The organism is Macrococcus sp. CoH-51_TC_04 (assembly GCF_058188655.1).
Genome location: NZ_JBVGOY010000009.1, coordinates 1 through 86,099, shown reverse-complemented (window position 1 = coordinate 86,099; position 86,099 = coordinate 1). Strand labels below are relative to the sequence as shown.

Annotated in this window: 85 protein-coding genes, 33 tRNA genes and 1 riboswitch; of the genes, 92 read left to right on the top strand and 26 right to left on the bottom strand. The window is 38.8% G+C overall.

Translation table 11 applies throughout. The annotated features are described in order from the left end of the window. The first annotated feature begins 81 nt into the window (after positions 1-81). The 23 genes from ACZ2V4_RS09225 to ACZ2V4_RS09115 all read left to right on the top strand — a co-directional run bounded on the left by ACZ2V4_RS09225 (position 82) and on the right by ACZ2V4_RS09115 (position 2,289). Positions 82-157: transfer RNA gene (locus ACZ2V4_RS09225), tRNA-Val, on the top strand. 11 nt (positions 158-168) lie between these two features. Continuing rightward, a tRNA-Thr gene (locus ACZ2V4_RS09220) sits at positions 169-244 on the top strand. Between the two features lie 6 nt (positions 245-250). After that, positions 251-326, top strand: a tRNA-Lys gene (locus ACZ2V4_RS09215). A 17-nt stretch (positions 327-343) separates the two neighbouring features. Next, positions 344-427: transfer RNA gene (locus ACZ2V4_RS09210), tRNA-Leu, on the top strand. 5 nt (positions 428-432) lie between these two features. Next, a tRNA-Gly gene (locus ACZ2V4_RS09205) sits at positions 433-507 on the top strand. A gap of 16 nt (positions 508-523) precedes the next feature. After that, a tRNA-Leu gene (locus ACZ2V4_RS09200) sits at positions 524-612 on the top strand. Between the two features lie 15 nt (positions 613-627). Then, positions 628-704: transfer RNA gene (locus tag ACZ2V4_RS09195), tRNA-Arg, on the top strand. Positions 705-717: 13 nt separating this feature from the next. Then, positions 718-791, top strand: a tRNA-Pro gene (locus ACZ2V4_RS09190). Between the two features lie 16 nt (positions 792-807). Continuing rightward, positions 808-883 (top strand) — tRNA-Ala (locus ACZ2V4_RS09185). Between the two features lie 19 nt (positions 884-902). Further along, positions 903-976, top strand: a tRNA-Met gene (locus ACZ2V4_RS09180). Positions 977-1,011: 35 nt separating this feature from the next. Beyond that, positions 1,012-1,085: transfer RNA gene (locus ACZ2V4_RS09175), tRNA-Ile, on the top strand. A 10-nt stretch (positions 1,086-1,095) separates the two neighbouring features. Further along, a tRNA-Ser gene (locus tag ACZ2V4_RS09170) sits at positions 1,096-1,188 on the top strand. 55 nt (positions 1,189-1,243) lie between these two features. Further along, positions 1,244-1,317: transfer RNA gene (locus ACZ2V4_RS09165), tRNA-Met, on the top strand. An 8-nt stretch (positions 1,318-1,325) separates the two neighbouring features. Beyond that, positions 1,326-1,401: transfer RNA gene (locus tag ACZ2V4_RS09160), tRNA-Asp, on the top strand. 5 nt (positions 1,402-1,406) lie between these two features. Continuing rightward, a tRNA-Phe gene (locus tag ACZ2V4_RS09155) sits at positions 1,407-1,479 on the top strand. Positions 1,480-1,498: 19 nt separating this feature from the next. Then, positions 1,499-1,574: transfer RNA gene (locus tag ACZ2V4_RS09150), tRNA-Thr, on the top strand. A gap of 8 nt (positions 1,575-1,582) precedes the next feature. Continuing rightward, positions 1,583-1,666 (top strand) — tRNA-Tyr (locus ACZ2V4_RS09145). Between the two features lie 32 nt (positions 1,667-1,698). Beyond that, a tRNA-Trp gene (locus ACZ2V4_RS09140) sits at positions 1,699-1,772 on the top strand. A 2-nt stretch (positions 1,773-1,774) separates the two neighbouring features. Beyond that, positions 1,775-1,847, top strand: a tRNA-His gene (locus tag ACZ2V4_RS09135). A 12-nt stretch (positions 1,848-1,859) separates the two neighbouring features. Beyond that, positions 1,860-1,931, top strand: a tRNA-Gln gene (locus ACZ2V4_RS09130). A gap of 5 nt (positions 1,932-1,936) precedes the next feature. Beyond that, a tRNA-Cys gene (locus ACZ2V4_RS09125) sits at positions 1,937-2,010 on the top strand. A gap of 19 nt (positions 2,011-2,029) precedes the next feature. Next, positions 2,030-2,104, top strand: a tRNA-Gly gene (locus tag ACZ2V4_RS09120). A gap of 103 nt (positions 2,105-2,207) precedes the next feature. Further along, positions 2,208-2,289, top strand: a tRNA-Leu gene (locus ACZ2V4_RS09115). Between the two features lie 24 nt (positions 2,290-2,313). Here ACZ2V4_RS09115 and ACZ2V4_RS09110 read toward each other — a convergent pair. Next, positions 2,314-3,165, bottom strand: a complete 852-nt coding sequence (locus ACZ2V4_RS09110; RefSeq protein ID WP_490514758.1) for a hypothetical protein — start codon at positions 3,163-3,165, stop codon at positions 2,314-2,316. Positions 3,166-3,471: 306 nt separating this feature from the next. Continuing rightward, positions 3,472-4,026 (bottom strand): ATP-dependent Clp protease proteolytic subunit, encoded by a 555-nt coding sequence (locus tag ACZ2V4_RS09105; protein WP_420493908.1) that lies wholly within the window; start codon positions 4,024-4,026, stop codon positions 3,472-3,474. A gap of 176 nt (positions 4,027-4,202) precedes the next feature. Between ACZ2V4_RS09105 and ACZ2V4_RS09100 the strand changes: the two genes are divergently transcribed. After that, positions 4,203-5,249, top strand: coding sequence for a PTS sugar transporter subunit IIC (locus ACZ2V4_RS09100; RefSeq protein ID WP_490514757.1), 1,047 nt, complete (start codon positions 4,203-4,205; stop codon positions 5,247-5,249). 94 nt (positions 5,250-5,343) lie between these two features. Here the strand turns inward: ACZ2V4_RS09100 and ACZ2V4_RS09095 are convergent, their stop codons facing one another. Next, positions 5,344-6,510: a pyridoxal phosphate-dependent aminotransferase gene (locus ACZ2V4_RS09095; protein WP_490514756.1), complete on the bottom strand. Its 1,167-nt coding sequence runs from the start codon at positions 6,508-6,510 to the stop codon at positions 5,344-5,346. 157 nt (positions 6,511-6,667) lie between these two features. Here ACZ2V4_RS09095 and ACZ2V4_RS09090 point away from each other — a divergent pair, with 157 nt between their 5' ends. The 6 genes from ACZ2V4_RS09090 (at position 6,668) to ACZ2V4_RS09065 (ending at position 12,152) form a co-directional block, all read left to right on the top strand. Next, on the top strand, positions 6,668-8,119 hold the full coding sequence (locus ACZ2V4_RS09090) for an ABC transporter substrate-binding protein/permease (protein WP_419956622.1): 1,452 nt from the start codon (positions 6,668-6,670) through the stop codon (positions 8,117-8,119). Further along, positions 8,112-8,834 (top strand): amino acid ABC transporter ATP-binding protein, encoded by a 723-nt coding sequence (locus ACZ2V4_RS09085; protein ID WP_283722327.1) that lies wholly within the window; start codon positions 8,112-8,114, stop codon positions 8,832-8,834. The genes ACZ2V4_RS09090 and ACZ2V4_RS09085 overlap by 8 nt, the downstream gene beginning before the upstream one ends. 59 nt (positions 8,835-8,893) lie before the next feature. Then, positions 8,894-10,015, top strand: coding sequence for a tRNA epoxyqueuosine(34) reductase QueG (queG, locus tag ACZ2V4_RS09080; protein ID WP_283722328.1), 1,122 nt, complete (start codon positions 8,894-8,896; stop codon positions 10,013-10,015). Beyond that, entirely contained in the window at positions 10,016-10,489 is a 474-nt protein-coding gene (trmL, locus tag ACZ2V4_RS09075; protein ID WP_012657482.1) for a tRNA (uridine(34)/cytosine(34)/5-carboxymethylaminomethyluridine(34)-2'-O)-methyltransferase TrmL, read from the top strand. 14 nt (positions 10,490-10,503) lie between these two features. Further along, positions 10,504-11,238 (top strand): oxygen-insensitive NADPH nitroreductase, encoded by a 735-nt coding sequence (gene nfsA, locus ACZ2V4_RS09070; protein WP_219492946.1) that lies wholly within the window; start codon positions 10,504-10,506, stop codon positions 11,236-11,238. A gap of 302 nt (positions 11,239-11,540) precedes the next feature. Beyond that, positions 11,541-12,152, top strand: a complete 612-nt coding sequence (locus ACZ2V4_RS09065) for a 6-phosphogluconolactonase (RefSeq protein WP_219492945.1) — start codon at positions 11,541-11,543, stop codon at positions 12,150-12,152. Between the two features lie 248 nt (positions 12,153-12,400). Here ACZ2V4_RS09065 and ACZ2V4_RS09060 read toward each other — a convergent pair whose 3' ends face one another. Beyond that, entirely contained in the window at positions 12,401-13,291 is an 891-nt protein-coding gene (locus tag ACZ2V4_RS09060; RefSeq protein ID WP_490514755.1) for a nuclease-related domain-containing protein, read from the bottom strand. A gap of 79 nt (positions 13,292-13,370) precedes the next feature. Between ACZ2V4_RS09060 and ACZ2V4_RS09055 the strand changes: the two genes are divergently transcribed. The 4 genes from ACZ2V4_RS09055 (at position 13,371) to ACZ2V4_RS09040 (ending at position 18,772) form a co-directional block, all read left to right on the top strand. Next, positions 13,371-13,511, top strand: coding sequence for an SAS053 family DNA gyrase inhibitor (locus ACZ2V4_RS09055; RefSeq protein WP_219492943.1), 141 nt, complete (start codon positions 13,371-13,373; stop codon positions 13,509-13,511). 110 nt (positions 13,512-13,621) lie between these two features. Beyond that, entirely contained in the window at positions 13,622-15,007 is a 1,386-nt protein-coding gene (gene fumC, locus ACZ2V4_RS09050; protein WP_219492942.1) for a class II fumarate hydratase, read from the top strand. 17 nt (positions 15,008-15,024) lie between these two features. Further along, positions 15,025-16,560 carry an exopolyphosphatase gene (gene ppx / locus ACZ2V4_RS09045; protein ID WP_283722405.1) on the top strand — a complete coding sequence of 512 codons (1,536 nt, stop codon included), beginning with the start codon at positions 15,025-15,027 and terminating at the stop codon, positions 16,558-16,560. Positions 16,561-16,609: 49 nt separating this feature from the next. Next, positions 16,610-18,772, top strand: coding sequence for an RNA degradosome polyphosphate kinase (locus ACZ2V4_RS09040; protein ID WP_420496152.1), 2,163 nt, complete (start codon positions 16,610-16,612; stop codon positions 18,770-18,772). 141 nt (positions 18,773-18,913) lie between these two features. On the opposite strand, the gene ACZ2V4_RS09035 is transcribed toward ACZ2V4_RS09040, so the two are convergent. Continuing rightward, entirely contained in the window at positions 18,914-19,528 is a 615-nt protein-coding gene (locus ACZ2V4_RS09035) for a nitroreductase family protein (RefSeq protein ID WP_283722332.1), read from the bottom strand. A gap of 59 nt (positions 19,529-19,587) precedes the next feature. Then, complete coding sequence (locus tag ACZ2V4_RS09030; RefSeq protein ID WP_219492939.1) at positions 19,588-20,409, bottom strand: RluA family pseudouridine synthase; 822 nt, start codon at positions 20,407-20,409, stop codon at positions 19,588-19,590. A gap of 108 nt (positions 20,410-20,517) precedes the next feature. On the opposite strand from ACZ2V4_RS09030, the gene ACZ2V4_RS09025 reads away from it, so the two are divergent. Genes ACZ2V4_RS09025 through ACZ2V4_RS09010 form a run of 4 tightly spaced genes read left to right on the top strand, consistent with a single transcriptional unit; the run spans position 20,518 to position 24,277 of the window. Further along, positions 20,518-22,056 (top strand): GNAT family N-acetyltransferase, encoded by a 1,539-nt coding sequence (locus ACZ2V4_RS09025; protein ID WP_413474693.1) that lies wholly within the window; start codon positions 20,518-20,520, stop codon positions 22,054-22,056. An 8-nt stretch (positions 22,057-22,064) separates the two neighbouring features. Next, complete coding sequence (locus ACZ2V4_RS09020) at positions 22,065-23,171, top strand: GAF domain-containing sensor histidine kinase (protein WP_219494852.1); 1,107 nt, start codon at positions 22,065-22,067, stop codon at positions 23,169-23,171. Next, entirely contained in the window at positions 23,168-23,797 is a 630-nt protein-coding gene (locus ACZ2V4_RS09015) for a response regulator transcription factor (RefSeq protein ID WP_099482152.1), read from the top strand. Before ACZ2V4_RS09020 ends, ACZ2V4_RS09015 begins: the two co-directional genes overlap by 4 nt. 51 nt (positions 23,798-23,848) lie before the next feature. After that, complete coding sequence (locus ACZ2V4_RS09010) at positions 23,849-24,277, top strand: hypothetical protein (RefSeq protein WP_420496151.1); 429 nt, start codon at positions 23,849-23,851, stop codon at positions 24,275-24,277. Positions 24,278-24,317: 40 nt separating this feature from the next. Here ACZ2V4_RS09010 and ACZ2V4_RS09005 read toward each other — a convergent pair whose 3' ends face one another. Further along, complete coding sequence (locus tag ACZ2V4_RS09005; protein WP_419956620.1) at positions 24,318-25,190, bottom strand: cation diffusion facilitator family transporter; 873 nt, start codon at positions 25,188-25,190, stop codon at positions 24,318-24,320. Between the two features lie 177 nt (positions 25,191-25,367). Here ACZ2V4_RS09005 and ACZ2V4_RS09000 point away from each other — a divergent pair, with 177 nt between their 5' ends. From ACZ2V4_RS09000 to yhaM, 8 genes are all read left to right on the top strand, one after another. Beyond that, complete coding sequence (locus ACZ2V4_RS09000) at positions 25,368-26,663, top strand: dicarboxylate/amino acid:cation symporter (RefSeq protein WP_219492934.1); 1,296 nt, start codon at positions 25,368-25,370, stop codon at positions 26,661-26,663. A gap of 176 nt (positions 26,664-26,839) precedes the next feature. Further along, positions 26,840-27,304 (top strand): XRE family transcriptional regulator XdrA, encoded by a 465-nt coding sequence (gene xdrA, locus ACZ2V4_RS08995; RefSeq protein ID WP_101040077.1) that lies wholly within the window; start codon positions 26,840-26,842, stop codon positions 27,302-27,304. A 134-nt stretch (positions 27,305-27,438) separates the two neighbouring features. Continuing rightward, positions 27,439-28,569: a DUF445 family protein gene (locus ACZ2V4_RS08990; RefSeq protein WP_219492932.1), complete on the top strand. Its 1,131-nt coding sequence runs from the start codon at positions 27,439-27,441 to the stop codon at positions 28,567-28,569. Positions 28,570-28,623: 54 nt separating this feature from the next. Beyond that, a complete protein-coding gene (locus ACZ2V4_RS08985) occupies positions 28,624-28,980 on the top strand; it encodes a YlbF/YmcA family competence regulator (protein ID WP_099482157.1) in 357 nt (118 codons plus the stop codon). Positions 28,981-29,070: 90 nt separating this feature from the next. Further along, positions 29,071-30,540, top strand: coding sequence for a coproporphyrinogen III oxidase (locus ACZ2V4_RS08980; protein ID WP_490514754.1), 1,470 nt, complete (start codon positions 29,071-29,073; stop codon positions 30,538-30,540). A gap of 161 nt (positions 30,541-30,701) precedes the next feature. Beyond that, a complete protein-coding gene (locus tag ACZ2V4_RS08975) occupies positions 30,702-31,886 on the top strand; it encodes a metallophosphoesterase family protein (RefSeq protein ID WP_219492928.1) in 1,185 nt (394 codons plus the stop codon). Next, positions 31,876-34,797, top strand: coding sequence for an ATP-binding protein (locus ACZ2V4_RS08970; RefSeq protein WP_283722338.1), 2,922 nt, complete (start codon positions 31,876-31,878; stop codon positions 34,795-34,797). The genes ACZ2V4_RS08975 and ACZ2V4_RS08970 overlap by 11 nt, the downstream gene beginning before the upstream one ends. Beyond that, the gene (gene yhaM, locus ACZ2V4_RS08965; RefSeq protein ID WP_219492925.1) at positions 34,798-35,739 is read left to right on the top strand and encodes a 3'-5' exoribonuclease YhaM; all 942 of its coding nucleotides are present in this window, start codon (positions 34,798-34,800) and stop codon (positions 35,737-35,739) included. Between the two features lie 33 nt (positions 35,740-35,772). On the opposite strand, the gene ACZ2V4_RS08960 is transcribed toward yhaM, so the two are convergent. The 5 genes from ACZ2V4_RS08960 to ACZ2V4_RS08940 all read right to left on the bottom strand — a co-directional run bounded on the left by ACZ2V4_RS08960 (position 35,773) and on the right by ACZ2V4_RS08940 (position 38,935). Then, on the bottom strand, positions 35,773-36,684 hold the full coding sequence (locus tag ACZ2V4_RS08960) for a peptidylprolyl isomerase (RefSeq protein WP_413474702.1): 912 nt from the start codon (positions 36,682-36,684) through the stop codon (positions 35,773-35,775). A gap of 81 nt (positions 36,685-36,765) precedes the next feature. After that, positions 36,766-37,341 carry a DUF3267 domain-containing protein gene (locus tag ACZ2V4_RS08955; protein ID WP_413474703.1) on the bottom strand — a complete coding sequence of 192 codons (576 nt, stop codon included), beginning with the start codon at positions 37,339-37,341 and terminating at the stop codon, positions 36,766-36,768. A 34-nt stretch (positions 37,342-37,375) separates the two neighbouring features. Continuing rightward, the gene (locus ACZ2V4_RS08950; RefSeq protein WP_241427454.1) at positions 37,376-37,927 is read right to left on the bottom strand and encodes an HTH-type transcriptional regulator Hpr; all 552 of its coding nucleotides are present in this window, start codon (positions 37,925-37,927) and stop codon (positions 37,376-37,378) included. A gap of 173 nt (positions 37,928-38,100) precedes the next feature. Beyond that, positions 38,101-38,457, bottom strand: coding sequence for a YtxH domain-containing protein (locus tag ACZ2V4_RS08945; RefSeq protein WP_219492918.1), 357 nt, complete (start codon positions 38,455-38,457; stop codon positions 38,101-38,103). Between the two features lie 61 nt (positions 38,458-38,518). Further along, positions 38,519-38,935, bottom strand: coding sequence for an HIT family protein (locus ACZ2V4_RS08940; protein ID WP_219492917.1), 417 nt, complete (start codon positions 38,933-38,935; stop codon positions 38,519-38,521). Between the two features lie 132 nt (positions 38,936-39,067). Between ACZ2V4_RS08940 and ACZ2V4_RS08935 the strand changes: the two genes are divergently transcribed. Together ACZ2V4_RS08935 and ACZ2V4_RS08930 are read left to right on the top strand one after the other, a co-directional pair. Beyond that, entirely contained in the window at positions 39,068-39,802 is a 735-nt protein-coding gene (locus ACZ2V4_RS08935) for an ABC transporter ATP-binding protein (protein ID WP_283722341.1), read from the top strand. Next, positions 39,795-41,006: an ABC transporter permease gene (locus ACZ2V4_RS08930; RefSeq protein ID WP_219492913.1), complete on the top strand. Its 1,212-nt coding sequence runs from the start codon at positions 39,795-39,797 to the stop codon at positions 41,004-41,006. The genes ACZ2V4_RS08935 and ACZ2V4_RS08930 overlap by 8 nt, the downstream gene beginning before the upstream one ends. Before the next feature lie 59 nt (positions 41,007-41,065). On the opposite strand, the gene ACZ2V4_RS08925 is transcribed toward ACZ2V4_RS08930, so the two are convergent. Further along, positions 41,066-41,560 carry a hypothetical protein gene (locus ACZ2V4_RS08925; protein WP_283722344.1) on the bottom strand — a complete coding sequence of 165 codons (495 nt, stop codon included), beginning with the start codon at positions 41,558-41,560 and terminating at the stop codon, positions 41,066-41,068. Positions 41,561-41,694: 134 nt separating this feature from the next. Here ACZ2V4_RS08925 and hemE point away from each other — a divergent pair, with 134 nt between their 5' ends. From hemE to lplA, 4 genes are read left to right on the top strand one after another with little or no spacing between them, the layout of a single operon-like run. Next, entirely contained in the window at positions 41,695-42,741 is a 1,047-nt protein-coding gene (gene hemE, locus ACZ2V4_RS08920) for a uroporphyrinogen decarboxylase (protein ID WP_283722346.1), read from the top strand. A 14-nt stretch (positions 42,742-42,755) separates the two neighbouring features. Next, positions 42,756-43,676, top strand: coding sequence for a ferrochelatase (gene hemH, locus ACZ2V4_RS08915; RefSeq protein WP_283722347.1), 921 nt, complete (start codon positions 42,756-42,758; stop codon positions 43,674-43,676). A 14-nt stretch (positions 43,677-43,690) separates the two neighbouring features. Further along, entirely contained in the window at positions 43,691-45,061 is a 1,371-nt protein-coding gene (hemY, locus tag ACZ2V4_RS08910) for a protoporphyrinogen oxidase (RefSeq protein ID WP_413474877.1), read from the top strand. Between the two features lie 12 nt (positions 45,062-45,073). Then, positions 45,074-46,063 carry a lipoate--protein ligase gene (lplA, locus tag ACZ2V4_RS08905; RefSeq protein ID WP_219492906.1) on the top strand — a complete coding sequence of 330 codons (990 nt, stop codon included), beginning with the start codon at positions 45,074-45,076 and terminating at the stop codon, positions 46,061-46,063. A 64-nt stretch (positions 46,064-46,127) separates the two neighbouring features. Here lplA and ACZ2V4_RS08900 read toward each other — a convergent pair whose 3' ends face one another. Next, on the bottom strand, positions 46,128-46,334 hold the full coding sequence (locus tag ACZ2V4_RS08900) for an IDEAL domain-containing protein (RefSeq protein WP_219492904.1): 207 nt from the start codon (positions 46,332-46,334) through the stop codon (positions 46,128-46,130). A gap of 259 nt (positions 46,335-46,593) precedes the next feature. Here ACZ2V4_RS08900 and ACZ2V4_RS08895 point away from each other — a divergent pair, with 259 nt between their 5' ends. The 13 genes from ACZ2V4_RS08895 to ACZ2V4_RS08835 all read left to right on the top strand — a co-directional run bounded on the left by ACZ2V4_RS08895 (position 46,594) and on the right by ACZ2V4_RS08835 (position 49,149). Beyond that, the gene (locus tag ACZ2V4_RS08895; protein WP_219492903.1) at positions 46,594-47,139 is read left to right on the top strand and encodes a competence protein ComK; all 546 of its coding nucleotides are present in this window, start codon (positions 46,594-46,596) and stop codon (positions 47,137-47,139) included. 85 nt (positions 47,140-47,224) lie between these two features. After that, positions 47,225-47,299, top strand: a tRNA-Asn gene (locus ACZ2V4_RS08890). A gap of 1 nt (position 47,300) precedes the next feature. Next, positions 47,301-47,388 (top strand) — tRNA-Ser (locus tag ACZ2V4_RS08885). Positions 47,389-47,598: 210 nt separating this feature from the next. Then, positions 47,599-47,672, top strand: a tRNA-Met gene (locus ACZ2V4_RS08880). An 8-nt stretch (positions 47,673-47,680) separates the two neighbouring features. Next, positions 47,681-47,756 (top strand) — tRNA-Asp (locus tag ACZ2V4_RS08875). 5 nt (positions 47,757-47,761) lie between these two features. Continuing rightward, positions 47,762-47,834, top strand: a tRNA-Phe gene (locus ACZ2V4_RS08870). 22 nt (positions 47,835-47,856) lie between these two features. Beyond that, positions 47,857-47,932, top strand: a tRNA-His gene (locus ACZ2V4_RS08865). Positions 47,933-47,939: 7 nt separating this feature from the next. Beyond that, positions 47,940-48,013, top strand: a tRNA-Gly gene (locus ACZ2V4_RS08860). Positions 48,014-48,017: 4 nt separating this feature from the next. After that, a tRNA-Asn gene (locus ACZ2V4_RS08855) sits at positions 48,018-48,092 on the top strand. 3 nt (positions 48,093-48,095) lie between these two features. Next, positions 48,096-48,167 (top strand) — tRNA-Glu (locus ACZ2V4_RS08850). A 40-nt stretch (positions 48,168-48,207) separates the two neighbouring features. Beyond that, positions 48,208-48,296: transfer RNA gene (locus tag ACZ2V4_RS08845), tRNA-Ser, on the top strand. A 114-nt stretch (positions 48,297-48,410) separates the two neighbouring features. After that, positions 48,411-48,884: a PH domain-containing protein gene (locus ACZ2V4_RS08840; protein WP_219492901.1), complete on the top strand. Its 474-nt coding sequence runs from the start codon at positions 48,411-48,413 to the stop codon at positions 48,882-48,884. Position 48,885: 1 nt separating this feature from the next. Next, positions 48,886-49,149 (top strand): hypothetical protein, encoded by a 264-nt coding sequence (locus tag ACZ2V4_RS08835; RefSeq protein ID WP_120786840.1) that lies wholly within the window; start codon positions 48,886-48,888, stop codon positions 49,147-49,149. Between the two features lie 68 nt (positions 49,150-49,217). Here ACZ2V4_RS08835 and ACZ2V4_RS08830 read toward each other — a convergent pair whose 3' ends face one another. Beyond that, positions 49,218-50,138 carry a 1,4-dihydroxy-2-naphthoate polyprenyltransferase gene (locus tag ACZ2V4_RS08830; RefSeq protein ID WP_219492899.1) on the bottom strand — a complete coding sequence of 307 codons (921 nt, stop codon included), beginning with the start codon at positions 50,136-50,138 and terminating at the stop codon, positions 49,218-49,220. Positions 50,139-50,281: 143 nt separating this feature from the next. Between ACZ2V4_RS08830 and ACZ2V4_RS08825 the strand changes: the two genes are divergently transcribed. From ACZ2V4_RS08825 to ACZ2V4_RS08800, 6 genes are all read left to right on the top strand, one after another. Continuing rightward, positions 50,282-51,556, top strand: coding sequence for an isochorismate synthase (locus ACZ2V4_RS08825; RefSeq protein WP_490514753.1), 1,275 nt, complete (start codon positions 50,282-50,284; stop codon positions 51,554-51,556). Then, positions 51,549-53,201 carry a 2-succinyl-5-enolpyruvyl-6-hydroxy-3-cyclohexene-1-carboxylic-acid synthase gene (gene menD, locus ACZ2V4_RS08820; RefSeq protein WP_283722352.1) on the top strand — a complete coding sequence of 551 codons (1,653 nt, stop codon included), beginning with the start codon at positions 51,549-51,551 and terminating at the stop codon, positions 53,199-53,201. The genes ACZ2V4_RS08825 and menD overlap by 8 nt, the downstream gene beginning before the upstream one ends. Further along, on the top strand, positions 53,188-53,976 hold the full coding sequence (menH, locus tag ACZ2V4_RS08815; RefSeq protein ID WP_490514752.1) for a 2-succinyl-6-hydroxy-2,4-cyclohexadiene-1-carboxylate synthase: 789 nt from the start codon (positions 53,188-53,190) through the stop codon (positions 53,974-53,976). Before menD ends, menH begins: the two co-directional genes overlap by 14 nt. After that, positions 53,966-54,787, top strand: a complete 822-nt coding sequence (gene menB, locus ACZ2V4_RS08810; RefSeq protein WP_219494849.1) for a 1,4-dihydroxy-2-naphthoyl-CoA synthase — start codon at positions 53,966-53,968, stop codon at positions 54,785-54,787. Before menH ends, menB begins: the two co-directional genes overlap by 11 nt. 170 nt (positions 54,788-54,957) lie before the next feature. Continuing rightward, a complete protein-coding gene (menE, locus tag ACZ2V4_RS08805; protein WP_490514751.1) occupies positions 54,958-56,340 on the top strand; it encodes an o-succinylbenzoate--CoA ligase in 1,383 nt (460 codons plus the stop codon). Next, a complete protein-coding gene (locus ACZ2V4_RS08800) occupies positions 56,327-57,286 on the top strand; it encodes an enolase C-terminal domain-like protein (RefSeq protein ID WP_490514760.1) in 960 nt (319 codons plus the stop codon). Before menE ends, ACZ2V4_RS08800 begins: the two co-directional genes overlap by 14 nt. Before the next feature lie 37 nt (positions 57,287-57,323). On the opposite strand, the gene yidD is transcribed toward ACZ2V4_RS08800, so the two are convergent. Together yidD and ACZ2V4_RS08790 are read right to left on the bottom strand one after the other, a co-directional pair. Continuing rightward, complete coding sequence (yidD, locus tag ACZ2V4_RS08795) at positions 57,324-57,548, bottom strand: membrane protein insertion efficiency factor YidD (RefSeq protein ID WP_219492891.1); 225 nt, start codon at positions 57,546-57,548, stop codon at positions 57,324-57,326. 9 nt (positions 57,549-57,557) lie between these two features. After that, entirely contained in the window at positions 57,558-58,316 is a 759-nt protein-coding gene (locus tag ACZ2V4_RS08790) for a hypothetical protein (RefSeq protein WP_413474710.1), read from the bottom strand. Positions 58,317-58,353: 37 nt separating this feature from the next. Here ACZ2V4_RS08790 and ytkD point away from each other — a divergent pair, with 37 nt between their 5' ends. Both ytkD and ACZ2V4_RS08780 read left to right on the top strand, forming a co-directional pair. Beyond that, complete coding sequence (ytkD, locus tag ACZ2V4_RS08785; protein ID WP_490514750.1) at positions 58,354-58,821, top strand: RNA deprotection pyrophosphohydrolase; 468 nt, start codon at positions 58,354-58,356, stop codon at positions 58,819-58,821. Then, positions 58,811-59,569 (top strand): alpha/beta hydrolase family protein, encoded by a 759-nt coding sequence (locus ACZ2V4_RS08780; RefSeq protein ID WP_219492886.1) that lies wholly within the window; start codon positions 58,811-58,813, stop codon positions 59,567-59,569. Before ytkD ends, ACZ2V4_RS08780 begins: the two co-directional genes overlap by 11 nt. Before the next feature lie 50 nt (positions 59,570-59,619). On the opposite strand, the gene pckA is transcribed toward ACZ2V4_RS08780, so the two are convergent. Further along, the gene (pckA, locus tag ACZ2V4_RS08775) at positions 59,620-61,212 is read right to left on the bottom strand and encodes a phosphoenolpyruvate carboxykinase (ATP) (protein WP_219492884.1); all 1,593 of its coding nucleotides are present in this window, start codon (positions 61,210-61,212) and stop codon (positions 59,620-59,622) included. Positions 61,213-61,399: 187 nt separating this feature from the next. Next, positions 61,400-61,510, top strand: a riboswitch (SAM riboswitch). Between the two features lie 92 nt (positions 61,511-61,602). On the opposite strand from pckA, the gene metK reads away from it, so the two are divergent. Then, the gene (metK, locus tag ACZ2V4_RS08770) at positions 61,603-62,793 is read left to right on the top strand and encodes a methionine adenosyltransferase (RefSeq protein ID WP_219492882.1); all 1,191 of its coding nucleotides are present in this window, start codon (positions 61,603-61,605) and stop codon (positions 62,791-62,793) included. Between the two features lie 41 nt (positions 62,794-62,834). Here the strand turns inward: metK and ACZ2V4_RS08765 are convergent, their stop codons facing one another. Continuing rightward, a complete protein-coding gene (locus tag ACZ2V4_RS08765) occupies positions 62,835-62,996 on the bottom strand; it encodes a hypothetical protein (protein ID WP_219492881.1) in 162 nt (53 codons plus the stop codon). Between the two features lie 217 nt (positions 62,997-63,213). Between ACZ2V4_RS08765 and ACZ2V4_RS08760 the strand changes: the two genes are divergently transcribed. Further along, positions 63,214-64,128, top strand: a complete 915-nt coding sequence (locus tag ACZ2V4_RS08760) for a nuclease-related domain-containing protein (RefSeq protein ID WP_283722356.1) — start codon at positions 63,214-63,216, stop codon at positions 64,126-64,128. A 156-nt stretch (positions 64,129-64,284) separates the two neighbouring features. Here the strand turns inward: ACZ2V4_RS08760 and ACZ2V4_RS08755 are convergent, their stop codons facing one another. The 3 genes from ACZ2V4_RS08755 to ACZ2V4_RS08745 are packed head-to-tail and all read right to left on the bottom strand — an operon-like array spanning position 64,285 to position 65,284. Beyond that, on the bottom strand, positions 64,285-64,617 hold the full coding sequence (locus ACZ2V4_RS08755; protein WP_283722357.1) for a fluoride efflux transporter FluC: 333 nt from the start codon (positions 64,615-64,617) through the stop codon (positions 64,285-64,287). Next, positions 64,614-64,949: a fluoride efflux transporter FluC gene (locus ACZ2V4_RS08750; RefSeq protein WP_101140918.1), complete on the bottom strand. Its 336-nt coding sequence runs from the start codon at positions 64,947-64,949 to the stop codon at positions 64,614-64,616. Before ACZ2V4_RS08750 ends, ACZ2V4_RS08755 begins: the two co-directional genes overlap by 4 nt. Before the next feature lie 38 nt (positions 64,950-64,987). Continuing rightward, the gene (locus ACZ2V4_RS08745; protein WP_099483777.1) at positions 64,988-65,284 is read right to left on the bottom strand and encodes a hypothetical protein; all 297 of its coding nucleotides are present in this window, start codon (positions 65,282-65,284) and stop codon (positions 64,988-64,990) included. A gap of 134 nt (positions 65,285-65,418) precedes the next feature. On the opposite strand from ACZ2V4_RS08745, the gene ACZ2V4_RS08740 reads away from it, so the two are divergent. The 10 genes from ACZ2V4_RS08740 to ACZ2V4_RS08695 all read left to right on the top strand — a co-directional run bounded on the left by ACZ2V4_RS08740 (position 65,419) and on the right by ACZ2V4_RS08695 (position 77,204). Then, positions 65,419-66,129 (top strand): transaldolase, encoded by a 711-nt coding sequence (locus ACZ2V4_RS08740; RefSeq protein WP_099483776.1) that lies wholly within the window; start codon positions 65,419-65,421, stop codon positions 66,127-66,129. 156 nt (positions 66,130-66,285) lie between these two features. Next, positions 66,286-66,480, top strand: coding sequence for a hypothetical protein (locus ACZ2V4_RS08735; protein WP_420493893.1), 195 nt, complete (start codon positions 66,286-66,288; stop codon positions 66,478-66,480). A 93-nt stretch (positions 66,481-66,573) separates the two neighbouring features. Next, a complete protein-coding gene (locus ACZ2V4_RS08730; RefSeq protein WP_490514749.1) occupies positions 66,574-70,104 on the top strand; it encodes a S8 family serine peptidase in 3,531 nt (1,176 codons plus the stop codon). 202 nt (positions 70,105-70,306) lie between these two features. After that, the gene (pxpB, locus tag ACZ2V4_RS08725) at positions 70,307-71,017 is read left to right on the top strand and encodes a 5-oxoprolinase subunit PxpB (RefSeq protein ID WP_490514748.1); all 711 of its coding nucleotides are present in this window, start codon (positions 70,307-70,309) and stop codon (positions 71,015-71,017) included. Continuing rightward, positions 71,014-71,985, top strand: coding sequence for a 5-oxoprolinase subunit C family protein (locus tag ACZ2V4_RS08720; protein ID WP_219492871.1), 972 nt, complete (start codon positions 71,014-71,016; stop codon positions 71,983-71,985). Before pxpB ends, ACZ2V4_RS08720 begins: the two co-directional genes overlap by 4 nt. Before the next feature lies 1 nt (position 71,986). After that, complete coding sequence (locus tag ACZ2V4_RS08715; RefSeq protein ID WP_420496141.1) at positions 71,987-72,418, top strand: acetyl-CoA carboxylase biotin carboxyl carrier protein; 432 nt, start codon at positions 71,987-71,989, stop codon at positions 72,416-72,418. Between the two features lie 12 nt (positions 72,419-72,430). Further along, entirely contained in the window at positions 72,431-73,780 is a 1,350-nt protein-coding gene (gene accC, locus ACZ2V4_RS08710; RefSeq protein ID WP_420496140.1) for an acetyl-CoA carboxylase biotin carboxylase subunit, read from the top strand. A 1-nt stretch (position 73,781) separates the two neighbouring features. After that, positions 73,782-74,534, top strand: a complete 753-nt coding sequence (locus ACZ2V4_RS08705; RefSeq protein WP_219492869.1) for a LamB/YcsF family protein — start codon at positions 73,782-73,784, stop codon at positions 74,532-74,534. A gap of 21 nt (positions 74,535-74,555) precedes the next feature. Next, positions 74,556-75,764, top strand: a complete 1,209-nt coding sequence (locus tag ACZ2V4_RS08700; RefSeq protein ID WP_490514747.1) for an NRAMP family divalent metal transporter — start codon at positions 74,556-74,558, stop codon at positions 75,762-75,764. Positions 75,765-75,989: 225 nt separating this feature from the next. Continuing rightward, positions 75,990-77,204 (top strand): NRAMP family divalent metal transporter, encoded by a 1,215-nt coding sequence (locus ACZ2V4_RS08695; RefSeq protein ID WP_420493888.1) that lies wholly within the window; start codon positions 75,990-75,992, stop codon positions 77,202-77,204. A 200-nt stretch (positions 77,205-77,404) separates the two neighbouring features. On the opposite strand, the gene arsC is transcribed toward ACZ2V4_RS08695, so the two are convergent. The 3 genes from arsC to ACZ2V4_RS08680 are packed head-to-tail and all read right to left on the bottom strand — an operon-like array spanning position 77,405 to position 79,424. After that, positions 77,405-77,800: an arsenate reductase (thioredoxin) gene (arsC, locus tag ACZ2V4_RS08690; RefSeq protein WP_099483766.1), complete on the bottom strand. Its 396-nt coding sequence runs from the start codon at positions 77,798-77,800 to the stop codon at positions 77,405-77,407. A gap of 17 nt (positions 77,801-77,817) precedes the next feature. Continuing rightward, on the bottom strand, positions 77,818-79,107 hold the full coding sequence (gene arsB, locus ACZ2V4_RS08685) for an arsenite efflux transporter membrane subunit ArsB (protein ID WP_490514759.1): 1,290 nt from the start codon (positions 79,105-79,107) through the stop codon (positions 77,818-77,820). Further along, complete coding sequence (locus tag ACZ2V4_RS08680; protein WP_101044771.1) at positions 79,107-79,424, bottom strand: ArsR/SmtB family transcription factor; 318 nt, start codon at positions 79,422-79,424, stop codon at positions 79,107-79,109. Before ACZ2V4_RS08680 ends, arsB begins: the two co-directional genes overlap by 1 nt. A gap of 198 nt (positions 79,425-79,622) precedes the next feature. Between ACZ2V4_RS08680 and fmdA the strand changes: the two genes are divergently transcribed. From fmdA to ACZ2V4_RS08645, 7 genes are all read left to right on the top strand, one after another. Further along, complete coding sequence (gene fmdA / locus ACZ2V4_RS08675; protein ID WP_420496138.1) at positions 79,623-80,810, top strand: formamidase; 1,188 nt, start codon at positions 79,623-79,625, stop codon at positions 80,808-80,810. Continuing rightward, positions 80,810-81,079, top strand: coding sequence for an FmdB family zinc ribbon protein (locus tag ACZ2V4_RS08670; protein ID WP_219521125.1), 270 nt, complete (start codon positions 80,810-80,812; stop codon positions 81,077-81,079). The genes fmdA and ACZ2V4_RS08670 overlap by 1 nt, the downstream gene beginning before the upstream one ends. 289 nt (positions 81,080-81,368) lie before the next feature. Then, positions 81,369-81,971, top strand: a complete 603-nt coding sequence (locus ACZ2V4_RS08665; protein ID WP_219492861.1) for a nitrous oxide reductase accessory protein NosL — start codon at positions 81,369-81,371, stop codon at positions 81,969-81,971. Further along, positions 81,934-83,025 carry a right-handed parallel beta-helix repeat-containing protein gene (locus tag ACZ2V4_RS08660; RefSeq protein ID WP_283722366.1) on the top strand — a complete coding sequence of 364 codons (1,092 nt, stop codon included), beginning with the start codon at positions 81,934-81,936 and terminating at the stop codon, positions 83,023-83,025. The genes ACZ2V4_RS08665 and ACZ2V4_RS08660 overlap by 38 nt, the downstream gene beginning before the upstream one ends. Beyond that, entirely contained in the window at positions 83,022-83,471 is a 450-nt protein-coding gene (locus ACZ2V4_RS08655; RefSeq protein ID WP_490514746.1) for a nitrous oxide reductase accessory protein NosL, read from the top strand. Before ACZ2V4_RS08660 ends, ACZ2V4_RS08655 begins: the two co-directional genes overlap by 4 nt. Next, positions 83,468-84,241, top strand: coding sequence for an ABC transporter permease (locus tag ACZ2V4_RS08650; protein WP_219492856.1), 774 nt, complete (start codon positions 83,468-83,470; stop codon positions 84,239-84,241). The genes ACZ2V4_RS08655 and ACZ2V4_RS08650 overlap by 4 nt, the downstream gene beginning before the upstream one ends. Continuing rightward, complete coding sequence (locus ACZ2V4_RS08645; RefSeq protein ID WP_490514745.1) at positions 84,238-84,876, top strand: ABC transporter ATP-binding protein; 639 nt, start codon at positions 84,238-84,240, stop codon at positions 84,874-84,876. Before ACZ2V4_RS08650 ends, ACZ2V4_RS08645 begins: the two co-directional genes overlap by 4 nt. 241 nt (positions 84,877-85,117) lie before the next feature. On the opposite strand, the gene ACZ2V4_RS08640 is transcribed toward ACZ2V4_RS08645, so the two are convergent. Beyond that, positions 85,118-85,903, bottom strand: a complete 786-nt coding sequence (locus tag ACZ2V4_RS08640) for a putative hydro-lyase (protein ID WP_490514744.1) — start codon at positions 85,901-85,903, stop codon at positions 85,118-85,120. Positions 85,904-86,099 lie beyond the last annotated feature (196 nt).

The following is an 86,099-nucleotide window of genomic DNA, read 5'->3' as shown; positions in this document are numbered from 1 at the left end:
CACAGAAGTTAAGCTCTCTAGCGCCGATGGTAGTTGGTCTTACGATCCGCGAGAGTAGGACGTTGCCGGGCAATATACCCAGGAGGATTAGCTCAGCTGGGAGAGCATCTGCCTTACAAGCAGAGGGTCGGCGGTTCGAGCCCGTCATCCTCCACCATTTAATATTATGCCGGAATAGCTCAACTGGTAGAGCAACTGACTTGTAATCAGTAGGTTGAGGGTTCAAGTCCTTTTTCCGGCACCATTTCTAGAGCCATTAGCTCAGTTGGTAGAGCATTTGACTTTTAATCAAAGGGTCAGAGGTTCGAATCCTCTATGGCTCACCATTTTAATAATTTTATATGCGGGTGTGGCGGAATTGGCAGACGCACTAGACTTAGGATCTAGCGCCTTTGGCGTGGGGGTTCGACTCCCTTCACCCGCACCATTTTTGCGAAAGTAGTTCAGTGGTAGAATACAACCTTGCCAAGGTTGGGGTCGCGGGTTCGAATCCCGTCTTTCGCTCCATTATTAAATTTTGAATGCCGGGGTGGCGGAACTGGCAGACGCACAGGACTTAAAATCCTGCGGTAAGTGATTACCGTACCGGTTCGATTCCGGTCCTCGGCACCATTTAATTTTTAATATGCGCCCGTAGCTCAATTGGATAGAGCGTTTGACTACGGATCAAAAGGTTAGGGGTTCGACTCCTCTCGGGCGCGCCATTTTTATTAGCTACGGGAAGTAGCTCAGCTTGGTAGAGCACTTGGTTTGGGACCAAGGGGTCGCAGGTTCGAATCCTGTCTTCCCGACTCGCTTTACATATATGGGGGCTTAGCTCAGCTGGGAGAGCGCCTGCTTTGCACGCAGGAGGTCAGCGGTTCGATCCCGCTAGTCTCCACCATAAACTTAATTATTATTTCGGCGGCGTAGCTCAGCTGGCTAGAGCGTACGGTTCATACCCGTGAGGTCGGGGGTTCGATCCCCTCTGCCGCCACTATTTATTTTAATAAGTGTTTACCTTTGGATTTAGGACCTTTAGCTCAGTTGGTTAGAGCAAACGGCTCATAACCGTTTGGTCGCAGGTTCGAGTCCTGCAAGGTCCACTTTATATATGGAGGAATACCCAAGTCCGGCTGAAGGGATCGGTCTTGAAAACCGACAGGGGCTTAACGGCTCGCGGGGGTTCGAATCCCTCTTCCTCCGCCATTATTTTTTACTTCAGCACTCAATAAAATATGGTTTTCAATTTATTTATTATTATCGCGGGATGGAGCAGTCTGGTAGCTCGTCGGGCTCATAACCCGAAGGTCGGTGGTTCAAATCCGCCTCCCGCAATTATTAGTGGTCCCGTGGTGTAGCGGTTAACATGCCTGCCTGTCACGCAGGAGATCGCGGGTTCGATTCCCGTCGGGACCGCCATGTATGGCTCAGTAGCTCAGTCGGTAGAGCAAAGGATTGAAAATCCTTGTGTCGGCGGTTCGATTCCGTCCTGAGCCATCTTTTTATTTTGTATTATGCCGGAATAGCTCAACTGGTAGAGCAACTGACTTGTAATCAGTAGGTTGAGGGTTCAAGTCCTTTTTCCGGCACCATTCCATCTGGAGGGGTAGCGAAGTGGCTAAACGCGGCGGACTGTAAATCCGCTCCTTCGGGTTCGGCAGTTCGAATCTGCCCCCCTCCACCATTTGATTCATACATATGCTATAATATTAATATAGGGGCATAGTTCAACGGTAGAATAGAGGTCTCCAAAACCTTTGGTGTGGGTTCGATTCCTACTGCCCCTGCCATGGCGATTGTGGCGAAGTGGTTAACGCATCGGATTGTGGTTCCGACACTCGTGGGTTCGATTCCCATCAGTCGCCCTTTATTATTAATGGGCTATAGCCAAGCGGTAAGGCAACGGACTTTGACTCCGTCACTCGTTGGTTCGAATCCAGCTAGCCCAGTTAAAGGCGCCATAGCCAAGTGGTAAGGCCGAGGTCTGCAAAACCTCTATCACCGGTTCAAATCCGGTTGGCGCCTCCATCTTTACTAATTTTATATTGCGGGAGTATTTCAACTTTTAGAATACAGATCTTCCTGATCTGAGGTGTAGGTGTAAGTCCTACCTTCCGCTCCATTTATAGTTACCATAGGGTAGCTTATTTTTTTCTTACACACTGTCATTGACTATCCTGGTAATTAGCACTATACTTAGTTTGCTACAATTAATTTAATATTTAGCCACCGTGGCGGAATTGGCAGACGCGCCGGACTCAAAATCCGGTTCCTCACGGAGTGTCGGTTCGACCCCGACCGGTGGTATACTAAAGCCTCTAAACATTGCGTTTAGAGGCTTTTATTTATGATACGTTCATATGTCTGTTCGGTTATTTGAGTGAAGTGATTCGATGGGATTGATTCAATCATATCCATCGCCTTAATAATGTAATCACATGCGCTTTTATCATTACCTAATCGCTCTTCATTTAAAGCAAGATATGTGTATTTCTGTGCATGTATACTTACGTCCGCAAGCGCCATAAATTTTGTATCAGCGTCATCGCTTTTCAAAATGGAAATTGCGCTGTCGTATTGTTGTAAGTTATAAAGTGCAATTGCTTTATATAAGCTCCAGAAGTCCTCGAAGTTATCGCTTACTTGCTGCTGATACTGATCGTGCTTTAACAGTGTATCTCTTTGATCCAGTAGGTATAACAGCTTATCATATTCCTCGTTAAAGAAATAATAGATGATATCTGTTGTAAATATATCGAAGTTTGTCTGAAAATCATCTGGATTTAACAGCTTTATATTATCAAATTTTTTATATGTGTCTCTATAGTGTGTTTCATCCTGATTCAATATATACATGACGCACAATGATTTATATATTGGTGTCAGATGTTTGTAAGTCTTGTTCTCTATACATTTTTCTTCAGCAAGCTTAAAGTATTTAATACAGTCATCAATATCGTAGTTCTGATAGCAGAACGTTCTGATTGATACGAGTAAGTTAGGGATGATATTTGGATTTGTAACAGATAGGTCATCTTTATAATTTTCATAAGTTGTAATCGCATGCTGCAATGCTTTATCGTAATCCCTTACAAGATAATATATGCTTGCGTAATCTTTTTCAACCTCTATTAATTCATTTATATCATCATTATCAGCATAGATTGATTTCGCTTTATTCATATATTTCACAGCATTATCAATATCATTAATGCGTGCTTTCGTATATGCATAATGCTTAAATATGAAGGCACCCTTTCTGTTATGCTGTATGTCATTAATAACAGGGGATAGGATTCCATCAATTTCTTTCTGATAAGAAATATTCGGTACTTTTAATATCTGTTGAATTTCGTTATAATTTAGGAGCTTTAATAAGAAAGTAAATATGCAGCATTAATAAGCTAGAGGTCATTACTTCACTAAATATTTGTTGCTTCTTTAATTCCAAAAAAATCTCAATGCAACGTAATGTGCATTGAGATTTTTTTAGATTTCTTTTTGGTTTTCAATAATTTTATTTACGATACCGTATTCTTTTGCTTCTTCTGTATTTAACCAGTAGTCACGGCCTGTATGCTGCTCGACTTCTTCTACAGATTTACCAGTTTCACGTGCGATTAATTCATTTAACTTTTGGCGTGTACGGATAATTTCTTTCGCTGTAATCTCCATATTTGACGCTTGTCCTTGAGTGCCCCCACTTGGCTGATGGATCATAAAGCGTGTATTTGGTAATGCGTAACGATTTTCTTTCTTACCTGATAAGTAAATTAATACGCCCGCACTAACTACCCAACCTGCACCAATAATCTTCACTTCTGATTCGACGAAATTAATCATATCGTGAATTAGATAACCAGAGTCTACATGTCCACCAGGAGATGAGATGATTAATTTAATTGGTTCATGATTGATTGAATCTAAAAGTAATAATTGATTGACAACTTCTTTCGCTGATTTGTCATCAATACTTCCAGAGATTAGGATTGTTCTTGATTCTATCATTTTTTCTAACATTAGATCTTTGTTTTCGTTTGTCATAATAAGCCTCCTATATGCTTGTTATTTTTATTTTATTGGTTTGGTCAATTTAAGTCAAACATAATACTCACGGATTTATAAGATTATAATTGTGTTATATTTTTCAAAAATTTATTGCTTTTAAGTAATGAAGTATGTTAAAAATATAATCAATACGAAAAAGGGTAGGTGTAACAATGAGGTTAACTCCAAAACAGTTTTTTATGAATATTCTTAATGGTATGGCGGCGGGTATTGTCGTTGCACTTGTACCGAATGCGATGCTTGGTGAATTGTTTAAGTATCTCGCTCAATATAATGATATTTTTATAAATTTAGGACACTTGCTGATGGTGTTCCAGTTTACGCTAAGTTTACTTGCTGGTATTACAATTGGTGCTCAGTTTAAGTTTAGTGCACTGCAGACAGCGATACTCTCAGGAGCATCGATGCTCGGTTCTGGTGCTGTTCAGTTTAATGGCAAAGGTTTTCAGTTCGTCGGTATTGGTGACTTGATTAATATGATGCTGACGATTGCCATCAGTGCAGCGATATTAATCTATGCCGGCAACAAGATGGGTAGTTTAAATATTGTATTTTTACCGTTACTTGCTGGAATTCTGCCTGGCTTCATTGGTACGCTGACTTTACCTTACGTAAAGCACGTTACGGGAGCGATTGGTCAGATGATTGAACGCTTCACAGAACTGAATCCATTGATGATGTGTATATTGATCGGTATTACATTCAGTTTACTGATGGCAACACCTATTTCTCTTGTGGCTATTGCTACTGTGATTAGTCTTTCAGGACTAGGAAGCGGGGCAGCGAATCTCGGAATTGTAGCATGTTGCTACACGTTTATCTTCGGTTCATTAAAGGTGAATGATCGCGGAACGGTACTGACTTTAATTATTGGTGCTGCGAAGATGATGATGCCTGTATACTTCAAGAACCCTTTAATTGCTTTACCGCTCTTTATTAACGGGATTGTGGCTGGACTATGTGCATATTTCTTTAATGTTCAAGGTACGCCGATGAGTGCAGGTTTCGGATATACAGGGCTCGTTGGTCCAATTAATGCGCTGAAGTTCATGGAAGGAAGTTTCGCTGCAAATATACTCATCTTGCTTCTCGCATACGTGATCATTCCATTGCCGATCGCATTTGTTACACATATCGTTCTAAAGAAAGTTATGCCGAAATATCAGGATAGCTTGTATAAGTTTACGCCACAGCAGTAGATTGTTTTAGATATTGATATCATGACAAAGAAATAACCCATGTGCAATGAAGATATGCAATCTTCGTAGCGCATGGGTTTATTTTTATATAAATTTATTTCGGTTGTTTTGGATAATTATTCAGGAATCGTTCAAGTCTTACACAGGCTTCTTTAATTTCTTCCATTGTTGATGCGAAAGACAGACGGATATGACCTTCTCCGTATTTAGAGAAAGCACTGCCAGGAACAACTGCAAGACGTTCGGATTCTAGTAAGTCTGTAGCAAACTGATATGAGTCTGAATGATAGGCAGAGATATCCGGGAAGATATAGAAAGCACCTTGAGGTTTTTCTACGGGTAATCCCATCTGGGTTAATTTGTCATAAAGATAGTCTCTACGCTCTTTATATGCTTTATTCATTGATATGATCTCTTTATTATCATGTGTGAACGCGCTAAGCGCCCCGTACTGACTTGGTGTTGCTACACAGATAGAGTTGTATAGATGAACGCTTGTAACGTGTGTAATGAGTTCAGGCGTAGATACAACATAGCCGACACGTGCGCCAGTGATTGCATGTGATTTCGATAACCCATTGATAACAAATAATCGATCACGAACACTGTCAAATTCGATAAATGAATGATGTTCTACATCATATATATTCTCTGAATAAATTTCATCTGTCACGATAAAGATATCTTCATCTTTCAGCACATCTACAAGACCTTTAATCTGGTCATACGTCAATGTCTTTCCGGTTGGATTTGTCGGATAGTTAAAAAGAATCGCTTTCGTATCTTTAGTGATTGCTCTTTTGACCGCTTCTGGTGTCGGAATTAAATGTGTATCGCGCGTGTCAATGTTCACGACTTTAGCACCGAGCAACTTCAGAATTGGTTCATATCCAAGATAACTTGGAGAAGGAATAATCACCTCATCTCCTGGATTAATGATGCTTCTAAAAATATCATCTATTGCTTCTGATCCTCCGTTTGTTACGACAATCTGATGCTCAGCATCATAGTCAACGTTGAAGTCAAGTTTTAACTTATCACTGATAGCCTGACGCAGTTCAATAAGACCACGGTTATGTGTATAGCGCAGTTTATTGTCATTGATTGCTTCAATCATCGCATCTTTAATATATTGTGGTGCGTCGAAACCGGACTGACCGAGCGTTAAATCAACAGCATCATGTAGACCTGCTACTTTATTTGCGAATTCTCTTGTCCCTGGAATGGTTACTTCTAAGATATTGTTGTTTAATGTTGGCATATGTTTCACTCTTTCGTTAGTTTGTTCTATAAATTGTACAGTAATGATTATAAAGAATCAAAAAAATAAAAATTATTAGAACATTTGTAAAAATAAAAATCTTGTATAATTATTCTATATAATGTATAATTCGATTATAACAGAAAGGGGTACTCATATGAAAATAAGAAATGTCATGCAATTAACATTCGTGTTTATAGTATTACTATCCGTTTTTCCTTTTTCTACAGCGCGTAGTGCGACAGACCAATATGATGTGGTTAAGAAGAATGGAGTACTACGTGTGGGTCTGTCAGCAGATTACGCACCCTATGAATTCGAAAAGACAAAGAATGGTAAGCGAGTATATGCAGGGATTGATATAGAGCTCTCCAAAAAACTTGCCAAAGATTTAGGTGTGGAGCTCAAAATCGTCAATATGCAGTTTGATAGCTTGCTAGGGGCACTTAAAACAGGAAAGATTGATATGATTGCTTCGGGTATGAGTCCAACGCCTGAGCGTAAGAAAGAAGTAGATTTTACAGACTACTATATGCATGTACAGCAACGTATGATTATACAAAAGAAAGATAAAGATAAATTAAAGGCGATAGAAGATTTTACTGGTAAAGCGATCGGTGTACAGAAACAGACGACACAAGAAGAGCTAGCTAAGAAAGAAATACCAGAAGCAGAGGTGCAGTCATTAACACGTGTTCCAGAAATAATCATGTCGCTCAATACAGGAAAGATTGATGGTGTGATATTAGAGGGCCCAGTAGGAGAGGCGTATCTTTCTCAAAATAAAACCTTAGCATTCTCAGAGTTGCAGTTTGCAGATGCTGAAAAAGGAACAGCGATTGCTATTCCCAAAAATTCACCGAAACTGTTAAGTGAATTAAATAAACATATAAAGGAAGTAAATGATAAGAATTTAATTCAGGATTATAAAGATAAAGCAAATCAGGAGATGTTTGATGATGGCTCATTCTTTAGTAAATATGGAACATTCTTTATCCAGGGGATTGGTGGAACGATTGTTATTTCATTAATTGGTGTACTTCTTGGTTCATTATTTGGAGGTATCCTGGCATTTATGAAACTAAGCAAGAATATTATTGCCAGAACGATATCATGGATCTATATCGAGTTTATTCGTGGAACACCGTTACTCGTCCAAGTATTCTTGGTGTACTTCGGTACGACAGCAGTACTCGGCATCGATCTTTCAGCATTCATCTGCGGTGCGATTGCACTTGTGATCAACTGTGCAGCATATATAGCTGAGATTATTCGTGCAGGGATTAAAGCAGTGGACAAAGGACAGATGGAAGCGGCACGTTCACTTGGATTAAGCAATTCGCAGGCGATGAACAAAGTCATTATGCCACAAGCAATCAAGAAGATATTGCCAGCACTTGGTAATGAATTTATTACTGTGATTAAAGAGTCATCTATCGTTTCGGTGATCGGGGTATCTGAACTGATGTTCAATGCTCAAGTGGTTCAAGGTGCATCGTTTGATCCATTTACACCGTTATTGATAGCAGCAGTTGTGTACTTTATACTGACATTCGGATTGTCGCGTGTGATGAATGTCTTTGAAAGGAGGATGAGTGTAAGTGATTAGTGTGAATAAGCTATATAAAAGTTTTGGAGAAGTTGAAGTGTTAAAAGGCATTGACCTTGAAGTAAGTACCGGTGAGGTTGTTGCAATCATCGGACCTTCTGGAAGCGGAAAGTCAACATTATTACGTTGTTTGAACTTGCTTGAAACCCCAACGAGCGGAGAAATTATCTTCGAAGGCAATCAGCTTACAGCGAAAGGGACAAACATCAATAAACTAAGGCAGAAGATGGGGATGGTATTTCAGAGCTTTAACCTTTTTCCCCATAAGACGGTTATTGAGAATCTAATGCTTGCACCTTCCTTGCTTAATAAAGGAGATAAATCTGGGTTAAAGGCAACAGCTCTGGAATTGCTTGATAAAGTTGGATTACAGGATAGAGCAGAACATTATCCGTCGCAGCTTTCAGGTGGGCAGAAGCAGCGTGTTGCAATTGCACGTGCACTGGCGATGAACCCTGATGTGATGCTCTTTGATGAACCAACATCAGCACTGGATCCAGAAGTAGTAGGAGATGTACTGCAAGTTATGAAGAAGCTTGCACTTGAAGGGATGACGATGGTCGTTGTAACACATGAGATGGGTTTTGCCAGAGAAGTAGCAGATCGTGTCATCTTTATGGATAAAGGAGTGGTGCAAGAGGAAGGACCGCCTTCTGAACTTTTTACAAACCCTAAGCATGAAAGAACAAAGAGCTTTTTATCTAAAGTATTGTAAGCGTGTGGGATATCCACATGCTTTTTTGTGTTAAACTATAAATGTTTAGGAGGTGTACGATGAACGAACAGTTAAAACAGGAGATTATCGCATATAGTAAGACGGTCGGCATTGATGCGATTGGCTTTACGACGGCAGATCCTTTCCATGAACTGCGACCGAAACTAGAATCTTATTACAACTCAGGCTATGCATCAGGATTTGAGAAAGGTTCTATTGAAGAGCGCATTGACCCGAAGCTATCATTACCAGAGGCACAGTCCATCATCGCGATTGCAGTAGGTTATCCGAATAAGTTACCGAACGCACCTAAAAGCATGCGCGGGGCGCGTCGTGGGATATTCGCACGGGCGTCGTGGGGTATAGATTATCATACACTTCTAAATCGACGCTTATCATTGCTTGAATCATTTATATTAGAACGTGTGCCTGATGCGAAAGTAATGAATATGGTGGATACGGGTGTGCTAAGTGATCGTGCAGTCGCAGAGCGTGCGGGACTTGGATACGCAGCGAAGAATGGCTTTATATTAAATAAGACACTTGGGACTTGGACCTATTTAGGAGAGATGCTGATTTCTATTCCGTTTACACCTGACCATCCGGTTATCGATTCATGCCTCGACTGTACGATATGTATCGATCGATGCCCTACAGGTGCGCTGCTTGGTGATGGACAACTCGATTCCAATAAATGTATCAGTTTCTTAACGCAGACGAAAGGATTTATGCCGGATGAATACCGGGGGAAGATTGGTAACAGGTTATACGGTTGTGATACATGTCAGCAAGTATGTCCTAAAAATCGTGGCATCAATACGACGCATGATGATATTGAACTGGAACCACAAACTTTAAAGCCATTACTTGTGCCGCTTTTAAAGATGAATAACAAACAGTTTAAGAATGAATATGGTCATCTTGCTGGTGCATGGCGTGGTAAGAAGCCGATTCAGCGTAATGCTATCTTAGCACTTGCGCACTTCAAGGAAATAGATGCCATTGATGACCTGAAAGAGGTCGCGGAAAATGATGTGCGACCAGAAATTAAAGGGACCGCATACTGGGCACTTGGACAAATTAGTATGTCTACCCATGATTATTTAAGAGAAAGATATACGCAGGAAACAGATAATGATGTTAAAATAGAAATATTAAAAAGTTTAGGAAGTGTAGAATAGATGTCATCAATCAATATCGTATTATATCAACCAGAAATACCAGCAAATACAGGAAATATCGCGCGTAGTTGCGCAGCTACAGATACAGATCTGCATTTAATTCGACCGTTAGGGTTCTCGACCGACGACAAGATGTTGCGTCGCGCAGGTTTAGATTACTGGAAATTTGTCAATATTACGTACTATGACAGTATCGAAGAATTCTTTGAGAAGAATAAAGGACATTACTATTTACTGACGAAGTTCGGTAAGAAACCACATACAACATTTGATTACAGCAACACAGATGAGAAACATTACTTTATATTTGGTAAAGAAACGACAGGACTCCCTGACTGGGTAAAGGAAAAATATATGGATACAGCGCTTCGTATACCGATGAACGATAATGTACGTTCACTTAATCTGTCGAATACAGCAGCGATTTTAATATATGAGGCATTGCGTCAGCAGAACTATCCAGGATTAAAATAATTCGGAGGTGCACTATGGATACAATCGATTTACTACTCAATCATCGTTCAATACGCAAATTTAAGGATGAACCTTTATCCCAAGAACAAATTAAGACATTAGTAACTGCAGCACAGCATGCATCGACTTCAAGCTACGTTCAAAGCTACTCAATTATAGGAGTAACAGACCCTGAGCTAAAGGCACAGCTAAGGGCAGTTAGCACTCAGAGCTATGTCGAACATAACGGTCACCTGTTTGTGTTTGTCGTAGACTTTAATCGTCATCATCATCTTGGACAGCATTTTAATACGAGCGTCGATGATTACTTTGGAACAACGGAATCATTAATTGTAGGGACGGTAGATGCCGCACTTGCAGCTCAGAATATGGCAGTAGCAGCAGAAAGTATGGGTTTAGGGATATGTTATATCGGTTCATTAAGAAACGATATAGCACGTGTGAGTGAATTGCTGAATTTACCGGAGTATACGTATCCGTTATTTGGTATGGTAGCAGGGGTGCCGGATCAGGCAGGCAGCCAGAAAGAACGTCTGCCATTTGACGTCGTTTATCACGAAAACAAATATCAGCCATTTGATTTCAATGATTATAAAGATTATGATGCGCGTGTGAGTGCGTATTATAAAGAAAGAACGAACGGTGAGAGAGATGATGCCTGGAGTGCGCAAGTCATTGGTATGTTAAAGGGTAAACCGAGACTTGATGTCGATGAGGTATTAAAGTCAAAAGGGTTTTTAAAACAATAAAAAAAGCAGCCGAGGCTGCTTTTTACTTGTCTAGATCTTCTTCTTTTAAACCGTAACTAGATTCACGGCCAGCTGTTAAGATAGCAGTTAAGAACGCGATACATACCATACCGATTAATAAAGTATTCATTGGTACTCCCCCTAAATAACATTAATATACACATTATAACCTAAAGTTCGAATAAATTAAACATTATTTCTAACCGCCCTTTATAAATTATAAGGTTATGTATGCTAATTTTAGGGTAAGAGTAAAAGTAATCATGTATAATGAAAAAGAGATTAATTAGGAGGAAAACATCATGGCAATGAACTTTAAAGTATTTGAAGATAAATCAACAGCAGCAAATTATGTGGCAGACTTATTCCGTAAACAGATGAACAATAACCCAACCTCTATTATTGCAACAGCATTAGGCAATGAGGCTGATGCTGTACTTGCAGAACTTTCTGCGGATGTGGCAAAGACACCAGTAGATATGAGCCAGATTCACATCTTTGATTATGACAAGAAACAAGCAGAATATTTAAATATCGGTATTGTGGAAAGTCAGTATCATAAAGGTGGTAAAGGAAGTATTATGTCTTTGATCGATGAAGAAGCAAAGACTAAAGAGAATAAAGGAAAACTGACAACCTTATTTGCATCTGTAACAAGCAGTGGAGCAGTAGGCTATAAGGAGCTGGATCAAGACGATGACAAAGGTTTACGTGCCGCACGTGAAGTTGTTCTTATCTTAACAGGTCGTGATAAAGCGGATATAGTTCGTAATCTTTATAAAACTGAAGCAGGTGGACGTTTCGAAGCGGCTAATCTTAAGACGCATCGAATGGTGAACGTTATTATGGATAAAGAAGCAGCACAAGGTTTGCCAGAAGACGTGCGTGAATATTTCTATCAAATGTATAGCTAATTGAAGTAAAGGCCCGGATGAGGGTCTTTTTTTGTTGAGTGATGTTGAAGGAGTAGATGTGAATGTCCGAATAGTAGCCATTCGCAGGTGAAATTTAGTCCGGGTGTCCAAAAAAGTGACACTCGCGGGTGAAATTTGGTACGAGTGACCGAAAAAGTGACACTCGGGGTCCATAATTAGTCCGGGTGTCCAAAAAAGTGACACTCGCGCACCAAATTTAGTCCGAGTGACCAAAAAAGTGACACTCATTATTTTTCTCTTTTAATGCTTAACTGAAATGGCTGCTTAATCTCTTGTTTATCCCAATACCTCCTTAAATTTCGTTCGCTCATCAGTCCACCGAACCAGTCATAGAGTAGTGCTGTCGTTATTACTATATTCGGAAACAGTATTGGCAGATCTTCGAAGCTTGCCTCGATAATCTCACGACTTGAAAATGTCGTCTTACAATACGTACATTGAAACTTCCGAGAAGATTGTTTGATTAATTCGTGATAACAACTCGGACAGTATGCGCCTTTGTCAACTTCGTGATATCGTATTTCTAATGGTCTATCAAAGTCATTTGGTTTTCTCATTTGAATAAGCTCAGCCGCAACGACCTGATTATAAAACTTTGGTCTCTCTATAGAATTAAAGAATGCTTTATAATTATGCATCGTTAAATAGTGATCGTGATGTTTAGAATAAATCATCTGATTTTTATTCGTAAAAAACGGCATGACAATAATGTTGTCGACTTTAAATTCAAATACAGAGCACATAAGCTTCTTTATCTTCTCAATCTGATTATTCAAGGAATGAAACACTTCGCCATTAGCGAGATAATAAAGCGCACCATCATAGGTCAAATCAAAGTTAAAGTATTTCACTTCAAAAATATATAAAGTATTTTCGATAATTAAGATAGAATCAATCTGAAATTGGGTATAGTTAATAGTATAGTTTAAATCAGTTAAATAAATACATGAGTCATTACTGAAGTGTTCATGTATCAATTCATCAGCTATTACTTCACCGATATAGCCGAGTTCCTTCTTTTCAAGGTCACGTACATTGGTGTCACTGAAATGATATCTGTGGGTAAGGTGCATAAAGCTGTAGACTTGTTGTGAGGGGATTCTTACGATGTATTGCATGAGGATTCTCCTTATAGTTTGGTATCAGATTATATTATAGTTAACAAATATTAACTTTTAGTTAAAGGAGTGTTAAATTATGTCAACTCATCGCTATGAAGATCAGGAAAATGAAATGGTTACTAACTTTGAAGATGTCGTAGAGCTCGGTAAAGAGATGGAACAAATATCAGAACAGAACGCCGAAGATCATGAAGAAAAGCAAGATGACGAAGCGTAATTAAGAATCAGAATACATGATATGTATTCTGATTTTTTTGTTAATTATTAATGAATGAAAGCGTTATTTAATGTAAAATATAAGTATAAAAGAGATAAGGGGAGAATAACATGTCATTTAGAATTGAACACGATACATTTGGAGAAATTGAAGTACCTGCAGATAAGTTCTGGGGTGCCCAGACACAGCGTAGTAAACAGAACTTTCCAGTAGGTAAAGAACAGATGCCAATTGAAGTGGTATATGGCTTTGCACATTTAAAGAAAGCGGCAGCAATTGTAAACAAAGGATTAGGGAAATTATCAGATGCTAAGAGTGACGCTATCGTTAAAGCATGTGATGATGTATTGAGCGGGAAATTAGATGCACACTTCCCATTAGTTGTCTGGCAGACAGGTAGTGGTACACAAAGCAATATGAACGTTAACGAGGTTGTAGCATTTGTTGCGAACAATTATTTAAAGGAAGCTAGAAGCGATGAAACAGTTCACCCGAACGATGATGTTAATAAATCACAAAGCTCTAATGACACGTATCCGACAGCGATGCATGTTGCATTATTCCACGAAATTGAAGCTAAATTATTACCTTCTTTAAATACATTGCGTAACACTTTAAAAGAAAAAGAAGAAAAGTTCGCGTCAATTATTAAGATTGGTCGTACGCATTTACAAGATGCAACACCTTTAACATTAGGACAAGAAGTTTCAGGTTGGCGCTTTATGTTAGATAAATGTGAGGAGCTACTCAATACTTCTAAGAAAGAATTATTAAACCTTGCGATTGGTGGCACTGCAGTTGGTACAGGAATTAATGCTCACCCTGAATTTGGTGACCGTGTTGCAAAACAAATTGGTGAACAAACAGGATATGACTTTATTTCATCTCCAAATAAGTTCCACGCACTAACTGCACATGATGAAGTAACGTTTGTTCACGGCGCATTAAAGGCGTTAGCAGCTGATTTAATGAAGATTGCAAATGACGTACGCTGGCTGTCATCAGGACCTCGTGCTGGTTTAGCTGAAATTTCTATTCCTGAAAACGAGCCAGGTTCTTCAATTATGCCAGGTAAAGTAAACCCGACGCAGTCTGAGATGTTAACGATGGTTGCGGTGCAAGTTATGGGGAACGATGCAGCGGTTGGTATTGCGGCAAGTCAAGGGAACTTCGAACTTAATGTATTTAAACCTGTGATTATGTATAACACGTTACAATCGATCTACTTATTAACGGATGGTATGCAATCATTTAATGATAATTGTGCTGTAGGCATCGAGCCGATTGAAGAGAATATTACGAAATATTTAAACGAATCTTTAATGTTAGTAACAGCATTGAACCCGCATATCGGATATGAGAAAGCAGCATATATTGCGAAGACTGCACATAAAGAAGGCCTAACATTAAAAGCATCTGCACTTAAGAGTGGTTATCTAACAGAAGAACAGTTTAACGAATGGATTAAACCAGAGGAAATGATTCATCCGAAATAAGAAGTGAAGGGCAGGTAATCATGAAGAGAATTGGATTAGTAGATATAGGATCAAATACAATCAGACTTGTAATCTTTGATTATTCAGTTGAAGCAGGATTACAGGAATTACAGAATATCAAGACGCCTGCACGACTGTATCAATATCTTGATGCAGATAAGGTAATGTCAGATAAAGGAATCGCTGTACTTTGTGATACGTTACAAAGCTTTCAGAAAGTTGCTGATAAGTTTAAAGTAGATGCACTTTACCCAGTAGCGACAGCAGCTGTACGTCAATCGTCTAATATTGAGGCAATTAGCGCACGCGTGAAGGAAGAAACTGCAATAGATGTGCGCATTATTACTGAACAGGAAGAAGCATTCTATGGCTACTATGCAGTGATTAATACACTGGACTATGCAGATGGTGTAACTGTAGATATCGGTGGGGGAAGTACAGAAGTAACTTATTTTGAAGATAAGGAACTTAAGTTTTCACATAGTTTTCCATTCGGTGTCGTAACGTTACAGAAACTGTTCTTTGACGGCAAGGAACATAATGATAAAGAAGCGATTAAAGCAGCGGGTGAATATATTAAGAATGAAATAGAAAGCTTAAAGTGGCTCGAAAAACGTAAATGTCCAATTATTGCAATTGGTGGTTCTGCGCGAAATATCGCACGTATTCACCAATCATTAACTGAATATCCGATTGCGGGTGTACATGGTTATGGTATGAAAGAGAAAGATCTTGAACTCGTATTTAAGACGTTAATTCATACCCCTAAAGACGAACTTGAAGACCTGGATGGCTTGAGTCGCGATCGTCAAGATATTATCGTGCCATCTTGTGTGTTATTTAATACGCTGTTCGACGAAGTAGATGCGACGGAATTCATCTTTTCCCGTAAAGGATTACGTGAAGGTGTCATTATGAAAGTTCTTGAAAAAGAATACGTACTACCGTTTGATAAAGATAATGTATTTAAAGATTCATTACGTAACTTAGCGAGTGATTACAATATCAAGCACGATGAAGCAATGCAGCGTACCATGATTGCAGAGATGCTATATTACGAAATGGAAAAGCATGACTTGATCAAAGGAAATAAAAAGGACAAGACTTTCTTAAAGCATGCTGCGTACCTTTACTATTTAGGAAGCTATATCGATTCTGATGCAGCGAGCCAGCACACATATTATATTCTTTCAAACTCAAGTTTAAATGGTATCAGTCACAAAAATCGCGTGAAACTCGCTTTACTCTCCAGTTATAAGAATAAATCTTTACTGAAGTTCTATGAAGATGAAACGAAATGGTTTAACAGTGATGAGAAAGATGTCATCCAGATGCTTGGCAGCATTCTGAAGTTTTCACATGCATTAAATATCAGCAATACCAATATCGTCGAATCACTTTATTTTGAGAAGAATGACGATAAATATAATCTAATCATCGAATACAACGGAGATCCAATAGCTGAAGAATATCAGACAGAGAGACAGAAGAAACATATCGAAAAAATAATTAAATCTAAAATTAACCTCATATTTACAAAAGCTTTACATTAATTCGGTACAGTAGAATAGGCAGAATTATGAAAACATGAAAGTGGACGTGATGATGATGAAACAGAATTTAGATTTAGGGAATAAAGCATATTATAATAATCGCGAAGTGAGCTGGGTTGATTTTAACCGTAGAGTCATAGAAGAGGCATTTGATCAGAAGAACCCATTACTTGAACGTATTAAATTTTTAGCAATCGCCAGTTCAAACTTAGATGAATTTTTTATGGTTCGTGTGGGTGGCCTGAAAGATCAGGTAACGATGGGATTCAGTGAACCAGAGAATAAGACGCAGATGACACCGACAGAACAGCTGATTGCGATTGATAAGGCAAATAGAGATAATGTGAAGATGCAGTATGATCAATATCATGCGTTAATTCGTGATCTTGAAGGGTACAATGTGTACTTCAAATCGGTGGATGAATTATCACCAGAAAGTTATAGCATCATTGAAAAGAAGTTCAACTTCGAGATTCTTCCGACATTAACGCCGCTTGGAATTGATGCATACCGACCATTTCCAAAGTTATCTAATAAATCGTTAAACATATTTGTCGATGTAGTGACGGATAGTGGTGAGAAGAAATCAGCGATCGTCCAGATTCCAGCTTTACTTAACCGAATTATTGAATTGACAAATGGTGAAAAAACAGTATATGTTCTATTGGAAGATGTTATCACACATTTTATTCATAAGCTGTTTCACGGCTATCAAGTAACGCGTACATTTGCTTTCCGTATTACGCGTAACGCAGATCTAACAATTCATGAAGATGGAGCAGAGGATCTTCTGATTGAAATAGAGAAATTTCTTAAGAAGCGTAAAAGTGGTGCGGCTGTGCGTCTTGAGATTGATACGCGACAGGATATGTCAATCAATGCGTCATTTTTAAAGGATGAACTTGAAATTGAGGATCGTGATGTATATAAACTTGAAGGGCCACTAGATTTAACGATGTTATTCCAATTATCAGGAATGATAGAGAAACGCTACCCTCAACTTGCCTTTAAGCCATTTGAACCATGTCCGCCGAAGTATCTTGGAAATGGTGAGCTTTATGCTGAAGCTTTAAAGCGTGATATATTCTTTCATCATCCATATGAATCTTTCCAGCCGATTGTGGATTTTATTAAAGAAGCGTCTGAAGACCCGAATACATTGGCGATTAAACAGACGCTATACCGTGTATCAAGCGACTCACCGATTATTGATGCACTGAAAAATGCAGCTGAGGCGGGTAAACAAGTGACGGTGCTTGTTGAGCTGAAGGCACGTTTTGACGAAGAGAATAACGTACACTGGGCACGTATGCTTGAAGAAGCGGGATGTCACGTTATTTACGGTATGACACACCTTAAAACACACAGTAAAATTACGTTAGTCGTTAAGAAAGTAAATGATGAAATGGTATCATATGTTCATTTAGGAACAGGGAACTATAACGATAAAACAGCTAAAATCTATACAGATATGGGTATCATTACGACGAATAAAGAAATTGGAGAAGATGCGATGAACTTCTTCAATTACTTAAGTGGTTACTCTGAGAAACCGACTTATAAGCGATTACATGTTGCACCATTTGAGATTCGTGATGAATTTATTGAACATATCGATCAGGAGATCGAGTGTCAGAAACAGCACGGAAATGGACTGATCATTGCGAAGATGAACTCGTTAACGGATAAGACGGTAATTAAGAAGTTATATGAAGCGAGTAACGCCGGTGTTCAAGTAAAACTGATTATTCGAGGAATATGCTGCTTGAAACCAGGAATTCCTGGTGTAAGTGAGAACATTCGTGTCATCAGCATTGTAGGACGATTCCTTGAGCATTCAAGAATTTATTACTTCTATCATAATGGGGAAGAGAAGATGTACTTATCCTCAGCAGATATGATGACACGCAATATGATTAAACGTGTAGAAATCTTATTCCCAATTATTGATAGCAAGATTGTAGAGGAATTAAAAGATATATTAAATCTGCAGCTAGAAGATAATCAAAAAGCACGTGAGCAAGATTCAAATGGTATATATCATTATGTAAGGAATGATGCACGTGCGATTAATTCACAAGATGAATTGATATATCGAGCAGAGGAATTTAAACGTTCGTTTATCAGACCGAAAGAAGTCATGCATAAACCGATGATGAGTAAACGTGCAAAATTATTAGGGTTTGTGAAGAATAAACTAAAACGTAACTAAAGGTCGTGACAGAAGTGTTCTGGTTTTGTCGTAGTGGCAACTTTTGAAACGCCGTCAAAAGGTCGTGACACGAGCGTTTAGGCACGAAAAATAGGCAGGAAACTTATAAGTTTCCTGCCTATTTTTTCGTAACTTCTCTTTTTAATGAAATTCTGTAATAGTCTGTACGTCTCTTCTGTCTGTTTCACGCGGGGTCTTAATAGACTTTCCAACAGTGATTAGCATTGTTGGAACATAGCGCTCGTCGATATTGAACGATTCAATTAATTGTGTACGGTTAAATCCACCGATGGCACATGAGCCTAGATCGCGTAACGTTGCAAAGTTCATAATCTGCATTGCAGGGAATGTAGAGTTCATTACTGCTGCCTCATAAGCATAATGTTCATTTTGATACACATTGTTCACCTGACTTGCGAGACGTTCTTTAATCTCACTAGTCATGCGTCCTTTTTGGATATCTGGTGCGCAAATTTCATCGATATTCTTATTTGCCTCTTTATCACCTAAAATTACGATAACCGCACTTGCATCAACAATTTGCTGCTGGTTAAAGGCGATAGGAAGTAACTTCTGTTTACCTTCATCTGAGTGAAAAACCATAAACTTCCAATGTTGTAGATTCCATGCTGACGGTGCTTTATTTGCAGCGTCGAGTAAGTCTAGTATTTCATCCTGAGAAAGTTTGAACGCTGGATCGTATTGTTTCACTGCGCGGCGTGTCAGTAATTTCTCTTGTATATCTGTGGCTATCATTTTGATCCTCCTAAATATTGATATCTATATCATAGTGAATCACTATACGTTATGCAAAACTATTGCTCTAATGTTGCTGCAACAGTCTCACCGGTAAATGGATGTACAAACTCCAGTTTATAGCTTTCTAGCGCGAGTTGACGTAGGTGTGAATCACTGTATAGTGGGTCTCCGATAACGGGATGTCCGATTTCAGCAAGATGTACTCTAATCTGGTGTGTACGTCCTGTTTCAAGCTGCAGTTCGACATCTGCAGTACCGTCGCCATTCGCTTTAGAGCTTACGATATGTGTAACTGCTCGGTCGCCTGTTTGCGAAACACGGCGTTTATTTGGATGGAACTTGTCTTTACCGATTGGCATATCGATCGTCTGATTCTTCAATGGTAGGTGACTCTTAACTTTCGCACGATATGTACGCTTGATTAATCGTTCTTCTAGCATACGGTCTAGTATCTTTTTGATAAATGGATTTTTAGCGACAAGTAATAAGCCGACAGTTTCCTGGTCGAGACGATGTATCGGTTCCACATATTCTGAATCGAGTGTATAAATCGCGTGGTTTAACAACGTATTTGACTCGCTCATATCATTTGGATGTGTCTTAACACCCTTTGGTTTAACGAGTATCGCTAAATAATCATCTTCATATTTCACTTCGCACATGCGATAGCTTGATTTATAATTGCTCTTTTCTTCTGCAACAGGTAAGTAAAGTTCATCTCCAGTACTTAACGTATCGCGAAATGTAGCAGCTGCACCATTTATCGTAATTGCTTTAGACATACGTAGCTCATGTGTCGGCTTCTTTGGTATTTGTAAATGTTTAAGCAATGCCTCTATCGTCATATTATTCCATTCTTCTATTACACGTAATTTCATATATTTTCTCCTATTCACTTTTATCGTCTATAATAATAGGGTATAAATTATAGACTAATAAAATGATTTGTCTATTTATTATTATAGAGCAAATAGAGGAGAATATACATGACAGAAGAAATAAACTTAGATAAGTTTAATAAATCAATCGAGGCGCGACAGATGACCAGAGATGATATCGACGAAATTATCGCCTTACAAAACATATGCTTCCCGGGGATGGAACCGTGGAAGAAAGAGCATCTTGAGTCCCATATTAATTTATTTCCACGCGGACAGATGGTTATTGAGTATGATGGTAAAATTATCGGAAGTTGTTCAAGTTTAATCATTAATTTCGATGAGTATGATGATCGTCATACGTGGGATAGTATTACAGATAATGGTTATATTACGAACCACAATGACCACGGGCATAACTTATATGGTATAGAAGTGATGGTTCATCCTGATTATCGTGGGATGAGAGTGGGTCAACGTCTTTATGAGGCACGTCGAGAAATCGCTTATGAATTGAATTTAAAATCAATCATTATTGGTGGACGTATTCCAAATTATCACAAATATCAGGATGAACTCACACCAAGAGAATATGTTAACGATGTGATGAAGCATAAGATTAAAGACCCAGTATTGACATTCCAGTATATGAATGGATTTACTTTAATGCGTATCAACCCAAATTATCTAAAGGATGATGTGAATTCAAGTAAGTATGCAACATTAATGGAATGGAACAACCCGGATTACGTTGCTAAATCAAACATTCACTTTAAGACAAGTGACCCTGTCCGTATTTGTACGGTTAACTATATGATGCGTAAAATTGATTCGTTTGAAGAGTTTGCAAACCAGATTGAATACTTTGTTGATGTGGCATATGATGCTGAAAGTGACTTCGTTGTATTCCCTGAATTACTTACGACACAACTGATGAGTTTTGATGAGAAACGTAATCCAGCAGAATCCATTCGTCAACTTACGAAATATACTGAACAGTATATTGAGATGTTTAATGAATTTGCCGTACGTTATAATATTAATATTATAGGTGGCAGTCACTTCGTTGAAGAAGAGGATGAAATCTACAACATTTCATACTTATTCCGTCGTGACGGTTCAATCGAGAAACAGTACAAGATTCACGTTACACCAAATGAACGTAGATGGTGGGGGATTTCTCCAGGCAATGACGTAGAAGTATTTGATACAGATTGTGGTAAGATTGCGATTCAGATTTGTTATGATTCTGAGTTTCCTGAGATGGCGCGTATTGCCACAGAGAAAGGTGCTAAGATTATCTTCACTCCATTCTCAACTGAAGACAGACAAAGTTATTTACGCGTGAAGTATTGTTCGATGGCACGCGCGATTGAAAATCAGATCTACACAGTAACAAGTGGAACGTGCGGGAATTTACCACAAACTGAAAACATGGATATCCAGTATTCAGGTTCGGGTATTTATTCACCAAGTGACTTTGGCTTTGCAAGAGATGGTATTGTAGGTGAAACAGGTGAGAACGTAGAAATGGTTGTTATTGGTGATATTGATCTTGAAGTATTACGTCGCGGACGAGAGAATGGAACAGTAAGACAATTACGTGATAGACGACATGATTTATACAACGTTGAATATAAAAAATAGGTGATATGATGCAGAACAGTACAGCTTTACTGAAAGAAATCGCTGAATTCTTAAATGAAGAGACAGATATATATTCAATGATGAATGGTGCCTTGAACAGACTTGTTCAAGGGACCAACTTTTCTACTGGATGGATATTTTTCATCGATGATGATGGCAAACATACACTCGTATCTGATTATAAGCTCCCACAAGCACTGAAGATGGAGTCATGTCGCTATATGACAGAAGGCCCATGCTGGTGCGTATCACGTTATCATCAGAAGAAATTAACGAAAGCTTCGAACATCATCACTTGTTCTCGAATTGTAAAAGCAAATAAAAAGTATAGTGATATGACAGATGATATTACACACCACGCGACCGTTCCTTTACAATCTGGAGAAGAACGTTTCGGATTGCTTAACGTTGCCACGCCTTTTACAAAAGTATATTCAGATGAAGACTTAGCATTGCTTGAATCCGTGGCTTTTCAAATCGGTAGCGCGATTAAGCGTATCTATCTTACAGCAAGAGAACGAGAGAATGCACTACAGGAAGAAAGAACTCGACTTGCACGAGACTTGCATGACTCAGTGAATCAAATGCTCTTTTCACTGAAACTTACAGCGCATGCAGCTGAAAGTATGACTGATGATGAACGTGCAAAGACAGCATTTCAGATCATCGAGAAGACAAGCCAGGATGCAGTAAGTGAGATGCGCGCATTAATCTGGCAGCTGAAACCTTTAGGGCTTGAGCATGGATTTGTTGAAGCAGTGCAGAACTATGGCAATATACTCGGCCTCGATGTAACGATTGAAGTGGAAGGGTTCATCAATTTAGAGAATAAAATTGAAAACAGTGCATTTCGAATCGTTCAAGAAGCGCTGAATAACGTGAAGAAGCACGCAGAAACAGAAGAAGTAATGATATCAATGAAGCAGGATGATAAACATTTTGTTCTGAGGATTAAAGATAACGGTAAAGGTTATAACAATGCACTGACGACAACGCTTCCGACACATGGGGTGAGGAATATGCAGCAACGTGCACAGGAGATTGGTGGTATACTTGAAATAAACAGTACATTAATGCATGGAACGACGGTACAATTCACCTACCCGAAAGGATGAAAGTCATGGATATTATACTCGTGGATGACCACCATATCGTAAGACAAGGGATGAAATTTCTACTATCAACTGAAGAAAGCTTTAATGTAATTGCTGATTTCAATAACGGCAGAGAGCTGCTTGAACATCTAGATGAAATGCAGTTACCCAATCTCATTATTATGGACCTTGTGATGCCTGAGCTTAACGGCATTGAAGCGACGCGCCAAGTGAAAGCGAAATTCCCTGATGTGAAGGTGCTCGTACTATCCAGCTTTATCGATGAAGAACATGTCCTTGGCGTGATGGATGCAGGTGCAGACGGTTATGAAATGAAAGATAGTGAACCAAAAGCACTGATCAATACGATAAAACAGATAGCAGCAGGTGAGCAGATATTTCATCCGGATGTTATGGAAGTCAGAAAAAGTGGCATGAATCTCGCACATTTAAGAAACCCATTATCAAAGAGAGAACTTGAAGTGTTAAAGGCGATGAGCGAAGGCTTAACCAACAAAGAAATCGCTGAACAACTCTTTGTCTCAGAAAAAACGGTGAAAACTCATGTCAGCCATATATTTGCGAAGCTAGAAGTCGGGGACCGTACACAAGCATCGATGTACGGCGTGAAATATAAGCTGATTTAATGCAGCATACACCTCATGTTTTTGTTATAATATGGTAAATGAGGTGAGACGATGATTGAAAAATGGTGGAATAATAGTTGGATAATCGCATTTGCGACAATTGCGATTACTGAACTGTTTAAATATATTTTTGGAGAGCATAAAGGTATCGTTTATTTTATGACACTCCTGATTGTATTTACAGTTATTAGAGTATGTATATCGATGTACAATCTTAAGCACGATATTGAAAGAATGGATTTAAGGCAGAGTCAATTTTATCGTGGCTATTATTTTGATAAATATTACGTAGTCTCCAGACCTTTTTTTATGCTGCTTATATTTTTATTATTTTATTATTGTCTGATGTATGTAAGTTTTCCGTATAAATTTATAGGAATTGGGGTAACAGTGCTGATTGTCTGGATCCTGATTAAATTTGATAATCGATTTAATGAACAATCCGATATCGCTAAAATGATTGTAAAAGATGAAGAATGAAGAGAAAGTGGCACACCCTAACATGAGGGTGTGCCACTTTTTATTTAACTATTCCGGGTTCAAGGTGAACGATTGTTTCAACAGCGCCATATTCTTCTTTAATCGCATATTCAATGTGTTCTGTTATATCGTGGCTCTCAGCAACAGTGAAACTAGGGTTCACAGTAACGGTCACATCTACAAATGTCATAACTCCGTGATTTCTTCCTTTGATATCAACACAGCTTTCTACATTTTCTACCGACGACACGATACGTTTCATATGATCCAGTGTATCTGCATCGAATCCATCCGTTAATGTAATTGCTGTTTCAAAGAATATCTCAATAGCGGTCTTCATTATGAGTAAGCCGACGACAATCGCAGCAACGGTATCTAGAAATGTCAATCCGAAGAATACACCGATGATCCCTATAAATGCGCCAAGCGATACGAGCGCATCTGATAAATTATCTGCTGCTGCTGCTTTGAGTGCACTGGAATCCAGTTTCTTCGCAAGATTGCGATTATAAATGTATACGGCGAGCATCGCAAATGCTGATAGTATTGCTACAACTGCAGTCTCAATAGAAGGACTTGAATATTCCTGACGGATATAATTTTTAATTCCTTGCAATATAACTTGAACACTCACAGCAAACATAATAAATGATGCAATCAATGAACCGATATATTCTGAACGGTAATGCCCGTAGTTGTGGTTTTTGTCGGCAGGTTTCATGCTGATCGCAAGCCCAATAAGCAGTGCTACTGAGCTTACAATATCGGTGGCGTTATTAAGACCGTCTGCGACAAGCGCCTGAGATCCGTGAATGTAACCGAATAATAATTTGAAAGTTGTGAGCAGTACATACATGATGATACTCACCTTAGCTCCTTTTTGAGCTTGCTGTAACTGGTCTTTAACCTGCATCTTGTTCATCCTTTAAATAATTATTATCTCTATTATTAATCAAATGTCGGTGAATGTATAGCAGTAGAAACGTATTTCTACTTTTTAGAAAATTAGGGGAACCTTATTTACTTATAGTGAATCTTTATTTATAATTATAGATATATTTGTTAGAAAATTCAGTTAAAGAGGTGGGTTATGAAAATTAAAGGAAATATGACGCTTAAAATCATCATTGCATTGGTGGTCGGTATTATTGTAGGTTCTATCTTTAATTTATATCAGGATGCATCATGGGTGAAATGGTTTAATCAATACGTATTTAATGTTATCGGACAAATCTTCTTGAATCTAATCTTTATGCTTGTAGTACCAGTTGTATTTGTATCAATTGTACTCGGTGTCGTAGGCGTGGGGGATCCGAAGCATCTTGGGTCGATTGGTCTAAAGACACTTGGATTCTTTATAGTAACGACGGCGCTCGCAATTACACTTGCGATGTGTTTAGCTCTTGTATTTAAACCTGGTGCAGGCAAGGCAGATTTAATGAATAGTGACGACGTGAAGAAATACGCTTTAGAACAAAAACAAAAAGAAGAAGCAGCAAAAGCGGAAGGAACCTCTGTGAATCAGACTTTCGATCAGACTTTGATTAACTTGATTCCAAAAAATCCAGTACTTGCGATGAGTGAAACAAACATGCTGCAAGTAATTACTTTCGCCATTTTTATCGGTATCGGCATGATTGCACTGAGGGAGAAAGTAAGCGGAGTAAAGCTGCTCTTTGAACAGACGAACGATATATTGATGTTTATCGTTACAGCAATCATGCAATACTTTGCGCCAATTGGTACATTTGGTTTAGTTGCAACAGCATTTACTAATGCCGGGTTTGGTGCGATTAAACAGCTTGGAATGTATTTCTTTGTCGTATTACTAGCGCTTTTCCTACATATGATTTTAGTATATGGTGGGGCTATTAAGTTTTTAGCGAAACGTAGTCCGATATGGTTCTTTAAAGGTTTCGCACCTGCAATGACTGTAGGATTTAGCTCTTCGAGTTCCAATGCAACATTGCCAATCTCGTTAGAATGCGCTCAAGATAATTTAGGTGTACGTAAAGAAATCTCATCTTTCGTTCAACCACTTGGTGCCACGATTAATATGGACGGTACAGCCATTATGCAAGGGGTTGCAACCATCTTTATCGCTCAAATATCTGGTGTAGATTTAACTATTATGCAGATGGTCATGGTTGTCGCAATCGCTGTAATTGCCTCTATCGGTACAGCCGGTGTACCGGGTGTGGGACTTGTAATGCTTGCGATGGTCCTGACTTCAGTCGGGCTTAATCCAGCAGCAATCGGTATTATTCTAGGTATCGACCGATTACTTGATATGACACGTACCGCTATAAATATCTCTGGAGATGCTGCTTGTGCGGTCGTGATTAATGAGAGAGAAAAGCAAAAACTTGCTAAAAATGTTGCATAAATTTGTCTGAGAAATAAAATTTATAAGAAAAGAGGAAAATCATGAGGTTTTCCTCTTTTAATTTTTTGTAAATTATATTAAGATGGTAAAGTCCCTTAAATGAATAGTGTATTATTTCTATTTTATTAAATGAACAATCTAAAAATAATAATATATACAAGAAAGGTCGTAGAAGCATGGATAAGCAACAATTCACAGATTTATTACAAACAAAGTTTAAAATGGTTCGTATAGAAGCAGGATATACTCAAGATACAATGGCACAAACTATCGGACTATCTAAGAAAACATTAGTTCAGATTGAAAAAGAGCGTGTACTTCCAAACTGGACAACTTGCGTGTCACTATGTGCATTATTCAGAGATTCTGAAGTGCTGCAGAATACTTTAGGTGGAGATCCTTTAGAAGTCATTCAAGTAATCTCAAGAGGTGCGTGTGCATACCCTGACCAAGATAATAAAAATGAATTATGGTGGTCAACGATTGAAGCAGATCGTGATATCATTCTTCAGCAGAATAAAATTTCGAACCTTTATCGTGTATTAGATGGTTCTATGCAACCGTTATATGGTTCTAATAAAGCGCGTGAAGCAGAGATGTTCTATAATAAGAAGAGAAATGAACAGCTGATCACTGTATAATTAATTTATAGGCGAGACAAGGTGGCTTAATGACCCTTGTCTCGCTATTTTATTAGAACGATGTCTCTCGGTTTGTTTTTGGAACAGAGTGGTATAAACTATTGTAATGAAACATTATAGAAAAAGGTGATGAATTGTACGCATTAGGAATAATATTATTTATGGGCTTTATTGGCTCGTTGATTGGTGGATTTACGAATTTTATTGCGATTAAGATGTTGTTCAGACCGTTTGAACCGAAATTTCTGTTTGGGAAACAGCTCCCGTTTACACCAGGATTGATACCGAAACGACGTAATGAACTCTCGCTGAAGATTGGAGAGATGGTCACACATCATCTACTCACACCTGAAGTGTTTAAAGAGAAATTAATGACAAGGCAGACTGAAGCGCTGTTAAAAAGTATGCTGAATAAACAAGTTCAGGCTTTAAAAGAAGGACAGTACAGCATCGATGACTTTGCGCAGCGCTTTAATATTGATATTACAAATGTTGCTGAGAAAAAAGTTCACGATAAGGTGAATGAACTGCTTGAAGAGAAGATTCAGACATATCAGTCCCAATCAATCGATGCATTACTGCCACAAGATTTAAAGGATAAGATAGACAGTAAGGTTGAAGCAGCACCTACAATGATCATTGAAAAGCTTAGAGCTTACGTTAATAGCGAATCAGGTTACAACGATATTATGCAGATGATCGACCGCTTTTTTATGGAGAAAGGAAGATTTGTCAGCATGATTCAAATGTTTATGACGCAGGAGATGATTGCAGACCGTGTTATAAAAGAAGCGAATGCTTTAAGTGAAGAGCCTAAAATCAAATCAATCATTGAAACTGAGCTTAAAAAAGAGTACGCACGTATAATGGCGATGACACCAGAAACTTTAGTTGCTGCACATGATATCGCTCATTTCAAAGGGGAGTTAAATACAAATATTGTGCGTGCAATGCATATAGATTATTATATGAAGACACCACTTTATACGCTTGTACCGAAGTTGTTTCATTACATTGAAACTGAAGGTGGAGATCGTTTAATCCATTATATAATGACGAAGACAGCTGACAATGTTGCAGTCATCTTAGAGAAGATTCGTATTGCTGAAATTATTAAGGACCAGATTGATAATTTTGAACTTTCATTCCTTGAACAGCTCGTTATTGAAATCTCGAATAAAGAATTGAAGTTAATCACAATGCTTGGCTTTATCTTAGGCGGTATCATCGGTATCTTGCAAGGGATAATCGCGATTTTTGTATAATGCCTGTATTCGTGGTATATTGATTAGGAACATTAAACATAAAGGAGAATGAATATGTCTGTTAATATTTATGATGAAGCGAATAAATTAGAAAGTTCATTACGTCAGAGTGATGAATATAATGCGATTAAGAATCATTATGAAGCAGTTAACAATAACCCTGAATCAAAGAAAATCTTCGATGAATTCAGAGAAATTCAATTAACACTTCAAGAAAAACAAATGTCAGGTCAAGAAATTACTGAAGAAGATTTAAATAAAGCACAAGCTTCAGCTGAATTAATCGAAAAAGATGAAAATATCTCAAAATTAATGGAAGCTGAACAACGTATGAGCTTTATTATTCAAGAATTAAACCGTATCATCATGAAACCTTTAGAAGAATTATATGGTGTTAAAGCTGAAGATTAATTCTTTATAGGGATAACAATATTTAATATATCCGAACAGTGCAGATATTTCGCACTGTTCGGTTTTTGCATAATGTAAGAGAGGTAGATTATGAAATTTTATTTAGAACACGATCAGTTTGAACAGCTGCAGCTCTATATTCGCAATATACTAAATCTCTATTTCGAGGATGCGTATTTATTCGAAGGTCAAGGGGATAACTGCATTACGATAAATATCAATCAGGAGCGCTGCACCATCGTGACAACAACGTTGACGATAGATGGCAATACTTATACACAGCGTGCCGAACGCAAACAGACAGACAAACGTGCAATGAAGCAGGCACTCGGTGAGACGTTGATTGAGATATTAACGGCACATACCGGTATAACACAGAGCTGGGGTACATTGACAGGAATCAGACCACTTAAGCTATATCATAAATATTTAAAACAAGGGCACTCAGACAATGCTATTAAACAAAGATTAAAGCGTGACTATTTGATTGCAGATGATAAGCTTGAACTGATGGAACGTATTACGAAGACGCAGCTCAATGCGATTCCAGACTTACATCAGCTAGAGCAGGAAGTCAGCATCTATATCGGCATTCCATTCTGTCCGACGAAGTGTGCATATTGTACGTTTCCGGCGTATGCAATTCAAGTCCATAAAAATGACGTGCCAGAGTTCCTCGTTGGATTATTATATGAAATTGAACATATCGGCGAGTGGCTTAAAGCACGTAATATTAAAGTGACGTCTATCTATTTCGGTGGAGGTACCCCCACTTCTATCAGTGCACAGGATTTAAAGTTGTTGCTTGAAGCAGTGTATATAAACTTTGACATGACACATGTGCGTGAGCTTACTGTTGAAGCAGGGCGTCCGGATACAATTGATGCAGCGACATTAGAAGTACTTAATACATTCGGTATCGATCGCATCAGTATAAATCCACAAAGCTTTACCGACGAAACTTTAAAGGCAATCGGCCGCCATCATAGCGTGCAGGAAACAACCGATAAATTCAAGTTATCTCGCGAATACCATATGAATAACATCAATATGGATCTGATTATCGGCTTACCGAATGAAACGCGTGAAGAAGTAATCCATTCGCTGAATGAAACGAAGAAGCTGAACCCTGAATCGCTTACAGTGCATACGTTAAGTTTTAAGACAGCGAGCGAGATGACACGTAATAAATCAAAGTATCCGGTTGCAGCACGAGATGAAATTATCTATATGATGAACTTGACAAAAACTTTCGCCGAACAGCATGACTATATTCCTTATTATTTATACCGTCAGAAGAATATTCTCGGTAATCTTGAGAACATCGGTTATTCTAAAGCGGGAGAAGCGTCACTGTATAACATCTTGATTATGGAAGAAGTACAGACAATCATAGGATTAGGGTGCGGGGCATCTAGCAAGCTGATTCATCCTGAGACTGGTAAGATTGAAAACTATTTAAACCCTAAAGATCCAAAGAGCTATAATAAGACATATAAAGATTATACACATCAGAAAATTGATAAACTGAACCTTCTTTATGATCAAAAAGACAAATAAACAATATTTGAAACTCATCCGAAAGATATGGCGATAATGCATATCTTTCGGATGAGTTTTTTTATGAATAAAGATTATAAATATAGATGATTTTGTAGTTTCATTACATATATATACGATTTTGTTGTAAAATTAGAGTATCAATTAAAGTGAGGGTTATGATGATCAAATTTATACATTGCTCAGACATACGATTAGATGAACCGTTTCAGTTAGTTGGAGATGTTCCTGAATATATAATGAAGTCGATTCGTAATTCAAGCTTTCAAAGTTTAAAACGCGTTGTCGATGATGCGATTGAAAAACAAGTGGACTTTATTATTATAAGTGGAAATTTATTTTCAAGTAAAAATCGCAACATTAAGGCAGATGACTACGTAGTAAAGCAATTCGCACGATTAAAAGAAGAGAATATTTACGTTTATTATATACACGGTATAGAGGACAATATGTCCGTACAATCATTTTATAAGTTTCCTGATAATGTAATTGTTTTCTCTGATGAAGTTCAGACTTATGAACTTGTTACGAAAAACAAATCAAGTGTGTTCTTTCATGGGTTCAGTTATAAAGAACATTCTCACTATGAGTACAAGCTTGATCAGTATCCTGTAAATGAAGTTAATCAGACCATTCATATTGGCATACTGAATGGTTTACATCATAAGTTAAAAGGGGAAGACACACATACAGAATTCCATATCGAGGAATTAAACCGTAAATTATATCATTACTGGGCACTTGGCGGTTTTAATAGGCATATGACCTTAAACGAACTGCCACATATGCATTACCCCGGTACGCTTCAGGCTACAAACTTTATGGAAGGCGGAGATAGTGGATATATGTATGTTGAAGGGGACAGCAGTCAGCTGAATGCGACCTTTGTGCCAGTAAATATGATTACATTCCACGAGACAGTATTAAACTTAAAGAGTATTGAGCGTCACGCAATCTATCAGGATATCGAAGCATTTAAACAATCCGTGCGCCCAAACGGTAGACAACTTTATCGATTAACACTACAAAATGATGGTGAGACTTTAATAGATCAGCAAATGTTATCGCAAATAAAGGACCAGATCCAAATTGGCGAAATGGCAGAAGAACAGTTTGTATGGATCGATGATATTTACACAAATGAAAAGTACGCACCGCATACATTAAAAGATGAGTTCAGTGATGTCCTTCATGATTTGTCTTATTTAACAACATCGAAAGAACCTGTACAACAATCCTATATCCAGAAGTTTATCTCTTTTGATGAGGTTAATACAGAGCGGTTGATAGATTATGGAGAAGCGCATCTCAAAATGTTGATGAAAGGTGACCGCCATGAAGATTAAATCTTTAGAAATATACGGATATGGAAGATTGGAACATCGCAAGTTTCAGTTTAATCACGATTTCGTTCAGATATTTGGAGAAAATGAAGCAGGTAAATCTACAATGCAGGCGTTTATTCATGCGTTACTCTTCGGTTTTCCGAAAGATGGTGAGTACGAACCGCGTCTAGAACCGAGATTCGCACCACAATATGGCGGTAATATAGAACTCGAACATATAGATGGTACAACGATTATGATTGAACGTGTATTTGTTCATGGTAAAGAAAAAGTAAAAGTCATTCACGAGGGTGTAGAGAAATCGATTGAATGGCTCAACCAGTTGATGAATTATATGAAAAAAGATACATATAAATCAATATTTTCATTTGATGTACTCGGTTTGCAGGAAGTACATCGTAAACTGACACAAGAAAAGCTTGAAGCTTACTTACTTCAGGCAGGCTCATTCGGTTCGACGGAATTTACAGATTTACAAAGGACGATAAATGAGGAGCAGGTACGTTTATTTAATACAGATGAAGATACTGGTATCATTTTTGAGAAAGCAAGAGAATTGCAGCAGCTAGAAGCGGATATAAGAGCGCAGGATGATGTAAAAGCACATTATGCACAAATATATGATACGTATCAGAAGGATTCAAGAAGAGTTGAACATATTGAATTACAGATTAAAGAACTTGAAGAAGTTAAAGGACATAAAGAAAGAGAAATTAAATATCAGAGTCAAGCACAGGAATGGAAAGCATTAGAACTACAATTAAACATAGAGCCGCCGCAATTTCCTGAGCAAGGGATTAATCGATTTGAGGCGTTGAAGCATCAGGTCCAGAAATTAAGTAAAGATCTTGAACTACGTGAAGAGAAGTTAAGCCAGATAACATCAGAGATGGATAATATTCAACTATTGCCTGACCACTTAATTGAAGCCTCAAGAGACATTATCAAAAGAGAACATCCGATTAAACAGCTGCATGGTGATGTTCGAAGTGTAACACAGCAACGCGATGCACTGACGACTGAAATGAATACTTTAATGCAGGATATCGGATGGCAGAAGTTTGAAACCGTTGAACTGAATCAGAAAGTTCAATCTGATATCACTGAAGCACTCAACGAGCTTGAGAAACAAGAACTCGAACGTACACAAATTAACAGAGAGCTGCAATTTGTAACACTAAACGTAGATAGATTATCTGATGAATCTAAAGTATTGAATAAAGAAAAAGTGCATGACGAACGTTTTAATAAAGCACAGGAACTTCAAGAACAGCGCAAGGAACTTGAAAGTAAATCAAAGCTCTTTCATAAATTGAGTGAAGAAGCAACTGCTTATGAAGCGCGTGAACTCAAGAAACATAAGCTGCAGCAGACAATCTATGCGATAACGGTAGTCATTAGTCTTGTAGCACTTGTCTATAGTTTTATGAATGCGCTATGGATTTCAGGTAGTATATTCTCATTCGTATGCATCATTGTACTACTGATGCTTATTTTAAATAAGAAGCCGGATGTACGATTTAATGATGAATTAGCGGATGGAGTAAAACAATTAGAGGGTAATATTTATAAACTTGAACATGACTTTGATTTGTCGTTTGATTTGAATGAACAAAAGTTATTACGCCATAAATTATCAAATGTTATCACTCAGTTAAATCGTGAGCAATCTCAAAAAGAAGCTTTAAAGCAACATTTAGACATTTCACATAAAGAAATTGAAGCGACACACCAATTGCTCAAGCAATACAAAACAGCGCTTAAAATAGAGAGTAATTATCCGAATAACCGATTAGCTTCTGCATATCGTACGATACATAAATTAGTGCGCATCCATGATGAAATCTTAAAGTGTAATGCTAAAATCGAGGAAATGAAAGAGCGTCTTGCTACATTCGATCAGAGCATATTAACGCTTATTCCGAAATTACCTGTGAAAACAGAGGCATCATCGATATTCCATGATTTAAAGAATATGTTAACGACCGATGAGAAAGAGAAATTCCAGTACAGTAAAAATGCAAATCAACGAGATTTATTAAAGAAAGAAATCAAAATTATTAATGCATCGTTGCAGCAGAATATTGATGAGCAGCATGCTTTGTTTGAAGAAGCAGGGGTGGAGGATACTTCAAGTTATTATGCTAAAGAGGCTGAATATGCGAGTTATAACACAAACTTAGAGCGTTTTAATGTGTTAAGTGAACTGCTTAGAAATCAAGCATTCACGTACGAGGATAATACGCATCTTGCTGAAGTGCCAGAAGCCATACTGAATGAGCAGTTGATAGATATTAATGTACATATTAAATCGTTGGTTGATGAACGCAGTAATGTGCAGCAACAGTTAAGAGAACTAGAACATGCTATGCATCAAATATGTGACGATGATACGTTATCAAGACTGAAGTTTGAATATGAAATAAAGAAAAATCAATTTAACAAACTTGTGGAAACATTTTTATCTGTAAATTATATCGATACTTTAATTCAGGCACATATTAAAGAGGTACGTGAAGAACGAATGCCATTCGTTATTGATGATGCGACAGAAATCTTTAACTATCTAACTGAAGGACGTTACACGAAGATTGTTTATGATGAACATCTGACAACTGTAGCTGCGGATGGACAAGTATATCATCCGACAGAATTGTCACAATCAACGAAAGAATTATTATATATTGCATTAAGACTGAGTTTAATTCATTCATTAAGAAGATATTACCCATTCCCGATCATTGTCGATGATGCGTTTGTTCACTTTGACAAAAACAGGCGTGAGCGTATACTTGAATATATGCTTAAACAACAGCATAATCAAATTATCTATTACACTTGCAACCGTTCTTCTACAATTAACAGTAAGCAGACAATTGTACTGGAACGCAATAAGAAGGAGGTTAAATAAGTGAGAACGATAGAAACATTAAAACCCGGATCTCAAGTGGATCATTACTTTTTAATTCATAAATCAATTCAAGGGGTAACAGGACAAGGTAAGCCATATTTAACACTTTATCTTAAAGATAAAAGTGGAGAAATCGAAGCAAAAGTATGGACGGTCTCTGAAGAAGATATAAAATTGTTACAACCTGAACAATTAATTCGTGTTAAAGGTGATGTGATTGATTACCGCGGTCGTAAACAGATGAAAGTAAATCAATTCAGACTTGTTACACCAGAAGACGGTGTGAAACTAGAAAATTTCTTAGAAAGTGCACCGGTGAATGAAGATGATATGATGGAGCAGCTGATGGATTATGTCATCGAAATCGAAAATGCAAATTTACAGCGTATTATTCGTCTGTTACTTAAGAAATATGCACATCAATTTATGGTATACCCTGCTGCCAGCAGCAACCATCATAACTTCGTCTCGGGATTATTATTCCATGTATTAACGATGTTGAAACAAGCGAAAGCATTATGTGATATTTATCCGACATTAAATCGAAGTCTGCTCTACGCAGGTATCATTGCACATGATATGGGGAAGGTTAAAGAATTATCCGGGCCTGTTGCAACAACGTATACAGTAGAAGGAAACTTACTCGGCCATATTTCGATTATGAGCGATGAAGTTGCGAGTATTGCACGTGAACATAATATTGAAGGGGAAGAAGTAATGTTACTGCGCCATATGATATTAAGTCATCATGGAAAGTATGAGTATGGATCACCGAAATTACCGATGTTAAAAGAAGCAGAGATGCTTCACTTTATTGATAATATTGATGCACGTATGCAGATGTTTGATAAGCATATGAAGAAAGTGGAGAAAGGACAATATACAGAGCGTATTTTTGCGTTAGAAAATCGTCAGTTTTATAAGCCGATTTCTCTGGACTAAAAAAAGAAATGAAGCAAAGGCTTCATTTCTTTTTTATTTTACTTTTAAGATTTGATCATCAACATACTTTTTGATGTCTTTATCTTTAAAGTCTACATCATATTCCTTGAATAATTTTTGTACTGCTTGTACGTATAGTTTCGGATTATCTTGTAACTTGTTCTGACGAATCGTCTGAGCGAGTTTGTCTTTTTCTTTAGCGATGTCTTTATCGTCTTCAGCCATAATGATGTGGTAACCAAATTCAGTTTTTACGATATCTGAAATTTCACCCGGCTTTAGTTTGAATAATGCCTTTTCGAATGCTTCAACAGTTTGACCTTTAACTACGTAGCCGAGCTCACCATTATTTTTCGCCGATTGTGTATCATCTGACTCTTTTTTAGCAATTTTCTTGAAATCATCTTTATTAGCTTTAACTTGTTTTAAGATATCTTCAGCTTTCGCTTTCGCTTCTTTGTCGCTTAATCCATCTTTATTAGACTCAGATTTCACTGCAACTAATATATGTGAAGCTTTCTTAGCGTTATCTTTAATATCTTTATCTGAAATTTTGATTGTGTCATTTAGAAACTGCTTCTGATATTCATCAGTAACGCGCTTTTTCTTATACTGTTCAACTGTCATTCCAGAACTTTGCTGCTGCAGAATTTGTTCGAATGTTTTCTCATCGCCATATTTCTTAATTTCTTTGTCTGTTTCTTTATTGATTTTATCTTCATCGATTTTCTTACCATATTTCTCTTTAAGAACGTCATTGAAAATTAATTGGAATGACGTTTTAGCGATTTGTTCATTACCGATTTCTTTCATGATGTCTGATTGTTTTATGTCACCAGCTTTAGATGAAACAAGTGTTTCTCCGCCACCATTTCCACATGCCGTTAATCCTAAGATTGATACAGAAAGTGCTGCTGGCATCATAATTTTCTTTAAGTTTGTCATAATACTACTCCTTTTAAGTGCACTGTTTAGTAAATGTTCTAACTAATGATAAATTCTAACATAAAATGATTTAGAATACATTTATCTTACATCTGAATGATAAAAGTCTGCTGGTAGATCGTGTTTGCTCAGGACTTCAAAGCCGTATTTACGTTCTTCAACATAGGAACACTGCGGAGTGTTGAACATATAACGTAAATATACAAAATCTATAAATGATAACCCGATATTCACCGCGAATATAAATAAGAAGTAATGGGCGAACATAGGGTGTGCAACTGCGCATATAAGTGTTGCCACTGTAATGATGACAACTGGGCAGACTAATGCAATTGCAAAATGTAGTTTATGAACCGGATGATTCACTCGTGTATTAATAAGTGGAAAGAATCTGGATTTCGTTGTTTTCTGTATGATTAATGATTTCGTATCATGTATAAATGGCAACATATGCAATAATTTATGAATAGGGTAGAGACAAATCAGACTGATCAAGAATAATAAAAAATTGTCATCTGAGAATTTTTTTCCGAATAAAGAGGAGAAAATTTCAAAGCTGACAATGTAAACGATAATTCCAAGTAATGCTGAAATGAGCATGATTCTCTGGATTCCGTATGTCGATCTGATATTAAAATTTTTGTTACATAAATACATGGCAATCTCCTTACTCGGTTAATTTACCTAGCAATTATGCATTATCTTTATTGTTTTCGTCAAGTAATATTTTTAATAGGTCGTCGTGACTCTTTTCAAGGTGCGTAATGAAGTCTGCTCCATAGATTTGTGCAACGATAAATTTCAGTTCAGTAAATGGCGGAAGATCAAACATTAATTCCTGGTAGTTGCTCGCAGCATCATAAATACGGTCATCAGACTCTTTGTATCCTTTGTATGTTTCATAGAGCACTTCTTTTCCTTTTTCAGTAAGTTCAAGATATGTATTACGTTTATCAAATTTACTCTTTGGCATCGTCAAATAGCCGCGCTTCTCTAGATTCTTTGCAAAGTTGAACACTGTAGATACGTGCATCACACCGTACTGGCTTACTTCTGAGATGGTTGCCTTCTCCAAGTTCCTTATAATGACTAGAATGTGATGTTCATTGATATTTAAATCGTATGGTTTAATCCAGTTCTGCCAGTCTTTTTCTACTGTTTTCCAAAGTGCTTTACTTAATTGAGACACTTTGTGCGTAAATAACATTTTATCGATAATTTCTTTTTCGCGTTCACGTTTCATGTCGGTTCCACCTTCCAGAATATTCATGCATTTTACATAATAATTATCATTTAACAATATACTAATAGTAATATAAAAAAAGTATGATGGTAACATCATACTCTAGTGATTAATAATATTATTTTAGCATAGTACAAAAACTTTATGAATATTTATTCTGAATTTTTAATATATTATTTTTCAGAGAGTTCCTGCGTAATTTCGTTCTTTCGATTGTTCAGGTTTTCTACATTATTCTTAATGTTATCGATATTCGGCGAGATATCTGCTTTGTAGTTGCTGATCATCGTTTTAATCTCATCAACCATGGTAGACATTGCCTCTTGAGAAGTATTTTTCGTGTTTAAGATTGAATCCTTCACTTCATTCGTTTCAGCCTTCAGTTGGTTGACTTGCGCTTTCGTATTATAAGCAGTGGATTTGAATCCTTGCTGAAGTTCTTTCCCTGACTTTGGTGCGTTCAGTATCGCAGTGGCACCTCCAGCAACGATGCCGACACCGAAACCAAGTACAATTCTAGATAATTTCATAATTATAGCCTCCTGTCTTTTTTATAGTATACCCATATTAATAAATATTATGTAGGGAAAGTTATTCGATTGCATCTTGAATATCGGTTTTTAATGATTCCATATCAAGTGCATCTGGATGCGTCTCCCAAACGTAACCGAAGCCATCTATATCATCTTTATAACGTGGGATGACATGGAAGTGCAGATGAAATACAGATTGATCTGCATAAGCTCTATTATTCTGGATGACATTGATTCCGTCTGGCTGGAATGCTTTATCGACGGCCTTGGCAACCTTCTGTACTGATGTGATGACATGCTGTAAGTCTGAAGGTGCAATTGACAGCATATCTGGTGCAGCATTTTTAGGTATAACAAGCGTGTGTCCTTTAGATACTTGCGAAATATCGAGGAATGCATACGTATATTCATCCTCGTAGACTTTGTATGATGGAATCTCACCTTTTAATATTTTACTGAATACTGTTTCTGACATTGTATGGCCTCCTATGCAATTTTCTCTATTATATAAGATTTTATTAAAATGTTCACAACATACGTTATAATTGTAGCAACAATCATACATTTGATACAATGATGAAAATAGTTTGTAGAATGGAGAATGAACGTGACAGTGAAAGTGACGAACTTGACAGGCGGCTATGGCAATCAGCCTGTCATACATGATATCGATTTTGAACTTCAAAATGGTGAGATCATCGGACTTATCGGACTTAACGGAGCGGGTAAGAGTACGACAATCAAACATATGCTTGGGTTACTGAGACCCATCTCAGGAACACTACAAATTGATGGTGTATCGTTAGCAGAACATCCTTATGAATATAGAAATAAGCTTTCTTATATTCCAGAATCTCCTGTCTTATACGAGGAACTGACATTAGCAGAGCATATAGATATGACTGCAATGGCTTATCATATCCCACTGGATGAAGCGATGGAACGCGCACGACCATTATTGAAAGTCTTTAGATTAGAAGATAAATTGAAAGCTTTTCCAGCACATTTCTCTAAAGGAATGAAGCAGAAAGTGATGATCATATGTGCATTTATCGTTCAGCCTGAACTATATATTATCGATGAGCCATTTCTCGGCCTCGATCCACTCGGTATTCAAACGATGCTGGAACTTATGGTTGAAGCACGTCAGAACAATCGGACTGTATTGATGAGTACACATATTCTTGCGACAGCTGAGAAATATTGTGACCGCTTCTTACTGATGCATCACGGCAGACTTATTGCTTATGGGACCCTTAATAATCTGCAAGGTCAGTTTGATATGCCGCATGCATCACTGGATGACATCTATATTCATGTGACAGGTGACGCACATGAATAAGGCACGCCAATTATTTTATGACAGGAAGGCAAGAAACGACAAAGAGGTCGCTTATTATAGTAAATTTATCTTTAATGGCCATTTTATTGTTTTCTTGACGATTGCATTTGGTGCATTGATGCTGCAATATTCTCAGCTGCTCAACAATCTTCCAGAGAATGTCAACTATAATCTGATCATCGCTGTAATACTTGCAGCGTTTACAGTTACCCCGCTCAGAACTTTTATGAAATCTGCAGATAGCATATTTCTGCTCAATTTCGAACGCGATATGGACCCTTACTTTAAACAGGCCATCATTAGGAGCGGTATATTACGCACACTATTATTTATCGTAATGGGTGGCCTATTAGCACCATTATATATGGAAAGAACAGCATCGGTGACAGGGTATGTATGCGCGATTGTTCTGGGGGTGTGGATGATCTATAGCGGACTTATTATGCGCCATTTGATGATGAAGCTAGGCATTATGAATGGCTATATCAGCTTCCTCATCTTTTTAATGGCGCTGTCTGGCATCTATACTGCACTGGAAGGATTACCGGTTACGATTATTTCTATTATTATGTTTACGTTAGGGTTAATCTATCTATTTAATAAGAATGCAGCACACCGTCTTCTCAACTTTGGACAGTATATAGATTATGAGCATCAGCTGTATCAAGCACAGAATAAGCTGATCAATATGTTTACAGATGTAAAAGGGATGAAGGATAAAGCAGTACGCAGACGATACTTTGATGCACTGCTTCCGAGAAAGTCTCACTATACAGAAGAGCATATGTTTGAATATTTATTCGTCAGAAATTTTGTGAGAAGTAATGATAGTATGTGGATTGTAGTGCGTCTGATTGTTGTCGGCTGCGTTCTTATGTGGCTCGTGCACCAATATATAGTAGGGCTTATCATCGGTTTATTCTTTAGCTATGCGATTATTATGCAAGCTTCACAGTTCTATAAGATGCAGGCGTTCAGTCTGTGGCCGAAAGTATGGCCGACACCTGAAGCGCTCGTTCTTCAAGGATTTAGAAAGTTTATGCGTAAACTTTCGATTGTAACGACGACAGTGATTGCTGTTTGTTATATCCTTATCTATCCAGCACACTTTTATTTCGCTATCATCCTTTATGTGATGATGTTCTTTGCATTGAATAGTGTTTCAGCGAAGATTGAGAAGCGTATGAATCTCTTAAGGGACTGATATATCCATATAAAAACCATCCTCTCCAACGTTCTGGAAAGGATGGTTTTATTGATATTCTAGTCTTCAAGCGGAAACAGATGCTTCGTATAATAAATATTATTGATAAAGTCCGCAGACTGATATTGTTTTAATGCTTCTTCGCTTAAATATTTACGGAAGAAACTACTTTTCTTAAAGTCTGTCATATGTGCTTTTGAATCAAATTGCAGCACGTAAGCGTAAGTTTCACCACGTACGGGTTTAAGTAATCGCAAAGCATGATAGCCTTCATATCGGTATAAGTCTTCAAGAGGTAGTTCATGAGTATCGAATACGTCTTGTCTTGCGTTACTGACAACAAAGTATATCATTAACATCGGCAGCTCAAGCAACACTGCATCTTGACGAATAACATCGAATGTCTGTGGTGCACTGAATAACGTTTCTTGATCTGTTTCTTCATATAAATACGTGTTATCTTCTGCAACAAAAGTAAAGATATCACGTGTTTTATTGTTATTAACAATTTGTTTAAGAAAATATTCTGTTCCATACGTAATATACGTTTTCATCACAATTCCTCCTTTATATACATTACCCGATTTTAAAGGATATATGTCAGTTTTATGACATTGTTTAATAATAGTTATTCTAATCTGTTTGTATGATAAAATCGAGTATATATTAATAGTAGGGGGAAATACGCTTGAATCAATTTAATGACACTATCTTAAGAACTGCACGTGGAGAGAAGACGGAGCATACACCGGTATGGTTTATGCGTCAGGCCGGGCGTAGTCAGCCGGAATACCGAAAGATTAAAGAGACGCATAGCTTATTTGAAATTACGCACGATCCGGAGCTGTGTGCTTATGTAACAAAACTTCCGGTTGATCAATATAATACAGATGCTGCAATTTTATATAAGGATATAATGAGTCCGCTTGGTGCTATTGGTGTGGATGTTGAAATCAAATCGGGTATCGGTCCTGTTATCGATAACCCAATCCGTTCAAAGAAGGATGTAGAAAAGTTAGGTGAAATACATCCAGAACAGGATGTGCCTTACATTCTTGATACGATTAAATTATTAACGACTGAACAGCTAAATGTTCCTTTGATCGGTTTTACAGGCGCACCGTTTACATTAGCGAGCTATATGATTGAAGGTGGCCCTTCTAAAAACTATAATAAGACGAAGGCAATGATGTATGAAGCACCTGAAGCATGGCATTTACTGATGGAGAAACTCGCAGATATGTGTATTACATATACACATGCACAAATTGATGCAGGATGTAAGATGATCCAAGTATTTGATTCATGGGTAGGTGCATTAAATCGCGCGGATTATCATACATTTATTGCACCACATATGGAACGCATATTTAAAGAAATTAAAGCGAAAGGTGTACCGGTCACAACGTTCGGAGTTGGTGCAAGTCACTTAATCCAAGAGTGGAACGCATTACCTGTAGATGTATTAGGGCTCGACTGGAGATTACAGATTGAAGAGGCACGTCAATTAGGTATTACAAAGACACTTCAAGGTAACTTAGATCCCGCGATCCTTATGGCGCCATGGGAAGTAATTGAGTCTCATCTTAAGCGTATTCTAGATCAAGGACTACAATCAGATAGCTACATCTTTAACTTAGGTCACGGCGTATTTCCAGAAGTACAACCAGATACGTTAAGACGTGTAAGTGCGTTTGTACATGATTATTCACGCGCTTATAAATCAAAATCATAAAGGGGAATTGACTTATGACAAAAAAAGGGCTACTTGTAATGGCATATGGTACGCCATATACAGAAGAAGATATTGAACCATACTATACACATATACGACGCGGTAGAAAGCCTAGTGAAGAAGCGCTGCAGGATTTAAAAGATCGTTACAAAGCAATCGGTGGAATCTCTCCGCTTGCAGGAACGACTGAACGTCAGGCTGAAGCACTTGTGCAGGCTTTAAATGAAAGAACAGGTGAAAATTATCAACTGTATATCGGTTTAAAGCATATCGCACCATTTATCGAGGATGCAGTGGACCAAATGGCGAAAGACGGAATTACAGAAGCGGTAACGATAGTACTTGCACCACATTATTCGAACTTTTCAGTCGGCAGCTACAATAAACGTGCACGTGAGATTGCAGAAACGAAAGATATTAAACTGTATCATGTAGACGCATTCTACAAACAGGAGAAGTTTATTCAGTACTGGACAGAACAAGTAAATCAGACGCTTTCACATATCCCTGAATCTGAGCAGGATGATACAGTACTTATCGTAAGTGCGCACAGTCTTCCAGAGAAGATTAAAGAGATGGGAGATCCTTACCCAGCTCAGCTAGAAGAAACGGCACAGCTGATTGAACAACAATCAGACATTAAACATGTAGAAACAGGCTGGCAGTCTGAAGGGAATACGCCTGATCCTTGGCTCGGTCCGGATGTTCAGGATTTAACCAGAGCAATCTATGAAGAGAAGCATTATCAGCATTTTATCTATACACCAGTGGGATTCGTATGTGAGCATCTGGAAGTGCTCTATGATAATGACTATGAATGTAAAGTCGTATGCGATGAACTCGGTGTCAAGTATCATAGGCCACATATGCCAGACACGCATCCATTATTTATCGGTGCGATGGTAGACGAAATAGTATCAGTAATTAATTCATAGAAAAGAGCTGTTATATTATGAAGAAGTGTGCAATTATCGGAGCGGGTATCACTGGACTGTCAGCTGCATATTATCTTGGACAGGAATCACCCGATTTTGAGATTGATATTATTGAAGCAAGTGATGTTCCAGGCGGTAAGATTAAAACATATCGCAAAGATGGTTATACGATTGAATTAGGACCAGAATCTTATTTAGGTCGAAAGAAAATCATGACAGAACTTGCCGCAGATATTGGAATGAAAGATGATCTTGTTGTCAACAATACAGGCCAGTCTTATATATATGCAAAGAATAAGCTCCATCCGATACCAGGAGGTGCTATTCTCGGCATCCCTACTGAACTGCGCCCTTTTATTACAACAAGATTGATTTCACCAATTGGGAAAGTTCGAGCAGCAATGGATTATATCATCAAACCGAAACCGATGAATCCGGATGTTTCAGTCGGAGCATTCTTTAGACGTCGTCTCGGCAATGAAACACTTGAGAATCTTATTGAACCCCTGATGTCCGGTATATACGGAGCGGATATTGATAAACTGAGCTTGAAGTCAACATTTCCGGACTTCAAGAAGACAGAAGAACGTCATGGCAGTTTAATAAAAGGGATGCGCCGTAATCGTAGAGAGACGAAATCAGCACCAAAACAAGGGCAGTTTCGTCAGTTCAAAAACGGCTTGCAAAGTTTTATAGAGCGTCTTGCTGAAGTGCTTGTCGACAGAGGGGTTACAATTAAATATAACCACAAAGTTGAAGCGATTAATAAGACTTCACAAGGCTATGAGATCACAATGAATGGTAAAACTCATTTTTATGACAGTGTTATTGTAACTGTACCACATACGGTATTTAAAGACTGGTTTAAGGATGGACCGCTAGATTATTTCCAGACGATGAAAACGACAAGCGTAGCAACAGTCGTAATGGCCTTCGATGAATCACAGGTGAATAATAAGGAGAACGGCACTGGATTTGTTATCGCACGTAATTCAGATACAGTTATTACTGCATGTACTTGGACAGATAAAAAATGGTCTCATGCAGCACCTAAAGGTAAGACGTTACTGCGTGCCTATGTAGGGAGACCGGGAGACACTGTCGTTCAAGATCATGATGACGCAGCTATTGTTAAGCTTGCCCGTCAAGATCTAGACAAGATGATGGAAATTACTGGAGAACCAGAGTTCTCTATCGTTACGAGACTCTATAACAGTATGCCGCAATACGAAGTAGGACATATCGATAAGATCCATGCGATTCAGCACTACGTATCGACACATTATCCTGATCTAGTGATTACGGGTGCATCATTTGAAGCAGTTGGATTACCTGACTGTATCTCACAGGCACAAAAAGCGGCATTAAAGATTGCACATCGTTAAGAGGAGGGCAATATGAAATTCATTCATAACAACAATATAACAGACCCAACAATCAATCTTGCAATGGAAGAGTATGTATTAAAGCATCTGCCAAAAGATGACTCATATTTCTTATTCTATGTGAATGAACCTTCTATTATTATTGGTAAGAATCAGAATACATTTGCAGAGATTAATCAATCCTATGTCGATGAACACAACATTCATGTAGTACGCCGTATATCTGGCGGTGGTGCAGTGTATCATGACCTTGGTAATCTTAACTTTAGTTTCGTCACTAAAGCAGATGAAGATAGTTTCCATAACTTTAAGAAGTTTACGATACCAATCGTAGAAGCGTTAAACGGTCTAGGAATTGACGCTGAAATGAGTGGTCGTAATGACCTGCAAGTCGGTGAACGTAAAATATCCGGAAATGCAATGTTTCAGTCAGGAGATCGCATGTTCAGCCACGGAACGTTAATGCTGGATAGTGATATTGAAGAAGTTGTCAAGAGCTTGTCAGTTAATGAGAAGAAGCTGATTACAAAAGGTATTAAATCTATTCGTTCACGTGTGGCTAATATTCAGGAGTTTCTTGATGAACCAATGGATATGGAAACGTTTAAGAAGACGTTACTCCATTCAATATTCAAAGGTGAATCAGTAGAGCAATATTTTCTGACAGATGAAGACTGGAAGCAGATTGAAACACTCAGTAACGAAAAGTATCGTAACTTCGACTGGAATTATGGTAAGAATCCGAAATATAATTATGAAGTTAAACAGAAGTTTCCAGGCGGAATGCTGGAGCTTAAAATAGATGTAAGAAATGGTATTATGCAAGATGTTAAAATTTACGGAGATTTCTTCGGTGTCGGAGAGATTGCAGACGTAGAAGCGATGTTAAAAGGATTGCCGCACCAAAAGCAGGCTGTCGAAGCACAAATCGAGCAGATAGATTTTACTCATTATTTTGGCAGAGTGACAGCGGAAGAGTTTTTAAGTTTAATCGCAATATAATATAAGAGCGTATGTTCGCATAATAACAGTGAATATACGCTCAATTTATTATTACGGTGTTCAATTATAGTTCCTCCAGCGCCTTTAGTTCATTTGTATAATTAAAGAAAGCTTCCTTGTCATCATGTATCAGCGCCTCATCAATCTTTACTTTCAGTTCTTTAATATGATGTGATTTCACTGCATCATCGATAATTAATTCAATGTAAAGTGAATTCAGATTTGATACGAATGTTTCCAGACCGCTTAGCTGTGCTTGATATTGGTTCATGTTAATGACCTCCTTAAGTGATTATAAATGAGTATAAAGTAGTAAAAACAAAATTGCAATACAATTCTGAAAATTTAAATTATTATATATAACACTATAGCCTGCTCGCAATAAATTTAAACGTTAACAATGATATATTTAAAAAAAATATAAGAAAAATAAAAAAATGTAAAGTTCTTTAAATTTTTTGACAATTTAACAAATGTTAAAAAAATTCACGTATAATAAAGCTAACATTCGTGAGATAAGGAGATTAATGATGGCGAAATATATTATTACAGAACGTACAATGTATATTAAAAGTCATTTTGAAAAGAAGAAGCATCTGTCGCTCGTCGGAGAATTTAATGAAACTCCATTTATCGTAGAAGAACGACCGCTCTCAATTATAGAGTCCTCATGTGTTTTCTACCATTCATCTTATAATAACCGTAAGCTTGCGACAAAGCTCATTGCCAATATTACGACGAAACCCCCTGTAGTTGTTGACCCCGTATGTAATGCCTATTTCTTCCCGACCCATAGCGATCGTTCTAAAGAACAGAGCTGGATTAACTTGCAATATGTCGATTATTATAAAGAAGGGGAGTTTCTAGATACAATCGTCTACTTTGATGATAAGTCGAATATCTCTGTACCAATCAGTAAGTATGTGTTTAATTCACAGTTCATCAATACCATTAAGCTGGAATACTCACTTAGGACAAAGCTTAAGAAACAAGATCGACTACATAAACTCAATATAGATGAACAAATGAACCCAAAACTCATCGAAATACTATCGATGTATTCATTACTGAGTTAATAGTGTAAAAGTAGCATAAAAAAATTTGCTAAAACTATTGACCAATTGCTTTGAATTGATATAATAGTATTTGTTGATTAATTAATCCACAGTAGCTCAGTGGTAGAGCTATCGGCTGTTAACCGATCGGTCGTAGGTTCGAGTCCTACCTGTGGAGCCATGGAGATGTACTCAAGTGGCTGAAGAGGCGCCCCTGCTAAGGGTGTAGGTCGGGTAACCGGCGCGAGAGTTCAAATCTCTCCATCTCCGTTATGAAGAACAAGGCGTTCGCCTTGTTCTTATTTTTATGTTTCGATGCATCTCACATTTAAAGATGCAGAAGAATATATTATTGTTTATAAAGATTTTATTATATTAATGCAAAATAAGAGGTTATTTACACTTTTTTAATATTGCATTCACAAAACTAAAGTGCTATATTATATAAGTACTCGTTTTTGAGACATTATTTATTATTATCGCGGGATGGAGCAGTCTGGTAGCTCGTCGGGCTCATAACCCGAAGGTCGGTGGTTCAAATCCGCCTCCCGCAATTATTAGTGGTCCCGTGGTGTAGCGGTTAACATGCCTGCCTGTCACGCAGGAGATCGCGGGTTCGATTCCCGTCGGGACCGCCATGTTTGGCTCAGTAGCTCAGTCGGTAGAGCAAAGGATTGAAAATCCTTGTGTCGGCGGTTCGATTCCGTCCTGAGCCATATTTTAATTTTATTATACAAGGCGATTGTGGCGAAGTGGTTAACGCATCGGATTGTGGTTCCGACATTCGTGGGTTCGATTCCCATCAGTCGCCCCATTGTTAAGCGGGTGTAGTTAAATGGTATAACCTCAGCCTTCCAAGCTGATGTTGTCGGTTCGATTCCGATCACCCGCTCCATTGATCCACAGTAGCTCAGTGGTAGAGCTATCGGCTGTTAACCGATCGGTCGTAGGTTCGAGTCCTACCTGTGGAGCCATAAGGCCCCTTGGTCAAGCGGTTAAGACACCGCCCTTTCACGGCGGTAACACGGGTTCGAATCCCGTAGGGGTCATATAATCAGAAGTGAAATATCGCTTCTGATTTTTTTATTAGGAAGGTTGTCCGAGCTGGCCGAAGGAGCACGCCTGGAAAGTGTGTAAACGCTAACCGCGTTTCAAGGGTTCGAATCCCTTACCTTCCGCTAACTGAGATTCTTTTTGCGAAAAGAGTCTCTTTTTTACTATAATTATTTAATGTGCAATACATTTAATGGATGTATAAATTATGAATAAACTAACGATAAAAGGTGGGCGTCATGCAAGATAAATTCTCAACACGAAAGGTTCTCGCGAATCTTACATATCCAGTACGATATAAAAGATTCTCTAAGATCTTTAAACGAATTAAAAAATCTGAACGTAGATTCTTTATAAAGTTGCTGAAAGTAATTTGTAAGGATATAAAGAATAAAGAAATGATCTATTTCGCTTCTTATAGTCAGATCAACTTAAATCAGTCAGGATTAATTCTATTGCTTAATGACAGAATCGTGCTCATTCATAGTAAACCAAAATCAAAGCGTAAGTATTATGATATTATTCCATATCATAATGTCGAAGATGTAGATTTCGAGAAACAAGAAGATAGTTTTGGGAATTTATTCTTAAAGGTCAATCGTGAACATTTAAGTGATAAGTCTTATACGATTCGTATGATTAAGAACGATGACTTGCCTGAAATGACACAGTTTATTAGAATAAAAATATCAGAAACTAATTTTGGAGGATAATATGACGAATATCGATAAACTTGTATCATATGCAGAATTAAAATTAGGTCAAATTGGCATGGATTATAGAGAACATCATGGTGAAGAAGAAGCACATGAGATTGAGCCTTCTTCATACGAAGTGAGTGGAACAAACATTATTGTGCATTATCACTCAGATCAATATACAATCGATTTGAATCAAGCAGGTTTAAAAGATGCGGTAACAGAAAGCGATACACAAGAAGTTGTGGATCGTTTAAACGAATTCTTTGACCATGCGTAAAATGTTATTATAAGAAAGAGCGATGTTAGAAAAGAAATTTTCTAACATCGCTCTTTTTATTGATAATATTAAATTGCTGTCAGGCCGGCCAGGTAAAGACCAAGTGCAAACAGCAGACCAAATACTGTATTGAACTGTCCAGTTACTTTCATCGCTGGCATCAGTTCAATCGGTGTATTACCGTGTAAGAATCGACGTACTGCCTTAATCGGTAAGTTAAAGCTCAGAAGTACAAGTAACATAAATAGCGAACCGTATGGCTTCGTAAATACTAAGTAGAAGACTGCGAGAAAACTGACAAGGTAAAGTGCAGCCATCGTATAGATTGCAAGCGTCTTACCGACAAGAATAACGAATGTCTTTCTGCCACTTACTTTATCTTTCACGCGGTCACGAATGTTGTTTGCCATATTGATCATACCGATATTAATAGATACAGGGATGCTGGCGATTGCAGGATAGGCATGTAAGTGACCTGTCTGAATATAGAACGTAATCATAATGATGACATATCCCATAAAGAAACCTGCGAAGATTTCTCCGAACGGTGTCCATGAAATTGGTACTGGTCCTCCTGTATAGAAGTAACCGACAGCCATACATAATATTCCGACAAACAGAATGAGCCATGATGAGTTTGCACAGATGTAGATACCGATGATTGCCGCAATAATATAGAATGCTACTGCGAGATTGTAGACCGATTTCGGAGACATTCCGTTACGTACAATCGCGCCTCCGATACCGACCGATGTATGGTCATCTAAACCACGTTTATAATCAAAGTATTCATTGAACATATTTGTTGCTGCCTGAATTAAGAGACATGCGATGAGCATCAATATCAGCATATCCATGCGTATTTCTGTAAAATATCTGGCACAGGCCGTCCCCACTAATACAGGAACGAAGCTTGCAGTTAACGTGTGTGGACGCATAAGGTGATAGTACTTTTTTAGCCCGCTATGGGTTTGAAGATGTTCCGACATTTTATATACCTCATTTATTATGTGATGATTAAATTTTATGCATAAAATACGTTTCAGTCAATAAGTATATAAATTGTCATAAGTCTATAGAATAATGGTAAAATAGGAATTATATTATTTCGTTTAGAAAGAAGTGTTTTTTTGTGCCAGTAGATCTAACTTTGAAGGCGATATATCAATACCCTTATGAAGGTGTGACTCACGAAGCTGCAATCTTCCGTCACTTTGCCGAATATAAAGGGGAAAGATATCTATATATTAATAAAGAGAAATCATTAAAGATTATCGGTATCGGGGTTCAGTCGTTGATTGCACGCAGTACGATTGATCCAGTAGGTGTAGAAGCGGCGTTTCATAAACAAACCGCGGATGCGCAGCTTCATGGGGATTCCAAACTGCATTTGAAGCTGTTCGGAGGATTTTATTTCGATGAAGCAGAGAGTCCGCACTTCGATACGTTCTCTAAAAGCCATTTCGTAATCCCGAAGATACAGATTATCATAGAAGAAGCGGCGTCATGGATCATCTTTACGGACCCTGCGCTTGACCGTGAGCGCATATGCAGTGATCTCATGTCGCTCCCTTCAGTGGATATTCAGCACAATGCGCTTGTTCACAGTGAAGATGTGGAATTAGACAAATTCCGATTGAATGCGATAGAGGCGATTCAAAAGATGCAGCAAAGTGCATTCGATAAAGTAGTGCTGTCTCGTAAGCGACAACTGACGATGACGTCACCGATTGAAGTTGAGACGTTAATTGATGCAGCGTCACGTAATCACGAGCTGAGCTATACGATGGTGATGGAGTCAGGGAGTAAGACATTTATCTCTAAGACGCCAGAGCAGCTCGTCGCAGTTAAGGACGGTGTCATCTATACGAATGCAATCGCTGGAACGATGCCGAAGACAGTAAGTGATGCTAAAGATTTACTTCAGAGCGATGAGAAGAATCTTCATGAACATCGTATCGTCGTACAAAGTATTGAGCAGGACTTAGCGCCTTTTAGTCAGAATATTATTATGAAAGATTATCCTGAAATTCTCGAGAATCAATTTCTCTATCATCTTTATACTCCGATCAAAGCAAAGCTGAATCACGGCAGTACGCTACGTGTCACACGTGCACTGCATCCGACACCTGCGCTAGGCGGTTATCCGAAAATTGAGGCGATGGCATTTCTAGAAAAAGCAGGAGAGCACCGCGGTCTATATGGTGCACCAGTCGGCTATGTGGATGCTCAAGGTGACGGTGAGTTTATCGTTGCGATTCGTTCGATGGTTATTGAGGACAATCGTGCGATACTGTTTGCTGGATGTGGGATTGTTGAAGATAGTGAAGTTGAGAGTGAAGTGTATGAGACAGAGATTAAATTTAAACCGATGTTACAAATGTTAGGAGTGCCACATCATGAATGATGCATTGACGCAACAAGTATTTCATTTAGTTAAACGTATGCGTGATTACGGGATTGAAGAGGTTGTGATTTCACCGGGATCGCGTTCGACACCATTAGCCATCGCCTGTGAACTGCATGAGCAAATGACGACCTATATTCATCCGGATGAACGTAGCGCCGCTTTCTTTGCCCTTGGGCTGATTAAGGCAACAAATAAGCCTGTTGCGATATTATGCACTTCTGGTACTGCTGCAAGCAACTACGTACCGGCAGTTACAGAAGCGTTTATCAGTCATCTGCCGCTTGTTGTGCTGACGAGCGATCGTCCGCATGAACTGCGCAATGTCGGTGCACCACAAGCAATCAATCAAGTCGGAATGTTCCAGAACTTCATCATGTATGAACGTGACTTTCCAATCGCAGATGATACGACAGGCACTGTAAACTTCATCGAACACGTGATGCAGCAGGCAAGTGCACATTTCAAAGGGCCGATGCGTGGGCCTGTGCATTTTAATATACCTTTTAGAGAGCCACTGATGCCAGACATAAAACAGAAGCATCTGCTCAGCTATATGCCTGTCCCAGAAGTGCTCTACCAAAAGTCCTTTAATGTACACCTCATGCGTCCAGTACTTTCGTTAGGTAATGGATTAATTATCGCAGGAGATGCACAGCAGGAAGATTTGACGCAGCTGCTTATCTTCTCGACGATACATCATATTCCGATAATTGCAGATCCGCTTAGTCAACTGCGTGATACACGACATCCGAACGTGATAACGACCGGTGATAGTGCGTTTAAAGCATTGACCAATGTTCAGCCAGGCTACGTCATTCGTGTGGGCCACGCTGTCGTATCAAAGCCGATCAATCAGTGGCTGGCAGCGCTTGATGTCCCGCAAGTACTGGTGCAGTCACGCACGACACCGGATACTTTCCCGAAAGTGCCGGATCTCTTTATTGAGATGACTGCTAATGATTTCTTCAGACAGCTGGCAGAGGAGCAGCCTGTTGATAACCGAGAATGGCTTAAATACTGGCAGACGCTGAATGACTTCATTACCAATCAGATTCATCAGCATACCCAAGTTGTGACGGACGAAGGTCGTGCCATCTATCATATCTTCAGTCAGATAGAAGACAATGAAGTGATCTTTCTCGGCAACAGTATGCCGATACGTGACTGTGATACATTCTTTACCCAGTTTAACGGCAAACCCTTCTGTAATCGCGGTGCGAACGGTATTGATGGCGTTGTCAGTACGGCGATGGGGATGGCAGTTCACAAAAAGGTCACGCTCATTATCGGTGATATATCGTTCTACCATGATCTAAACGGCCTCATTATGAAGAAGCTTGAAGGCATCAATATTAATATCGTCGTGTTCAATAATAATGGTGGTGGCATCTTCAGCTACTTGCCGCAAAAAGAGGACGGCACGTATTTCGAGCGATTGTTTGGTACACCGCTCGACATCGACTTTAAACATGCAGCGGCACTCTATGAATTTAACTACTATAAATATAATGTGTTCGATAACATTACACTGCCAAAAAGCGGGGCAAATATTATCGAAGTCATTACCGACCGAGAAGAGAACTTAAATGCACATAGACAGCTGCAGCATACCTTAAAGGAAAAGCTCAATGCTGAACTATAAACGCATTACGCATAACCACTCCAATGTCCTTGTCATGATTCATGGGTTTCTCGGTAATGTACATACCTTTGAACCTTACATTGCCAAGCTTGAAGAACATGTTGATATCATACTGGTTGAATGTCCAGGGCATGGAGAAGGAAGTGACTTTAAAGTAACGTGGGACTTTCCATATATCAGTCAGGCGCTCATTGAAACTATCGCGCAGTTTCACTATAGCAACGTCTACTTATATGGTTACTCGATGGGTGGACGCATTGCGCTGTATACAGCCATCCATTATAGAGACTATATTCATAAGCTCATATTAGAATCATCGACACCAGGACTGGAAACAACAGACGCACAAATAGCGCGCATTAAACAAGACTTACAGCAGTCAGCATCAATGATAACGGATTACGCAGCTTTCGTTAAACGCTGGGAACAGTTACCGCTGTTCAAGACATACCATCCATTATCACACGTTGCTGAAGTAAGACAGCGCAATACACGACTCAATCATGAACCATTAGCTGTCGCGAAAGCACTGATAGATTACGGAACAGGGAAGCAGCCAAATCTCTGGCCACATTTACCTGAGCTTAAACAACCCGTACTATTACTGACCGGTAGTCTTGACACGAAGTTCTGCACTATCGCAAAGCGCATGCATACAATGCTGCCAAACAGCACACATACAATAATTGACGCAGGTCATACAATTCATGTGGAGAATTCACAAATATTTGATACAATAATAGTATCGTTTATCAAGGAGGAAAATCATGACTAGAGTTTGGGAAACAATTAAAGAATATAACGAAATTAAATACGAATATTTCGAAGGAATCGGTAAGATTACAATTAACCGTCCTCATGTACGTAATGCATTTACACCGAACACAGTAATGGAAATGATCGATGCATTCTCACGTGCACGTGACGACCAAAGAATTGGTGCTATCATCTTAACAGGTGAAGGCGATATGGCATTCTGTTCAGGTGGAGACCAGAAAGTACGCGGACACGGCGGATACGTAGGAGACGACAACATTCCACGTCTAAACGTTTTAGATCTTCAACGTTTAATCCGAGTTATTCCTAAACCAGTTATTGCGATGGTACGTGGCTATGCAATTGGTGGTGGACACGTATTACACATCGTTTGTGACTTAACAATTGCAGCAGATAATGCACGCTTCGGACAAACTGGACCGAAAGTAGGATCATTTGATGCAGGATACGGTTCAGGTTACTTAGCACGTATTGTCGGACATAAGAAAGCACGTGAAATCTGGTACTTATGCCGTCAATATGATGCGCAAGAAGCACTAGATATGGGACTTGTGAATACAGTTGTACCATTAGCTGAAGTAGAAGATGAAACAGTGAAATGGTGTAAAGAAATCTTACAGCACTCACCAACAGCATTACGCTTCTTAAAAGCAGCGATGAACGCGGATACTGACGGATTAGCTGGACTTCAGCAGTTCGCAGGAGATGCGACATTACTTTACTACACAAGTGATGAAGCGAAAGAAGGCCGTGACGCATTCAAAGAAAAACGCGAGCCAAACTTCGATCAGTTCCCGAAATTCCCATAAAGAGAGGTTGGAACTAATGTGTTCTGACCCGAAGCAAAACCCGGATAATGCTAAGAAAATGCTTTTTGTTTTCTGCGTTATCCGGGTTTTGCCGCATGGGGCAACATTTGTTCCACCGTTTATTGGATTGCAAGTTTATATTTTAATCTTTATACAAAAGGATGATGGTCATGGAGTGGCTAAAGGATAGTGCGACTAAAGTGCCGCATAAGACAGCGATAATCTATAACGACGATACAATTACATATGCAATGTTATATAGACATGCACTGAAAGTTGCACATGCGCTACATCATTATAACCGTATCGCGTTAATTGCAGAGAATACACTGGTTAATGTCTATATGATTCACGGTGCGATGCTTGCCGGGACTGAAATTGTGATGATCAACAAACATCTGACTGCAGTTGAAGTTGTGCGACAAATGAAGTCGGTGCAAGTCGATACGTTGTTTACGACTAAAGAAATGAATATAGACGCTATAAATACGAATACTTTTGTAAACGATGCGCTGCGTGCACATACGACTTATACACCAGTTCAGAATAATAAAGATGATATATTATCGATTATGTTCACGTCCGGTACGACAGGGGTACAAAAAGCAGTGCCTCAAACTTACGGTAACCACGAGGCAAGTGCTGCACTATGCAAGCAGACGTTTACGTATTCTAGTCAGTCCGTATGGCTTGATACACTGCCACTCTTCCATATTAGTGGGCTCAGCATATTGCTGCGCGCGGTAATGGATCATTGTACGGTCGTACTGCATGATGGATTTCATGAGGCTCAGATCATAGACGATCTGAATACATATAAGGTGACTCATCTATCGCTCGTCCCTCAGACACTTGAACGATTATTACATCATGGCCTTGAGCCATCCTATTTACAAGGAATTCTGGTAGGGGGCGCGAAACTGGATGAACGTATATTAACACAATCGCTTAAACGCAATCTTCCAATCTATACGTCGTTTGGAATGACTGAAACATGCTCTCAAATGATCACAGCAACGCCTGATGATATCGCACAAGCCCGTAATAGTGTCGGACGCATCAATGATAACTTTAAACTGTTTGACTGTGTAGATGGCATCGGTGAAATTGGCGTGCGTGGTGAGCATGTGATGCACGGTTATTTATATCCTGAACAAGCAAACGTTCACGCCTTTCGTGACGGATTCTTTATGACAGGTGATATTGGCTATATTCAGGACGACTACTTATATATATTAGACCGCAGGAAAGATCTGATTATATCAGGTGGGGAGAATATATACCCGAGTGAGATAGAGCAAGTCATATTAAACAATACAGAAATTCATGCAATAGCTGTTATACCAAAAAGTGATGCACAGTGGGGACAAGTACCGGTCTGTGTATATGAAGCGGATGACGATCTGGATGAGAAGATTATAAATGTCCTATGTGACCGTCTTGCGAAATATAAACATCCGAAACAATTTATCAGAACAGATTCACTCATACGCACATCAAACGGTAAAGTATCACGTCATAAAGTGAAGGAATGGTTTGATGGAATGTACTGAGCTTAATTTATATACATATGAAGCACCATTCAAAGTACCGATTAAGACAAATCTCGTTCAGATGAATGAACGTAAAGTGCTTGTAGTAGGCGTTGTTATCGACGGTGTGGAATATTTTGCTGAAGTAAACAGCTTTGAGACACCATGGTATCATTACGAGACGATTGCAACATCGATTGATAACTGTACAGATATCTTTAATAGCGTAAAGCATATTGATATACCCTCGATCGAAGCATTGCAGCCTTACTTAAAAGTGGATGCCCCGAACGCAAGCAGTGCATTTGATGTCATTGCCTATCAATATTTCAATCCGTTAAAGAGTGTTACTGTACCAATCGGTGAGACACTGCATCAAGGGGTTTCTTCATTTAATCATGATTCAAAGCGCATAAAACTAAAGATGCATCATAATATTGCCGAACAGGTGCAAACGATACGTGAGTCCAGCAATATACCGATTGTAATCGATGCGAACGGACTGTTACAGGAAGATCACTTCGAATTACTTAATACACTATCACAATACGACATATCATATATCGAACAGCCGTTTAAGCACATTAAACTGTACGATGCATTACTGAAACGTCACCCGCATATTCCACTGGCCATCGACGAAAGTGCAACAGATTGTCAAACGATTCAAGCATTTAGAGATATCGGTGTGACGACAGCAGTCGTTAAATATAGTCGTATCGGCGGTATTACGAAAGTACAGTCATTACCGAAGCAAATGACTTACGTATCAGGAGGGATGTATGAATTTGGTCTCAGCAAATATGTTACAGCGATGCTTGGAGAACAGTTTGGCACAGTGCCTGACGTTACAAAGAGAGGCACTTATTTTGAGCATGATTTTACAACGTACGATGAAGCAGTATCAGACGGCTGTTTAACAATGACACCGCCCGTAGTACAGAAAGAACAATTAACACAACTATAAGAAACGCTCACTACAATGATGTAGTGAGCGTTTTACTCTAACGTTCTTTCTTCGGCGGTACCGGATCAAATCCTCCTGGATGGAAGGGATGACATTTGAGAATGCGCTTCACGGTTAAGTAGCCGCCTTTCATTGCACCATGTGTTTCTATTGCTTCTAATCCATATTGAGAACATGTTGGATGGAAGCGACACGCAGGGGGTGTCATCGGCGATATAAACTTACGATAAAACTTAATCAAGGTTAATAATAGTTGTTTCATAACATTCCTCTATTCTTCACTGTACATCTGCACATTCGTTTCATTAAGTTTCGAATATTCTGTCGTCTGCTCCATTATGATCTCAATAGGTTTATTCCCATGCTTGCCACTCACTTTCAATTTGAAGTTGAGGGTCTCTGGATCATATTGTGCATTATATGTTATGTCATAGCTGCCGCTCTCAACAGTCAAGTCAGTAATATCATTAAATACTTTAATCTGGTTCATACTTGATTGATGAAACCCATATTGATAAAGGGCTAACAGCGATTTAGACTTACCCTTATAGGTTAATCTATTGTCCTCTTGCTTTACATTATCAATCGTTGGTTTTATGACATCCTGTAGTAGGTGCGTAATATTTACAATCTGTGACTGCACACCTGAGAAGTAATCATTATCTGCCTGACGTGCACGATAATTCAAATACTTCGCTTTCGGATATGTTGTAACATCTCCATTATCTAAATTAAAGATAACAGATTTCACATCATATTTCGCATGATTAGACTTAGCGTCTATCTTGAGCGCACTTTCATTGATGGAATCATATTCAGAGTCAGTCGTCTGTGTAAACTTTGTCGTGAACTTATCATACATCGCAATCGTTTCATTCTCAGAATGAAGTGTTAAGCTTTCTGTATTCTTAACACGCTGCTGAAGCTTTGTTAATAGTTCATCGTTCGTCAGCTTCTTTTCTTGTTCTTTGGTTGAACAACTTGCGAGAATTAATGCTAAAATAAATATAACTACAGAAAATTTCTTCATCAAATAACCTCTTAATAATAATAGATTGGAGACTGCTATGGAATTTCATGACCATGCCGGAAATAAAGTCTTACTGACTTTAAATGATCAGCCGGATAGCGATAATAAACATGTACTTATCATAACAAATTATAACGGGAAATACTTACTTACGCATAATAAATTTCGTGGTGTGGAGTTTCCAGGTGGCAAAGTTGAACAAGAGGAGACGTCACTAGAAGCGGCAAAGCGCGAACTGTATGAAGAGACAGGCGGAATAATCGATACGATACGCTATATTGGGACATACACTGTTTATGCAGGGAAGCCATTTAAGAAAGACGTGTACTATGCACAAATTAAACATATAGAAGAACAAGACGATTATATGGAAACGAACGGGCCAGTGATTGTGGCAAAACTTGATGAAGTGGCAGAGAGCGATAAAAGCTTTATATTAAAAGACGACTGCGTCAACTATATCGTAGGGATATTACAGAAAGATGGGGAATATGATGTTCAATAGAACGAAGATTAACGCACAACTCGGTGGCATTCCTTTTGAGACGTTTGACTATCAATCAGATGACTATATCGTTAAAGCAATGATCTATGAACCGAAACACGTGAAACGCATCGTCATCTACTTAAGAGGCGGGAAAGGTGCAGTCGGAACGGTTAGACCAGCGAGACTGATGCAGTTTGCGTATAAGGACACACTGGTTGCAGCACCGTATTATCGCGGTACACACCAGAATGGTCAAGATGAATTCGCAGGTGCAGATAGAGAAGACGTCTATGCACTTGTAAGACTGTTAAGAGCACAGTACGACGTACCGATACACTTCGTTGGATTTTCGAGAGGCGGAATACAAGGGTTAGTAACGTATCAGGAAGCTGACGTGACATCCTTTATCACATGGGGAGGAGTGTCGAGTATCTACTATATGTATGATGAACGACAAGATCTTCGCAGTATGCTGAAACGCCTCGTCGGACCAATCAGTAACAAAGCGGCGTATGACCGACGAGAAGGGATTAATCTCGTAACGAAAGATAGCCCGCCAATCATGATTGTACATGGTACAGAAGACAAACTTGTCAGTATAGAGCATGCATATATGCTGATCGATAAATTAAAACAGCTCGGAATTAAGCATAAAGTGTTATTTATTGAAGGGGAGCAGCATGTGATGCGTCCAGACAATGAACGCTATGTATTACAGGAAATTGAAAAGTGGATGGAAGAAGTGGAAAGGGAAATAAAATCATAATATAGTAGATGAAAAAAACGCCACTTTAAAAAAAGCGACGTTTTTTTGTGCTATCCTCTAAAATTAAATCCACCTTTAGTTTCGATTTCAGCGGACTTCTCACCAAACTTCTTAAAGTTCTCCTGGAAGCGTAATGCCAAGTCTTTTGCTTTCTCATCATAAGCATCTTTGGATACCCATGCATGACGGGGATACAGAATCTCTGCCGGTACACCTGGTACATGCTTCGGAATATTAAGTCCGAAGATTTCATCCTGATGATACTCAACTGTCTTCAGTTCGCCGCTAATCGCACGTCGAATCATAGAACGTGTATGCGTTAAGTTCATGCGGCTACCGACACCATACTCTCCGCCAGTCCATCCTGTATTCACAAGATAAACTGCTGCATCATGTTTATCGATTAGATCCCCTAACATGTTCGCATATACTGTCGCATGTAACGGTAAGAACGGTGAGCCGAAGCATGTAGAGAATACCGGTTGTGGGCTTGTTACGCCACGTTCAGTTCCTGCTAATTTAGATGTAAATCCACTTAAGAAGTGATACATCGCTTGTTCTTTCGTTAATTTAGAGATTGGAGGTAACACACCGAACGCATCAGCAGTTAAGAAGATGATTGTATTCGCGTGTCCTGCAATTGATGGTAGAACGATATTATCGATATTATCGATTGGATAAGCTGCGCGAGTATTTTCAGTTAAAGATTTATCCGTGTAGTCCGGCACACCTTTTTCATCGACCTTAACGTTCTCGAGGATGGCACCGTAACGAATTGCGTCGTAGATCTGAGGTTCTTTCTCACGAGATAAGTCGATCGTCTTCGCATAGCAACCGCCTTCGATATTAAACACACCGTTGTCATTCCATCCGTGCTCATCATCACCGATAAGTTTACGCTGTGGATCTGCAGATAGTGTCGTCTTACCAGTACCAGATAATCCAAAGAATAACGCAACGTCCTTATTCTCACCGACGTTTGCTGAACAGTGCATGCTCATAATGCCTTGTGTTGGTAATAAGTAGTTCATCACACCGAAGATACCTTTTTTCATTTCGCCGGCGTATTCTGTACCACCAATTAAGATGATCTTATGACGGAAACTTGTAATGATGAATGTTTCAGATTTCGTTCCATCAACTGATGGATCAGCCTTAAAGTGTGGTGCAGAAATAATTGTGAAGTCAGGTGTAATGTTTAGTCCTTCTTCCGTTGTTTCAGGACGAATAAACATTGTACGTGCAAATAGGTTATGCCAAGCAAGTTCGTTCACAACGCGTAGTTGTAGTTGGGATGATTTATCAGCACCTGCATAGCCTTGGAATTCATAGATCTTTTCTTTTTTGCTTAAGTAGTCTGTCACTTTATCCAGTAAGTTTAAGAATACTTCTTCTTCGATAGGCTGGTTGATTGTACCCCAGTCGATGTTATCTTCAGTTTCAGCTTCACGCACGATGAACTTATCTTTCGGTGAGCGTCCAGTATATTTACCGGTTTCGCTACGTACCGCACCGGATTCTGTTAACACACCTTCACCGTTGAATAGAATTTCCGTAATCAATTGTGTTCTTGATAATTGACGTTCTAGATTTCCAGTGTTTAATTTGCTCAGTTGCTCAATTACTTGAGTATTTTCCCCCATGGTCAGCCTCCAAAAAGTTATTGTTCTGCTTTTGTAAGCAGTTTCATGAAATAGTATAACATATCAATTTGAAGGTTTCATATAAATTATGTATAATCTTTATATTCGAAATTATTCAGAAAATTTCTGATATATGCGGTATTGTTGACAGTGAACATAAAGTTTAGTAATATCTAACTTGCGGATTCTCTTATCCAGAGTGGTGGAGGGACATGGACCCTTTGAAGCCCAGCAACCCTTAACAATGTGTTAAGTAAGGTGCCAAACCGTTTGCAGATTAATTTCTGAACGATAAGAGTAGAATGGTCGTTTATTGTGCCTTCTCTCTTACTAGGAGAGAAGGCTATTTTTTTTATAGTCCCGTAATTAAATTCAAGGAGTGTAATATATATGACAGACCGTAAATTATTTACATCAGAATCAGTAACAGAAGGACATCCGGATAAGATTGCTGACCAGATTAGTGATGCTATCTTAGACGAAATCCTAAAAGGAGATCCTAAAGCACGTGTTGCTTGTGAAACATCTGTAACAACAGGTATGGCGTTAATCGCAGGTGAAATCACAACGTCAACGTATGTTGATATTCCTAAAGTCGTGCGTGAAACAGTTAAAGAAATCGGTTATACACGTGCAAAGTTTGGTTATGACTTCCAGACGATGGCAGTGCTGACGGCAATCGATGAGCAGTCACCAGATATCGCTCAAGGTGTGGATAAAGCGTTAGAAGATCGTGATTCATTAACGGATTCTGATATTGAGTCAATCGGTGCAGGTGACCAAGGTTTAATGTTCGGATTTGCTTGTAACGAAACAGAAAGCTTAATGCCATTACCAATTTCTTTATCACATGAACTTGCACGTCGTTTAACAGAAGTACGCAAAGACGGTACGTTAGATTATCTACGTCCAGACGGTAAGACACAAGTTACTGTTGAGTATGATGAAGCAGGGAAACCGAAACGTATCGATACGATCGTTATCTCATCTCAACACCATGAGAAGATTGAACTTGAACAAATTCAGGAAGATATTAAAGAACACGTGATCAAGCCGGTTGTTCCAGCGGATTTAATTGACGATGAAACAAAATACTTCATTAATCCAACGGGTCGTTTCGTAATCGGTGGTCCTCAAGGGGATGCGGGTCTTACAGGTCGTAAGATTATTGTAGATACGTACGGTGGTTATGCACGTCACGGTGGCGGTGCATTCAGTGGTAAGGATGCTACTAAAGTAGACCGTAGTGGTGCATATGCAGCACGTTACGTTGCGAAGAATATCGTAGCAGCAGGTCTTGCGGATAAGTGTGAAGTACAGTTAGCTTACGCTATCGGTGTAGCACAGCCTGTATCTATCTCTGTTGAAACTTATGGTACTTCAGACTACACGGAGCAGCAGCTTGTTGAAGCGGTACGTAAAACATTTGATTTACGTCCAGCAGGAATTATCCAGATGTTAGACTTACGTCGTCCAATCTACAAACAGACAGCAGCGTATGGTCACTTCGGTCGTACTGATGTTGACTTACCGTGGGAAGCGACAGATCGCGTCGATACATTAAAAGCCAATTTATCATAATAATAAAAGCTGTAAACCAATGAGGTTTACAGCTTTTATTATTATTCTTCAGTTGTCTCTTCTTCAGTAGATTCTTCAGTGCTTTCCTCTTTTGCTGCATCTTCAGTTTTAGCATCATCTGATTTCTCTTCATTACCACAAGCTCCTAGTAGTAGAGTTGACGCGAATGATCCTGCCAGTAACATTTGTTTGTACTTTGCCATTATCAAAACCTCCAATGTAGTTTGTCCGAGTATAGGTATGGACACTGCAAGTATTCCATTTAGATATTAAGGTATTGTTAATCTATTATAAAATAGTGTGAAATTTCTATTAAGATGTGAAAAGCAGTTTTATTTTTAAATTAATTTATCTAAAACAATGAAGTTGTGTCTCTTTTTCTTTATAATGAAACTATTAAACATTAGAAAGGTGAGAGCTATGTCTTTATCAAATTTACAACCCATGCATTATATCGCACTTGGATTAGCAGTAGCACTGTTGTTATTCATCGTGCTCTTTATATATGCACTATCGAGCAAGAAGAAAGCAATACGTGCAAAGGAAGAAGCACTGAACAAAGAACGTTCAGAAATGAAAAGTAACTACGAGGAATCTAGTGAAAAATCAAGATTAACGTTTAAGAAGGAACTTGCTGAACAGAAAGATACATACGAAACACAGTTATCGACACAAAATGCACAGATTGATTCACTGAAATTATTTTCTAGAGATAAGGGAGAATATTTAACGGATTTAACATTGATTAACCTTAAAGATAATCTTGTCGCACAAGAACGCATCCGTCCAGAAGATATGCACGTATTAGCGAATATCTATATTCCAGGAAAACGTGTGAAAAGTACAGATAAGCTAGATCACGTTATTTTAACACGTACAGGAATTTACGTAATCGATTCTAACTACTGGACAGGACATCTATACCACGGTATTAGTGAGATGCAGTTTGATGGGGAACCGATATTTGAAACAGTATTCAACATATTAGAACTAGATTCGAAATCTGAACAGACAATCTGTCTCGATAAGGGAGAAGACGGTTCAGCACAGTTCAGGTCATACAAACATTCGATAGAAGAACTGAAGCTAAAGGCAGAACGATTAGAGAAAGTATTCGAATTACCGTATCCGGTTACACCGATTGCTTACTACAATGCAGAAGGAGTAGGAAGCGAGCATATTACGAACTACTCTCGCGATAATAGTGTGAAGGTAATTGTCGGTGAGAAAGAATTGGAACATTTCTTCGAGAAGTTTGTCTTCCACGGCAGATTCCAGTATAAAGTTGAAGAATTAGAAGAAGTACGTGCAGCAATTGAACATTTGAATCCGTAGAGTGAATTCAGATGCGCAAGTACCAGATTATTGCGTTTTCTGGTGCTTACGTAAAGAAACTTATAAAAAATAAAAGAAAGTACCAGATTATCGATTAATCTGGTACTTTCTTTCGTCAATACTTCTATCATGTTTACTACTGTCTTCACAAAAAAATTACAATTTTGTAATATGTATTAAAACATAGCCGACTGTAAACAGTAAGGGTCCGAATATATAGCTTGAAAGCGCATAAGTAAGACACTTTCGTTTATGCGACTGCCACAGTGCAACAAGTTCAAGATTAAGTGTAGAAAATGTCGTGAAACTGCCGAAAATACCGACACATATCCATAAACTCCAGCCATCGCTTAATGCCGCACATAGTCCGAGCAGCAATGACCCGAGCAGGTTCGTAATGAGCGTCCCTGTCGGATATGCATCGTTATATTTGCTGAGTAATAATCTTAAATAAGCCCCGATTGGAGCACCAAGCATTACAAGGATCATCGCGCACCTGCCTTTACACCGAGAAGGCAGAGCAGAAATCCACCAATGATGGTAAGCACTAGATAAAGCATTAGCATCCTATACGCGCCTGTTGACAATAATACATACGTCTCTTTACTCATCGTGGAAAATGTTGTGAAGCTGCCAAGGAACCCAGTCGTAATTGCTTTATAATGATGGGGCTCTAAGCGTGTTTTTAACGCAGTGGAACTATAACCCATTAAGAAAGCACCGATAACATTGACGATCAGTGTAGCCCATATATTTTCGAATATTAAGCTGAGCCCATATCTGCTCGCGGCACCGAGCATGCTCATCACGATAAATAGCATGTTTCAACCTCCTATAATAAAAGGACAGGACCTCAGTCCTATCCTAGAATGCCGAATAATATCAAAATACTTAATAATTGTAATAAAATAACGATCAGTATGACAAATGGCCATACTTTTGCAACTTTACGAATGCCTGAAGAGAGTTCACTTTTTAACCCTTTATCAATCATTATGATACTGATGATCAGCATAATGCAGTTGGAGATACCTGTGAATAAGACGATAGACTTTAAAGAACCAAATAGCATAGACATCAAAGGATTGTAGCCATTGCAGATAATGCTTAAAAGGACGAAGAATATGGACAGATAGACGTATTTGTTCCCTTTCATAATAAACCTCCATATTTTAATTCTTATATTTTATCATATTTATATTGTTCCGTATTGTTTTTTTATAAGTTGTCAATGTAGCGTACACGAAAGAAATTGTTATAATAAAGATATCAATTAAGAGGAGGTCAATTATGACTAAGTTAAATGTTCAAGTATTCGCAGATGGTGCCGATATCAATCAGATGAAAGAGGCGTATCAGAACAAGACGGTAGATGGGTTTACGACAAACCCATCATTAATGGCTAAAGCAGGTGTAGAAGATTATAATTCATTTGCAAAGGCTGCAGTAGAAGCAATTCCTGATGCATCGATTTCATTTGAAGTGTTCGGTGATGATATGGAGATGATGGAGAAAGAAGCAGCCATCATCCAGTCATTCGGTGAAAATGTATTTGTTAAGATTCCTGTAGTGAACACAAAGGGAGAGTCGATGATTCCGCTTATCAAACGCTTATCTGAACAAGATATTAAACTGAATATCACTGCGGTATATACGATTGAACAAGTAGAAGCGATTGTGGATGCGATTAAACCGGGCGTTGAGTCATACGTATCAGTATTTGCTGGACGTATCGCGGATACAGGTGTAGATCCGATGCCTTTAATGAAACAGGCGGTTGAAGTTTGTCACAGTAAAGACGGCGTGAAGTTATTATGGGCAAGCTGTCGTGAGTTGTACAATGTTATTCAGGCAGATGAAATCGGCTGTGATATTATTACGTGTCCGGCAGATGTTGTAAACAAGATCCCGAACATCGGGCGTGACATTAATGAACTTTCAGTAGATACTGTAAAAGGATTCGAAAAAGATATTAAAGCGAGCGGCTTGAGTATTTTATAATTGATTTGTGATGAGTAGGTGATGTGGTGAGTGTCCAAAAAACGGCCACTCGCACACCCAAATCCGTCTGAGTGTCCAAAAAACGGCCACTCGCACAAAATAACAGTAGTCTGAGACATTCTCGTCTCAGACTTTTTTTACAAGTGAGGTGATTTTATGAAATATTTAGTGCAGCTCCATCCTGACGCACAAGACTCTTTTTTTGAAGAAGCACATATAGACGTCATTCGTCATTACGAAATGATGCAGCAATATTTAGTAGAGTTGAATGAGGAAGACTATAGCCTCCTTATTCAAAATCCTTATGTTCTGCATATTGAACGTGATCATGATGACAACACAATTTTATAAAATAAAAAAAAGGTATTGCTTTCTTTCGAAAATCGATATAATATAATAAACATACAAAATTTTCAGACTATTATATGATTCGGAGGAATTTCATTGACCAAGAAGTTTAAGCTAAAAGCGGCATTATTATCGATCGGACTTGTAACAACACTGGTGTCACCTGTTCAAGGTGCAGAATTTGACACCAAGAAACCTCGAACACCAAAGTTAAATAGTACAAACATTGCCCAAAATGAAGCGATTGACAGTCAGCTGAAAGTATTGAGCCAACAAGGGGCAATTGATAATGACTTAAAAGGGGGTTCCGGACAAGTCAATGTTATCGTACACTATGATGAACCCTCTGTCGGACTGGAACGAGGGTTAAAACAGACCAAGAGCAAGAAATGGTCAAAGCTCTCAGATGAAAAGGTTAAAGAAAAGATTGCAAAACAGCAGCAGAAGGCAAACAGCAAGATGCAGAATAAAGGCATCAAATATAAGAAGAATCATTCATATCAAACGGTAATTAACGCTGAGGCAATGACGGTTGATGCTAAAGATATTGAAAAGATTGCTCAAATTGAAGATGTCGCACTCGTCGAAAAAGATGATGTCATCCAAATCGATCCTTCTGAAATGCAGGCTTCAAAACAACAAGATGTGGCCAAAGATACGATGGGAGATGAGCTGAACTTAAAGCTGATTCCGAGTATCACACATTTGAAGGTAGATAAAGTATGGGAGCTAGGTAATAAAGGTAAGGGTGTTAAAGTCGGAGTAATTGATACAGGAATCGACTATAACCATCCAGATTTAAAGGATGTCTATAAGGGTGGCCGCAACTATGTTGGTGGTGGTGACTACAATACGAAGCGTAATGCAGATGACCCTTATGAAACGAAACCGGAAGAACGTCCAGGCCACCTGCCGGAAGTCAATGAAAGCGGCAGCGAATATTATACAACTCATGGAACACACGTTGCAGGGACGATTGCTGCACAAGGTAAGAATGAATTCGGAATGTATGGTATCGCACCGAATGTCGATTTATATGCATATCGTGTGCTTGGAGCGTACGGTCGTGGAAGTACGTCATGGATTGTTGGTGGCATTGAAGATGCGGTGAAGGATGATATGGATGTCATCAACTTATCGCTAGGTAATTCAAGTCCAGAAGAAAATCAAGCGAACTCGATGGCAGTGAACAATGCGATGCTCCTTGGTGTAACGGCGAACGTTGCAACAGGAAATTCCGGACCAGAGCGTTCAACAATTGGTGGACCGGCAACGAGTCCGTTAGGAATCGGCGTAGGTAATACAACACTACCTGAAGAACGTATAGATGTTGATTTAAAGCTAGGTGAAGAAACAAAGAATTACAAGTTGATGGCGTATGAGTTTGGAAATAATCCAGAAACAACGTTAAAGGATCAATATGAACTTGTAAATATACCAGGACTTGGAAAGAAAGAAGATTTTGCGCAAGTGAATGTGAAAGATAAAGTTGCACTTGTAGAACGTGGTGAAATTGCATTTGTAGAGAAGATTAAAAATGCAAAAGATGCAGGTGCAAAGGCGGTTATTGTTTACAATTCAGAGACAGGGTCAAATAGCCCAGGACCGGCAGATATTTTCGTGGGTGCTTCATTCGATTATATCCCGACTGTTGATATGGACCGCACACAAGGTTTAGCACTGAAAGCGAAGCTTGAAAAAGAGAAGGTGATGATTGATTTCACTAAATTCAACGTTACGACGACACCAGGAGATGACGTGAATGACTCATCTTCTCGTGGACCATCATTGCCAAACTTTGATATTAAGCCTGACGTGAGTGCACCTGGAACAAATATTTTGTCGACAATTCCTTCGTTTGCAGTAGGCGATAACTATAGTAAGGCATACGCACAATACACAGGAACATCGATGGCTACACCACATATCTCTGGGGTGAGTGCCCTATTGAAAGAATTACATCCAGAATGGACACCATTTGATATTAAGAGTGCACTGAGCAATACAGCGAAACATCTTGATAAATCTAAATTTGACGTCTTCAGTCAAGGTGCGGGTCTAGTTCAGCCACTTGAAGCTGCAACTGCAACATCACTTTTCAAAGTGGCGCATGAAACAGAAGTAAATGGCGTGAAACAAACACATACACGTGGAACGATTGCATTTGGTAACCAAGTTCCGACAAGTAAAGCACAAGTAATTACGAAGACTATTGATGTACAGAAGTTATCATCTGATGATAACTATGCAATTGAAGTTGAAACAACACGACCTTCAAAATCTGGTGCAACAGTAACTACAGATGTGCAATCAATCCAGTCAGGTAAAGTTACTGTAAACTTAAATATTCCAGCAGGCACACCTGTTCAAGGTGACGAAATTCAAGGATATATTCACTTTAAAGGCAATCGTTCCTATGCTCTGCCATTTGCAGCGAACTTATCTGAAGTGAAGAAGAAAGGCTTTGAAAAATTTGCCCTGACAAACTACCATATGTCACCAAACGGTGATGGTAATAATGACGCTTCTTCAGTACACATGAAAGTATATAATAAACAAAACTTAACGCTGTTAAAATATTATGATTTACTGAATGAGAAGAGTGGACCAGCAGGTGACGGTTACGTAGGAAGTATTGATCTATTCTCTGGTTTAGATGGAGAGAAAGAAGTTGTGCTGGACGGTAAGCTGTACAATATTGAAGGCTCAAATCGCGTTGAAGGGAAGCTTGCAGACGGTGTATATGCAGTAGATGCTATTACGACGAGTGATAATGGAAATGCCACAGCAGATGACTATCCATTATTTGTTAAGACGAAACCAGCAGAAATAAAATCATTAGCTTTAAATAATGGAAAGCTATCATTTAAACTTGATGACCTGTACATCAATGCTAAAGAAACACTTGCAAGTTATGATATCAACTACAATGTTTCTGAATTTCTAAAAGCTAGCTATGAACTAAGCAATAATAAAACAGGTGAAGTCGTAATATCTGATGGTGGTGAAGGAACGATCGATATCAACGATAAAGGTGAATATCATCTCACATTAAACGTTGAGGACGTTGCAGGAAATAAAGCCAGCTTTAAGTATACGGTGAACACGAATACGAATGAGGTCTCAGAAGGACACAAAGACATCAAAGATAACACTGGGACACCAGTTGATGAAGCTAAGACGTTAACAGACAGCGAAGTCAATCAATTTGTTAACGGAAAGCAAAAAGTATTAACAGTGGAAGGTGACAAAGCTGTAACTTTTACTAAATCACAGCTTGCTAAACTTTCACAGATGAAGAAGAATAAAAGTATCGTATTAAATACATCGCTGCACGCTGTCAGTTTAAATTCAGCAAACATGAATGAACTGAGCAAATATGGAGATGTAACGATACAGATTAAAAAAGTAGACAGCACATATCAGAATGCAGTTCAAGTACTGGTTAAAGCTGGAGATTCAGAAGTGAAATCATTAGCACGACCTTATGCATTATATATTAAAGGAAACAGAGGACTGAATGTATATAATGCAGACGCTAACCAACGCGTCGCAAGTAAGTACGATAAGAAGCTTGGACAATATGGTATCCAGGTTACACAATTTAATACATTTGGATTGAAGTAATATAAGCTCTCCCGAATTTATGTCGGGAGGGTTTTTTGTTTTAAAGGGGAGAGAATTGGTGTATGAAATTGGCATGGTGCCAAATTCGCATCCCCCTTGTGCCTCTATATAGTCGCCTTAACGCGTTAAATGATAGAAAATAGTTTCTAATAATCAGAAAATTATGGTAACATATTAATGTTGTAAAGAAAGGGGTTACATGATGAAATTTTTCGATGTTAGTGAAAATTGTATTAGCTGCGTATTTAACGAAAAAATCGCACCTGATATTAACAAATCTGTGATTGCTCTAAGTCGAGCGATCGAACAGACACAGATTGAAGGGATAACTGAACTGGTCAATTCATATAATACTTTAGTAATATATTTTAATGATGATATAACAACACATGATGAACTAAAGAAGCACATTTCAGAATTAAAGATAGCTGACAGTAATACTGAAAAGAAGCGTACGTTTGTAATACCTGTATGTTATGACAAAAAGTATGCGCTTGATCTGGAAGAACTTGCAGCAGCACATGAATTAACGACAGAAGAAGTGATTCAGATTCATTCTGAAAATGAATACTTAGTCTATATGCTAGGATTTATGCCGGGGTTCCCGTATCTTGGTGGTCTGGATGAGCGTATCGCGACGCCGCGTAGGTCATCTCCTAGAAAAGCGATTCCAGCAGGTTCTGTCGGTATCGCTGCGAATCAGACAGGAATGTATCCACTTCAGTCACCAGGAGGCTGGAATATTATCGGGCAGACACCACTGAAGCTCTATGACCCAAATAGAAATCCTGTCGTTTATTATGAAGCGGGTGATTATATTAAGTACGAACCGATTACGCTTGAACAGTTTGACGAGATTAAGCGTCAAGTTGAAGCGGGTACGTATGAGATACAAGTGAAGGAGGAGAAATGATGGGATTACAGGTTATTAATCCAGGGTTGTTCACGACCATTCAAGATCTCGGTCGATTCGGCTATCAGAATATCGGTCTTAGTCCTTCTGGCGGAATGGATTATCGTGCAGTCATGCTTGGTAATTTACTCCTAGGCAATGATGAATTTATGAGTATCGAGATGACGATGCAAGGGGGGATATTTAAGTTTGAAGAAGCATGTGCATTTGTGATTACAGGAGGTAATATGCTTGCGGAACTTAATGATACACCTGTAGAAAATCGTGCTGTACATAACGCTGAAGCCGGAGATATCTTAACATTCAAAGCAGTGAAGAACGGCTATAGAACGTATTTAACAGTAAAGAATGGCTTTAAGCTGGACAAGGTGAATAATAGTTATGCAACACACACTAAGATTGGTATCGGTGGTGTTGAAGGGCGTACATTACGTAAAGATGATATTCTCGAGTTCAATAAGCCTGAGCATAGCAAGACGCAGCGCTTAGCGACACATTTTATCGATAAGGTGAGTACGATCCGTTTTATACCTGGTCGTCAGTATAAACGTTTTAAAGATGTTCATGAAACATTGCTGAACACTTATGAAATTTCAAATACATCTGACCGTATGGGTATGCGTCTAGAAGGTGAACCGCTTCAAGTGAAGACGAACTATGACATTATTTCAGAACCTGTCCAATTGGGTAGCATACAAGTTGCATCTGACGGGCAGCCGATTATTTTATTGAATGATCGTCAGACTGTCGGTGGTTATGCGAAGATTGGGACGGTATACTTTGCAGATATCCCGACACTTGTACAAAAAGCACCTGGCAGTGAAGTACGCCTTGTAGAAGGAACGCTTGAAGAAGCGATTGAAGAGAAGAAGAAAATGATGAGCATTATTAATGAAGTTGGCCTACATGCGTATGATGTAAGACATACGAGTGGCAGAATCCAAAAATTAATACAAAGGGCGGAGTAAAATGAATTCAGAAAAGTTACAGCAGTTAATCGATATGATGAACGACAATGATTTAAAGGTCATTAAAGTAAAGTCAGGGAAAGATGAGTATTACGTAGAAAAAGCGGTGCAAGAAGTACAATACGTACCACAAGCACCTGTTGCAGGAGTACCACAATCACAAGTTCAAGCTGAACGAGAAACGCCAGGCGATCATGTACAAAAATCTCAGCTTGTCGGAACATACTATAATATGCAGGATGAAACATCGAAGGAACCTTTTATTCGTGTAGGAGATAAAGTGGAAAAAGGTGATCGCATCGGTATTATTGAAGCAATGAAAGTGATGAATGATGTCTTTGCAGATGTTGACGGTACAATCGAAGAAATCTTCGTACAAAACGGTACTGCTGTTGCATATGACGAGCCACTTGTACGTATTAAAGAGAAGTAAGGGGGAAATACGTTGAAGAAAGTTCTTATCGCGAATCGCGGGGAAATCGCGATTCGTATTATCAGATCATGTAAGAAACTCGGCATCAAGACGGTTGCAGTTTATTCTAATACCGACGCTGACAGCTTACATGTTGCACTTGCAGATGAAGCGGTTTGTATTGGCCCTGCGAGCTCAACAGAAAGTTATCTTAATATGAATAATATTATTGCCGCTGCAGAAATTACACATGCAGATGCCATCCATCCAGGATATGGATTCTTAGCGGAAAACTCTAAGTTTGCACGCCTTTGTGCTGAGCATGACATCGTCTTTATCGGACCGACGCCTGAGACTATCGACAAGATGGGTGATAAAGCAGAGGCACGTAAGACAATGATTGCTGCAGGTGTCCCAGTTATTCCAGGTTCTAAAGATGTCATTCCAACGATCGAAGAAGCCCGTGAAAAAGCGCGTGAAATCGGAGTGCCACTTGTGATTAAAGCGGTTGCCGGTGGTGGTGGTAAAGGGATGCGTATCGTGAGTCGTGAGGAAGATTTCGATAACTTATTCCATGCTGCAAAGAACGAAGCAAAGAAAGCATTCGGTGATGACCGTGTATATATCGAGAAATTCATTCGTACAGCACGTCATATCGAAGTTCAGGTCATTGGTGACGGTCATGGAGATGCTGTACATCTCTATGATCGTGACTGTTCGATTCAGCGTAACAACCAGAAGCTAATTGAAGAAGCACCTGCTGTTATCGTGCCGGACGAAGTACGCGTACGCATGACGACAGATGCTGTTAACGCTGCGAAAAATATTAGCTATCGCGGCGCAGGTACGCTTGAATTCTTATATGTAGAAGAAATACAAGAATACTACTTCCTTGAGATGAATACGCGTGTTCAAGTAGAACATACCGTAACGGAAATGGTCACTGGCGTTGATATCATTGAGGCACAGCTCAAGATTGCATTATATGATGAATTTGATCTGAAACAAGAAGACATTCAAATCATGGGCTTTAGTATGGAATGCCGTATTAATGCCGAAGATCCGAATCATGGCTTTAGACCGAGTCCAGGGAAAGTAACTGCATTACATCTTCCTGCAGGACCAGGGGTACGTATCGATACATTCTTATATCCTGACTGTATGGTATCTCCATTTTATGATTCGATGATCGGTAAATTCATTACATTCGATAAGACACGTGACCGCGCAATCAAGAAGATGCTTGCCGCACTTGATGAAACAGTTATTGCGGGATTCGAGACGAATTTAGATTACCAGTATCGTATCGTACAGCATCCAAGATATCATGAAAACTTAGTTGATATTAAATTCTTAGAGAAAAATCACTTCCTGGAGGGATAATATGTTCATTGACTTAAATGCGGATTTAGGCGAAAGTTTCGGTAACTATAAGATAGGCAATGATGAAGCGATTATTCCGTTGATTACTTCAGCAAATATTGCTTGTGGGATGCATGCAGGTGACTTTAATGTATTAAATCAGACGATAGAACGTTGTAAAGCACATGGTACAGGTATCGGTGCACATCCAGGATATCCAGACCTGCAAGGGTTCGGTCGACGTAACCTAGATATGACGTATGATGAAGTAGAAAACTTAATCACCTATCAACTCGGTGCCATCGACGCATTCTGTAAGAAACATGGTGTTACTATTAACCATGTTAAACCCCATGGTGCACTCTATAATGCGACAAGTGGTGATGAAGGACTGGCAAATGCTATCGTCAATGCCATCTACAACTTTAACCCGGAACTTAAGGTCATGGGCATCTCAGGTGGTACGCTCGTTAAAGCAGCAGAAAAGAAAGACATGACTGCAATCAATGAAGTATTCGCAGATCGTAATTATACAGATAAAGGGACATTAGTTTCACGCAAACAAGATAATGCGATGATTCATGAGCAATCTGAAGCGGTGGCACATGTATTACGTATGGTACGTGATAAACAAGTCAAAACAGTATCAGGTAAACTTATTGACCTTAAAGCAGATTCTATTTGTGTGCATGGTGACGGACCAGAAGCATTAGCCTTTGTAAAGGCAATTATCGAAGCATTACAGACCGAAGGAATCAAGATTCAAACCATATAACATAATCAAAGGGGAAATACTATGGAAAAACAAAACATGACAGCAGCACAGAAGCGTCTGCTCTTCGGTGCAATCTTCCTGATGGCAACATCAGCAATCGGGCCGGCATTCTTAACGCAGACAACTGTATTTACTGAAAAGCATCTTGCAAGCTTTGCCTTTGCCATCTTGATCAGTATTGTCATTGACATCGGTGCGCAGCTTAACATCTGGCGCGTCTTAACTGTGACAGGGAAACGTGGCCAGGATATTGCAAACGAAGTATTTAAAGGACTCGGAAGTTTCATTGCAATCTTGATTGTGATGGGCGGACTTGCGTTCAACATCGGGAATGTCGCTGGAGCAGGCCTTGGGTTCAATGCTTTATTTGGCATTGATGTACGTCTCGGTGCAGTGATTACGGCAATCCTTGCAATTATCATCTTCTCAAGTAAGAGTGGCGCTAAAATCATGGACGTCATCACTCAAATTCTGGGTGTACTCATGTTACTGACAGTAGCATTCGTAATGATTAAGACACAACCGCCATATGGAGAAGCAGTGACAAAGATGGTGATGCCGGATAATCCAGCAGCACTTATTATGCCGATCATTACAATCGTTGGTGGAACAGTAGGAGGATATATTACATTCGCCGGTGCCCATCGCCTGATTGATGATGGCATGGTGGGACAGAAGAACTTACCATTCGTATCACGTGCAGCAAACTTAGGGATTATTACAACAGGTGTGATGCGTTTCTTCTTATTCTTAGCAGTATTAGGTGTAGTGGCAACAGGTGTATCATTAAACCCTGATAACCCACTGGCATCAGCATTCCAGCATGCATTAGGACCAATTGGACCACGTATATTCGGATTAGTATTATTAGCAGCCGCATTAACATCGGTAATTGGTGCTGCTTATACGAGTGCATCATTCTTGAAAGGATTTCATCCGGTATTCTCGAAATATAACAATATTGTAATCATTATCTTTATCGTATTCTCGACAATCGTATTTGTAACAATCGGTAAACCTGTTAAATTATTAATCTTAGCAGGCGCATTCAATGGACTAATCTTACCGATTACATTATCAGCAATCTTGATTGCATCTAAAAATAAACGTATCGTTGGTGATTACAAACATCCAACGTGGCTACTTGTCCTCGGTGTAATTGCAGTACTTGCAACAATCGGCGCTGGGTTCTTCTCAATCCAGGCATTGATTGATCTATGGAATAGCTAATACTTACACCTCACATCAGTGAGGTGTTTTTTTGTCGTACGAAATGGACGCTATACCAATCTTGTAGGGTACAAATTCAAAAAATAGACTAACCTAAGAAAATAACATAACAACTATAAACTTACAAGAATATAATTTTGTTGACTCAGACTGTTGTGGCGAAAAAAATATACATGTATAATCTCAAATCTAAGACTTATTATTTCGAAATTAAAGGAGATGACCATGGAAAAAAGAAAAAAGCAAAAAATGACAGCAGCTCAAAGAAGATTACTATTAGGCGCAATTTTCCTGATGGCAACTTCAGCGATTGGGCCTGCTTTCTTAACACAAACCACAATATTTACAGAAAAATATTTAGCAAGCTTTGCGTTTGCGATTTTAGTAAGTATCATCATTGATATTGGTGCACAGTTAAATGTATGGCGTGTACTGACGGTAACCGGAAAACGAGGACAGGTGATTGCCAATGAAGTACTGCCAGGACTCGGAACTGTAATTTCAATACTCATTGTTCTTGGTGGTCTTGCATTTAATATCGGAAATGTCGCAGGTGCAGGACTCGGGTTTAATGCCTTACTTGGCATGGATGTGAAGGTTGGCGCGATCATTACAGGGATTGTAGCAATTCTTGTATTCTCTAGTCGACATGCACAAAAAGCAATGGATATTGTGACACAAGTATTAGGGATTTCTATGATATTGATTGTTGCCTTCGTTATGTTTAAAGTGAATCCACCATATGCTGAAGCAGCAACAAAAATGGTCTTGCCTGATAATCCATTTGCACTTGTGATGCCGATCATTACAATCGTAGGTGGTACAGTCGGTGGATATATAACATTTGCAGGAGCGCATAGATTGATTCATGCTGGAATGACAGGAAAAGAGAACCTACCGTTTATCACAAAAGCAGCAAACACGGGTATTGTGACAACAGGTGTGATGCGTACGTTACTATTTCTAGCTGTGTTAGGCGTAGTATCCACAGGGGTTAAATTGAATCCGGATAATCCACCAGCATCGGTATTCTATCATGCGCTTGGTGATATTGGCCCACGCATATTTGGATTAGTGTTACTAGCGGCTGCAATGTCTTCTGTAATCGGAGCAGCGTATACAAGTGCATCATTCTTAAAAGGATTCCACCCATGGTTTCTAAAGCATAACAATATCGTCGTCATATTATTTATCGTGATATCTACAACAATATTTTCATTTGTAGGGAAACCTGTTGAGCTACTGGTACTTGCAGGTGCGTTCAATGGACTCATCTTACCGGTGTCACTGACAGCGATACTCATTGCATCAAGAAAGAAATCGATTGTTGGGGACTATGAACATCCGAAATGGATATTCTGGCTCGGTGTATTTGCAGTCATCGTAACGATATTCGCAGGACTTTTCTCAATCCAAAGCATGGCTGAATATTTTGGATAATATAGATATGAACACAAGTAGTTGATTTTGCTACTTGTGTTTTTATAATGATTAAATCACTAAAGTTGATAGAAAAAAGAATTCAATAGATTCATTTTTATCTATTGAATTCTATATATTAAATATAATTTTCTATAAACATTTTGCAAGGGAAGTTTAGATATAAAATGACTGTGCTTGTAACAAGCACAGTCATTTTGCTATCTTAATTTAAATTGTTCGATTGCGTGACCAATCTCATCTCTGACACGCTGGAATTCTGACCATGCTTTACCAGCAGGGTCATCAAATCCCCAGTGTTCTTTCTTTACATTCGGTGGCAGAACTGGACAATTATTATCCGCATCACTACATAAAGTAACGACGAGGTCTGAGTTGTTTAGAATATCCTGATCGATCAAGTCTGATGTATGATGAGAGATATCAATTCCCACCTCTTTCATTGCTTCAATGGCTTTAGGATTCACACCATGTGTTTCAATTCCTGCTGAATAAACGTTCCATGTATCTCCTAGAATGTGCTTTCCCCATCCTTCAGCCATCTGACTGCGACAGGAGTTTCCTGTACAAATAAAATAAAGTGTCTTCTTCTCCATAAAAATCCCTCAAATCTTTAAAATAATATTAATGTTAAATAAAGTCCGAACAATGTAACGAATAAAACTGGAATCGTGATGACAATCCCTGTTTTAAAATATGTTCCCCATAAAATCTTCACACCTTTTTGTGAGAGTACATGTAGCCATAACAGTGTGGCAAGTGAGCCAATCGGTGTGATCTTAGGACCTAGATCCGAACCGATAACGTTCGCATAGATCATGCCTTCCTTTAATAATCCAGTTGCATCGGACTGGCCAATTGCAATGGCATCAATTAACACAGTAGGCATGTTGTTCATCACAGATGATAAGAATGCAGCGATAAAGCCCATACCCATTATGCTGCTGAACAAGCCATATGTAGAAATCGTAGAAAGCACATCTGCTAGCACGGTCGTGATACCGACGTTCTTAAGACCGAAGACGACGAGATACATCCCAATAGAGAAGAAGACGATGTTCCACGGTGCACCTTTAATAACTTGTCTCGTGTCAACAGCAGGGGACTTGCTTGCTAATACAATAAAGATAATTGTAATGACTCCTGCAATCAGTGAAACAGGGATATTGATAAATTCACTGCTTAAGTAACCGATGAAGAGAATAAATAGCACGATCCATGACATCTTGAAGAGTTTCATATCTTTGATCGCACTTTCAGGTGTCCCAATATTATCCGTATTAAATGTACGTGGTATCGATTGCCTGAAATATAACCACAGAACAACGATGCTTGCAACAAGCGAGAAGAGATTCGGAATGATCATACGGCTGACATATTCAACAAATCCGATGTTAAAGTAATCTGCAGAGACGATATTCACGAGATTGCTGACGATTAAAGGCAGTGACGTCGTATCTGCGATAAAACCACTTGCAATAATAAACGGGAAGATAACCTTCTGATTGAACCCGAGACGTCTCACCATGGCGAGAACAATCGGTGTTAATATCAGTGCCGCACCATCATTAGCAAAGAATGCAGCAACAATAGCACCAAGCAGCATAATATAGACGAACATCTTGAAACCATTACCGTGTGAGGCGCGGACCATATGGATGGCTGCCCATTCAAAGAAACCAATCTCATCTAATATAAGCGAGATGATGATCACTGCGATAAACGTAAGGGTGGCATTCCACACGATTCCTGTGACCTCAAGTACATCAGAGAAACTGACGACACCTGTAATAATTGCAATAATCGCACCGACAACTGCTGTAATACCGATGTCTAGACCTTTCGGCTGCCAGATAATAAAGACTAACGTAATAAGAAATATAGCAATTGCGACTGCTGTCATCACTGGCACGCACCTCTTTTCATCGTGTTACAAATACATGCTTCTTGCGATACACTCAGTGAAGATAAGTGATCGTTAATATCCTTCAGCTTATCGTGGTTCAGCTGATACATGCGTTTGTTACCATCTTTAAATGTCGTTACGAAACCTTGATCCACGAGTGTTTTCATATGATGGCTGAGTGTGGGTTGTGAAAACTGGAAGTGTTCGAGTAGATCACAAGCACAACGTTCACCACAAGAAAGTATATCCAATATTTCAAGACGACTCGCGTCAGACAATACTTTCAGTGTTGCTGCTAAAGCTTTATAAGTCATAATAAACCTCCTTGATTTAATACAAACATAGATTAACATCTATATAGATGAATGTCTATAAAAATCTAGAAAATTGTTCGTATGACTAGGGGTTAGCTGCGAACGACGCTAATTTCAAAAACTCTTTGTTAAATTTGAAATATTCTGAAAACTAAAGTAAACTAAAAGTGTAATTTTAAAAAATAAGGGGGATTTTGTATGGCGAAAAAGATTTTTGAAATTGACTTGACGAAGAAGATGCATGAGCAAAAATATCCGGGGCATAACAGATGGCATCCTGATATTCCGGCAGCATTCTCGGTAGAGCCTGGTGAGGTCTTCAAGATGGAATGTCTGGACTGGACAGATGGACAGATAAGCAATAACGATGATCCATCTGATATCGAAAAGGTAAACTTAAAGCGTGTCCATGTATTGAGTGGACCTGTTCATGTCAATGGGGTGGAGCCTGGCGACTTACTTGTCGTAGATATCCTGGACATTGGAACATTCAGTGCACATGAGTGGGGATTCAATGGAATATTCGCGAAAGAAAATGGGGGAAGCTTCTTAGTCGAACACTATCCGAAAGCTGCAAAGTCTATCTGGGATTTTGAAGGTATCTATGCAACGAGTCGTCACGTACCGAACGTTAAGTTCGCAGGAATTATACATCCAGGATTAATGGGTGTTGCACCAAGTCAGGAGATGCTAGATGAATGGAATCGCCGTGAAAAAGCATTAGTAGACACTAACCCGAATCGTGTACCAGCGCTTGCAGAGCTGCCAGATCCAGATTCATGTGTGCTCGGAACACTTAAAGGAGCGGACTTCGATCGCGTAGCAAAAGAAGGTGCGAGAACAGTGCCGCCTCGTGAAAACGGTGGGAACTGTGATATTAAGAACTTATCAAAAGGTTCACGCGTCTATTTCCCAGTATTCGTTGATGGGGCGAAGCTATCAGTAGGAGATCTACATTTCTCACAAGGTGATGGAGAGATTACATTCTGTGGAGGAATTGAAATTCCTGGATGGATTGAACTTAAAGTCCATGTGATTAAAGGTGGCATGGAGAAATATAAGATTAAGAAGAACCCGGCATTCCAACCAGGGCCAGTAATGCCGCATTATAATGAATATCTCGTATTCGAAGGGATCTCTGTTAATGAATTCTCTGGAGACCAGCTTTACCTTGACGCCAACACTGCATACCGTAATGCCTGCTTAAATGCGATTGAATTCTTGAAGACATGTGGCTATACAGGAGAACAAGCATATATGTTACTCGGGTCAGCACCTGTACAAGGGAATATTGGTGGCATAGTAGATATTCCAAATGCATGCTGTACGTTATCTCTACCTAAGGAAATCTTTACAAATAATATTATTCCAAAGATTGATGAATAATGCCGAAGTATACATTTGAATGTCCAGCATGCGGACAATATGATACGTGGAAATCAATGAATAGCAACTTGAAAGAGGATGAATGTCCGGAATGTTCTCAAGTGACATCGAGAGTGTTCAAGAGTTTCAGAACAAACCATATGGACCCGAAGTTATATAATCGAATTAACGCAGGCATGACACCGAAAGTCGTTAAAAGAGAAAACTTACCGACGAGTAATATTAAAAATTTGAATAAGAATAAGAATCCAATGTCTTGGACAGTATAATTGTGACACCTCACACATGTGGGGTGTTTTTTTGGTAAGGAATTAAGGTGTGAATTTGGCACGACGCTAATTTCAAGATAGAAAACAATTTCAACCGATCTTCCATTAATTCCTAGTGTTGTTCTAAGTTTTACAAATGTCCATAGACAAATCATGAATTTACACGCGATGATTTTAATTTTTAAAATTTTGACTTACTTTCATCATGATTTATTCACATTTATATACAAATAAGGCATCTCCCTTCCTATAAAATTATCATTGTAATTATTGATTAGGGGGAATACAGATGAAAAAGACAACAGTGCTACTTGCAACATCATTACTACTTGCGGCGTGTGGTAATGCAGAAACGAAACAATCGGAACAGACGAAAGAGAAGACGGCGGCTAAGACTGAGCAGATTAAAGCGGACCAGCAGACGACTAAAGTAGACGGCTATTCTTTAAAAGAGCCGAAAGAAGATACAAAATGTGCTGCGTGTGATATGAAAGTCTATCAAAAGTCTGATGCTATGGGTAAATATTCAGCACAAGCGATAGGAGAAGATGGTAAGAACTATTTCTTCGATGACCTGTTCTGTCTCTTAAACTATGAGCGTAAGTCGGACAAGAAGATGAAAGCGAAGTTTGTACGTGACCACAAGACATCAGAATGGATCAATGTCAGCGATGCGAAGTTTGTTAAAGGTGAGATTAAGACACCGATGAATGTGGGTATCGCGAGCTTTAAAGAAGATAAGGATGCACAGGCATTCGCACATGAGCATCATACTGAAGTAGAGCAGCTTGCTGCTGTTGATCAGAAAGCGATGATGCGCTTTATGGAGAAGCACAAAAAGATGAAAGATATGAATGAAAGTCACGAAAGTCATGAACATCACAGTGAATAGAACAACGAAGGGACAGATAATCTTTATTTGTCTCTTTCTTGCGATTATTCTGTGTCATATGGATGCACATGCGAACGTGCATAGCGAGAAAATTGTGACAGAACCAATTCATATTACTAAGGATCATACGACGATTAAAGATGTAACGATACGTTATTCTGGTTCTGCACCACCGATCACCATTTCGAATAGCCGCGACGTTACACTAAAAAATATTAAGATAATCGGCAATGGAAAAGCAAATGGAATTCATATTGAGAATTCATCACAAATAAAACTGGATAATATAGATATCTCTCATACAAAGGATGGCGTCTACCTTGAACATGTTGAACGCGTTAATATGCGCAATATATCTTCTAGAAATAATCGGTATGGCATCCATTTCATGTATGTAAATCATGGTGAACTAGAGCGCAGTGTCGTACGCAATAACGTTACAGGTATTATGCTGATGGTATCTGACAACATTAAGATTACACATAATAAGATTGTGGATCAGCAAGTATTGAACGCAACAGGGATGACGCTCTATAAGAGTACGGATATACACGTAAAGAACAATCAGTTCATTCAAAACAGTACGGCTCTGAGCGTACAAGAGATGACAAAGAGTCATATTACTAAAAATGATTTCGAACGTAATCTCAATAGTATCGAAATTTATCAGTCGGATATCCCGATACAGGACAATCGTTTCAGCAATAATATATCGATTGCGAATATCGATGAACAGCAGCATCAGTTCCGCAATAATATGTATGACGACCCATCTATAATGGATCTGGATGGTGATGGCATAGGAGATACACCGAAGCGTTTCAGCAACTTATTAGGAGAGACGATGGTGAAGGATACAACATTAAATTTCTTTCAGAATGGCCCGCTTCACATTCTGCTGCAATGGATAGAAGATAAGAGTATTACGTTAGAATCCGGTTATCAGGATACAAGTCCACAAATGCTATCTCGCAATATACAACTTAACATTTGGCTCCCCATTCTATTATGCAGCTTAGCAATCATTCTATTAACATTAAGGAGGATACGATGAAATATATCATTACATTATTGATTACAGCAATTCTGCTCGCAGGTTGTGGCAAACCTGACTTAAGTCCACGTGACATCAATCAGAAGACAGATAAATGTGTCGTATGCAATATGATGATCGATCATCCGGAGCAGGCAGCGCAGATGATCTACAAAAACGAAGATCATCTGATCTTTGATGATATCGGCTGTATGATGGAACATTATAATAAAGAGAATAAAGACGATATCGGTATGATGTATGTGAAAGACTACAAGAAAGATAAATGGATAGACGCAACGAAAGCATTCTATATCTACAATAAAGATATCTGGACTCCGATGAACTATAGTGTAGCAGCATTTGAAACAGAAGCGAATAGAAATACTTTTATGAAAAAGTATAAAAATAGCAAACAGCTGCAATTCAATGATCTGAAATCATTTAAGTGGGGCATTCACGCATGATCTGGATGGAACTGAAACAAAGTCTGCGTAATCCGGTGTTCTATATCACAGCAATCATCTATATCATTACATTTATACTCGCAAGCTTATTTCAAACAGGGACAGAGCACTCCAATCTATTTCAGATGAACTATGCGCTCAGTATTGAACTGCTGATCGTCCCATTATTCATTCTATCTATCGGCAGTATGACCGTAGCACATCATAATGAAACAGGATGGCTGAAGTTACTAAAGACTTATCCGATGCGTTATAGAAGCTATATATTCGGCCACTATATTACTATCGTACTGCTCTATACAATGATGCTCGCCATCAGTATCGTGATGGGTATCATTATCGGTGTACATATGGAATTCGTCTTCATATTACTATCATTCATCATGATTCTCATATTCTCAAGTATCGCAGTATGGATTGGCATCATCTCAAGAAATCGACTCAGTGCAATTGGTATTGCACTCTGTTTCTGGACGCTGTGGCTACTCATCATCCCATTTACAATCATTGCATTGAATGATCAATTGAACCGACAGATGCTCTTTCAAGCATTAGTAGCAAATATTCATCTCAATCCAGTCGACCTTATCCGCATGCTGTACTATTACTGGACAGAGCAACTCGCATTACTTGGACCAGGATTCTACAATTACAGTAACTGGCTGAAAGGCATTGGTCACTACATCCTATATATCAATATTATGTTATTTATCGGTGTACCGCTCGTATTGAGCTATATTACGATGTTAAGGGTGAGGAGAAGTAAATGATAGACATACAGCAATTACAATTCAAATATAATAAACAGAAGACATTCGGGCCCGTCACAATGCATCTCGGCATAGGTAAAGTGCATGTGATGATAGGAGAGAATGGTGCTGGAAAGAGTACACTCATCAAACTCATGCTTGGTGAACTAAAAGCGAAGACAGGCACATTTCAAGTACCAGAACAAATCAACTATATGCCTGATGACCTGCAGTTTCCCCCATACTTGAAAATCAGCGAAATCATTAAGATGCTTCAAAGAATTAAAGGAAGCACATCAAATGATGCATTAGCACAAGTTGGACTAGATGATAATCGAGAACAATTTGTTAAATCATTATCTAAAGGCATGCGACAACGCCTCAACCTCGCACAAAGCTTAATTGGAGACGCAGCATTTATTATTATGGATGAACCGACAAATGGTTTAGATCCATTATGGATATTCAAGCTGCAGGATATAATTCGTGAGCAAAAGGCACAAGGGAAGACGCTATTCATAACGACACATCAACTCGATTTTGCGCAGGCAATCGCAGATGAACTGTATGTTCTGAGAGATGGACTGATTGTCCATCAGTCTGAGAATCACTTTGAGGATGTCGAATCGCTGATTAAGCTCTATCGTGGCATATGATAGGGGAGCGAAATTGACATGGCGCCAATTTCGAGGCGGAAAATGAGCGTGAATTTGGCATGGGGACAATTTCGAAGCGGAAAATGAGCGTGAAATTGGCACAGCGCCAATTTCAAGGCGGAAAATGAGCATGAATTTGGCACGGCGCCAATTTCAAGGCAGAAAACATACGCGAATTTGGCACGACGCCAATTTCAAAAATAGAGAAACCCACCACAATTAGTGATGAGTTTCTCTTATTTTAATACAACAATTCACTTTCTTTAATATCCGTGATAAACATATATCCTGGTGCATGAGTAATCATCATTTCAGGCTTAACATTCAGACACACTGACTGAGGTGTTACGCCGCATCCCCAGAATACAGGAACCTCGCCGTCGCGTATCTCTACAGCTTCCCCGAAGTCAGGGTTATTAATATCTTTGATGCCGATTACAGCAGGATCGCCGATATGAAGCGGAGCACCATGTGCACCTTTGAAATGCGTTGTAATCTCAGACGCTCGAATCGCCTGAGCCATTGTCATCGGACGCATGCTCACTGTTGTAGGTCCGTGGAAGACACCACTTTGTTCAGTAGGAATATTCGTAATATACATCGGCACATTATGACCTTCCTCTATATGACGCACGGGAATATCAGCATCAAGCAACGCATGCTCAAATGTAAAGCTACAGCCAATAATGAAAGCTACCATATCCTCACGATATAGATCCTTAATATCATGACGCGTCTCAACATGCACGCCATCACGATAGACATAGTATTCACCCACATCAGTGCGAATATCCGCATCAGGACCATACTTCGGAAAAGAAAATTCCCCAACCTCAGTAATATCTAGTAAAGGACAAGACTTTGGATTACGGTAACAGAACTTAAGGAAATCATAAGCATAACGTTCAGGCAATATCACAACATTCGCCTGGATGTATCCCTTAGCCATGCCAGACGTATGCTGGATAAGTTTATTATCGCGAATCAAAGCGCGAATTTCAGATGGTAGAGCAGATTGTAAATTCATAGTAGCACCCCTTTGTGAATAGTTTATAATAAGTGTATAAAACTTTTAATATCTGAAAAATTGGTAAGTTATACAATCAAGTTAGCCACCTAAGGTGGAAGATACATTAATGGTTTATAAAAAAATACGCCATGACGAATTCATGTTAATATTGTAGTTCTCACACCGACAATAAAGGAATGAATTCGTATGACGC

Bases quoted from the DNA above. Each gene is read 5' to 3' on its own strand.
- trmL (WP_012657482.1), top strand. From the start codon at position 10,016: ATGTCATCAATCAATATCGTATTATATCAACCAGAAATACCAGCAAAT.
- ACZ2V4_RS09040 (WP_420496152.1), top strand. From the start codon at position 16,610: ATGATGATGAAACAGAATTTAGATTTAGGGAATAAAGCATATTATAAT.
- ACZ2V4_RS08985 (WP_099482157.1), top strand. From the start codon at position 28,624: ATGTCTGTTAATATTTATGATGAAGCGAATAAATTAGAAAGTTCATTA.
- ACZ2V4_RS08960 (WP_413474702.1), bottom strand. From the start codon at position 36,684: ATGACAAACTTAAAGAAAATTATGATGCCAGCAGCACTTTCTGTATCA.
- ACZ2V4_RS08975 (WP_219492928.1), top strand. From the start codon at position 30,702: ATGATCAAATTTATACATTGCTCAGACATACGATTAGATGAACCGTTT.
- ACZ2V4_RS08760 (WP_283722356.1), top strand. From the start codon at position 63,214: ATGTCTTTATCAAATTTACAACCCATGCATTATATCGCACTTGGATTA.
- ACZ2V4_RS08925 (WP_283722344.1), bottom strand. From the start codon at position 41,560: ATGAAAACGTATATTACGTATGGAACAGAATATTTTCTTAAACAAATT.
- pckA (WP_219492884.1), bottom strand. From the start codon at position 61,212: ATGGGGGAAAATACTCAAGTAATTGAGCAACTGAGCAAATTAAACACT.
- ACZ2V4_RS08670 (WP_219521125.1), top strand. From the start codon at position 80,810: ATGCCGAAGTATACATTTGAATGTCCAGCATGCGGACAATATGATACG.
- ACZ2V4_RS09105 (WP_420493908.1), bottom strand. From the start codon at position 4,026: ATGACAAACGAAAACAAAGATCTAATGTTAGAAAAAATGATAGAATCA.
- ACZ2V4_RS09030 (WP_219492939.1), bottom strand. From the start codon at position 20,409: ATGAAATTACGTGTAATAGAAGAATGGAATAATATGACGATAGAGGCA.
- ACZ2V4_RS09010 (WP_420496151.1), top strand. From the start codon at position 23,849: ATGATTGAAAAATGGTGGAATAATAGTTGGATAATCGCATTTGCGACA.
- xdrA (WP_101040077.1), top strand. From the start codon at position 26,840: ATGGATAAGCAACAATTCACAGATTTATTACAAACAAAGTTTAAAATG.
- ACZ2V4_RS08970 (WP_283722338.1), top strand. From the start codon at position 31,876: ATGAAGATTAAATCTTTAGAAATATACGGATATGGAAGATTGGAACAT.
- ACZ2V4_RS08655 (WP_490514746.1), top strand. From the start codon at position 83,022: ATGAAATATATCATTACATTATTGATTACAGCAATTCTGCTCGCAGGT.
- ACZ2V4_RS08835 (WP_120786840.1), top strand. From the start codon at position 48,886: ATGACGAATATCGATAAACTTGTATCATATGCAGAATTAAAATTAGGT.
- ACZ2V4_RS08705 (WP_219492869.1), top strand. From the start codon at position 73,782: ATGTTCATTGACTTAAATGCGGATTTAGGCGAAAGTTTCGGTAACTAT.
- queG (WP_283722328.1), top strand. From the start codon at position 8,894: ATGAACGAACAGTTAAAACAGGAGATTATCGCATATAGTAAGACGGTC.
- ACZ2V4_RS08800 (WP_490514760.1), top strand. From the start codon at position 56,327: ATGGAATGTACTGAGCTTAATTTATATACATATGAAGCACCATTCAAA.
- ACZ2V4_RS08720 (WP_219492871.1), top strand. From the start codon at position 71,014: ATGATGGGATTACAGGTTATTAATCCAGGGTTGTTCACGACCATTCAA.
- yidD (WP_219492891.1), bottom strand. From the start codon at position 57,548: ATGAAACAACTATTATTAACCTTGATTAAGTTTTATCGTAAGTTTATA.
- pxpB (WP_490514748.1), top strand. From the start codon at position 70,307: ATGAAATTTTTCGATGTTAGTGAAAATTGTATTAGCTGCGTATTTAAC.
- ACZ2V4_RS08745 (WP_099483777.1), bottom strand. From the start codon at position 65,284: ATGAAAGGGAACAAATACGTCTATCTGTCCATATTCTTCGTCCTTTTA.
- ACZ2V4_RS08765 (WP_219492881.1), bottom strand. From the start codon at position 62,996: ATGGCAAAGTACAAACAAATGTTACTGGCAGGATCATTCGCGTCAACT.
- arsB (WP_490514759.1), bottom strand. From the start codon at position 79,107: ATGACAGCAGTCGCAATTGCTATATTTCTTATTACGTTAGTCTTTATT.
- ACZ2V4_RS08940 (WP_219492917.1), bottom strand. From the start codon at position 38,935: ATGTCAGAAACAGTATTCAGTAAAATATTAAAAGGTGAGATTCCATCA.
- ACZ2V4_RS09095 (WP_490514756.1), bottom strand. From the start codon at position 6,510: ATGCCAACATTAAACAACAATATCTTAGAAGTAACCATTCCAGGGACA.
- ACZ2V4_RS09005 (WP_419956620.1), bottom strand. From the start codon at position 25,190: ATGCAGGTTAAAGACCAGTTACAGCAAGCTCAAAAAGGAGCTAAGGTG.
- menH (WP_490514752.1), top strand. From the start codon at position 53,188: ATGCTGAACTATAAACGCATTACGCATAACCACTCCAATGTCCTTGTC.
- ACZ2V4_RS08780 (WP_219492886.1), top strand. From the start codon at position 58,811: ATGTTCAATAGAACGAAGATTAACGCACAACTCGGTGGCATTCCTTTT.
- hemH (WP_283722347.1), top strand. From the start codon at position 42,756: ATGACAAAAAAAGGGCTACTTGTAATGGCATATGGTACGCCATATACA.
- ACZ2V4_RS09025 (WP_413474693.1), top strand. From the start codon at position 20,518: ATGACAGAAGAAATAAACTTAGATAAGTTTAATAAATCAATCGAGGCG.
- ACZ2V4_RS08830 (WP_219492899.1), bottom strand. From the start codon at position 50,138: ATGTCGGAACATCTTCAAACCCATAGCGGGCTAAAAAAGTACTATCAC.
- metK (WP_219492882.1), top strand. From the start codon at position 61,603: ATGACAGACCGTAAATTATTTACATCAGAATCAGTAACAGAAGGACAT.
- arsC (WP_099483766.1), bottom strand. From the start codon at position 77,800: ATGGAGAAGAAGACACTTTATTTTATTTGTACAGGAAACTCCTGTCGC.
- fmdA (WP_420496138.1), top strand. From the start codon at position 79,623: ATGGCGAAAAAGATTTTTGAAATTGACTTGACGAAGAAGATGCATGAG.
- ACZ2V4_RS09015 (WP_099482152.1), top strand. From the start codon at position 23,168: ATGAAAGTCATGGATATTATACTCGTGGATGACCACCATATCGTAAGA.
- ACZ2V4_RS08700 (WP_490514747.1), top strand. From the start codon at position 74,556: ATGGAAAAACAAAACATGACAGCAGCACAGAAGCGTCTGCTCTTCGGT.
- ACZ2V4_RS08665 (WP_219492861.1), top strand. From the start codon at position 81,369: ATGAAAAAGACAACAGTGCTACTTGCAACATCATTACTACTTGCGGCG.
- ACZ2V4_RS08945 (WP_219492918.1), bottom strand. From the start codon at position 38,457: ATGAAATTATCTAGAATTGTACTTGGTTTCGGTGTCGGCATCGTTGCT.
- ACZ2V4_RS09065 (WP_219492945.1), top strand. From the start codon at position 11,541: ATGGCAATGAACTTTAAAGTATTTGAAGATAAATCAACAGCAGCAAAT.
- ACZ2V4_RS08715 (WP_420496141.1), top strand. From the start codon at position 71,987: ATGAATTCAGAAAAGTTACAGCAGTTAATCGATATGATGAACGACAAT.
- ACZ2V4_RS08895 (WP_219492903.1), top strand. From the start codon at position 46,594: ATGGCGAAATATATTATTACAGAACGTACAATGTATATTAAAAGTCAT.
- fumC (WP_219492942.1), top strand. From the start codon at position 13,622: ATGTCATTTAGAATTGAACACGATACATTTGGAGAAATTGAAGTACCT.
- ACZ2V4_RS08955 (WP_413474703.1), bottom strand. From the start codon at position 37,341: ATGTATTTATGTAACAAAAATTTTAATATCAGATCGACATACGGAATC.
- ACZ2V4_RS08735 (WP_420493893.1), top strand. From the start codon at position 66,286: ATGAAATATTTAGTGCAGCTCCATCCTGACGCACAAGACTCTTTTTTT.
- ytkD (WP_490514750.1), top strand. From the start codon at position 58,354: ATGGAATTTCATGACCATGCCGGAAATAAAGTCTTACTGACTTTAAAT.
- ACZ2V4_RS08645 (WP_490514745.1), top strand. From the start codon at position 84,238: ATGATAGACATACAGCAATTACAATTCAAATATAATAAACAGAAGACA.
- ACZ2V4_RS08930 (WP_219492913.1), top strand. From the start codon at position 39,795: ATGAATAAGGCACGCCAATTATTTTATGACAGGAAGGCAAGAAACGAC.
- nfsA (WP_219492946.1), top strand. From the start codon at position 10,504: ATGGATACAATCGATTTACTACTCAATCATCGTTCAATACGCAAATTT.
- ACZ2V4_RS08790 (WP_413474710.1), bottom strand. From the start codon at position 58,316: ATGAAGAAATTTTCTGTAGTTATATTTATTTTAGCATTAATTCTCGCA.
- ACZ2V4_RS08695 (WP_420493888.1), top strand. From the start codon at position 75,990: ATGGAAAAAAGAAAAAAGCAAAAAATGACAGCAGCTCAAAGAAGATTA.
- lplA (WP_219492906.1), top strand. From the start codon at position 45,074: ATGAAATTCATTCATAACAACAATATAACAGACCCAACAATCAATCTT.
- ACZ2V4_RS09000 (WP_219492934.1), top strand. From the start codon at position 25,368: ATGAAAATTAAAGGAAATATGACGCTTAAAATCATCATTGCATTGGTG.
- ACZ2V4_RS08650 (WP_219492856.1), top strand. From the start codon at position 83,468: ATGATCTGGATGGAACTGAAACAAAGTCTGCGTAATCCGGTGTTCTAT.
- menE (WP_490514751.1), top strand. From the start codon at position 54,958: ATGGAGTGGCTAAAGGATAGTGCGACTAAAGTGCCGCATAAGACAGCG.
- ACZ2V4_RS08980 (WP_490514754.1), top strand. From the start codon at position 29,071: ATGAAATTTTATTTAGAACACGATCAGTTTGAACAGCTGCAGCTCTAT.
- ACZ2V4_RS08950 (WP_241427454.1), bottom strand. From the start codon at position 37,927: ATGAAACGTGAACGCGAAAAAGAAATTATCGATAAAATGTTATTTACG.
- ACZ2V4_RS09055 (WP_219492943.1), top strand. From the start codon at position 13,371: ATGTCAACTCATCGCTATGAAGATCAGGAAAATGAAATGGTTACTAAC.
- ACZ2V4_RS09110 (WP_490514758.1), bottom strand. From the start codon at position 3,165: ATGAATAAAGCGAAATCAATCTATGCTGATAATGATGATATAAATGAA.
- ACZ2V4_RS08755 (WP_283722357.1), bottom strand. From the start codon at position 64,617: ATGATCCTTGTAATGCTTGGTGCTCCAATCGGGGCTTATTTAAGATTA.
- ACZ2V4_RS09020 (WP_219494852.1), top strand. From the start codon at position 22,065: ATGCAGAACAGTACAGCTTTACTGAAAGAAATCGCTGAATTCTTAAAT.
- ACZ2V4_RS09035 (WP_283722332.1), bottom strand. From the start codon at position 19,528: ATGATAGCCACAGATATACAAGAGAAATTACTGACACGCCGCGCAGTG.
- ACZ2V4_RS08840 (WP_219492901.1), top strand. From the start codon at position 48,411: ATGCAAGATAAATTCTCAACACGAAAGGTTCTCGCGAATCTTACATAT.
- ACZ2V4_RS09090 (WP_419956622.1), top strand. From the start codon at position 6,668: ATGAAAATAAGAAATGTCATGCAATTAACATTCGTGTTTATAGTATTA.
- ACZ2V4_RS09100 (WP_490514757.1), top strand. From the start codon at position 4,203: ATGAGGTTAACTCCAAAACAGTTTTTTATGAATATTCTTAATGGTATG.
- ACZ2V4_RS08750 (WP_101140918.1), bottom strand. From the start codon at position 64,949: ATGCTATTTATCGTGATGAGCATGCTCGGTGCCGCGAGCAGATATGGG.
- ACZ2V4_RS08680 (WP_101044771.1), bottom strand. From the start codon at position 79,424: ATGACTTATAAAGCTTTAGCAGCAACACTGAAAGTATTGTCTGACGCG.
- ACZ2V4_RS08660 (WP_283722366.1), top strand. From the start codon at position 81,934: ATGAAAGTCACGAAAGTCATGAACATCACAGTGAATAGAACAACGAAG.
- ACZ2V4_RS08640 (WP_490514744.1), bottom strand. From the start codon at position 85,903: ATGAATTTACAATCTGCTCTACCATCTGAAATTCGCGCTTTGATTCGC.
- menD (WP_283722352.1), top strand. From the start codon at position 51,549: ATGAATGATGCATTGACGCAACAAGTATTTCATTTAGTTAAACGTATG.
- ACZ2V4_RS08900 (WP_219492904.1), bottom strand. From the start codon at position 46,334: ATGAACCAATATCAAGCACAGCTAAGCGGTCTGGAAACATTCGTATCA.
- ACZ2V4_RS08740 (WP_099483776.1), top strand. From the start codon at position 65,419: ATGACTAAGTTAAATGTTCAAGTATTCGCAGATGGTGCCGATATCAAT.
- ACZ2V4_RS09060 (WP_490514755.1), bottom strand. From the start codon at position 13,291: ATGCAATACATCGTAAGAATCCCCTCACAACAAGTCTACAGCTTTATG.